This is a genomic window from Mesorhizobium sp. M0571 (genome assembly GCF_040320985.1).
Classification (GTDB): domain Bacteria; phylum Pseudomonadota; class Alphaproteobacteria; order Rhizobiales; family Rhizobiaceae; genus Mesorhizobium.
In genome coordinates, this window is sequence record NZ_JAMYQT010000021.1 from 1 (window position 1) to 111,325 (window position 111,325).

The window sequence follows — 111,325 nt, forward strand, 5'->3', positions numbered from 1 at the left end:
CGCCACCCTTTTTTGCGGCTTGTGGGGGGGGGGCGTTTTTTTTTAAAACCCCCGGGGGCGGTTCAGGTATAAATCCCCCCCCCCCCTCTTAACGGGGGGGGCGGGCCCGCCCCCGCGAGAGTGGAGGAATTGTGTCACCATGAAGAAATTCAGTATTTTGAGCGCAGCCATATTTGGCCTGATGATGACCGCGCCGGTCGCCTTCGCCGACGACATCACCTTTTCGGTGGTCGGACCGATGACCGGTCAGCTTGCCACCATCGGCGATCAGTTCAAGCAGGGCGCGCAAGCCGCCGCTGACGCGATCAACGCGGCTGGCGGTGTCGATGGCCGTCAGATCAAGCTCGACATCGAGGATGACCAGTGCGATCCGAAGCAGGCGGTTTCGGTCGCCAACCGCATCATCGCCAATGGTGTCAAGTTCATCGACGGCCACGCCTGCTCGGGCTCCAGCATCCCGGCCTCCGCTGTCTACGCCGAAGCCGGCGCGCTGATGATGAGTCCGGCTTCCTCGAACCCGGTGCTGACCGACGCAGCGGCGAAGGCCGGCTGGCCGACGATCATGCGCCTCTATACGCGCGACGATGCGCAGGGCGCTTTCATCGGTCCATGGATCGCCAAGAAATATGCCGGCAAGAACGTCGTCATCATGCACGACAAGAGCGCCTATGGGCAGGGCGTGGCCGATGCCGTCAAGGCAACGATGAACCAGAACGGTCTCAACGAGATCCTCTACGAGGGCATCAACGCCGGCGAGAAGGACTACTCCGCGCTTGTTACCAAGCTCAAGGAGCTGAAGGCTGATGTCGTCTATTTCGGCGGCTATCACCCCGAAGCCGGCCTCATCCTGCGCCAGTCGGCGGAGCAGAACCTCAAGTTCCAGCTGATCATGCCGGACTCGATCGCTTCGCCGGAATTCTGGCAGGTTGCCGGTCCGGCCGGCGAAGGCACCATGTTCGTCTTCCCATCGGATCCGCAGGCGAAGCCCGAAGCCAAGGAAGCCATCGCCAAGATCAAGGCCGGCGGCTTCGTGCCGGAGGGCTTCACGCTGTTTTCCTATGCGGTGATCCAGGCCTTCGCCGAAGGCATCAAGCGCGCCGGCAGCGACGACCCGGCCAAGGTCGCCGAAGCGTTGAAGAACGGCCAGGCGATCAGCACGGTTGTCGGTCCGGTCACCTTCGACGAGAAGGGCGACCTCAAGAACGCCAGCTACGACATCAACCAGTGGCACGACGGCAAATACGCCCCGATCCAGCCGTAATGACCGCGGCGCCGCAAGCTGCGCTGGTGTAATCGAACATGGCCGGGGGTCAAACCCGGCCATGTTGTTCTTGGCGATGCCTTTGTGACGCGTTTGAGATCACTTCGTGGATAAGGAAACTGCGGTCAGCTGTGGTTCCTCGGTAAAGCGAACCAGCACGGTTCCGTCGGTGACCTGCGCGCCTTCGGCAGCGATCTCGGCGATAACTCCGTCATGGGGGGCGGCAATGGTGTGCTCCATCTTCATCGCCTCCAGGATCAGCAGCGGCTGGCCCTTGATCACGGTCTCGCCTTTGGCCGCACGCACCAGCTTGACCAGGCCCGGCATCGGCGCGCGCAGGCTGCCGGAAGCGGCGGCTTCGTCGGCTCGCGCCAGCGGGTCCGGCACGGCAAAACCGTAGCCGATGGCGCCTTCGAAGACGGTGACGTGGCCCGGCCAGCGGGCGAGGCGAGGCGCGGCGCGCAGATCATGCGAATTGACGCTGTCATAGGGCGCGTCCAGCGCCACCTCGAACCGCCTGTCCGGCCGCACCGACACGCGCGCGACGATCTCCTGCTCGCCGAACTTCAGCCGCGTCCGCCGCGCCACAGCGTGGAAATGTGCATAGCCGGCCAGTGACGACCAGGGATCGTTCGAGGACGGCACGGCCGCACCGGACGCGGCAAGTGCTGCTGCGGCAATCGTCTCGCCGCTCGGCGGCGGAACCGCTGTCAACGCCTGCTGATGCCTGGCGATCAGCCCGGTGTCGACATCGCCCGCCGAAAAATCCGCATTTGCGACTAGCGCGGCAAGGAAGGCAGTGTTGACCGTCGAGCCGGCGATTTCGGTCTGCGACAGTGCCGTGCCGAGTGCGATGAGCGCCGCCCGCCTGTCCTTGCCATGAACGATCAGCTTGGCGATCATCGGGTCGTAAAACGGCGAGATCGGATCGCCGGCCCGCACACCGGTTTCGATGCGCATGCTCGCACCCTCCGGTGCCGCCTGCGGGAATTTCAAATGGTGCAAGGTGCCTGTCGCCGGCAAAAACCCTCTTGCTGCGTCCTCGGCATAGATGCGCGCCTCGAAGGCGTGGCCGGACAGCGAGATCTCGCTCTGCGTTTTCGGCAGTTTTTCGCCGGACGCCACCCGCAACTGCCACTCGACCAAGTCGGTGCCGGTGACCATCTCGGTCACCGGGTGCTCGACCTGCAGGCGGGTGTTCATCTCCATGAACCAGAAACGGTCGGCCTTCAGACCTTGCGAGGCATCGACGATGAACTCGATCGTGCCGGCACCGCAATAGCTGATCGCCTTGGCAGCCTTTACCGCCGCCTCGGTCATTGCCTTGCGTAGCGCTTGGGTCATGCCGGGGGCGGGCGCCTCCTCGATCACTTTCTGGTGGCGGCGCTGCGCCGAGCAGTCGCGCTCGTAGAGATGCACGACATTGCCAAAATTATCGCCGAATATCTGCACCTCGATGTGGCGCGGCTTGTCGACATATTTCTCGACCAGCACGCGGTCGTCGCCGAAAGCGGCTTTCGCCTCGCGCCGCGCGCCCGACAGTGCTTCCGAAAAATCATCGGGATGCTCGACGCGCCGCATGCCCTTGCCGCCGCCGCCGGCGCGCGCCTTGATCAGTACGGGGTAGCCGATCTCGCGCGCCTTGGAGGCGAGCAGCACGATCTCCTGCGCCTCGCCGTGATAGCCCGGCACCACCGGCACGCCGGCCTTTTCCATCAGCCGCTTGGCCGCGTCCTTCAATCCCATGGCACGGATCGAGGCCGCCGACGGGCCGATGAAGATCAGCCCCGCCGCGACCACCTGGTCGACGAAGTCGGGATTTTCCGAGAGGAAGCCGTAGCCCGGATGGATGGCCTCGGCACCCGTGGCCAACGCCGCTGCGATGATCTTGTCGCCGCGCAGATAGCTTTCGTTGACGGGAGAGGCGCCGATATGCACCGCCTCGTCGGCCATCTCGACATGCAAGGAGTGAGCGTCGGCCTCGGAATAGACGGCGACGCTGCGCACACCCATCCTGCGTGCCGTGCGGATCACCCGGCAGGCGATCTCTCCGCGGTTGGCGATCAGGATCTTGGCGAGCATCGGGCCTCCACAGGCAGAGCTTGCCGCCAACGGCGCGAATTCTCTTTACGCGAGCTGCGGCAATGCCCCGTTTGTAGTCTGGCCGTCAAAGGATAGGCAAGCGAGGCCTGCCTACTTGGAGGCCGCGATTTCGCAAGCTCCCCCGGTCGTGACCTTGTAATGGCTGCGGGTGGCCTGGCAGGATTTCATCGCCATATCCTCGGCGGCCTTTTGCGAGGGCGCATTCAAGCGCGAGCCGCACATGATGTACAACGAACGCACCCGGGAATACGGTGTGGTCGCATAGGCTGAATGGCCGCTGGCCGCCACATAGGCCTTATATGCCTTGGTGCACGGCCGATCCGCGGTTGCCGGAAAATACGGGTAGAAACGGACGTCGCCCTTGCTTCCAGCCAGCGATTCCGCGGCGCCGACATTCGGTGCAGCGGCCACAAGCAGTGCAAGCACCGATATGGTTGCTCGTGTGATGGATAAAGATTTCATTGCCCAACCCATTTGAAAAACCCAAAACTGGCAGATATTCGTCTACTTGGAGGCCGCGATTTCGCAACCTCCGCCTGTCGTAACCTTGTAACTGTTGCGGGTGGCCTGACAGGATTTCAACGCCAACTCTTCGGCAGCTTGCTGTGACGGTGCATTCAAGCGCGAGCCGCAGATGATGTACAGCGAACGCACCCGGGAATACGGAGTGCTTGCATAGGCTGAATGGCCGCCGGCCGCTACATAGGCCTTGTAAGCCTTGGTACATGGATCCTTCGGGTTCTGCGGCAAATAGGGATAGAAACGGGTCTCGCCCTTGCTTCCCGCCAACGATTCCGCCGCTCCGATGCCAGGTACCGTGAATACAAGAAAGCCGGCAAGTATCGACGTGATTGTACTTTTGACGTGTCTCGGTGTCATTTTTCCCCCTGGAAGAGCGAACGCCAACAGCATCTCCTACTTGGAGGCAGCGATGCTGCAAGCTCCCGCGGTTGTGACCTTGTAGCTCTTCTTGGCCGACTGGCAGGACTTGAGCGCCTGCGCCTCTGCAGCTTTTTGCGACGTTGCATTCGCACGCGCGCAAATCATGAACTCGGTCGCCCAATTGAATGGGGTCGACGCATAAGCGGAATGGCTGCCGGTCGCCACATAGGCCCTGTATGCCTTCTGACAGCCTCCCGTCGAGCCAGGCGCGAAATAGACGGGATAGCGGCTGTCGCCCTTGCTGCCCGCCAACGACTCCGCTGCTCCGATGCCGGGCACCGCTAACACCAGCAATCCTGCAAATATGGATACAGTTGTTTTCTGAAAAAGCCGACGTCTCATCTTCGCCCCATCCCCATTGCTATCCGACCCGTTGCTGCCGCAGCTACTTGGAAGCGACTACGCCGCAGCCGCCGACCATGTCCACTGTGAACTTCTTGCGACCGGCTTCGCATGACTTAAGCGCGAGCGCTTCGGCAGCCTTCTGCGACAGTGCGTTAATGTGCACGCCGCAGACGAAATATAGGACCCTTGCTCCGGTGATGGTTGATGCGTAGGCGGAATGACCGGCCGCAGCCACGTTGGCGTTGTAGGCCTGTCTACAATTGCCTTCCGAACCTTGCTGAGGGAGATACACGAAGGAACGCTTATCGCCGACTTTCCCAGCCAGCGACTCCGCTGCACCGATGCCAGGCGTCGCTAATATAAGCAACCCCGCAAGTATAGACGCAGTTGTTTCCTGGAAAAGCCGCCGTCTCATCTTCGCCCAATCCCCATTGGTATTTGCGATGATCAATAGCCGTGATTCTTTCGGCTGGCCAGATCAACAAGCAAAAATAGTCTGGAGATGTGGACGGGTTTGTCGCCCGCGCAGGGTCACACCCTGCCGAGTGCAGCAACTACCCGCTGATACAGTTCGGCCGTCGGCTCGTCGAAGCAGCAGAAAATGACGGTTTCCGGAACGATGTTCTGGCCGATGAAGGCACTCACAGTGCCGACAGCAATTTGTGTCGCCTGATCCTTAGGATAGCGGTAGACGCCGGTCGAGATCGCTGGAAACGCCACCGTCCGGCAGTCCTTTGCGGCGGCGATTTCGAGTGACCGGCGATAGCAGGAGGCGAGCAGATCGGCCTCGCCTTTGGCGCCGCCTTGCCAGACCGGTCCGACCGTATGGATGATATAGCGTGCCGGCAGCCTGTAACCCTTGGTGAGTTTTGACTCGCCAACCTTGCAGCCATTCAGCATCCGGCATTCGAATTCAAGCTCGGGACCGGCCGCGCGGTGGATGGCGCCATCAACGCCGCCGCCACCCAGAAGAGAGGTATTGGCGGCATTGACGATGGCATCGACCGCCAGCTTCGTGATGTCGCCGGTGTGAACCCGAATCCTCTGGCCGACTTCGCTCATCTCACATCCTGAACACGCCGAACCGGGTCTCCTCGATCTCGGCGTTCAGCGCGGCCGACAGGCTGAGCGTCAGCACGTCGCGGGTCTTGGCCGGATCGATGATGCCGTCGTCCCAGAGCCTTGCCGACGAATAGAGCGGGTGGCCTTCATGCTCGTATTTCATCAGGATCGGCTTCTTGAATTTTGCTTCCTCTTCGGCGCTCCATTCGCCGCCCTTGCGCTCGATGCCTTCGCGCTTGACGACGGCCAGCACCGTTGCCGCCTGTTCGCCGCCCATCACCGAAATGCGGGCATTCGGCCACATCCACAGGAAGCGCGGCGAATAGGCGCGTCCGCACATGCCGTAATTGCCGGCGCCGAACGAGCCCCCGATGATCATCGTTACCTTCGGCACCTTGGCGGTGGCGACCGCCATCACCAACTTGGCGCCGTCTTTGGCGATGCCGCCGGCCTCGTATTTTCGCCCGACCATGAAGCCGGTGATATTCTGCAGGAAGATCAACGGGATCTTGCGCTGGCAGCACAGCTCGATGAAATGCGCGCCCTTCAGCGCGCTTTCCGAAAACAGTACGCCATTGTTGGCGATGATGCCGACCGGCATGCCGTTGAGGTGGGCGAAGCCGGTGACCAGCGTGGTGCCGTAATTCTGCTTGAACTCATCGAACTCGGAGCCGTCGACGATGCGGGCGATCACCTCGCGCACGTCGTAAGGCTGGCGCAGATCCGTCGGCACGATGCCGTAGAGTTCATGTGGATCGTGAAGCGGCGGAATCGATTTCTGCAAGGCCAGGTTTACAGTCTTGTTCCGATTCAGGTTTTTGACGATACGCCGGCATATGGCCAGCGCATGCTCGTCGTCGAGCGCATAGTGGTCGGCAACGCCGGAAAACCTTGCATGCACGTCGGCGCCACCGAGGTCCTCGGCGGTGACGTCCTCGCCGGTGGCCGCCTTCACCAGCGGCGGGCCGCCGAGAAAGATGGTTGCCTGGTTGCGCACCATGATTGTCTCGTCCGACATCGCAGGCACATAGGCGCCGCCCGCCGTGCACGAACCCATGACGCAGGCGATCTGCGGAATGCCGGCGGCCGACATGTTGGCCTGGTTGTAGAAGATGCGGCCGAAATGATCGCGGTCGGGGAACACCTCGTCCTGGTTGGGCAGATTGGCACCGCCGCTGTCGACCAGGTAGACGCAAGGCAGATTGTTCTGCAATGCGATCTCCTGTGCACGCAGATGCTTCTTCACCGTCAGCGGATAATAGGTGCCGCCCTTCACCGTGGCGTCGTTGACGACGACCATGACTTCGGTGCCTTCGACGCGACCGATGCCGGCGATGAGGCCGGCCGACGGGATGTCCTCGCCATACATCGACCACGCGGCGAACTGGCCGATTTCGAGGAAGGGCGAGCCGGTATCGAGCAATTGGGCGAGACGTTGCCGCGGCAGGAGCTTGCCGCGGGCGACGTGCCGCTCACGCGCATCTTCCGAGCCGCCGCGTTCGACCGTGGCCGCTTTCTCAACAATATCAGCGACCAGCGCCCGCATGCGCTCGGCATTGGCGCGGAAGATATCGGAGGCGGGCGAGATCTGCGAGGTGAGGGTGGCCATGGCGTTACCGGATCAGCTCGATCTTGCAGCCGACATCCAGGTCGCCCCAGTCGCGGTCGGCGGTGACGGCAATGGCGTTCTCGCGAATTGCCAGCGCGAGGCAGGCCCGATCGCCTAGCGACAAGCCGCGATGCCGCGTCAGTTGGCGAAGCTGCCCGGCGGCGATGCCCATCGCTTCGTCGAAAACGGCGATCGGCATGCCGAGACTGGCGAGGTCGTCCGCGGCCTGTTCCATGCTGCGTCCCTTGTCGATCAGCTTGGCGATGATTTCGGCCGCATTGATCGAACTGCATTGTGCATCCGGCGCGAATCCCAAAGCATTATCGGTGCCTTGCTCGTTGAGCAGGATTGCGAGCGCCGCCGAACTGTCCATGACGTAGGGCTTCATTTCGCCCGCTTTCCCGTCGTCCCTTCGGCGTGAAGCCGGTCCAGACGCTTGTCGCTTCGATGCTGCTCTTCCCGCCGCTCCTTCAGAAATTCGTCGACGACGCTCTCACCGGGCTGTTTCAGCGCCGACAATTCGGCCTGAACGCGTCGCAGATTCTGTAGCCACGATCTTACCCGCAGCTCGCCGTTTTCGACATGCAGCATCATGTCCTCGCCAGGCTTCACGCCCATCTCCTCGCGCATTGGAGCAGGGATGACGAAGCGCCCGCCCTCGCCAAGCTTGACGCGCTCGCGTTTCGCCGGAACCCGAAGCGGCGATTTGCGAGTTCTGTGATCGAATCGTGCTTGCGGATCTTCGTCAAATCCGGATTTTCCCGTTCTGCCCGCCATCGTTCGTCTCACTTCGATTATGGTACATCTTCCGAAGTATGCCACATCGTGCGGCTTCTGGCAAAACTCAAAAGAATGCCATTACGCGCCCTCCGCCATGATTTCTCGCCCGATCAGCCAGCGACGGATTTCGCTGGTGCCGGCGCCGATCTCATAAAGCTTGGCGTCGCGCAAAAGCCGGCCGGTCGGGTAATCGTTGATGTAGCCGTTGCCGCCCAAAAGCTGGATGGCGTCTAGCGCCATCAGTGTCGCCTTTTCGGCGGCGAACAGTACACAGCCGGCGGCATCCTTGCGCGTCGTCTCACCGCGATCGCAGGCGGCGGCTACGGCATAGACGTAGGCGCGCGCGGCGTTCATCGTCGCATACATGTCGGCGAGCTTGCCTTGCACCAGCTGGAACTCGCCGATCGGCTGGCCGAACTGCTTGCGTTCGTGCACGTAGGGGATCGCCACATCGAGGCACGCCGCCATCAGACCGATCGGGCCGCCGGCAAGCACGGCGCGTTCGTAGTCGAGGCCTGACATCAGCACCTCGACGCCGCGCCCTTCCTCGTGCAGCACATTGTCGAAAGGCACTTCGACATCCTCGAACACCAACTCGCCGGTGTTCGAGCCGCGCATGCCGAGCTTGTCGAGCTTTTGCGCCACGGAAAAACCGGCAAAGGCTTTTTCGACGATGAAGGCGGTGATGCCGCGCGAATTGAGTTCCGGATCGGTCTTGGCGTAGACGACCAGCGTCTCGGCATCCGGCCCGTTGGTGATCCACATCTTGGTGCCGTTGAGCACATAGCGATCGTTGCGCTTTTCGGCGCGCAGGCGGAGCGACACCACATCGGAGCCGGCGCCGGATTCCGACATCGCCAGCGCGCCGACCTTTTCGCCGCTGCAGAGCGAAGGCAGATATTTTTCCTTCTGCGCCTGCGTCGCCCAACGGTTGATCTGGTTGACGCAGAGGTTGGAATGGGCGCCGTAGGAGAGGCCGACCGAGGGAGAGGCGCGCGAAATCTCCTCTATCGCGACGACATGGGCGAGATAGCCCATGCCGCTGCCGCCGAAATCGGGATCGGCGGTGATGCCGAGCAGGCCAAGCCCGCCGAGCTCCGCCCACAGATGTGCCGGAAATTCATTCGAGCGGTCGATCTCGGCGGCGATCGGTGCGATTTTCTCCTGGGCGAAGCGCCGCACCAGGTCGCGTAGCGCCTCGATGTCTTCGTCAAGCCCGAAGTTGAGCGTCTGCGTGTACATGCCGTTCCTCCCGGCGCACGACCCCGAAAATCGGGATCATGCGCGAAATCAAAGTGCTACAGCGTCCTTGAGCGCTCGAATGGACGCACGGCGTCGTAGCTCGGTGTCGCGCCACCGCGCTTTGCTCCAACAAGGCGCATTGTCATTGCTAGATATGTAGCGGTGACTTCGGCGATCGACAGCCGTTCGCCCGGCCGGAACCAGACGATGACGCCGGTCATCATCTGGATCAGCGCCATGGCGGTGAGCCCGGTGTCTTCGACGCTGAACAAGCCCGCTTCGACGCCGTCGCGCAGGATAGCGCGCAGCTCCTTCTCGTAGGCCGTGCGCATGCGCAGGATCTGCGCGAGTTTTTCGTGCGACAGGCTGCGCAGCTCCATGTTCGAGACATGGGTGGAATGGCGGCGTTCGATATGGAAAGCGATGTGGTTTTCGACATAGGCGGCAAGCCGTGTTGCCGGATCGGCGCCGACAGGGTGCGCCGCACGCCACGCCTCGATCAAGTCTTCCATATGCTCAAACATCAGCGTGAACAGAAGGTCCTGCTTGGTCGGAAAATAGCGATAGAGCGCCGCCGCCTGGACGCCGACTTCGGCCGCCAGCTGGCGCATCGACATCGCCTCATAGCCAAGGCACGCAATCAGGCTGACCGCCGCCTCGCGGACCGCAGCTTCGGTCTTTTCGCCGTCGGAACCGGTCGTGCGCGCCACGATAGCCACCTTTCACGACATAATAAAACAAACGTTCAATTAATTCAAGGGCCGAGCCATGTCCGGGCAGGGCAATCGCGTCAGGTTTGCGCTGCCCCTTGTATCTGCACCGTAGAGATTTTGTGCGAGGAAGCGAATGAGCAGGATCATGCCTTGCTAGGCAACAATCCTGAAACCCGCGGACATGTCGCGAGCCTCGATCTCCTCGACGTCAACCTTCGAAACCGTTGCCCCTGGCGGCCCTTGCCAAAGCCGTTGGATGATTGTGGAGACCGCCGCATCGGTCCCTACAATCAAGGCTGTCACCGAGCCGTCAACTTCGTTGCGCACCCAGCCGGCAAGGCCAAGTCCAGACGCCTCGCGCCGCGCCCAAACCCGGTAGCTGACGCCTTGCACCTTGCCATATATGCGTACCTGCACCGTCCGGTCGTTCATCGCGCTCTCCATCCTTTGAGTCGAGTCTGGCGCATCGCCATGCAAATTCAACCGCGCAGCGTGGATCGAAGGTCTCTCCCGGTCGCGGTTCGCCAGCTTCGCATTGCGAGACAGGCGGCGTGCTCCATCAAATGATTGACTAAGTCAAATAATAGGCGATCATAGTTCGACGGGAGCGGTCTTCCCCCGAAGGAGGTCGACATGCCGGCCGAACGGAATGCCCTTGTTACCGAGATCCGCGGCTTCAACCGCTACTATACGTGCCTGATTGGGCTGCTCGACGAGACCTTGACGCACAGCGCCTATACGCTGGGCGAGGCGAGGCTGCTGTTCGAATTGGGCCACCGATCCCGTGCTGCCGCCAACAGCGACGGTGAGGCAGGGTTTCTTGCGCGGGCGTTCCACCTCGATCTCGGGCCGGCGGCCTCCGAAATCGCTGCCGAACTCCGGCTCGATCCGGCCTATGTCACACGCGTCCTGAGGAAATTCGCCGCCGCCGGCCTGACCGAGACATGCACCGACCCAGCCGATCGGCGTCGACACGTCGTGTCGCTGACCGCTCAGGGCAATGCGGAACTCGCCAGGCTTCAGGCTGCGGCGGATCGCGATCTCGCCCGACTGACGGCCGGTCTGGCCGATGAACAGGCTGCCGAACTATCGGATGCGCTGAAACGGGTCATGCGCCTGCTCGGGGAGAAATAGCGGGCAGCACTGGAATCGGGGCGTTGCGCCCCTCAGTTCCCCCGTGCTGCCGCCAGTGCGCCCGGCAGTTCCTCGGCAAAAATGTCGAGCTCGTGGTCGAGGCCGACGCTGACCCGGATGCAGCGGTCGAGCACCGGCACTATCGGCTTGCGGATGAACACGTCGCGCGACAACAGCGCCTGCAACACCTTCAGCGCGAAGGCGCCGTCGCGGCCGCAATCGATGGTGACGAAATTGGACGCCGAAGCCAGCGGCTTCAGCCCGTTCGCCTCGGCTATTCCGGCGATGCGCAGGCGGCCGGCGGCGACCCGCGCCACCACGCCCTCCAGCCAGTCTTGATCGGCAAGCGCCTCGACACCGGCGATCTGCGCCATGCGGCTGACGCCATAGTGGTTGCGAATCTTCTCGAAATCGCGAATCACCTGGGCTTCGGCCACCGCATAGCCGCAGCGTATGCCCGCCAGTCCATAGGCTTTCGAAAAGGTGCGCATGCGGATGACGTTCGGCCGCGCCACATCGATCGGCGGCAGCGCTGAGGCTGGCCCTAATTCCCCATAGGCCTCGTCAAGCACCAGCATGGTGGTTTCCGGCAAGGCTTCAATGAAGCGGCTGAGCTCAGACGCTTCCCACCAGCTGCCCATCGGATTGTCCGGGTTGGACAGGTAGACCAGCGGCGCCTTCTCCCTGGCGACTGCCGCCAGCAGGCCGTCGAGGTTTTCCCGGTCGTTCTCGTAAGGCACCGCGACCAGCCGGCCGCCGACGCCGGCGATATGGAAGTTGAAGGTCGGGTAGGCGCCGAGCGAGGTCACCACCGCGTCGCCGGGCGCCACATACATGCGCGCCACCAGGCTGAGCAGCCCGTCTATGCCTTCGCCGACGACAACGTTTTCGGCGCCGACGCCGAGATGCCCGGCGGCGGCCACCTTCAGATCGTGGTTGTCGGGGTCGCAATACATCCACATGTCCCCGGCAATCTCGGCCATGCGGGCAACGACGCGCGGGGAGGGGCCAAAGCTGCTCTCATTGGCGCCGATGCGGGCGCGAAAGGCGCGGCCGCGATCACGCTCCTGCGCCTCCGGGCCGACAAACGGCACCGTAGAGGGAAGGGCGGCGATAAGCGGCGTAAGGGGAGGGCGCAGGCGCATGGCAAAGGCTCGTTCGAAAGGGGCCTCTTGCTAACCTGCCGGCTTGGCTGGCGCAAGTTCCGCGGCCGGCGGGAACAGTTAGGCTGGATTCTCGCGGATCATTTTGCTAGCGAGACATGATGAGCAACCGACTGCCGCCTGCCTGGTCCAAGCATATAAAGTCTCGCCCGACGCCGAAAGTGCAGCCGCCGAAAGTGAAACCGCCGTCGCGCGCGCAAGCTGACGACATGCTGCTGCGACAGGCGCTCGAACTTCAGCAAGCCAAGCGGCTCCCGGAGGCGGAGGAATTATGCCATCGCGTTCTCGCCCGCACGCCCAACCACCCGCTTTCCCTATACATCCTCGGCACGCTGGGGTTAGGTGTCGATGACGAGTTGGCTCTCCAGTATTTCGCGCGGGCGGCAAGCCACGCACCCCAAAATCCGTATTTCCACCTCAGCCTGGGAGAGGTCGGTCTGAAGCTCGGCGACAGCTTGCTTGCGATCGGGCACCTGCAGCGCGCCTGTGAATTGAAGCCCGATCTGGTGGAAGCGCTTTGCGGACTGGCGCGTGCCTACGTCAACTTCGACAAGGCCGAGATGGCTTTGCCCCTTTACGAGAAGGCGCTAAAGATCAACAGCGATCATCCCATGGTCCGGACAGGTCTGGCTGCTGCACTCACCAGCGTCGGTCGCATGGACGAAGCCGGAGCGTATCTGAAGCAGGCAATCGAACGTCGCGTCGATGTTGGAGAGGCCTACAATAGCCTGGTCGACACGCGCAAGTTCACCGAAAAACCTGCCGAGCTCGACTTTATCCTGAGCGAACTCTCCAATCCCAAGCTTGACCCGGATGTTGCATCGCAGCTCCATCACGCCGCAGGCAAAGTGCTGAACGATCTTCAGCGTTATGAAGAGGCGATGGATCACTTCCAGAAGGCAAAAAAGGCCGCTGGCCGTGGTTTCGACCTAGAGTCCTTCCGCCGCTATGTCGATTCCATGATCGAGATATTCAGCCCGTCATTGCTGGAAGCCAAGGCTGGCCACGGCAGTCCGTCCGAAGTGCCTGTGTTTGTGCTGGGCATGCCCCGGTCGGGGACGACGCTGACCGAGCAAATCTGCGCGAGCCACCCAAATGTTCATGGCGCCGGGGAGCTTACGAAGTTACGGCGAATGGCGGGCTTGATTGGTTTCAGAATGGAGACGAATGAGGCCTTGCACAGTTCGATCATGTCGATAACGAAGGATCGGTCGAGAGCGCTGGCCGAAGAATATCTGTCCTATCTGCGTCAACACGCGCCTGCAGCGCTCCGCATCGTCGACAAGATGCCTCATAATTTCGAGCTTGTCGGCTTGATCGGAATTCTCTTTCCCAACGCGCGCATCGTTCATTGCCGCCGCGATGCCATCGACAATTGCGTCTCGTGCTTCGTCTTGAATTTCACCAAGGATCACAGTTACAACGCCGACCTTGAGATGCTCGGGTTGTATTATCGCGAGTATGATCGCTTGATGCGGCATTGGGATAAGATCATGCCGGGACGTATTTTCGAGAACCACTACGAGATGTTGATCGCGGATCAGGAGACGCAGTCGCGCCGTCTCATCGATCATCTTGGATTGCCCTGGGATGATTCCTGCCTGCGCTTTTTCGAGAAGGACAGGTCGGTCAATACCCCCAGCCGCTGGCAGGTGCGGCAGCCGATCTATACATCATCGGTCAAGCGCTGGAAAAAGTATGAGGGCACAATCCAGCCGCTGATCCGGTCGCTTGGCGACCTCGCCGAGATTTGATTTGGAGCTGGCAGTCCACATTGCGTGGACCGCAGGTTCCGGCTGAGTTCCAGCATGCAGAATTTCTAGGCACCGACAGAGAAATGATCGCGGCCCATATTTGCGGCGCCATGTGTCACGCGACTTGATGGTCGCGCCGCTGTAATACAAGAAACCCGGCGGTTGCCCGCCGGGTTAGATTTCAATCAGGCTCAGTTCGTCAGAACGAGCGCTGGAAGCGGAGCATGCCGCCGATGCTGTCCTTGTCGTCGGCATTGGTCCAGTTGCGATCGTAGGCTTTGTCAAACTGACCGTCGTGGGCCCAATCGACTTCGGCAGTGATCGTGAAACCGGGAACGATATCGTAGGCTACGTTCGCAGCGACGCCGTAGTTCTTGTCGTCGTCAACCGATGCCTGGAGGTTCAACGAGGTCTTCTCGTTGATGGTGTAGGTACCACCACCCCATACTGCCCAGTTGCCGCCCCACTGCTTGTAGAAGTTGCGGTCGATGTTGTCGTCCGAACCGTAACCGGCCATGACGAACAGTGTCAGGTTCTGTATCGGCGTCACGTCGAGGCGAACCTTGCCGGCCCACTCTTCCCAGGTGCTGTCGTAGGCGGCGACGCCGGTGATCGAGCCCCAGCCCTGCGTGTATTTGATACCGCCGACTACATACGGAACATAGCTGTCGATGGAATCATTGCCGCTGTTGCTGTCTTGGAAAATGCCAGGATCCGCAGCGGCACTGCCCGAACCGGTTTCCAATGAGGCCACGGCCGAGAAGCCGTTGCCCGCATCGAAATAGTACTGGACGACGTTGGTGTCGAAGCCGCCGTAGGGGACCAGCGTATCCTGGATGACGTTGCCGGCGTAGCCGATGAACGTATCGAAGGCCGATTCGTCCTTACCGACGCGGAGACCACCGAGCTGGACCCAGGCGAAGTTCAGCGAAACACTCGTTCCGCCATTAAAGTTGTCATCAAGGTAATCGTTGTGGTTACCCCAGTTGAAACGGGTCTCAGTGTAGGTCTTCAAGGTGCCGAGCTCGGTTTCCTGACCGGTCCAGGTCTTCAGCGTGAAGCGGGCGTGCTTGTAGTAGGTATCCTGCGAGTCGCCGTCCTGCTGATCGGTGGTCTTTGCACCGTCGAACGAGCCAACGTCACCGACGCCGATGTCGTAACGAACGTAGCCGCCGATGCGCAGGCAGGTTTCGGTGCCGGGGATGTAGAAGTAGCCAGCGCCGTAGACGTCGCAAATCTTGACGTATTCAGCGGGTTCCGGCTCGGCGACGACGACGGCGTCGGCGGCGCGCGCACCGGAAACTGCGATCAGTGCCGCAGCGGAGCCGAGAAGAAGGCTCTTGATGTTCATTTTCTGACCTCCAGTCAAAAGTTAAAAAACGGGTCTGGGTATTCTTTGCTGAAGGACAGCGTTCCCTGCCCCATCCCCACTACCGAAAAAGATGCGCACCGCGCCGCTCCTTCAAACCCGACATTACCCATGAGACGACGGCGTTCAACCACGATCGTACCGGCAAAAGGTTTGTGTTGACGCTATACCCCGGCGTTGTTGCACAAATGACACGATTTGGCCTCACTCCGAAAGCTCCCGTTAACCAACAGCCCTTGGCAAGCCGTTGCGAACGGCGGATTCCGGCGATGGTCGGCCCGAAATGTGACCATGGCCCGAGTCGCGAACCAGGGAATTGCCGCAGAATCGCCATATCGCTGGGCGGCGCTTTGGCGAAGGGTCGATTTTTCAAGGATAATAGCGCCAGCTTGTTGATTGTGCCGGCGCTTTTCTTTATCCACCGGCGCAACGGAGAGGTGGCCGAGTGGTCGAAGGCGCTCCCCTGCTAAGGGAGTAGAGGTCAAAAGCTTCTCGTGGGTTCGAATCCCATCCTCTCCGCCACCCTACGCCCTGCGGGCTTCGGGTGGCAGGCCACCCGAAACCGCATTTTGGGCGTAGGGTGTCGCCCGAAGCTACGAAGTAGCGTAGGGGGACCATGTGGTACGTCTATTTCCTGCAACTCCGTAACGGCGATGTTTATGTCGGATCGACCAACGATCTTCGACGCCGTTTTGATACGCACCGATCCGGCCATGTGACTTCGACTAAGGCTTATCTGCCTGTAATCTTGAAGGCCTACATCGGGGTTGAAACCGAGGCCAACGCACGGCAACTCGAGCGATATTTCAAGACCGGTTCGGGCAAGGCCTTTGCGAGTAAACGTTTTTGGCCAACAGGGCCTCACTGACGGACTTAGGACTTATCTGTTTGAAATGTAAATAAAAACGGCCCAACGAGCTGCTTTTCGTCGACCTCCGCCCTCGATTCTGACTGGAGGTCAGAAAATGAACATCAAGAGCCTTCTTCTCGGCTCCGCTGCGGCACTGATCGCAGTTTCCGGTGCGCGCGCCGCCGACGCCGTCGTCGTCGCCGAGCCGGAACCCGCTGAATACGTCAAGATTTGCGACGTCTACGGCGCTGGTTACTACTACATCCCCGGCACCGAAATCTGCCTGCGCATCGGCGGCTATGTCCGTTATGACATCAGCGCTGGCCAGGCTGGCTCGTTCGACGGCGCCAGGTACCAGGACCTTAAGGATGCCTTGAATGGCGAAGACAACGTCAACGACGGCTATTACAAGCAGGCTCGCTTCACGCTGAGGACCTACACCGGCCAGGAAACCGAGATGGGCACCTTGAAGACCTACACCGAGACCCGGTTCAACTGGGGAACGGGTCACTATGACGACACCGGCTTTTCCGACTTTGGCAGCAGAGGCGTTTCGCTGAACTTCGCCTGGGTTCAGCTCGGTGGTCTTCGCGTCGGTAAGGACGAAACAGCCTTCAATACGTTCACCGGCTACGCCGGCAACGTCATTCAGGATACGATCGTTCCCTACGGCGGGTTCGACACCAATGTCGTCCAGTATTACTTCGATGCCGGCAACGGCTTCTCGGCGGTGGCTTCGTTGGAAACCGGTGAAGGCTTTGTCGTTGACGGTGGCGCCCTCAATTTCGGTCACGACTCGATCGACAGCTATGTTCCGTATGTAGTTGGCGGCGTGAAGTACACGCAGGGTTGGGGATCCATCAGCGGTGTTGTTGCCTATGACAGCAGCCTGGAAGAATGGGCCGGCAAGGTTCGCCTCGACGTGACGCCGATGCAGAACCTGTCGCTGTTCTTGATGGCCGGCTACGGCACTGACGACAACGCTCCGCGCAATTACTACAAGCAGTGGGGCGGTAACTGGGCAGTCTGGGGCGGTGGTACTTACACCATCAACGAGAAGACCTCGTTCAACCTTCAGGCGTCGTATGACGAAGCCAAGGAAGCTGGCGTCGCGGCCAATATCGCCTACGACATCGTTCCCGGCTTCACGATCACGGCCGAAGTGGACTATGCTCACAACAGCCATAAGGTCTCAAGCTTCGACGGCATCGGTCCCTATGAATACAACTGGACCGGCATCCCGGCGGACAAGAAAAACGCCGTTGGCGGCTTCCTCCGCTTCCAGCGCTCGTTCTAAGGGCTGGACTTAAGGCAAGTGAAATCCAGCCCGGGCGCTTTAACGTCCGGGCTGTTTTTGTTTTCGCGACTGGTAGCAAACAGAAGGAAAAAGGGGGTTCGGTGGCTGAACAGGGTTGTGGAACGATGTCGTTGGGATCCGCCGCTGGTGGATGAAATCGGCCGCAACGCTTAAAACTCTTGAAAGGGCACCGCCAAGCAGGTAGGTCTAGGCCTATCCACCCGGGGGTGTGGCGAATAATGACGAACGATGCGATTCAAGAGGGAGGAACCTCTGATCATTTTTCGATGTTTTCTTCTCAAACTGCAAAGATAAAATACAGTTACAACAAGATACGAGAAGTAAAGTCGCATAGGATTGGAGAACTTTTTTCAGCATACCGGGACGTACTTTGGGATGACGGGCGGCATAAATACAATGTCAGCTCTTTCATCGGCGAAATAGACGAGATTCTCCTCGGGGAGCGTTTCAGCGCCTTTGACCAAAGCACCCTCGACAACCTTATCGGCACCTTGCGCCAGCGCGGCAACAGTAACGCAACCATCAATCGGAAGATGGCTGCCCTCAGCAAACTGCTGCGCAAGGCCCACAAGATGGGGGATATCCACAGCCTGCCCGAGTTCCGCCGCCAGAAGGAGCGGGCGGGACGGATTCGTTTCCTCGAAAGGGACGAGGAGGCCCGGCTGTTCGCCGCCATCAAGAGCCGCAGCGAGGACGCTTATCGGCTTTCCGTCTTTCTGGTCGACACCGGCTGCCGCCTGGGCGAAGCGCTGGGCTTGATCTGGAACGATATCCAGGAGCACCGCGTCAGTTTCTGGATCACCAAATCCGGCCGCAGCCGCACCATTCCGATGACCGAGCGGGTAAAAGAGGTGATCAAGCTGCCGGCCAGCGAGGGCCGCCGGCCCAAAGGCCCGTTCACCAAGCTCAGCCAGGCGCAGTTTCGCGCCATCTGGAACGATGCTAAGGCCGAAGTCGGGCTTGGCGCCGACGATCAGGTCGTGCCGCATATATTGCGCCATACTTGCGCCTCGCGTCTCGTCCAGGGCGGCATCGACATCAGGCGCGTACAGATGTGGCTCGGTCACCAGACGCTGTCGATGACCATGCGCTATGCGCATCTGGCCACCAACGACCTCGATGGCTGCGTCACCGTGCTGGAGACGCCGCGGTGCAGTGGCGCGGACAGTGGCGGGGCAAGTCCTTTGTCTTCTCCACCTCCGGCAAGACGCGAACCAAAAAGCGAGCCGGTCGCAAGCAAGGCCCCAAAGCCCGCGAAGAGAAGCGCCAAATCCTGACGGCTTGATATCAGGCAGCCGCTCAGGTTTGCGCCGCCCCTCATTGCCCTGCCGGGCATTTCTCCCCGTAGAGTGACGGGGAGAAAGGCGCCTTCACGAAAGATTTCGCTAATCTCGAGCGTTGCGGCCATCCCCTTCTCCCCGTCGCTATGCGGGGAGAAGGTGCCGGCAGGCGGATGAGGGGCAGCGCCGACATGGAAAAAATTATTCCCCAAAATTGCAAGCGGAACTGTCAATCGCTGCCAGAATGCTTTGACCGACGCAAAACGAGCGCCTGAATTACTTCACCCCGTCGAGTTTTACTTCCAGCCGCCCCGCCGCTCGGCTCGATTGAAAAAACCAGCGATCCTGCCCGGCAGGTTGCCGGTCTCGAGGAATGGTGCATGCCCCTGGCCGTCGGCGGTGATCGTCTCGATATCGGTATGGCGCGTCCGCATCTGCTCGAGTGTTTCGGCCGACAGCAGCTTCGAGTTGGCGCCGCGTATGACGAGCATCGGGATCGCCGCCAGCGCGTCGAACTGCGGCCACAGATCGGGCAGCGGCCGGCTGGGGTCGAGGCCCGCCAGCGTCTCGACCAGTTTCGGATCGAAATCGGGCAGAAATCCCTCCTCGGTCTCGCGGTAGAGGGCTGATGCCATCCGCTCCCAATCCGCATCGGTCAGCGCCGCAAAATCCGCGCCATGGGTGCTTCGCAGGCCGCGGACCACCTCTGCGTACGCCTTCGGCCCGGGCGTGGGGTCGAGATAGGAGCGGATATGGGCGAGACCTTGCGGCTCGATCACCGGGCCGATGTCGTTGAGGATGATGGCCTTCAGCACGGCCGGCCGCATCGCGCCGAGCACATGGATGATCAGTCCGCCGCGCGACGTGCCGATGAAGGCAGCCTCCTCAATGCTCAGCGCCGCCAGCCCGGCGAGAATATCGCCAGCTTCGATGCCGATATTGTAATGGCCGATATCGGCATCGTAGGCGGACTGCCCGCGCCCGCGATAGTCGAAGGCAACGACCCTGCGCTTCGCCTGCGTCGACAGATAAAGCGCCAGCTCGTGGAAATCACCGCAATTGCGGGTCAGGCCGGGCAGGCAAACGACTGGCCAATGGCCGGAATTCGCTTCGCCGTAGATGCGGGCGTGCAGGGACAGCCCGTCCGGCGCGGCGTAGAAGAAATCGGAAAACCCGCGCGACATTTCGACTTGGCTCCCACTGGATTATGCCGGTTGCTAAAGGCGAGGGCGCGAAGGATCGCCAGCCTCGCCTGACGCCCCGTCGTCAGCCTCGGCCGTTCACCAGATCTCCGACAATGTCGTATTTGTCGGAGATACGCATCTTGTAGACCTCGTAATTCTCCATCACGCGCTGGACGTAACTTCTTGTTTCCGTGTAGGGAATCCGTTCGATCCAGTCGACGACGGCATCGACGTCCTTGCCGCGCGGATCGCCGTATTTCGCCACCCACTGGGCGGCGCGGGTGGGGCCGGCATTATAGCCGGCGAAGGTCAGCACGTAGGAGCCGTCGAAGCGGCCGAGCTGCTCGCCGAGAAAGGCAGCGCCCAGCGTCGCATTGTAGCCGGCATCGGTGGTCAGCCGGGCCTGAGAAAATGTCATGCCGGCCTTCTTCGCCAATTGCTTGGCAGTGCCCGGCATTAGTTGCAGCAGTCCGCGCGCGCCGGCGCTGGAGACGGCGCCGATGTTGAACTCGCTTTCCTGGCGGGCAATCGCATAGGCCAGCGCCTTGCCCGAGCCGGAGATGTTGGCGGTGTCGGGAATGACGCCGAGCGGATGCGACAGCGCGCCGACGTCGATGCCACGCGCACCGGCGATCTTGCCGACCTTCAGCGCCATGAAATGGTTGCCCTGTCTTTCCGCCAACACCGCAAGCAGCGCCAGTTCGCCGGGGCTGGTCAGCTGCCCGGCAAGGTCGCGATAGAGCGTTTCGGCGTAGCGGTCATAGCCGGCCTCCTGCAGCCGCTTGATGGCGCTGACCGCCTCGCGGGTGGCAAAATTCCGGCGGTCGCCGGCACTTGGCGAGGGATAGACGATGTTGAGGGTCTGCCGGCCGACGCGCTCGCCGGCGAGCTGGCCGTAGAAGGTCGTGCCGTAGCTGGCGGCGCGGCTGAAATAATCCTTGGCATTGCCGGGGCCGCCGACTTCGGCGGCGCGGCCGAGCCAGTAATAGGCGCGCGACAGCGACATCGGTGCCTGGGCGAGCTCCGCGATTCGCGCAAAATGCTTGGTGGCGGTGCTGGGGTCGTTGAGGCCGCGCAGCGCGTACCAGCCGGCATGGAACTCCGCCTCGGCGGCATTGGCGGGACTTTCGGCGGCATGCGCGGCGACTATTCTGTAGGCGGTCTTCATGTCGCCCTGGTCGACCAGCTCGCGCGACAGCACCCGGCGCTCGACCCACCAGGCATCCGCATCGACCAGAGCGTCACGGTCGCCCGGCGCCTTCATCACCAGCGCGGCGGCGTCGGAAAATTTCTGTTGCTTGCGCAGATATTCGGCTTCGGCAAAGAGATAGCCGGCCGCCCGCTGCGCTGCCGGCACCGCCTTCAGCAGCTTGGCTGCGTTCTTGTCGCCTTTGCTGACGGCCGCCCAGGCGTCGGCCAATTGCTGGGCGCCGGCGAGACCGGCGACGCGCAGCGCCGAAGCGACCCGGTCGGCATAGAACATGCGCTCCATGCGGAAGCGATGGTCGGCGGCCGGGATCAGCGCACCGAACTCGCGGATGACCGCCGCCTCGTCCCCGGCTTCGAGCTTTTCGGTGCGCCAGAATGGCGACAGCACCGAGCGCGCCGCCTTGGTATCGCCTAGCGCTACATAGGAGCGGGCAAGGATCACCACGCCCTCGAAGGTCAGCGGCTGGCTGCCGTCGAACGCCCGCACCACGATCTGCGGCGTCGGGTTCTCGCGATAGAGCGCGCGCTCGCTGTTCTTGCGCAAGGCGATCGTACCCGGCCAGTTCGGCAGCATCTTTGCCGCATCGGCGATGTCGCCGCTCGGCACCTGGTCGCCGCCATAGAGCGCGATCGCCCAGGCAAGGATGTGCCGGTCGAGCGACTTGGCCGGCAGCGCCTCGCGCACCTGGCGCGCGCGCTGAATGTCGTTTGCCGCCAGCGCATCGAGACCGCTCTTCAGCGCCGCGACGCTGGCGGACAGCGACGGGGACTGCTGCAGCGCATCGTTCTGCGGCTCCGTCATCGGGATCGCCGACGTGACCTGCACATCGACGCTGCTGCCGATCGCCGCGCCGGGAATCAGCACGACGATCGCGCCGAGAAGCGCGAAAAGATGAGGCCGCCTGGTCGGCATGGATCTGGTCATTTCCTGTTCTTCGACGTTACAGCAGGCACAGACGAATTGAAGCCTATTCGTCTGTGATGAAGGGCCCGTAAAGAAAACCTTGTCGAGGACGTTCGAATTGCGATTGCTGGCGCAATGCTTGCCGCGCAACAATGTCGAGACTATGGTGCGCCGCTTCGCTTTCGGCTAGAAGGCGCGCACGACAAAACCGTGCGTCTTCTCAGACGCGCAAAGGACGCTGTAGCACTTTAAATTTGGTGCATGATCCCCAGCGAAAATCGACTGCGATTTTCCTGGTCATGCGCTAGTCCCAAGGAGTTGGACGACATGCTGAGAGGCTCGCTGACCGCGCTCGTCACACCATTCGAAAAGAGCGGCCGTTTCGACGAGAAAGCCTTTCGCGCGTTCATCGCCTGGCAGATCGCCGAAGGCACCACGGGCGTGGTCCCGGTCGGCACCACCGGCGAGTCGCCGACGCTGTCGCACGACGAGCACCGCCAAGTCGTCAAGGTCTGCATCGAGGTCGCCAAGGGACGGATTCCGGTCGTCGCCGGCGCCGGCTCCAACAACACCGAAGAGGCGGTTGGCCTGGTCCAGTATGCCGAGAAGGCGGGCGCCGACGCGGCCCTTGTCGTCACGCCCTATTACAACAGACCGACGCAGCGCGGCCTCTATGCGCATTTCGCCGCCGTCGCCAAGGCGACCAGCCTGCCGATCATCATCTACAACATTCCGCCGCGCTCGGTGATCGACATGAGCCCGGAAACGATGGGCCAGCTGGTGCACGACTTCAAGAACATCGTCGGCGTCAAGGATGCCACCGGCAAGGTCGAGCGGGTTTCGGAGCAGCGCGCCACCTGCGGCAAGGATTTCATCCAGCTCTCCGGCGAAGACGCCTCGGCGCTCGGCTTCAACGCGCATGGCGGCGTCGGCTGTATCTCGGTGACGGCAAATGTCGCGCCCAGGCTCTGCGCTGAATTCCAGGAGGCGACGCTTTCCGGCGACAGCGTCAAGGCGCTCGACCTGCAGGACCGTCTGTTGCCGCTGCACAAGGCGATTTTCCTGGAACCCGGCGTTTCCGGCGCGAAATATGCGCTGTCGAAGCTGGGCAAGGTCGAGAACGTGCTGCGCTCGCCGCTGATGACGGTCGAGCCGTCGACCGCCGAGAAGATCGACGCGGCGATGAAGCACGCCGGCTTGATAAACTAGGGATGAGGCGCCACCTCTCCGCATCATGAATCAAGTCAGAAAAGCCGATCCCAACAACAAGACCGTTGCGGAAAACCGCAAGGCGCGGTTTTCCTATGAGGTGCTCGACACGATCGAGGCCGGCCTGGTGCTGACCGGCACCGAGGTTAAATCGCTGCGCCAGGGCCAGGCCAACATCCAGGACAGCTACGCTTCGGTCGAGGGCGGCGAGATCTGGCTGATCAACTCCTATTTGCCGGAGTATCTGCAGGCCAACCGCTTCAACCACGAGCCGCGCCGCCGCCGCAAACTCCTGCTCAACAAGCGCGAGATGGCCAAGCTGTCGCAGAGCGTCGACCGCGAAGGCATGACGCTGGTGCCGCTAAAAATCTATTTCAACGACCAAGGGCGGGCGAAGGTGCTGCTCGCCGTTGGCCGCGGCAAGAAGCTGCACGACAAGCGCGAGACCGAAAAGCAGCGCGACTGGTCGCGCGAGAAGGGCCGGCTGCTGAAAGAGCGAGGGTGAGGAGCGGTCCGCGAAGCGGACGAAAAGCCAACGATTTGGCTTTTCGAGCGACGAACGCCCGGAGCCATAGCGGAGGGCAGGGCGGACCAATAGGGATAGGTCTCGTTTGAAAAACCGGATCGTCTTGTGGGGCGCGGCCAGTCTGCTCCTGGCGGGCCTCGTCCTGGCCGGCGGCTATACCTACTTTCAGACGTTTTCTCCGGATCGCGGCAAATATCCGGTCAGGGGCATCGACGTTTCTCACCATCAGCGGCAGATCGACTGGCGGCGTGTTGCCGCCGACGATGTCGCGTTCGCAATTATCAAGGCAACTGAAGGCGGCGACCATGTCGACGATGTCTTCGCCGCCAATTTGCGCGCGGCCCGCGCCGCCGGCCTTGTCGTCGGTGCCTATCATTTCTTCACCTTCTGCAGGCCGGGTGCCGATCAGGCACGCAATTTCATCTCGGTGGTGCCGCGTGATCAGCCTTTGCTGCCGCCGGTGGTCGACATCGAATTCGGCGGCAATTGCCCGCAGCGGCCAACCCCCGAACAGCTGAGCGCCGAACTCGCCGCCTTCCTCGGCCCCGTGGAGGCAGCGTTCGGCAAGACGGCGATCCTCTATGTGACCGATGAGGCGGCGCAAGCCTATGCCGGGCAGATAGCCGGCCGCCCGCGCTGGCTGCGTTCGCTGGCGCTGCGGCCAGGCCACGACGACTGGATCTATTGGCAGTACCACAACCGGGGCCGCGTCGACGGCATCAGCGGCGACGTCGACCTGAATGTTCTCCAGGGTGGGCCGGCGACGCTGGCCGCGTTGTTTGCCGCAGGGCCTGAAGCGATGTCGTCGGATTGACGCTATTCCTGTCCAGCGAGAGCAGCCTCAGTGGCGCGAAGACGGAACGACGAAGCCTTCGCAAATGTAGCTATTCATATCGCAGGCGGCACCGTGCTAAGTACATTTGATGCCGGAGCGCCCTTCATCAGCCAAAGACAGCAACGCCCCGCCTGCTGCGACGGACGGCGGCGATCCCCGCTTGGCATTTGTCTACGCGGAGGCGGGCGCGGCCTCCAACACCAGCAGGGCGTGGTTGAAAGTCTCAATACGCGCGCTGGAAATCTGATTTTCGCAACTGCGTTCGCGAGTTCTCTCCTTGGAGGCAGGGCGCTCCTGGATGGCATAGGGCCTTGGGACTGGCTGGCGCTGACATTGCTTTTTCTTATCGGACTGCTCGGTCGCGATTATGTTGTGGCCATATTACAACTATACGTTCCGTTTCGATCCAGAGCAGCTGCTCCAGGACTTCGTCGATCAGGATCCTCCCGCAACCGTGGATGGGATGCATCGGGCGCTTACGTTGCGCATCAAATCCGACATGGCCAGCAATTGGCGGATCATTCAACGCCTGCGCGTCGCGCTGCAGTTCGCACTGTTTCTATGGTTGCTGGATCTCTTGGCCTGGTTGTTCGCGATTGCCCGAATCTAAGCCTTGTACGCTGGCGGGCCGCGCCCGACTCTATGTCTTCAGAAAAGTTTCTATCTGGCTGAAGACGTTGACGAACATCGCTTCCGTCAGCACGCCCGTATTGGTGTTGTAGCGCGAGCAATGGTAGCTGGAAAACAGCGTGACACCGTTGGCCTGCTGCTGGCCGCCGTGCCGGAACGGATAGACGGCGACGCGCTGGCCGAGCGCCCGCACGGTCGACTGGTGCGCGATCGAGCCCAGCGCCAGCACAGCGCGCAGGTTTGGAAACCGCGCGATCGTCGGCACCAGGAACGTCCGGCAGGTCGCTATCTCGGCGCCAACCGGCTTGTTGTCCGGCGGCACGCAGCGCACAGCATTGGTAATCGCCGTACCGACAAGCTCCAGCCCGTCATCTGGTCGCGCCGTGAATTCGCCGCGCGCAAAGCCGTGCGCGATCAGCGTGTTGTAGAGCAGGTCGCCGGCATAATCGCCGGTGAAGGGGCGCCCCGTCCGGTTCGCCCCGCGCAGGCCAGGCGCCAGCCCGACGATCAGCAAGCGCACCGCATCCTCGCCTTCCGGTGGCAAAAAGGTCGGCACCGGCGCGTTGAACCAGGACGGCTCGCGCTGCCGCCATTGCGCGATGAAGTCGTGCAGCCGCGGACAAAGCGGGCAGTTGCGATCGGGCTCCGGCGAGACGACCAGGGGCGCGGTCAAGGCGACGACCGTCAATAGTCTTCCTCGTCGACTTCGGCCGGCTCGGGCCGGCGCACCGGCCGCTCCGACGGATCGCGGCCGACTTCATTCTTGAGCGTCATCAAGTCGATGAAATGGTCGGCCTGGCGGCGCAGATCGTCGGAGATCATCGGCGGTTGCGAGGCCATGGTCGAGACGATCGACACCTTGCGCCCGCGCCGCTGCAGCGCCTCGACCAGCGTGCGGAAATCGCCGTCGCCTGAGAAGATGACATAATGGTCGACGACATCGGCAAGCTCCAGCGCATCGACGGTCAGCTCGATATCCATATTGCCCTTGATCTTGCGCCGACCGGTCGAGTCGGTGAATTCCTTGGCCGGCTTGGTCACCACCTTGAAGCCGTTATAGTCGAGCCAGTCGATCAGCGGCCGTATCGAGGAGTATTCCTGATCCTCGACCAGCGCGGTATAGTAATAAGCGCGCAGCAGGTAACCGCGTTTCTGGAAGCTCGACAGAAGTTTGCGGTAGTCGATGTCAAAGCCCAGCGCGCGCGAGGTGGCGTAGAGATTGGCGCCGTCGATAAAGAGAGCGATTTTTTCACGAGGATCGAACATGGAAAAATGTCCTTTTTCGAAATAAGCGGTCGTCTAAATGCGTGGCGACTATCGGCCGGTCTGATAATAGAGCTGTTGGCCTTCATCGTTCGAGATAACGCCAGTTTTACGGCAATCCAAGGCGTCATGCGGCACCGCAAGCAATTGTGATCGGCGGTGCATCGTCGCGGTCGGCCTGCGTCAGAGCTGCGGACTGCCATAAAAGCTTGTATTTTGGCGGCGTTCGGGTTATGGACCGCGCCTGTTTTCCATCAAATCCAGGCATGAAAGGGGCAACTCATGGCCCGCGTAACCGTTGAAGATTGCATCGACAAGGTCGACAACCGCTTCGAGCTGGTGCTCCTGGCCGGTCACCGCGCCCGTCAAATCAGCCAGGGCGCGCAGATTACCGTACCTCGCGACAACGACAAGAATCCGGTCGTTGCGCTCCGCGAAATCGCCGAAGAGACGCTGTCGCCGGACGACCTCAAGGAAGATCTCATCCATTCGCTGCAGAAGCATGTCGAGGTCGACGAGCCGGAAGCCGATGGCGAGGCGATTGCCGACCAGACCGGCAGCACTGTTGCGGCCACCGATGCCGACGACGCCGAGGACAACGTCACCTTCGATCGCATGACCGAAGAAGACCTGTTGGCCGGCATCGAGGGTCTGGTGCCGCCGGAAAAAAGCGACGATTATTGATCTTAGCAACAACTGCCGACACTTTCGCGTCGGCAGTTTCGTGGCTATCTATGACATGCGCCGTACGTCAGTGCGGCGCATGATTCATTTCAGCATTGCGAGATCCCGCCCATGATGCGTCAGTATGAGCTTGTCGAGCGCGTCCAGCGCTACAAGCCTGACGTCAACGAGGCGCTGCTCAACAAGGCCTATGTCTACGCCATGCAGAAGCATGGTCACCAGAAGCGCGCCTCCGGCGATCCCTATTTCTCGCATCCGCTCGAAGTCGCCGCCATCCTCACCGAAATGCACATGGACGAGGCGACGATCGCCGTTGCCTTGCTGCACGACACGATCGAGGACACCACGGCGACCAGGGCCGAGATCGACGAATTGTTCGGCCCGGAAATGGGCAAGCTGGTCGAAGGCCTGACCAAGCTGAAGAAGCTCGACCTCGTTTCGAAGAAGGCCGAGCAGGCGGAGAACCTGCGCAAGCTTTTGCTGGCAATCTCGGAAGACGTTCGCGTGCTTCTGGTCAAGCTGGCCGACCGCCTTCACAATATGCGCACCCTCGACCATGTGCCGGAAGCCAAGCGCCTGCGCATCGCCGAAGAGACGATGGACATCTACGCGCCGCTGGCCGGCCGTATGGGCATGCAAGGCATGCGCGAGGAGCTGGAGGAGATTGCCTTCCGCTTCATCAATCCGGAAGCCTACCGCGCCGTCACCGCACGGCTCGCCGAAATCTTCGAGCGCAACAAGGGCGTACTGTCCGAGATCGAGAAAGCGCTCTCCACGCTGTTCGACAAATATTCGATCAAGGCCGAGGTCAAGAGCCGGCAAAAGAAGCCGTGGTCGGTGTTCCGCAAGATGGAGGCCAAGGCGCTGTCGTTCGAGCAGCTGTCCGACATTTTCGGCTTCCGCGTCGTTGTCGAGACGGTCGACGATTGCTATCGCGCGCTCGGCGCCATCCACACCACCTGGTCGATGGTGCCCGGCCGCTTCAAGGACTACATCTCGACGCCGAAGCAGAACGACTACCGCTCGATCCACACCACCATCGTCGGCCCGTCGCGCCAGCGCGTCGAATTGCAGATCCGCACCTATCAGATGAACAAGATTGCCGAATACGGCGTCGCCGCTCATTCGATCTATAAAGATACCGGCGGCAAGATGAATGGTGCCGCCCATGCGATCTCGAAGGAGACCAATGCCTATGCCTGGCTGCGGCGCACCATCGAGCAGCTTGCCGAAGGTGATAATCCCGAGGATTTCCTCGAAAATACCAAGCTGGAGCTGTTCCAGGACCAGGTGTTCTGCTTTACGCCGAAGGGCATGCTGATCGCGCTGCCGCGCGGCGCAACGCCCATCGATTTTGCCTATGCCGTCCACACCGACGTCGGCGACACTTGCGTCGGCGCCAAGGTCAATGGCCGCATCATGCCGCTGATGACGGAGCTGAAGAACGGCGACGAGGTCGAGATCATCCGCTCGAAGGCACAGGTACCGCCGGCGGCGTGGGAATCGGTGGTCGTTACCGGCAAGGCGCGCTCGGCCATCCGCCGCGCCACCAAGAACGCTATTCGCAAGCAATATTCGGGTCTCGGTATCCGCATTCTGGAGCGCGCCTTCGAACGGTCCGGCAAGACCTTCACCAAGGAAAGCCTGAAGCCGGTGCTGCACCGGCTGGCGCGCAAGGACATCGAGGATGTGCTGGCCTCGGTCGGTCGCGGCGAACTTGCCTCCACCGACGTGATGAAGGCGGTGTTTCCCGACTACAAGGACGAGCGCGTCACGCTGGTCGCGCCCAAGCAGCGCGAGGAGGGCTGGTCGAAGATCCGCAACGCCGCCGGCATGCTGTTCCAGATTCCGGGCCGCGCCGCACGCAAGGACAAGAACCAGCCGCGCGACGATGCGGTGCCGATCCGTGGCGTGCGCGGCGACCTGCCGGTGCGCTTTGCACCGGAAGGGGCGGTGCCCGGCGACCGCATCGTCGGCATCGTGCAGCCGGGAACCGGTATCACCATCTACCCGATCCAGTCGCCGGCGCTGCAGGCCTTTGACGACCAGCCCGAGCGCTGGATCGACGTGCGCTGGGATATTGACGAGCGCACCAAGGAGCGGTTCCCGGCGCGCGTCTCGGTCACCGCCATCAACGCACCGGGTTCGCTGGCCGACATTGCGCAGGTCGTCGCATCCAACGACGCCAACATCCACACTTTGTCGATGGTGCGCACCGCGCCCGATTTCACCGAAATGCTGATCGATCTCGAAGTGTGGGACCTGAAGCACTTGAACCGGCTGCTATCGCAGCTAAAGGACAATTCGAGCGTCAGCGACGCGCGACGCGTCAACGGCTAGACCACCAATGTGTTGGAAGAGGCAGAGATGGACACCGACGAAGTGCTGGGCATTTTCCGCGAGGCCGGCGCCGTTCTCGAAGGGCATTTCATCCTGACGTCCGGCCTGCGCAGCCCGGTCTTCCTGCAGAAGGCGCGCGTTTTCATGCATGCCGACAAGACCGAGCGCTTGTGCAAGGCGCTGGCCGAAAAGATCCGCGCTGGCGTGCCCGGCAGGATCGACTATATCGTCGGCCCAGCGATCGGCGGGCTGATCCCGGCCTATGAGACCTCGCGCCATCTAGGCGCGCCGGCGATCTGGGTCGAGCGGGAAGGGGGCGAATTCAGGCTCCGCCGTTTCGAGATCGCCAAGGGATCGCGCGTCGTCATTGTCGAGGACATCGTCACCACCGGCCTGTCGATCCGCGAAACCATCGACTGCCTGCGCGCACTTGGCGCGGAGGTCGTCGCCGCTGCGTGCATCATCGACCGCTCAGCCGGCAAGACCGATGTCGGCGTGCCGCTGATCGCGCTCGCCGAATACGAGGTTCCGGCCTATCCGGCCGACAGGCTGCCGCCCGAGCTCGCCGCCATACCGGCGATCAAGCCGGGAAGCCGCAACATCTGATGCCTATCGCCCCAAAAGCTTGTCCTCGGGCTTGAATCGAGGATGGTGTAGCGGTTTTGGGACAACGACATGCATAAAAACAAGTCAAGAGGCGCTGCCGTGATTGCCGGTATCGACCATTTTGTGCTGACGGTTCGCTCCGTCGAAGACACCTGCGCCTTCTATCAGCGCGTGCTTGGCTTCAAGCGCCTCGACGAGCCGAACCGACCAACGGCGCTGCTGCTTGGAACGCAAAAGATCAATCTGCATGAGGTCGGGCGCACCTTCGAGCCGAAGGCCAAGGCGCCGACGCCGGGCTCAGGCGATTTCTGTCTCGTTGCCGCCCGGCCGCTCGCCGAGATATGTGCCAGCCTCGCGGCCAATGGCGTAGCCATAGAGGTCGGCCCGGTCGAGCGTGTCGGCGCCCGTGGCCCGATGATGTCGGTCTATTTTCGCGATCCGGACGGCAACCTCGTCGAGGTCAGCGAATATCGACCCTAAGCGGCGCTCCTCAAATTCGCCGCGATCATGCCCTGTTCAGAACGGCGATACCCAGGGCTGCCGCAAGGTGGCGACCGATCGGATGCCGTCGGCCTCGTTGTTCTTCGGCCAGCGCATCGCTATATCAAAGTGGTAGTTGCCTTTCGGCGACCGCTGTCGCGCCCGGCTGGGAAAAGCCGGCGCGAAGCCATTCATGGAACTAGGAACAGGAACAGAGTGCTTTTTCGACGCCGCAAGCCTGATGGTTTTTTCGAGCGGGTGCGTACTTACTTGTGGCCGCGCCGCTCGTTCTCGCGCTCGCTGCGGTATTTCTCCAAACGCATCCTGCGTCTTAGGGCCACGCCGCATGCCGTGGCCGCCGGTGTTGCGGCGGGCGTATTCGCGTCTTTTTTCCCGCTTGGCTTCCACTTCATCATTGCCGCCATCCTGTGCTGGCTGATCGCCGGCAATCTGGTCGCGGCAGCACTTGGCACGGTCTTCGGCAACCCCCTGACCTTTCCGCTGCTATGGGCCGCGTCCTGGGAGGTCGGCAAGCTGATCCTGCATGAACACCTGCCGGCGCATGGCCCACCGGCGCATCTCGGCGACATGCTGCATAATCTTTCCTTTGCGCAGTTGTGGGGACCGGTGCTGAAGCCGATGACGATTGGCGCAATACCGCTCGGCCTGGTTTTCGGCCTGCTGTTTTACGGCATCACCCGCTGGGGCATGGTCACTTTCCACGAGCAGCGCCGCAAGCGTCTGGCCGAAAGAGCGGCAAAGGTTGAAAAAACCGGGCCGGAAGTTCCCGCCGAATGATTATCGGTATCGGCAGCGACCTCATCGACATCAGACGCATCGAGAAGTCGCTGGAACGTCATGGCCAGCGCTTCATCCAACGCATCTACACCGAGATCGAACAGGCGCGCTCCGAAAACCGCGCGGCGCGTGCGGCCTCCTACGCCAAGCGTTTCGCTGCCAAGGAGGCCTGCGCCAAGGCATTGGGTACCGGTCTTGCTCAGGGTGTGTTCTGGCGCGACATGGGAGTCGTCAACCTGGCCAGCGGCAAGCCGACCATGGCGCTGACCAACGGGGCGGCAGCGCGGCTGGGCGAAATCCTGCCTGAAGGACACCGCGCCGTGATCCACCTCACCATCACCGATGATTTTCCGCTCGCTCAAGCTTTTGTGATCATTGAAGCGTTGCCGGTCGAAGAAGCGCCACATTGATTGCATCTGACCACCGGCATGACGTTGCCCAGCGCGCGCCGAGACTCTATACCATCCAACGCACAATCGAGGACGACATGAGCGTGGCTGAAAAAACCCAGAAGAAATCCGGTGGACTTGGCGAAACCGTCAGCGTCATCGTCCAGGCCCTGCTGCTTGCGTTGGTCATCCGCACGCTCCTGTTCCAGCCGTTCTCGATTCCGTCCGGCTCCATGCGGCCGACTTTGCTCGAAGGTGACTATCTCTTCGTCACCAAATGGTCCTACGGCTTCTCCCGCTATTCGCTGCCGTTCGGGCCGGACATCTTTTCGGGTCGCATCTGGGGCTCCGAGCCGAAGCGCGGCGACGTGGTGGTGTTCAAGTTTCCGCCGGACCCTTCCGTCGACTATATCAAGCGAGTAGTCGGCCTGCCGGGCGACAAGATCCAGGTCAAGGATGGCCAGCTCTTCATCAATGACGTCGGTGTGCCGCGCGTCAAGGTCGGGCAGATCGACAACCACGACATCACCGAAGAGCCCTACCCGGTCGATGTCTATCGCGAGACGCTGCCGAACGGCGTCACCTACGACACGCTCGACCTGACGCAGGCTTCGATCGGCGACAATACCCAAGAGTTCAAGGTGCCGCCCGGTCACTATTTCATGATGGGCGACAATCGCGATAACTCGTCGGACAGCCGCTTCACCGTCGGCTTCGTGCCGGAGGAGAACCTGGTCGGCCGTGCCAATCTCATCTTCTTCTCCATCGCCGGCAGCGCCAGCCCGCTCGAAATCTGGAAATGGCCGTCGCTGATGCGCGCCTCGCGCCTGTTCCATTTCGTCAATTAGGACCATGGCGGCGACGAAACGGCTGACCGCCGATGCGCTCGCCGAGGCGCTTAGGGAGCGCACCGGCCACAGTTTTGGCGACCATCAGCGCCTGCAGCGTGCGCTGACCCATGCCAGTGCTCGCGGCAGTCATGCCGGCATCGACTACGAACGCTTCGAGTTCCTCGGCGACCGCGTTCTCGGCCTTATCGTTGCCGATATGCTGCTGGCGGCATTTCCCGACGCTGCCGAGGGTGAGCTGTCGCTGAGATTGAACGCGCTGGTCAACGCCGAGGCCCTGGCGGAAATCGCCGAGCAGATCGGCCTGCCGGAACTCATTCGCGCCGGTTCGGACGTACGCGGCCTTGATGGGCGCAAGCGCGTCAATCTGCGCGCCGATGCACTGGAATCACTGATCGCCGTGCTCTATCTCGACGGCGGGTTGGAAGCGGCCCGTGCCTTCATCCACAGATACTGGCAGCCGCGCTCGCAAGCCATCGACGCCGCCCGCCGCGATGCGAAGACCGAACTTCAGGAATGGGCGCATCAGGCGGCAGGCGCAGTGCCGGTTTACATAATCGACAGCCGCGAGGGACCGGACCACGATCCGCTGTTTACCGTCAGCGTCAAGGTCGGCGCCTATCCGCCGGCGACCGGCAGTGGGCGCTCCAAGCGCGAGGCGGAGCAGACTGCAGCCGCGGCACTTCTGCAGCGGGAAGGCGTCTGGCTTAATCAGGGGAGTGCCGCATGACCGCCACCGAAGCACCGGCAACAGAAGCTCCCGCCACCCGCTCCGGCTTCGTCGCGCTGATCGGCGCGCCCAATGCGGGGAAATCGACGGTGGTCAACCAATTGGTCGGCGCCAAGGTGTCAATTGTGACCCACAAGGTGCAGACCACCCGTGCGATCGTGCGCGGCATTGCCACCCACAACAACGCGCAGATCGTCTTCGTCGACACGCCGGGCATATTCAAGCCGAAGCGCCGGCTGGACACGGCGATGGTGACCACAGCCTGGGGCGGTGCCAAGGACGCCGATATCGTGCTGCTCTTGATCGACGCCGAGCGCGGCATCCGGGGCGATGCCGACGCCATCCTCGAGCGGCTGAAGGATGTCCGGCAGCCGATGGTGTTGATCCTCAACAAAGTCGATCGGGTCAAGCACGAGACGCTGCTGGCATTGTCGGCGGCAGCCAACGAAAGGGTGCCGTTCAAGCGCACCTTCATGGTTTCGGCACTGACCGGATCCGGCTGCAAGGACCTGCTCGACTATCTCGCCGAGACCCTGCCGGCCGGACCCTGGTACTACCCGGAAGACCAGATCTCCGACCTGCCGATGCGCCAGCTCGCCGCCGAGATCACCCGCGAAAAGCTCTATCTCAGGCTGCATCAGGAACTGCCCTATTCCTCCCATGTCGAGACCGAGAAATGGGAAGAGAAGAAGGACGGCTCGGTGCGCATCGACCAGACCATCTATGTCGAGCGCGACAGCCAGAAGAAAATCGTGCTCGGCCATAAGGGCGAGACGATCCGCGCCATCGGCCAGGCGGCACGCATGGAAATAGCAGGCATCCTCGAACAGAAGGTGCACCTCTTCCTGTTCGTCAAGGTGCGTGAAAACTGGGGCGACGACCCCGAGCGCTACCGCGAAATGGGGCTCGAATTTCCGCACTGAGCCTGTTTGGGCGATCCGCCGAGCGGCCTGTTGGTCGCCTCAGGGTTCTGAGCGGTCGCCGGGCTGCCCGATCGGTGGACTTGCATCTTGAACAGCCGGCCGAATCATTCCGGGAGGCCATGGGTCGACCACGTCGGTCGACCCGTTCCTCATTGGTACCGGCGCGACGGGAAATCCCGAGCGGGTTCTGAGAAATTTCCGATATTTCATGCAAAACCGGCCAGTTAGACCGACTGGAACTCCTACCGATACTGCGATCGTGCACGGTTCCCGTTCGTTGTCTCTCCGTCATACACCCTGCCTATAGGCTGTGCGAAAGACCCGCTTCCGAGCAAACTGGACAGGCGGGCAAGCAGCCAGATTTAGGACATGACCAGGACTTGGAATCGCATCGACCCCATTCGTCAGATCGAGTTTGCAAACGCCGTCGCTGTTGAGATCGAGCGGGCGCTGACGCGGCAAAGCAAGGTGACGAACAGCGATGCGATCGTTGCAGCGGGCAGGGTCGCCGGCGCCGTTGCCGCCGCCGTCGCCCTGCTTGCGCCGACCGACATCAGGGCGATCGACACCATGCAGGAAAGATTGCCCGGCATGGCGTTGCGGTTCGTGCGGATATCGGCAGCCGAAGCTATGGAACGCAGTGCCCGGACGCCTCTGTCGACGGCGCACGGAGGCCGAGGGGCAGACATCCAACCGCTAGCCGGAGCGGGCGACCTCGACGCGATACGGGTCGAGGACTGGGCCGGTCGGGTCGCAGGCTCGACATTCCTGCAAGAGAATTTCGGCATATCGCGCTCGACCCTGCATCGTTGGCAGCGAAGCGGCACGGTCGTTGCGTTGCGCACCGGTGGCCGCAAACATGTATTTCCTCTGGCGCAGTTCGTCGACGGCAGGCCGGCTCCGGGTATCAACGAAGTGTTATTCGCGATGCCCGATCAGCGGCGTGCCTGGGCGTGGCTGATCGGCCCTGCGCCCGGCCTTGCCGGACGTATTCCCATTGAAATGCTCAAACAGGATTTGGTCGCGGAAGTCGTTCTTGCCGCACAGCACGCAGCGATGGTAAAGTTGGCTTGATTTCTCTGCCCACTTCGGAAGTTTATTCCTAAAAGAAGGCATAAAAAAGAAATTTTCGCCGAACACAATTGATTGCCGGATAATTGAAAGTATATTTTCGTACAATTGTGACAATGTCCCGTTTATGCCGCGGGAGATTTCTGAAGAAAATAATAAGTAATATTTGTGCAACATGGATTTGTTCTGTTGTACAAACGTTGATTATTTCATCAATCGTCATTGAAACTAGAACGAGGATGAGTATGTTCGCCGCCTGAAGAGGGGTGCGGTGCGCGCCTTTTTCGACGTGGGTGAGGCGTTCAGCCGTTCAACCACGGATACAAAGCCATTTTTAACTTTGACTGGAGAGGTCAGAAAATGAATATCAAGAGCCTTCTTCTCGGCTCAGCCGCGGCATTCGTCGCGGTCTCCGGCGCGCGCGCCGCCGACGCTGTTGTGGTCGCCGAGCCGGAACCCGCCGAATACGCCAAGATTTGCGACGTCTACGGCGCCGGCTATTTCTATATTCCCGGCACCGAGACCTGCCTGCGCATCGGCGGCTATATCCGCTATGACGCCAGCTTCGGCGACGCCGGCCGCGTTCTCGATGGCGCGACGACACATGACCTTTTGGACGGTGACGAGCAGCAGACCTGGAACAAGAATGCCCGCTTCAATTTGAAGACGTGGACCGGCCAGGAAACCGAGCTTGGCACGTTGAAGACCTACACCGAGACCCGTTTCAACTTCGGCAACACCAAAGTGACCGTGAACGGTGTTGATTTCAGCGTGCAGGACAACAAGGCGGTTACCCTGAACTTCGCCTGGATCCAGCTTGGAGGTCTCCGCGTCGGCAAGGATGAAACTGTCTACGATTCGTTCATCGGCTACGCCGGCAACGTCATCCAGGACACGATCATCCCGTACGGAACCAAGGACACTAACCTGATCAGCTACTATTTTGACGCCGGCAACGGGTTTACGGCAGTCGCCTCGCTTGAGACGGGCTCCGGCGCTAGAGCATGTCCTGTGATCGATGAATCGATTGTGATGTGACAGCTGCGTTTTGTGCTGATTCAACATCCACCTCGATGGAGGTGGACGATGGGAAGAGCATTGAGCGGGGATCTTCGGTCGCGGGTCTTGAAGGCTTCGGACGAGGGCATGTCGGCGCGGCAAGCGGCGGCGCGGTTCGGCGTGGGAGTGTCCAGCGCGATCCGCTGGATTGCGCGGGCGAAGATCGGCGAACTGGCGCCACGCCCGCAGGGCCGCCGCCGCGCCTCCAGCCTCGATGCGCATGAAACCTTCATCGTCGGGCTGATCGAGGAGCACAAGGACATCACGCTGAACGAGATGGTGGAGCGGCTCAGCGCCGAGCAGTCGGTGCGGATCAGCCGCAGCGCCTTGAGCGCCTGGCTTCGCGGCCACGGCTGGACATTAAAAAAAGTCCGCGCACGCACTGGAGCAAGATCGCCCCGACATCCTGAAGCGGCGCCGGGACTGGTTCGACGGCCAGCTCGATCTCGATCCGGCGAAGCTCGTGTTCATCGATGAGACCGGCCTCTCCACAAAGATGGCCCGCCTGCGTGGAAGAGCGCCGCGCGGCGAGCGCTGCCGGGCCGGCGTGCCGCATGGCCACTGGAAGACCACGACCTTCACCGGAGCGCTGCGGCTGACGGGCATGACTGCGCCCTTCGTCTACGACGGCGCCATGAACGGCAACGTGTTCCTGGCCTATGTCGAGCAGGTGCTGGTCCCGACATTGTCGCAGGGCGACGTCGTCGTCATGGACAACCTGCCCGCCCACAAGGCCGCGGGCGTGCGCAACGCGATTGAGGCCGCAGGCGCGAGCCTGCTCTACCTGCCGCCCTACAGTCCCGACTTCAATCCGATTGAGAACGCCTTCGCCAAACTCAAGGCGCTGCTGCGAGCAAAGGCCGAGAGAACCATCAAGGCTCTGTGGGACACGGTCGGCGCGGTCGTCGACCTCTTCACCCCAGCCGAATGTGCCAACTACTTCAAAGCCGCAGGATATGAACCGGATTAAACAGGACGCGCTCTAGCCAGTCGATCGACAGCTACGTTCCGTTTGTCGTCGGCGGGGTGAAATACAAGGGCGACTGGGGTGCGATCACCGCGGTGGGCGCCTATAACAGCGCGTGGGAAGAATGGGCCGGCAAAGTTCGCCTCGACGTCAAGCCGATTACTGACCTGACCCTGTTCGTGATGGCGGGCTACGGCAGCGACGATCACGGCGCCGTCAACTTCTATAAGCCATGGATCGGCAACTTTGCCGTCTGGGGCGGCGGCAGCTATGCCGTCAACAAGAAGACCTCTTTGAATGCTCAGGTCTCCTATACCGACGAAAAAGATTTCGCCGTGGCGGCCAACGTCGCCTACACGATCGTTCCTGGCTACACGATCACCGCCGAACTCGATTATTTCGACAATTTCGATGCCGACGATGCCGACGCAATCGGTGGTATCTTCCGCTTCCAGCGTTCGTTCTGATCGAGCTGAATATCTGCAAACGGCCCGTGGTGTATCGCTACGGGCCGTTTCGTTTCCGGTGGATAGGCCGCTGATCTTGATTTCGCCATCCAACCGGTGACAAGCTCTCGTCATGGAATGGCGCGACGAGGGAATCATTCTCGGCACCCGCAAGCATGGCGAAACCAGCGCCATTCTCGAGGTGATGACACGTGCGCATGGCCGCCATCTCGGCCTTGTGCGCGGCGGCCGTTCGCGCAAGCAGCAGCCGGTCTTGCAACCAGGCAACCGCGTCGAGCTGCTATGGCGGGCGCGGCTCGACGAGCATCTGGGCACCTTCCAGGCTGAGGCCATCGAGATGAATGCCGCCCGGCTGATGGACACAGCCGTTGCAATCTACGGCCTGCAGACGATGGCCGCGCATCTGCGCCTGCTGCCAGAGCGCGACGCCCATGGCGCTCTCTATGAGACGCTTGCGGTGATGATCGCCCATCTCGACGATGCCGATGCCGCCGGCGAGCTGGTGGCCCGCTTCGAGCTGCTGGTTCTCGACGAACTCGGTTTCGGCCTTGATCTCAGCCAGTGTGCGGCGACTGGCACCAGGCAGGACCTTGCCTACGTCTCGCCGAAATCCGGCCGCGCCGTGTCGCGGGCGGCGGGCGCGCCGTGGCGCGACAAGATGCTGGCGCTGCCTGCCTTCCTGCAGCGTGGTTCGGGCCTGCGCGCCGATCCGGCGGCGATCGAGGATGCCTTCCGGCTGACCGGCTTCTTTTTTACCCGCCATGTCTATGAGCCGCGCGGCATCGAGCCGCCTGGCGCCCGCGCCGGGTTTCTTGCCGCCTTGCGCAGGCATCATGCACCCAAGGCGAACGCCGGAGAAACCGCCGCTGGGGAAACCACCAGATGAGCGAAGTGGAACTTTATCCCGGCCGGGTTTCGCCGCTCGGCCTCGGCACCATTCCGCACGACGACATCCTCGAATACACCGGTCTGGAATTGCTCCAGCGTATCATCGACAACAAATATCCGGCGCCGCCGATCTCTTTCCAGCTCAATTTCGCCCTTGTCGAAGTGTCGGAAGGACGCGCGGTGTTTCGCGGTGTGCCGAACGAGCGCCACCTCAATCCGCTTGGCGGCGTGCATGGTGGTTGGGCCGCGACGCTGCTGGATTCGGCCTTGGGCTGCGCGGTGCAGACGCTGCTCGCCAGGGGCGAGGCCTATACGACGGCGGAGTTCAAGGTGAATTTGACGCGGCCGATCACGCCAAGGACCGGCGAGGTGGTGTGCGAAGGCAAAGTGGTGCACAAGGGCCGCACGCTGGCGGTTTCGGAAGCGGCACTGAAGGATGCCAATGGCAAGCTGCTGGCATTCGGCACCGAAACATGCTCGATCTTTCCGGCGGCCAATCTGGCGGCACGTTGAATGGACCGGCCGTTTGGCCGCCGCATTTGAATGTCACTGAAGGCTGAATGTCAGTGACAACTGGCCTGGTTTGGGGGAACCGCCATGTTTGAAAGCCTGATTGGCCTCGTCGCCGTCATCGCGCTGTTCGTCATCATTTCACGCCAACAGAGCCGCATCGGCCTGATCGAGCGCGAGCTTGGCGCGTTGCGCAGCCTTGTGCTTTCGGGCGCGCCTGTCCTGCCGCCGCAAGCCAAGGAACCAGCTGCAAACGACAGCAAACCGGCGGATGCCGCAGCCCCGGTTACGGTTGCTGCCGACATAGCCTCATCGCCGACGGCCGCGGCATCGGCAACAGAGGCCGAAGCCGGTATCGGGGAGGGGACATCCGGACCCTGGAACGCCGATACCACGGCGTCGTCCGCGCCGGACTCGGCGCAACCGGCGGCAGCGGCGAAAGCCGCCCGCCAGTCCGACGTCGAAACGGCTCTCGGTACTCGCTGGGCGGTATGGGTTGGCGGCATCGCGTTGGCGCTGGGCGGCCTATTCCTGATCCGCTACACCATCGAGGCCGGCATTTTCGGGCCACGCGTGCGGCTTGCCATGGCGGCGGCACTCGGGCTGGTGCTGGTCGCCGGCGGCGAGTTCATCCGGCGCACCGGCTTCAAGGTGCCGGTGCAAGGTGCTGCCGGTGCCTATATCCCGGCGATCCTGACGGCGGCCGGCGCCTTCATCCTGTTCGGCACCGTCTACGCCGCGTACAGCATTTACGGCTTCATCGGCCCGGCGCTCGCTTTCACGCTGCTCGGCGCCATCGGGGTGGCGACGATCGCGGCAAGCCTGGTCCACGGTCAGGCGCTGGCCGGCGTCGGCCTGCTCGGCGCCATGGTGACGCCGATGCTGGTCGCCTCGCAGGCGCCCAATCCATGGGCGCTGTTCGGCTATCTGGCGATCGTGCTTGCCGCCGCCGGCGTCATCGCCCGCATCCGCGACTGGAAGCTTTTGATGGCGGCTGCCTTCGTCGCCACGGGCATCTGGACCATCTTCTACATGACCGACGCGCCGGGGGCGAAGCTTTCCGTCATTCTCTTCATCGACGTGGTGACACTGGCCGTGCTCGCCTTCGTCTGGCTCGGCCGTCGCAGCGAAGCGGAATCCGGCAGCGGCTTCGACTGGCCGTCGATCACGCCGGGCTTCTTCGTCGGCCTCTCGGCGCTGGCCCTGTTCGTCGATCCGGCCTTCGTCGCCATCCGCGGTGCATTGCCGGGTGCTGCCCTTATCGCATCCCTGGTGGCGGTGGCGCTCTACCGGCCGCGGGCGCTTGCATTGCTGCACGCCGCCGGACTGGCGACGGTGCTGGTCTATCTCGGCATCATCCCGCCGACCACGATCGCTGCCGATTTTTCGGGCGGCGCTCTCGGTGTCGACGGCTTGCCGGTTGTGGCGTCCGATGCCTTGATGCTCAGGGTCGGTATCGCTCTCGGCCTGGTCTTCATCGGCGCCGGCTTCTGGGCAGCGCGCCGTTTTGCGGCCCCTGGCTGGCTGCGCGCCGCCACATGGGCGGCCTGGAGCGCTGTCGCGCCACTGGTCATCCTACTGGCGCTCTGGCTGACCTTCGGCAATCTCGACCGTGACCTTGCCTATGCGGCGGTCGCAGCCGTTTTGGTCGGAGTCTTCGTCGCCGGCGGCGAATGGATAGCGCGCGGCGAAGCGCCGCCGCTGACCGGCGGCGCTGCCGTCTCCTTCGCGCTCGGCGGCGCGGCGATTGCCGGCCTGCTGATGTTGCACATGGCCTTTGGCTCCGGCTGGACAACTATCCTGCTCGGAGCAGCCGCCGTCGTGCCGGCGCTGGCAACGCGCTGGCGTACCTATCCGGCGCTTGGCTGGATTTCGGTCGGTGCGGTGATTGCAGTGCTCGGCCGTGTCGCCTTCGACCCGACCATCGTCGGCGCCGAGTTCCTGTCGAAAACACCGGTGTTCAACTGGCTGCTGATTGGATATGGCGGGCCGGCGCTCGCCTTCGGCTTTGCCGCCTGGCAGCTAGCCCGCACCACCAATGGCCGGCCGCGCCTCGCCATGGAGGCCGGCGCCGCGCTGTTTGCTCTGCTCACCGTCGCCATGCTGGTGCGCCATGCCATGCATGGAGGCGTCATCGACACGGCTGCCGCGACGCTCGCCGAACAGGCGATCTACACGCTGATCGCCATCGGTGCCGGTGCCATCCTGGTCGCCATCGACATGCGCTCGCCAAGTTCGGTGCTGCGCTACGGCTCGATCGCAGCGGGCGTGGTCTCGGTCGCCTTCATCGTCGTCCAGCATTTTCTGGCGCTGAACCCCTTGCTGACGGATGAATCGACCGGCAGCATTCCGGCGTTCAACCTTCTGTTCCTTGCCTACCTCTTGCCGGCGGTTGCGGCAGGCGCACTGGCGCTCTATGCCCGTGACAAGCGGCCGCAATGGTATGCGGCGATGCTGGCGGTGGTGGCGGCGCTGCTCGCCTTTGCCTATGCCACGCTTTCAGTCAGGCGCCTGTTCAAGGGTGAGTTCATCGGGCTGTGGAGCGGCCTCGGCCAGCTCGAGACCTATACTTATTCGGCACTGTGGCTGATCATCGGCGTGGTGCTGCTCACCACCGGTGTCTGGCTGAAGTCGCAGGCGCTGCGCATAGCGTCGGCGGCGCTGATCTCGGTCGCCGTGCTCAAAGTCTTCATCTTTGACATGTCGGAGCTGGAAGGCGTGTTGCGGGCGCTGTCCTTCATCGGCCTCGGCGCGGTGCTCATCGGCATCGGCTTGTTTTATCAGAGGCTGCTGACACGTGCGGCGAAAGAGACGTAAAGGGTTGCATGAATATTCAAGATGGAATATATGAATATTCCAGAGGAGATATTCAATTTGCCCCTCTATATTCGCGACGACGAGGTGGATGCGCTAGCCACAAAACTGCAGCGTGAGACGAACGCCCCGAGCAAGACGGAAGCAGTGCGGACCGCGCTTTTGCACGAGCTCGAGCGCAACCGCGCCCGCAAGCCCCTGCGCGACAGAATTGCGGTGCTACAGGCCAAGTATGCTGCGTTGGGGCCGTCCGATCCCACCTTCGACATGAAGGCATTCACCGACGAGATGTGGGAAGACTGATGTTCGTCGATGCGTCGGTCATCGTCGCCATTCTCGCCAAGGAACCGGGGTGGGCGGAATTGCTCAAGCGAATCTCGGGTGCCGGCAGTCCGCTGCATATTTCCGCACTTGTTCGGCTCGAGGCGACACTTGCCCTTGGGCGCATAAACGCCGTTTCCAAAAAGCCGACGCCCGAAATGCTCGCCGCGGCGCGCGATCTGGTCGATTCGTTCATTGTCGAAATCAGCGCCCGCAATGTGCCTATCGACGAGGACATCGGCGCGCGCGCCATCGACGCGAGCATCCGCTACGGCAAGGCGGTTGGTCATCCGGCCGATCTCAATCTTGGCGACTGCTTCGCCTACGCCTGTGCAAAGGCCCTCGATCTTCCGTTGCTCTACAAGGGCGACGATTTTCTTCAGACGGATCTGGCGCCTAAACCGGCGTTTCGACAATCGGATGCCCGCCGGGAATAAACCTGTCACCGGCAGCGTTATTCAGTTGCTTGGGTGACCGGGGCGGCCGACCGCTTCGCGCTGGCCGCTTGCGCCGCGCCGCGAAGGCGCGTTCAATCACTGCGGACAGGGCTCCAGAACCAGCGGTCATGGACGAAAAGAAGGCAGCAATCCTTGGTGAAATACCGCGTCTGCGCCGCTATGCACGCTCGCTGTTGCGCGACCGCGATTCCGCCGACGATCTCGTCCAGGATTGTCTCGAGCGGGCACTTGTGCGGCTCGACAATTGGCAGACAGGAGAAAGCCCCAGGAGGTGGCTGTTTACGATCATGCATCATTTGTTCATCGACCAGATGCGCAAGGTGAACCGGCGCGGTGAGGCAGCGATGCTGCCGCTCGAGGCGAGTGAGGCGCAGGCAGCACCCGCCGAGCAGGTCGAGAGCATCGCCTCGCGCGAGATCGTCGACGCGCTGCAGGCGATCAGCCCGGACCGCCGCGCGGCACTTGTGATGGTCGCCATCGAAGGGTTTTCCTATGCCGAAGCCGCCAACATCCTTGGCGTCCCCGCCGGCACTTTGATGTCGCGCATCGCGCGTGGGCGTGAGGAACTGCGCACGCTGCTGGATGATGCCGCGCGCCGCCGGTCTATAAGGATCGTCGAGAAATGAGCCGGCGCGATTTCTCCGAACGCGACATCCACATGGCTCTCGATGGCGAGTTGCCGGGCGATGAGCGGACGGCCTATGAGGCATGGCTCGAGGCCAATGCCGAGATGAAGACCAAGAGCGCACGCTACGCCGCCGACCGGGCAGCGTTGCGCGCAGCCTTCAACGGCGTGCTGAGCGAACCCGTGCCGGTACGGCTGAGCAGGGTAATGCTCGGCGAGGCGCCGGTGGTCAGAGCGGCGGCGTCGCGCTCGCGTTGGTGGCTTGCGGCCGCCGCTGCCGCCATCCTGGTGATTGGCGGTGCTGGCGGCTACCTTGCCGGCATCGGCCGCGTCGGTCTGGAAAATACGGCCGAGGACCAGCTTGCCGAAGAGGCGATCGCCGCCCACGTCATCTATGCCGCCGAAAAACGGCACGCGGTGGAAGTGCCGGCAAGCGACAGGGATCATTTGCAGAGCTGGTTGTCGAACCAGGTGGGTTTGAAGCTCGTCGCGCCGGATCTGGCGGCGCAAGGATTCCAGCTGGTCGGTGGCCGGCTGCTGCCTGCCGGCCAGGGCAAGGCCGCGATGCTGCTTTACGAGGACGATAAAGGCGAGCGCATATCGCTCTTCGTCACGGCCGAATCGGCGGCCAAGGCCAAGGGCACCTATGGGTCGGAGGAAGACGGTCCTGAGGCCGTCTACTGGCTGGACAAGGGTTATGGCTGCGCCGTTGTCGGCTCGCTGCCGCGCGAGCGGTTGGCCGCAGTGGCCAAGAGCGCCTATGGCCAGCTTGTGGCAGGCTTGGAAAGCTGAACAGGACTTCATTTTTCTGGAGCCGCGCCGATGCCGAAACACGGGAGGTCATTCAAAGCCTTTCGCGACCTGCTTGCCATCAAAACTGTCACAATTCGGCCCTAATCGAGGTGCGATAGCGCTTGCTAGATGCTGGCGCTTCGGCTGGTGTGACCGATGTTTAGACTAGGGCCGTTTCCACAACCCAATCGAGGTTTTCTGAGCCCGCATGCCTGCCGAGATTCGCAAGGCCCGCGCGTCCGACGTCGATGACCTCGCCGCCATCGAAAAAGCTGTTTTCTCGAGCGACCGCATTTCTCGCCGCTCCTTTCGCCAACTGATCGAACGCGACACCGCCGAACTGCTGGTTGGCGAGAACGATGGTCACGTCGCCGGCTATGCGGTCGTGCTGTTTCGCAAGGGCAGCGGCGTCGCACGACTCTATTCGATCGCCGTCGGTCCATTTTTCGGCGGCCGTGGCGTTGGCCGCCTGCTGCTGGAGGAGGCTGAAGCCGCTGCTTTCGAGCACGGCCGCATGATGCTTCGTTTGGAAGTCCGCGAGGACAATCCGCGCGCCATCCAGATCTATGAGCAGAGCGGCTACCGCAAGATCGGTCGCGAACCGGACTACTACGAGGATGGCGCCACGGCGCTCCGCTACGAAAAGACCTTGCGCGGCGACATTCCGGTCGCCACCGAAGTGCCGTTTTATCAGCAGACTTGCGAATTCACATGCGGACCATGCTGCCTGATGATGGCGATGGCTAACTTCGACCCCGGCTTCGTGCCGGATCCGGTGATGGAAATCCGGCTGTGGCGCGAGGCGACGACCGTCTTCATGATGTCCGGCCCTGGCGGCTGCGAGCCGTTCGGGCTGGCCGTCGCCGGCTATGAGAGCGGGCTTGCTGCTGAGATCTATGTCTCCTTCTACGGCGCGCTGTTCCTGCAGTCGGTGCGCAGCGAAGATAAGCGCCGGGTCATGGAGCTGGCGCAAGTCGACTTTCGCCGCCGCGCGGAACTTTACGGCATCCCGGTGAATTACCGCTCATTCGGGCTTGACGACATTCGCACTGCGATTGCAGAGGGAAAACTGGTGCTGGTCCTGATCAGCGGCTTCCTGATGTTCGGCAAGAAGGTCCCGCACTGGGTATTGGCCATCGGCGACGACGGCGATCATATCCTGATCCATGACCCCTGGGTCGAGGACGAGCGGCAGGAGACGATCCTCGATGCGGCCAACATTCCCGTGCCTTACGGCATCTTCATGAACATGGCGCAATTCGGCCGCGACGGATTGCGCGCCGCCATCACTCTCGGAAAGCGCGACAGCCAATGACCTGGGTCATCCTTACCGGCCGGCAGAACGATCTCGACCAAGTGGCGACGCCGCACAAGATCATCACCAACCGCGACTACCTTGCCCATCCGGCACTGTTTCGCGGTCAGCGGCCGAAGGTCATCAACCTGTCGAACAATTACGGCTACCAGAGCCGCGGCTATTACGCCTCGCTGCTCGCCGGTTCGCGCGGCCATAAGGTCATCCCAACTGTCGAAACGATGATCGACCTGTCGGAGCGCAAGCTCTATGAGCACGCGTTGCCGGAACTCGAACTCGCACTCAACAAGTGCCGCAAGGACCTGGGCGGCGCTTTCCCGCAGAAGGTCTGCATCTTCTTCGGCATCGGACCATCCAGGATCTGGGATCGCTTCGCCAAACTCCTGTTCGACTGGTTCCGTGCCCCGGCGCTCGAGGTCCACATCAGGGACAGCGCCGAATGGGCCTCGATCCGCAAGATCGGCTTCCATCCCTTGGCGAGGATGACCGAGGACGAGGAAACGCACTTTCTCCAGTGCCTGGAGACCTACACCAACCGCGAGTGGCGCGACACCAAGGGCCGCACGCCGGCGCGCTACACTTTCGCCACGCTGGTCGATCCGCATGAGGAACTGCCACCGTCGGAGATTTCGTCGCTGCGCCACTGGGCCAAGATCGCCGAAAAGATGGGCGTCGAAATCGAGCCGATTACCAAGCGGGATCTGGCCAAGCTCGCCAACTACGACGCGCTGTTCATCCGCGAGACCACCTCGATCTCCAATCATACCTACCGCTTTGCCCGCCGCGCCCAGCAGGAAGGCATGCCGGTCATCGACGATCCGCTGTCGATGATCCGCTGCACCAACAAGGTTTATCTCAACGAGCTGATGACCTACAACAAGGTTCCGGTGCCGCCGACGGTGATGATAGCCGGCCCTTCGGATCTGGAACTTGCGGCGCAGACGCTGGGCTTCCCGCTGGTGCTGAAGATCCCGGACTCCTCGTTTTCGCGCGGCGTCAAGAAATGCGGCACCTTCGACGAGTTGAAGACGCTCGCAACCGAATGGCTGGAGGATTCCGACCTCCTGATCGCTCAAAAATTCATTCCGACGGAATATGACTGGCGCGTCGGCGTCCTCGGCGGCCAGCCCTTGTTTGCCGTCCATTATCTGATGGCCAAGGAACATTGGCAGATCGTCAATCACAAGGCCAACGGCAAGCCCGACCAGGGCGGCATCAAGACCTTCACCCTGAAGGAAGCGCCGGCCCATGTCGTCGAGACGGCGGTGAGCGCGGCGCGTTGCATTGGCGACGGCCTCTACGGCGTCGACCTCAAGGAGACCAGGGACGGCGTCTTCGTCATCGAGGTCAACGATAACCCCAACCTCGACCACGGCTGGGAAGACTCTGGCGAAAAGGACGAGGTCTGGGTGCGGCTGACCCAGTGGTTCCTGGAGCGGCTGGACAGGCCGGGGCGATAACCATCCGAGTGGGGGACAGAGATGCTGTTTTTTGTGACCGAGGATTTTCGCGGCTGTGACCGCAAGGAGATCTACCGTCGCTTCCGCGACCAGGGCCGCCTGAAGCCGGACGCGCTTCTCGTGCACCACAGCTGGATCGCGGCGGATATGAGCCGCTGCTTCCTGCTGGTGGAGGCCGATGACGTCACGCTTCTGCAGCGGTGGGTCATCGAATGGGCGGATCTGGTGGCGTTCGAGATTGTTCCTGTGGCGACGAACAAGGACATGGTTGAGGCATTGAGCGGGCACCTCTGACCCGGGAGGGAACCTCAGCGCTGATGACCTTAGGCGCTTTGGCTCGGCCGGCCGTGTTGCGCTCAGCCGCTGCTGCTAAGCGCTGCGCTCGACCTCAGCAGCCGGTCGATATCGGACGCTTTCGATGGCACGCCGATCAGATAGCCCTGAGCCTCGACACAGCCCTCCTTTCGCAGGAACTCCAACTGCGCTTCCGTCTCGACGCCTTCGGCGGAGACAGTGATGTCCAGCTGTGCGCCAAGCCCGATGATGGTGCGCACGATTGCCGCGGTATCGCGACTGTCGATATCGCGGATGAAGGAACGATCGATCTTGATCTTGTCGACGGGAAAGCGCCTGAGATAGCCGAGCGAGGAATAGCCGGTGCCGAAATCGTCCAGCGCGATGCGGACGCCCAGATCGCGCAGCTGCCTGAGTGTCTTAAGCACCAGATCGCTCTCGTCCATCAGCACCGTTTCGGTGATTTCCAGTTCAAGCCGGTTGGCCGGCACGCCCGAGAACGCCAGTGCCGAGATGACGCTGCGGGCAAAGGTGCCGCTTTTGATCTGCACGGCCGAGACATTGACCGCAATACGCAAAGGCGCCCAGCCCGCTGCGCTCGTGCAGGCTTTTCGCAGCGCCCATTCTCCAAGTGGCACGATCAGCCCGGTCTCCTCGGCGGCCGGAATGAAATCGTCCGGCCGCACCAGGCCGCGCACCGGCGAACGCCACCGCATCAAGGCTTCGGCGCCGACGATTTCGCCGGAGGCGATGTTCATGATCGGCTGGAAATCCAGCTCGAATTCCCGACGCGACAGCGCTGCCCTGAGATCGATTTCGAGTGCCCGGCGTGCCCGCACCATCGCATCCATGGCTGGTTCGAAGAAGCGGTAGAGGTTGCGCCCTTCGCTCTTTGCCCGATAGAGCGCCATATCGGCATTTTTCAGCAGCGTGTCGGCATCCTTGCCGTCATTCGGAAAAAGCGCGATTCCGACACTGATGCCGACGCGCATGTCGTGTCTCTTGTCGCGAAACGGCTTTCCGATGATCTCGACGATGCGTTTGGCCAGTTTTTCCGCGTCGCCCGGGCTTTTGAGGTTGAACTGGATGATGACGAATTCGTCGCCGCCGAAGCGGGCGACAACGTCCGTTTCATTGCGCAGGCACCGTTGCAGCCGTTCGGCTACGCATTTCAGCAGCCAGTCGCCGGAGGGGTGGCCCCAAGTATCGTTGACCGCCTTGAAGTGATCGAGGTCGAGCGAGAATATCGCCAGCGATCCGTCTCTCGTCTCACTCAGGGCTTGGTCGAGCCGTTCGCGAAGCATCGAGCGATTGGGCAGGTTGGTCAGTGTGTCGTGATGCGCAAGGTGGGTCATGCGCTCTTCCACGCGCCTGCGCTCGGTGACGTCGTCGAACGTCGCGACCCAGCCGCCGCCGCTCATCGGCCGGCGCGCAACCAGCAGCGTTCTGCCGTCGGCGAGATGGCGATGCGTTACGTGTGTTTTGCCCACCCGCAGGCAGGCTTCGATTTGCAAGATTTCGCTGTCGAGGTCGAGCTTTGTATAAATGCCCAGTTCCAGCAGCCGCTTGAAGGCGTCACGGTGGCTCATGCCAAGCGGGAAGTCGACCGGCCTGACATGGTAAAGTTCCAGGAAACGTTCGTTGCGCACGATCAGCTTGCCGTCAGCATCGTACATCAAAAGCCCTTGCGACATGTTGGCAAGTGCCGCGTCGAAACGGCGGTGCTGCTCCTTCAACTCCTGCTCGCCGCGCCGTTGCTCGGTGATGTCCTCGTAGATCGATACCCAACCGCCTGACGCCAGCGGCCGGTGCGAAATGTTGACGATACGCCCGTCTGCAAGCGTTTCCTCATAGGTGGAAGGTTTAGCCCGGTCGATATAGGGCTTGCGAATGGCATAGAGTTCCTCAGCGCTTTGCGAGGCGATGCCGATGTCCACGCTGTGTTGCAGGATATCGAAAAACCGGATGCCGGGCCGCACCACTTCGGCGTCGAGGCGAAAGATGCTGATGTAGTTCCTGTTGCAGATGATCATCCGCTCATCGGCATCGAACATGCACAGGCCATGCGACATGTTCTCGACCGCTGCCGAAAAACGTTCGTTTTGTTCGCGCAGCTCGTCTTCAATCCGTTGCGGCAGGCCGACGCCTTTGGCCCCCCGTCGGCGGACGGACGAACCAGCCTTGAAACCGGCAACGGGCATGAGGCGCGCCTATGGACCATGGTTAACCACGGCACTGTTGTCCCTGCCGGTTAATTTACCGTTTTCAGCCGGCTGGAACGGCAGTCTGGCGTCGCGACTTTTCGATCGCCGCAAACCGTTTGAGAAAGGCATTTTGCACCCAGGTCACCGAGCGCGGCGTGAAATCGAAGCGCTCGGCGTTGAAACCGCGCGGCCGGCCGAAGAACTCCGTCGCCTCTGCCGTCGAAAAACCCGCAAGCAGCGTCGCTTCGAAATAAGCGGCGATCTGATCCGCTCGCTTGATCTCTTTGCGCAGTCCGGCGTCGAGTTCCGCCGGCAGTGAAAAGCGCAGATGGATGGCGCGCTGCAGCCTGAGCTCGCAATCCTTGTAGCTGCCGCCCATCACGGATTTGAACGGCGAGATCATGTCGCCGATGACATATTCCGGCGCGTCGTGCAGCAGCGCCGCTAACCGCGCGTCGGCCTCGGCGTCCGGCATCAGCTCGCCGACAAGCGCCTCGACCAGCAGGGAGTGCTGGGCGACCGAAAAGGCATGGTCGCCTCTGGTCTGGCCGTTCCAGCGAGCGACGCGGGCAAGGCCGTGAGCGATATCGGAGATCTCGATGTCGAGCGGCGAGGGGTCGAGCAGGTCGAGCCGCCGGCCGGATAGCATGCGCTGCCAGGCGCGCGGCGGCGCCCCGACGCGATCGGCCGCCATCAGGCCTCCTCCGCGCCGACGGCTTCCTGCGGAAAGCTGAATTTCGCCCAGGACGGGATGGCGAGCGACACGGGTACGTCGTCAGCCAGGATCGGTAGGCCGGCGTCGAGCGCCGCCTTGATCCGGTCGATGCGGGCAATGGCAAGACCTGTCGAGCCTGTGGTCGAGCCGAGCGTGCCGACTGGTCGCCCCTCAACGGTCAACTCTGCGCGCGAAGCGGGCAGGGGCTGTTCGGCCGAGACGATCAACACCCGGCGCCTGGCAGTGCCGCGATGCTGCATGCGCGAGACGACCTCCTGGCCGACATAGCAGCCCTTCTTGAAGCCGACGCCGCCGATCTCGTCGAGCAGCACGTCATGCGGAAACGCATCGCCGAGCTGATAGTCGCTGCCGCTTTCGGCAATGCCATGGGCGATGCGAAAGGCTTGCCATGCGGCAAGGTCGCCGCCATCTGCGGCGCCATCATAGAAGCGCTTGACGGCAGCATCGACAAACCGCGCATCGGCAAACGGTGCTGATTCAAATTGCGAGGCAGTTGAATCGCTTTCCCATAGGACGGTCACAACCGGCTGATCTGTCTTGGCAATTTCGACTTTGGCGCGCAATTTGTAGAGCGCCAGCCGGCGCATGAAATCGTCGGCCGTCTCGGTACGGCATTCGAGACGGAAAGCATTGTCGCCGGCGCGCGAGATCAGGAAGTCGAAAAGGATCTTGCCTTGCGGCGTCAGCAGGGCGCCGGGCTTTGCTTCGCTGCTGCCAAGCACGTCGAGGTCGGTAGTCAGGATGTTCTGCAAAAAGTGCTCGGCATCCGGCCCAGACACGGAAACGAGTGCGCGATCTCTGAGCGAGGCAAAGGGCATGGTGGGAAAACGAGCCTGATCTTGCAAAACTGTCGGCCATTACGTAAGCCGCTGGCACTCCCCCCGCAAGAGACCGGATCCGCATGGCCCCCATCTACGATCTCATCCTGACAGGCGGCGCCGTGGTCAACCATGACGGCGAGGGTTTTCGCGACGTCGGTATCAATGGTGGGCGCATCGCTGCCATCAGCGACCTCCGCCAGGCATCGGCCGGCGAGACGATCGACTGCCGCGGGCTGCATATCCTGCCGGGCGTCGTCGATAGCCAGGTGCATTTCCGCGAGCCGGGACTGGAGCACAAGGAAGATCTGGAGACGGGCTCGCGGGCAGCGGTGCTTGGCGGCGTCACCGCCGTCTTTGAGATGCCGAACACCAATCCGCTGACCACCAGCGAGGCGGCTCTTGCCGATAAGGTACAGCGTGCCACCGGTCGCATGCATTGCGACTTTGCTTTCTGGGTCGGCGGCACCCGCGACAATGCGAAAGACACCGGCGATCTCGAGCGGCTGCCGGGTGCGGCCGGCATAAAAGTGTTCATGGGCTCGTCCACCGGCGACCTGTTGGTCGAGGACGACGAAGGCGTCGCCTCGATCCTGAAGAACACACGTCGCCGCGCCGCCTTTCACTCCGAGGACGAGTTCCGGCTGCGCGAGCGGCTCGGCGAGCGCATCGAGGGCGATCCGTCCTCACATCCGGTGTGGCGCGACGAGATCGCTGCATTGCGCTGCACCGAGCGCCTGGTGCGCATCGCGCGCCAGGTCCGCGCCCGGATCCATGTGCTGCACATCTCGACCGCCGAGGAGATAATTTTCCTCGAACAGCACAAGGACGTCGTGACTTGCGAGGCAACGCCGCATCATCTGACGCTGAGCGCCGATGATTATGCGCAGTTGGGCACGCTGATCCAGATGAACCCGCCGGTGCGCGCCGCGCGCCATCGCGACGGCATCTGGCACGGCATTGCGCAAGGCATTGTCGACGTGCTCGGCTCCGACCATGCGCCGCACACGCTGGCCGAGAAGGCAAAGCCTTATCCGGCGTCACCGTCCGGCATGACCGGGGTGCAGACTTTGGTGCCCATCATGCTGGACCATGTCAACGCCGGCCGACTGACCTTGCAGCGCTTTGTCGACCTTACCAGCCACGGCCCGCAGCGCATTTTCGGGATCGCCAGGAAAGGCCGCATCGCCGCCGGCTACGATGCCGATCTGACCATCGTCGATCTGAAGCGTCGCGAGACCATCGCCAACGCCCAGCAAGGCTCCAAGGCCGGCTGGACGCCTTATGACGGCAGGCAGGTGACCGGCTGGCCGATCGGCACTATCGTTCGCGGCCGGCGCGTGATGTGGGAAGGCGACATCGTCACGCCAGGTCAGGGTAGGGCGGTGGAGTTTTCCGAGGCGCTGGTGGCTTAGAGGCTCCTGCCACATAAGACCAGCCTAACCTACTCAATCGCCTGCGACGAAGAACGTCCATTGCCCGGTCGGCGTGATGCCGACGCGGTAGAAGATGTAGGCACCGAACTGCTTCATGTTATCATAATCGCTGGCGGTGACGATCTTGAACAGTTCGACCCGTTGCCTGGCGTCGAGCTTATCCAGCGGCAGGGCGAAAAAATATGGCCAGACGTAAAGATCCTGCGGCGTGCCGGCATCGACATGGACATAGCCGGCATTGAGCACCTCTTCCATGATGGCGAGGATTTCCTGGCCTTCCGTGTCGCCCGAAAGGCCCTTCAGGAAGGCGATCGGGTCGCCCTCCATGTCGCCCAGCGACAATTGGGTCATCGTGTCGCCCTTGCCGATCAGCGGCCGGAGCTTTTCGATGTCGCCGCTCTTGCAGGCCTCGACGATCAGGTCGTGCATGCGCCTGACCGGTTCCGGCAACTTGGTAAGGTCGTAGACGACTTCGGGCAAAGGTACGTCAGGATCGACATGCGGATTGGCCATGCCGCCATCGTCCGCCGGCCCTTTCGGCTCGGGTTGTTCCGGTTCGTCGGACGGCGTCGGCTGGCTGGCTGCAGGTGGCGTCGTGCCGAGCGGGCCGGGCATCGGCACGGCACTTCCGGGCGGCGACATGTCGCCGTCGGGTGGCGGCGTGACCGGCGAGGGCAGGTCTTCGCGCTTGATCTCGCTGAGAGCGTGAGCGGGACTGCTCGCAAGAAACAGTGCAAGGGGAATCGCCGCGCAGGAAGCGGTGAGCCAGATGCTGAGGACCAGGCCGCGCGGCTTGCCTGACATCGAAAAATTCACCGCCTGCTACTCCCTGGTTCCGGGCCATCCATGTGCCCGGACGTGATGTCCAGCGGCGCGCCGTCGTCAAAGAACCGAGGTCAGTGCCGCAGCCTTTCGGGCTCGAAGGCCCCGGCAATCACCTTTTCACGCATGCGATCGAGGAGGGCAAGCGCCGAGGTCTCGCCATTGGTGCGCAGCATCTCGCCGAATGCCGTCTCGAGGGCGGCCTCGGCGATGATTTCCGGCTCGATTCCAGCCGACAGCCCTTCTGCCCAGGCTTCGCTGTGGCTTTCCACGGCAGTCAGGCGCTTTTCTTCCCTGACCAGCGCGTCGATGTCGTTGACGCCATGTTCCATTGCGATGTCCACCCTTTTCAAGCGGCGATCCGATAGATGCGGATCAGGCTTGGGCTGTCCGTTTACACGCAGGTTAAATAAGTGCTTGTAAATGCGACATTTTTTTGGTCGCTTTCGACAAAGACCGTAGCGTTTTGCAAACCTGCGTTCGATCTGATTCAAAACTTAGCCGATTAGGCCAGCGAGCGGGATGAAAACCTTCAGTTTGAGTTAATTCCACATCCGCGCGCTAACGTTTCGTTAATATAGTTGCAAAAGTGCAACATAACGATTGCACCAAGACGTCACCCGAGGCAAGCGGAGAAGTGTCGAACGCGTCCGCCGCGAACAGCGCCGCCGCTTGATGCGGCTTTGCCGGAAAGCAGCTGCCGCCCTCAGTTTCCGTAGCGCGATGCAATGTCGCGAGACAGCGTCTCGCCTTCCTTCATGTAGCGGCTGATGGCTTCCGTGGCCGACGCGGTGCATTGCGTATAAGTGCCGCCGAAGGATCGGTAGCCGCGGTTGAAGCTGGCGATGAAGCGGGCGCGCCGCTCAGGGTTCGGATTTTCAGATGCGATCAGTTTTTCCATCTCGGCCCGCCACTGGTCGCCCTTCTCGCCGCACAGATTGCGCAGGAAATGCAGCGAACCGAGCACTTCCGCCAGCCGCATCAGCCCGGGCTCGAACGGGGCTTCGGCGGCAATTGCCGGGCGCGCGCCGACAACCACACTGACGGCGAGGCATGCGGCGAGAAACGGAGATGTGCGGCTCATCAGGCTTTGTGCTGAAACAATTTGTCGCCTGCAAGGCGATTTTCGGGCTCAGTTCTCGGCGTCCTTGTTGGGGCCGAGCAGATCGTCGGCAATTTCAAAAACTGCATCCGCGAGCGGCATCGCTGTCATTTCGGCCAGCGTATAGAAGGCCGCGGTTTCGGCGTCGTCGCTGGCCACCGCCTCGCCGCCGGCATAGTTGGCCCCAAACACCGTCAGCTGATAGTCGACCGGATGCCCGTCGCCGCTGCCGTCGATGTGGATTTCCCGCAGCGGCCGGTAGCTGCGCGCCTGCAATCCGGTCTCTTCCAGCAATTCGCGCCGTGCTGCCTGTTCCAGCGTCTCGCCGGCTTCGACCTTCCCGCCGGGAAAGGCATAGAAGCCCTGCGATGGCGGTCTGGCCCGCTTGACCAGCAGCACCGTGTTCTCGCGCACGACGCAGACCGAGACTGCCGGAATGATCTTGCGTGCTTCCATGGGCTCCCGATCGCTCGATTGGCATAGTCCGTTGTGGACCGGCCGTCGGCGAACAGCTTTAACGGTTGCGCAAGGCAGGTTCCATCGCCACTTTCACATGTCACCAATTCGAGAATTGAATTCATGTGCGGACGCTTTGCCTTGACCGCCACTCCGGACCAGACCGCCGCCTTTCTCGGCCTGGCGGAATTGGAGGAGTTTCCGGCCCGCTACAACATCGCGCCGACGCAGCCGGTGTTGATGGCGCTCGCCGGATTACCGCGGGCGCCTGGCTCGAACCTGCCCGACCGGCGCTCGATGTTGGTGCGCTGGGGCCTGATCCCGGCCTGGGTCGAGGATACGCGTGACTTCGCGCTGCTGTTCAACGCGCGTGCCGAAGGGGCGGCGGAAAAGGCCTCGTTTCGCGCCGCCATGCGCCATCGCCGCGCCTTGGTGCCGGCTTCGGGATTCTACGAATGGCACCAGACCGGCGGCAGAAGAGGGCAGCCCTATTGGGTGCGCCCAAGGCATGGCGGGCTCGTCGCCTTCGCCGGGCTGATCGAGACCTATGCCGAGCCGGGCGGATCGGAAATGGACCGGCGCCATCCTGACCGTCCATGCCAATGCCGACATTGCTCATATCCACGGCCGCATGCCGGTGGTGATCCATCCCGAGGATTTCGCTCGCTGGCTGGATTGCCGCACCCTCGAGCCGCGCGATGTGGCCGATCTGCTGATACCCGCCCACCCCGATTTCTTCGAAGCGATCCCGGTTTCCGACCTCGTCAACAAGGTCGCCAACATCGGGCCGGAGATTCAGGAGAAGGGCGTCATCGAGCCTGAGCCCGAGAAGGTCAAACGCCAGAAGTTCGGCGCGAACGACAGTCAGATGACTTTACTTTAGCAAAAGCTACTATTTCTGAGACGCCGTGAGCGCCTCAATCTTCACCGGCGGCATTCTCAGGCAGCGCGCGGCGAGACGATCTTCTGTGCCGGCTTCTTCTTCTTCGCGGTGTGCAGAAGAGCTGCGACGATTGCTGCCGGGCCGATCGCCCGGTAATAGCTGGCGAGCGCCGGTTGCTTGGCGCGGCTGGGTTCCTGCTTAGGCATTCTTCTCTTCCCTGGTAACGTCTTGGTGTCTGCGTTTGCTGGCCGAATCCGACCAAATCGTGACGCTTGCTGATCTAGCCGGCGAATGTTTCATGACAGTGCCGACATGTTTAATAAAATGTTTCAGTGCCGCATTTCCTGTGATCCAACGGTATTTTTGGCGAGGGTAGCGACTTGACGGCAACACCGGGCAAGGCGATAAAGCCGGCCATGAAAACGTCTTTCGCCATTTGTGGCATTTGCATTATCGGCTAGCCTCGCGCTGGTCCTGGACGTTTTCGCCTCATCTCCTCCCAGATTGGACAAACGCCCGGCCAGCAGGCTGGAGCCCGATTTGCGCCTCGGCGCAACTGGCTCCATCCAGAGCACGATCCCAACAGGTCATGCTCAAACAAAGTAACGCACCGGGAAGGCACGTATGTCTGACGCATCGAAGAGCCTGCGCCTCTACAACACGCTAACGCGGAGCAAGGAAGATTTCTTCCCGATCGATCCGCGCAATGTGCGCATGTATGTCTGCGGCCCGACGGTCTACGACTTCGCCCATATCGGCAATGCGCGGCCGGTGATCGTCTTCGACGTGCTGTTCCGTTTGCTGCGGCGTCTCTACGGGCAAGCGCACGTCACCTATGTGCGCAACATCACGGACGTCGACGACAAGATCAACGCCCGCGCACTGCGCGATTTCGGCAGCGAGATTTCCTCGGGGGAGCTATCGCTGAACGAGGCGATCAGGCGGGTCACCGAAGAGACCGCCGACCAGTTCCACAAGGACGTGGCGGCACTCGGTTGCCTGGAGCCGACGGTCGAGCCGCGCGCCACCGAGTTCGTCGAGCCTAGGCCCGACGGCAAGGTCGATATGATCTTCTTGATTCAACGCTTGATCGAACGCCGCCATGCCTATGTCGCGGCTGGAGAAGTCCTATTCGACACCGCTTCCATGCCGGACTACGGGCAATTGTCGAAGCGCAATCTCGACGAGCAGCAGGCCGGCGCCCGCGTCGCCGTCGATGCGCACAAGAAGAACCCGCAGGATTTCGTGCTGTGGAAATTGTCTTCGCCCCAGGAGCCGGGCTGGGACAGCCCGTGGGGCAGGGGCCGGCCGGGCTGGCACATCGAGTGCTCGGCGATGTCGGCCGCCTATCTCGGCGAGGTGTTCGACATCCATGGCGGTGGTCTCGACCTGATCTTTCCGCACCACGAGAACGAGATCGCGCAGTCGCGTTGCGCCCACGGCACCGAAACGATGGCCAAGGTTTGGATGCACAATGGTTTCCTGCAGGTCGAAGGGCAGAAGATGTCCAAGAGCCTGGGCAATTTCTATTCGATCAGCGAATTGCTGGAGACGGAGACCTTTGGCGGCCGCAAATGGCCGGGCGAGGTGCTGAGGCTGGCGATGCTGATGACGCATTATCGCGAACCGATTGACTTTTCAGTGCGCAAGCTGGAAGAGGCGGAGAATACGCTGCGCAAATGGAAGCGGGCCGCCGATCTGGCGCCGCCGACGGCAAAACCGGTGCCGGCGGATGTGATCGAAGCGCTGTCGGACGACCTCGCCACCTATCCCGCATTCCAGTTGCTGACGCAGTTGGCTGGCGATGCTGTTGATTTCAACGCTGGTAGCGGCAACGCTGCCGCCGAAGACAATGATGCTGCCGCTTCACTGAAGGCGTCGCTGCTGTTCCTCGGCTTCGACGTCGCGGCGGCCAAGGTGGATGAAGACGCCATTGCCAAGGCGATCGCCAAACGCCTCGCGCTGATCGCCGCCAAGAACTGGGCCGAGGCCGACCGCATCCGCGACGAGTTGCTGGCGCAAGCCATACAATTGAAGGACGGCAAGGACCCCGTCACCGGCGAACGCATCACCACCTGGGAGGTGAAAAGATGATCGACCATCTCGGCATTACCGTTTCGGATTTCGACGCGTCGAAGGCTTTTTACGACAGGGCGATGGCGCCGCTCGGCGCCTCGCTGCTTTACATGGTGCCGCAGGAATATACCGGCGGCGCCAAGGTCGGCGGCTACGGCCGCGACCGGCCGGTGTTTTGGCTGCATGCCGGCAAGGACAAGCCGAAGGACCATCAGCATGTCGCCTTCACCGCGCGCAGCCGCGCCGAGGTCGATGCTTTTCATGCCGCGGCGATCGCCGCCGGCGGCAAGGACAATGGCGGGCCGGGCCTGCGTCCGCACTATCATCCGAACTATTATGGCGCCTTCGCCTTCGATCCCGACGGCAACAATGTCGAGGCGGTCTGCCATGCTCCGGAGTAGTGCGCGATGAGCCTCGACAACAGGCCGGTCTACACAGGCGGCTGTCAGTGCGGCGCGGTGCGCTTCCGCGTCGAAGGCGCGCTGGGCGATGCGTCCGTCTGCCATTGCCGTATGTGCCAGAAGGCGAGCGGCAATTTCTACCTGCCGCTGGTCTCGGTGCGCGGCGCAACACTCGATTGGACGCGGGGCGAGCCCAAACGCTTCCGCTCGTCGAACGCGGCTTCGCGCGGTTTCTGCGCCGAATGCGGCACGCCGCTGACCTTCGAAGCGGCCGACGGCGTGGCGCTCGCCATTGCCGCATTCGACCATCCCGAGGAGATCGCGCCGACGATCCAATGGGGTGTCGAAGCCAAGCTCCCCTATGTGGATCATGTCCACGAATTGCCCGGTGAGGAGACGATGGCCGATATCTCGTCGACACCTTATCTCGCCGATCTCATCTCCTATCAGCATCCCGACCACGACACCGAACAATGGCCGCCGGAGGAAAGATCATGACCGAAACCGTTCGTACCGGCGGCTGCCAATGCGGCGCCGTGCGCTTCCGCATCCACGGGGCGCTCGGCCGCCCCTCTATCTGCCATTGCCGCATGTGCCAGAAGCAGTTCGGCTCGTTTTTCGGGGCGCTGGTGACGGTGCCGAGCGACGGCGTCGAATGGCTGCGCGAGGAGCCGAGCTACTTTCAGTCGTCGGTCAACATCGATCGCGGCTTTTGCGCCCGCTGCGGCACGCCGCTGACTTACCGGCAGCCCGGCGCCCTTGAGATTGCCATCGGCGCCTTCGACGACCGCTCCGACCTTGCGCCACAGATCCAAGTCAACTACGCCGCCAGGCTGCCTTGGGTGGAGACGATCTTCGACGCACCGATCCATGACGATCCGGATTACTACGCCCGGCAGGAATCCATCATCTCCTTCCAGCATCCCGATCACGAGACGGCCAACTGGCCGCAGCAAGGCCTGAAACTATGAGCAGCGAATTCCGCACCCTCTATCCCGAGATCGAGGCTTTCGAGTCCGGCATGCTCGACGTTGGCGATGGCCATCAGGTCTATTGGGAGCGCTCCGGCACGAAGGGTGCCAAGCCGGCGGTATTCCTGCATGGCGGGCCGGGCGGCACCATTTCGCCAAACCACCGGCGGCTGTTCGACCCGAAACTCTATGAAGTCATCCTGTTCGACCAGCGCGGCTGCGGAAAATCGACGCCCAATGCCTCGCTCGAAGCCAACACCACCTGGCACCTGGTCGCCGACATCGAGCGCCTGCGAAAAATGTGCGGCTTCGATAAATGGCTGGTATTCGGCGGCTCGTGGGGTTCGACGCTGGCGCTGGCCTATGCCGAGACGCACCCCGAGCGGGTCAGCGAACTGGTCGTGCGCGGCATCTACACACTGACCCGCGCCGAACTCGAATGGTACTACCAGTTCGGCGTCTCGGAGATGTTCCCCGACAAATGGGAGCGGTTTCTGGCGCCGATTCCTGAGGTCGAGCGCGGCGACATGATGGCCGCCTACCGCAAGCGGCTGGTCGGCAGCGATCCTAAGGCGCGGGTCGAGGCCGCTCGCGCCTGGAGCCTATGGGAGGGCGAGACGATCACGCTGCTGCCGGAACCGGAAACCAGTGGTCCCTTCGGCCAGGATGACTATGCCGTCGCTTTCGCCCGCATCGAGAACCACTACTTCGTCCATGCCGGCTGGCTGGAAGAGGGACAGCTGCTGCGCGATGCATGGAAGCTTAAGGATATCCCAGGTACCATAATTCACGGCCGCTACGACATGCCGTGCCCGGCGCGCTGTGCCTGGGCGCTGCACAAGGCGTGGCCGAAAGCGGATTTCCATCTGATCGAAGGCGCCGGCCATGCCTATTCGGAGCCGGGCATCCTCGACAGGCTGATCCGCGCGACGGACATATTTGCCGGGAAATGACCATGGCTCGCGAGCGCCTCTACCTCTTCGACACCACGCTGCGCGATGGTCAGCAGACGCCGGGCATCGACTTTTCCGTCGAGGACAAGATCGCCATCGCCAAGCTGCTCGATGAGTTCGGCATCGACTACGTCGAGGGCGGTTACCCCGGCGCCAATCCAACCGACACCGCGTTCTTTGCCGAGCGTCGCACGGCCAATGCCAAGTTCGTCGCCTTCGGCATGACCAAGCGGGCAGGAGTGTCGGCCTCGAATGACCCCGGCCTCGCCGCGCTGGTTCAGTCGAAGTCGGATGCCATCTGCTTCGTCGCCAAGAGCTGGGACTACCACGTCCGCGTCGCGCTCGGCTGCACCAATGAGGAGAACCTCGAGGCGATCAAGGCATCGGTCGAGGCGGCCGTCAGTTCGGGTAAGGAGGCGATGGTCGACTGCGAGCATTTCTTCGATGGCTTCAAGGCCAACCCCGATTATGCCCTGGCCTGCGCCAGGACGGCCTACGATGCCGGCGCCCGCTGGGTGGTGCTGTGCGATACCAATGGCGGCACGCAGCCCTCTGAGGTGCGCGCCATCGTCGAAAAGGTGATCGCCGCCGGCATACCGGGCGACTATCTCGGCATCCACGCCCATGACGACACCGGCCAGGCGGTGGCGAATTCGCTTGTCGCCGTCGAGGCCGGCGTGCGCCAGATTCAGGGCACGCTGAATGGCATAGGCGAGCGCTGCGGCAACGCCAACCTGATCTCGATCGTGCCGACACTGGCATTGAAGCCGGCCTTTTCCGGCCGCTTTGCAACAGGCATTTCGGCAGAGACGTTGACCGGCATATCGCGCCTGTCCCGCGCCTTCGACGAGTTGCTGAACCGCGCGCCGGAAGCGCAGGCTCCCTATGTTGGCGCCTCCGCTTTCGCCACCAAGGCCGGCATCCATGCCTCGGCGCTGGCCAAGGAGCCGGCGACCTACGAGCATGTGCCGCCCGAGACAGTCGGCAACCGCCGCCGCGTCATGGTTTCGGACCAGGGCGGCAAGGCCAATTTCCTAGCCGAGCTGAAACGGCGCGGCATCGACATGCCGAAGGACTATCACCGGCTGGACGCGCTGATCGCCGTCGTCAAGGAGCGCGAGGCCGAGGGCTACGCCTACGAAGGTGCCGACGCCAGCTTCGAGCTTCTGGCGCGCAAGATGCTGCACGGCCTGCCGGAATTCTTCCGGGTCACCTCGTTCCGCTGCATGGTCGAGCGCCGCTTCGACGCCAATGGCCAGCTGAAGACGGTCTCAGAGGCGATCGTGAAAGTGCTGGTCGAGGGGGAGGAGAAGATGTCGGTGGCCGAAGGCCATGGCCCGGTCAATGCGCTCGACATTGCGCTGCGCAAGGATCTCGGCAAATTCCAGAGCGAGATCGCCGACCTCGAGCTGGCCGACTTCAAGGTGCGTATCCTCAATGGCGGCACCGAGGCGATCACCCGCGTGCTGATCGAATCGCATGACGGCACCGGCGCGCGTTGGTGGACGGTCGGCGTCTCCGAAAACATCATCGACGCTTCGTTCCAGGCGCTGATGGATTCGATCGTCTACAAGCTGATGAAGAACCGAGACATGGCCGGGCTGGTCGCGGCGGAGTGAGGAAATGGGCTTCTCGATAAGCTGGCTGGGTTTTCTTGGTTGCGGGATAAAGGAAACTGCGGCCTTGTTCGGGCGCGAGATTGGCGATCGATCGGAGATTTTCGAAGCACGGGTGAATGCCCATGCCAGCGAAAAGAACTGGGCGATCATTATTCTTGATCCCTGCAGCTTTCCGAACCCGCCTCAGCAATATCTGGCCGCGATCTCGCAAGATCGGGAAGTCGTTATCGCGCATATAGAAGAACATGTCATGTTTGCACGCGCCGAACTCTGGCGCGACGGAAGGAACATCTGGAAAGTCTGGCATGGCGGCGACAAGACCGTTAGGGATTTGCATGTCACGGGTGATCTCCCCGCGTTATTCGAAGCGCTGAAGCAGCAGTGTTTTTCTAAACAGGACGAAGAAGATGTCGAAAATCCCGAGGTCGATTTCGTTTTCGAAATCCCTCTCGATCTTGCGGCGGAGCTGACGGGCTTCAGGCACGATGAAGGCACGCCCGATAGCGTTTTTTTCGAACTCAGGGAAAAGCCTGCTCAGCGTTGAGATCGTTTCGTGCTGGGGTAGACCTGCGGTACTCACTCTCGCAGGCAGCGGCAATTGTTCGACATTGGTGGTCGTGTTGAACCATCAGCGAGACTCCATTGATCCATCAGAAGTTTGCGATGGTTTTGACAGGGCGGCTGGCGCATAGCGTTGGGCCATGACCGCCCAAGCACTGCAAATCGAAGCCGACACCAAAGCTCGTCGCGGCTTCCTGCTGGCGCTTGGCGCCTACCTCCTTTGGGGGCTGCTGCCCTTCTACATGAAGGCTGTCGCGCATCTGCCGCTGGCCGAAGTCATCGCCCACCGCATCGTCTGGTCGGTGCCGATCGCCGCCGCCGTCCTGGTCTGGGCAGGCCGCACTGCCGATTTCAAAGCGGCAGTCCGTTCGCCGCGCATCATTTCGATGGCGGTGCTGACGGCGGCGCTGATTTCCATCAACTGGGGCATCTATGTCTGGGCGATCGCGGTCGACCGCACCATCGAGACCGCGCTTGGCTACTACATCAACCCGCTTGTTAGCGTCGTTGTCGGCGCGCTGCTGCTCGGCGAGCGGCTCGACCGCCTGCAGATCGCGGCGGTGGTGCTGGCGGCAATCGCGGTCGCGGTGCTGACGATCGACGCCGGCAAACTGCCTTGGGTGTCGCTGGTGCTGGCGTTTTCCTTTGCCGCCTATGCCTTCTTCCGCAAAACGCTGCCAATCGGCCCGAGCCAGGGCTTCCTGCTTGAAGTGCTGCTGCTGTCGGTGCCGGCGCTCGGCTACATCATCTTCCTGATCGCCACAGGACAGGATCATTTCGTCTCCAGCTCGTTGAACGACACTGCCTTGCTGATCGGTTGCGGACCGGTCACCGCCGTGCCGCTGCTGTTGTTCGCGTTCGGCGCCAGGCTGCTGCGCCTCTCCACCATCGGCATCATGCAATATATCGCACCGACGATCGTCTTCCTGATCGCGGTGCTGATCTTCGGCGAGCCGTTCGGCGGCACCCAGGCCATCGCCTTTGGCCTGATCTGGACAGCGCTGGCGATGTATTCCTGGTCGATGTTTTCTTCGGCGCGAAGGGCAGGCGCTACAACCGTCCGAGCCGCCTGACGAAGAGCTAGGTGACTGCCGCGATAAGCGGCGACACCGCAGACAACGCTTCCTTGATGCGACCGAGCCTCCAGAGCAGCCGCCACGCTTTCACGCGCAAGTTCCGCCTTGGATTGAAAGTGCGGATATAAGACGCCGTTCGCGCCGTATTATTCATGCCGGAGGGCAGATCGGTCGCGATTCCTGGTCCTTATGCTAAGATTGCAGGCAACGGATCACGAGCGCCGCTGTTTCGAAGCAATTGGAATAATAAGCCGTTGACTTGCGTTTACGCAAAGAGCACGACGCAAATCCGTGCGGAGGACGTCCGATGAATGCCGGCTTCCCGCGAAACTTGGTCATAGCCGTATTGGCAGCGCTCATGGTGAGCTGCGCTGGCGTTCCGGCGCAGAAAACGGGGACAATAACCGGCTATGGCCCCAACCCCACTTTACCGAAACCAAGGCCTACGCTGATCCCGACCGTTAACATCGCCGAGGCGAAAGGCTGGCAGAACGGCGGTATGCCGACCCCGGCGAAGGGACTGAGAGTGAACGCCTTCGCCACCGGCCTCGACCATCCGCGCTGGCTGCATGTGCTTCCGAACGGCGACGTGCTGGTTGCCGAAACCAATGCCCCTGCTAAGCATGACGAAGGCTTCAGCCTGAAAAAGGTCTTCATGGGACTGGCTATGAAGCGGGCCGGCGCCGCGACCCCAAGCGCCAACCGCATCACGCTCCTGCGTGACACCAATGGCGACGGCATTGCGGATGTGCGCAGGACATTCGCCGAAGGCCTCAATTCACCCTTCGGTATGACGCTGTCCAAAGGCAAGCTCTATGTCGCCAATACCGACGCGCTCGTCGCTTTCCCCTACTCCAATGGCCAGACCCAGGTCACCACGCCGCCGGAAAAGATCATCGACTTGCCGGCCGGAGACCTCAACCATCATTGGACCAAGGACGTGATCGCAAGTCCGGATGGACGCACGCTCTATGTCACCGTCGGCTCGAACAGTAACGTTGGAGAAAACGGCATGGCCGCGGAGAAGAACCGCGCCGCCGTCCTTGAAGTGGATTTGTCCAACCGCCGCACCCGGGTCTTCGCGTCGGGGCTGCGCAACCCGAACGGGCTCTCCTGGAACCCTGAAACTGGCGAGCTTTGGGTCGCCGTGAACGAGCGTGACGAGATCGGCGACGATCTCGTGCCGGATTACATGACCTCGGTTCGCGACGGCGCTTTCTACGGCTGGCCCTACAGCTACTACGGACAGAACGTCGACAAACGCGTCAAGCCGCAGCGCCCCGATCTCGTGGCGAGGGCGATCAAGCCCGATTATGCGCTGGGTTCCCATACGGCCTCGCTGGGACTTACCTTCTCCAAGGGCGCGCAGCTCGGTCCGGCCTACGGCAACGGCGCCTTCATCGGCCAGCACGGCTCGTGGAACAGAAGCGTGCGCAGCGGTTACAAGGTGATCTTTGTGCCGTTCCGTGCTGGCAAACCGAGCGGTCTCCCGAAGGACGTGCTCACTGGCTTCATCGGGCGGAATGGCACGGCGATGGGCCGTCCGGTCGGCGTTGTTATCGATCAGGCCGGCGCACTGCTCGTCGTCGACGATGTCGGCAATGTCATCTGGCGGGTCAGCCGAGCCAATCGCCGTTGAGCGCAGGCTGGTCGCCGCCATCCGCGTCCGTTCGATGTCGCCGATGCTCACCGCTTCGGCCCGAAGCCGGGATAGGGCTGCAGCGGCACAACGGCGGCAATGTCCATCATGCCGGCCTTGACCAGCGGCAAGGTTGCGAGATGGCGGCGCACGTCGGCATCGCTGCCGGCTTCGAACATCATGCCGCTGCCGGGAATGTCGCCTCGGTTCCAGACCTGACGCATGACACCCTCGGCGTAGAGCGTTCGGCGCTGCTCGGATTCGCCGGGCAGCAGCGGCGCAAAATCGGCGTCGGCGAACTTTTCGGTGTTGCGCGCAAGAAGGGCAAAGAACTGCATCGGAATCTCCTGACGTTGGCAGTTGGAATGGCGAAACTATTCGCCTCGACTGGCCAGACAGTCCAAGACTGATTAGGCTAAAGTTGAGACCTCACGAGACTTGAGCATCGGAGCAAACAATGTTCGACCTGCGCCAGCTCCGCTATTTCATTGCCGTCGCTGAAACCGGCAATGTCGGGCGTGCCGCCGAATTGCTGCATATCTCGCAGTCGCCGCTCAGTCGTCAGATCATGCAGCTGGAGGAGCAACTGGGCGTCGCATTATTCGAAAGGGCGAGGCAGCGCGTTCATCTTAATGCCGAGGGCCGCGCCTTTCTCGCCGAGGCGCGGGCGTTGCTGGCCCATGCAAGGCGGCTGGAGGAGCTCGGCCGCAATCTCGCCAGCGGCACCGTCGGCCGTCTCGCTATCGGCTGATGTCGAGGGCGCGGTCCATGCCGGGCTTGTCGCCCGGATGCTGCGTCAGTTTCGCCGCGATCGGCCCGAATTTCATCTTCAACTGAAGGGCCAGCGTTCCGCCGCGCAGATCGAAGCGCTGCGTGAACGATCGCTCGATCTGGGGCTCGTTTACACGCCTCCTTCTGCCGACGATCCCGACATCGCCACCATGCTCATCATGCGCGAGCCGCTAGTGCTGGCATTGCCGGAAGGTGATCCATTGGCCGATATCGCCAACATACGGCCGCAGCAACTCGATGGACGCGCCTGGATCACGGTGGTGCGCCAGCCCGACGACACCAATCGCAGCCAGTTTGTCGCCGCCTGTGCGAAGGCCGGCTTCCTGCCCGACATTGCCTATGAGACGACCGATCCGTTGACGTCGCTGGGGCTGGTCAGCGCCGGGCTTGGGCTGGCGACGGTGCAGGCCAGTCTGCGCAGTGCCGCGCCGCCTCAGATCGTGTTTCGCGATCTGCCGTGGTTCGAACGCACTGTCTCAATCCATCTTGCCTGGCGGCGTCAGGACAAGCGCGCGGTCATCGCAGACTTAAGGAAGGCAGTAGGGCAGGAGTGAATGGTGAATAGTGAATAGTCAGTAGTCAGTAGTCAGTAGTCAGTAGTCAGTAGGGGGATAGACAGGCGCCGGTTCGGAAGGTCTCGTACTTCACTATTCACTATTCACTATTCACTATTCACTCTACATCTTATCAATCACCGACTGCACGCCCTCCGTCGGCGCATCGACGGACGATCCCGCCACCATGATTGCGGCGACGATTGCTTCCGGGTCCTCGACTACCAGGGGCTTGACCCGCTGCGCGGTGTGGATGAAGCCTTCCGTTGCCATGTGGTCGAGCAGCGTCAGCATCGGATCCCAGAACCCTCCGACGTTACCGAAGACGATCGGCTTGCGGTGATGGCCAAGCTGCGCCCAGGTCATGATTTCGACGATCTCCTCGACCGTGCCGATGCCGCCGGGCAACGCCACAAAGGCGTCGGATTTCTCGAACATCCTGTGTTTGCGCTCGTGCATATTGTCGGTGATCACGAGCTCGTCGAGCCGGTGAAGCGCGGTTTCGGTCGCCTCCTTGTTGATCAGAAAACGCGGAATGATGCCCGTTACCTTGCCGCCGGCCTTTAATGCCCCCTCAGCGACGGCACCCATGATACCTTTGGTGCCGCCGCCATAGATCAGACGCAGGCCGGACTTGGCGATCGAGCGGCCAAGCAGGTGTCCGGCCTTGATATAGGTTTCATCACGGCCCGGAGACGAGCCGCAATAGACGCAGACAGATCGAATCGTGTTCATGTGATGATTGGTGATAGGGACTATTGGCGTGGTCAAGCCCTGGGGCGGGCTTTTTCTTGTCGGCTTTGGCAAAACAGGCTAGACCGAAATTAGGTGGCTAAGGGGCAGGGAAACATGAAAATCAATCCATTGAAGGCGTTTTTGTTCGCGGCCGGAGGCTCTGTCGCCGCGGCGGGAACCGCCTACGTATCGGGCGCACTCGACCCGTATCTCAATTCCATCCCGCCGGCGGAAGTCGCGGCACTGACGCCGCCGGCTTCGAAACCGGCCGCTCCGGCGACCGAGAGCCGGCTGCCAGCAGCGCCCGCCGCGTCCACCGATGCGGCGACGCCCGCCGCGCCGGCCGCCGCAGGTGCGATCGTGCCGACCTTCGACATCGTGCGCGTCGAAAGCAACGGCTCGATCGTCGTCGCCGGCAATGCAGCGCCCAATGCCAAGGTCGAGATCCTCAACGGTTCGACTGTGCTCGGCTCGACGGTCGCCGGTCCCGATGGCGCCTTTGCGATTATTCTCGACGATCCGCTGAAACCCGGCGACTATACGATCACGCTGCGCTCGACGACCGGCAATGTCCTGACCGTGTCGCCGCAGACCGCCGTCGTTTCGCTCCCCCAGAATTCCACCGGCCAGGTGCTGGCGATGGTCGAAGAGCCGGGCAAGCCGTCCGAACTGCTCACCGTTCCGGCCCCTGAGGCAAAATCTGACGCATCGCCGCCTGCCGGCGAACAGGCGGCCGTTCAGCCACCCGCCACCGGCACCGAACTGCCGGCTGCGGCAGCGCCGGCGCCAGCCGCCCCGGCGGCTGATGTTCCAGCAGCGCCTGCGCCTGCTGCGCCGGCCGCTGTTGGAGCAGCGCCGGCTCCGGCAGCGCCCGCCATACCGGCAGCGCCTGCTGCTCCCGCGGCGGAGCCCAAGATCGTCGTCGAAGCCGTCGAAATCGACGGCAACAAGATTTTCGTTGCCGGCCTCGCCGATCCCGGCCGCAAAGTGCGCGCCTATGCCAACGATATCCTGCTCGGAGATGGCAAGACCTCGCCCGACCGCCACTTCCTGGTTGAAGCGACACGCGACATCCCGGTCGGCACCTACACCATCCATGTCGATGCGCTCGACGCCGACGGCGTGAAGGTGGTGGCCCGTGCCGCCGTGCCGTTCGAGCGCGAGCCGGGCGAGGCGATTGCCGCCGTCGCGCCGGCCGAGCCGAAGCCTGCCGAGATAAAACCAGCCGAGCCGAATGCTCCGGCGACCGAAGACGCGCCGACTACACCGGCAACGGCCGCCGAAACGCCTCCTGCCACCGAGGCTCCGGCCGAAATGGCCGTCGCAACGCCTGCGGGCGAAACTCCCGAGACCGTGGCGCCTCAGCTCGAACATGCCGATGGCGCAGTCATTATCCGCCGCCATGACACGCTGTGGCGGATTTCGCGGCGGGTCTACGGCCAGGGCATGCGCTACTCGACCATCTATCTCGCCAACCAGGACCAGATCAGTAATCCCGATCGCATCTGGCCGGGGCAGGTGTTCAAGGTGCCGGAGAAATCGAAGGAAGGCGAGCCCGCCGATCTCAAGGCAATGGGCGACCAGATGACGACGGCCCCAGTCAAGACCGAGTAGCCATTCTGCCCATCAGGGCAGCTTGCGGCAGGACCCATCATCGTTTATCGCCGATAAACGATGACCAAATCCCCCCTCGAAACGGACGGAAGCCGCGCGGCAGACAAATGCGCGCCCATTAGCTGCACGCCGGACAGCCGGGCCGTCGCCGTTCGGCTTGCGGCGCTTTCGCATCCGGCGCGGATCGAAATTCTCAAACACCTTTCCGCCAATCGTTCCTGCTGCTGCCGCGAGGTCGTCGAGCATTTCGATCTGGCGCAGTCCACCGTTTCCCAGCACCTGAAGATCCTGGTCGAAGCCGGGCTAATCCGCTTCGAGCCTGACCGCCAGCGCTCGCGCTATGAACTCGACCGTGCCGCGCTCGCCGACGTTTCCGCATCGCTAGCCGCACTCGTCAATTCCTGCTGCAGCGCCAGCTAAGAAATACGAAAAGGCAATAAGAATGGCCGAAAAGACCGTCTCCGCCGATTCCGGCTCGACCTTCGGAACGTTGCGCAATCTTTGGCCCTATATGTGGCCGGCCGACCGCGCCGACCTAAGGGCGCGGGTGGTGTGGGCAACCGTGCTGCTGGTCGTCGCCAAGCTGACCCTGGTGGCCGGACCCTATTTCTTTAAATGGGCGACCGATGCGCTGGCCGGCGACTCCAAATCTGCGCCGCCGCTGCCGGTCTTTCTGCTGGCGCCGGTCATGCTGGTCGTCGCCTACAATGCCGTGCGGCTGGTGCAGCTCGGCTTCAACCAGTTGCGCGACGCCTTGTTTGCACGGGTCGGCCAGCATGCCGTGCGCCGGCTCGCCTTCCGCACCTTCGTGCATATGCACGAACTGTCGCTGCGCTTCCACCTCGAACGGCGCACCGGCGGCCTGTCGCGGGTCATCGAGCGCGGCACCAAAGGCATCGAGACGATCGTCCGCTTCACCATGCTGGCGACGGCGCCAACGATCGTCGAATTCGCGCTCACCGCCGGCATTTTCGCCGTTACCTATGGCTGGCTCTACGTGCTGGTGATCGCGGTCACGGTCTCGCTCTATGTCTGGTTCACCGTCAGGGCGAGCGACTGGCGTATTTCGATCCGCCGCGAGATGAACGATAGCGACAACGAAGCCAGCACGAAGGCGATCGACTCACTGCTCAACTACGAAACAGTCAAATATTTCAACAACGAAGCCATGGAGGCCGAGCGCTTCGACCGTTCCACGGCGCGTTACGAGCTGGCTGCGACCAAGACCTGGACCTCGCTCGGCTGGCTGAACTTCGGCCAAGGCGTGATCTTCGGCATCGGCATGACCGTCGTCATGGTGATGTCGGCGCTCGAGGTGAAGGCAGGCACACAGAGCGTCGGCGATTTCGTCTTCGTCAACGCCATGCTCATGCAGCTTTCGGTGCCGCTCAATTTCATCGGCATGATCTACCGCGAAATCCGCCAGGGCCTGACCGACATCGAGAACATGTTCGATCTGCTCGACGTCAAGCGGGAGATCGTCGATCGGCCAGGCGCCAAGCCACTGGTCGTCGATGCCGGCAAGGTCGAGTTCCGTGACGTGCATTTTTCCTACGACCCCAACCGCAAGATCCTGAAGGGCATCAGCTTCGAGGTGCCGGCCGGCAAGACGGTGGCCATTGTCGGCCCCTCCGGAGCCGGCAAGTCGACCATTTCGCGGCTTTTGTTTCGCTTCTATGACATCCAGCGCGGCAAGATTCTGATCGACGGCCAGGACATTCGCGACGTGAAGCAGGAGAGCTTGCGTGCCGCGATCGGCATGGTGCCGCAGGACACGGTGCTGTTCAACGACACCATCGCCTACAATATCCGCTACGGCCGCATGGGCGCCAGCGAGGACGATGTGCGCAAGGCGGCAGAACTGGCCCAGATCGGACCGTTCATCGAGCGGTTACCCGACGGCTACCGTTCAATGGTTGGCGAGCGCGGGCTGAAACTGTCTGGCGGCGAGAAGCAGCGGGTGGCGATCGCCCGCACCATCTTGAAGGCGCCGCCGATCCTGATGCTCGACGAGGCGACCTCGGCGCTGGACAGCCACACCGAGCAGGAGATCCAGGCGGCACTCGATCTGGTCAGCCAGGGTCGCACCACCATCGTCATTGCCCACCGGCTGTCGACGGTGATTTCGGCCGACGAGATCATCGTCCTGCAGGACGGCCAGATCGCCGAGCGCGGCACCCATGCCGCCTTGATGACCAAGCGCGGCCTCTATGCGTCGATGTGGGACCGGCAGCGCGAGGCGACGGAGGCCGAGGAGCGGCTGCGCATTGCCCGCGAAAGCGACGAGTTCGGCGTCGTCGTCCGCCGCCGCACCTCGGAGGTGAGCTGAAAATTCGTGCTTGACCTCAACTTAAGTTGAGATCGTAGGTCGTTTTGGATCGCAGCAAGAATGCGTGGTTCAAAACGGAGACAATCGATATGAGTGGGATAAACCAGGCAGCTAATGGCGGCAGCGTGTTCAGGGTCGACAAGTTTGTCGTTCCGGCCAACGCCCGCGAGGAGATCCTTGCCAAGGTCCGGATAACACATGAACTACTGCGCCGGCAGCAAGGATTCGTCCAGGATTTCCTGCTTGAGCAATTCTCGGGGCCAGGCGAGGTCAACCTCGTGACCATTGTCGAATGGGAAGGGCAGGCCGCCGTCGACAAGGTCGTGCCGATCATCAAGACTGCGCATGAGCGCATGGGCTTCAATCCTCAGGAGACCCTGGCACGACTTGGGGTCAAGGCCGATATCGCCAACTATCAGCGGATTCCCGGCGTGTAAGTTCTCTACGGCCAGCCGGCGCCCGGTGCGGGAGCCTCGATGCTGAGCACTTGGCCGGTACGGGAATCGCTGATCATATGTTCGAAGCCGCGCCATTCGGCGGCGACGATGAACAGCGTTTTTCCCTCGCTGCCGCCGAGCATGCAGGCAAAGCAGCCGCGATCGACATCGACGCTTTCGAGCATTGCGCCGCCCTCGCGTACCCGCACGCAATGCCTGTTGGGAACGTCGGCATACCAGGCCGCACCTTCGGCATCGAGGCAGATGCCGTCGGGAAAACCGTTGCCGAGATTGGCCCAGACCCTCCGGTTGGAGAGGCTGCCATCGGCAGCGACGTCGAACGCAGTCAGCCTGTTGGCGTGGGATTCGGCAACGACAAGCGTCTTGTTGTCAGGCGTCATCGCCATGCCATTGGCAAAGGCGAGGTTCTCAGCCACCTGCCGAACCGAGCCATCAGGCGCGACCAGCACGATGGTGCCGGGGCCGAAATGCTGGCCGGGAGCAGGCGCCGGCCCTCCGCCATTGACATAGATGTTGCCGCGTCCGTCGACGACGATCTCGTTCCACGGGCTCTTTGACAGGGGTCTCAGATCGGCATGGATGACTAGCGTCCCGTCCGTCTCCTGTCTGAGGATCAGCCCTTCGCGGCCGGACACGACAAGCAGCCGCCCGTCCGGCAGCCAGTCGATGGAATAAGGCAGGGTGGCCGGTACGGTAAGCACGATCTCGCTGTTGCCTTGGCTATCGACGGCGATGATCTGGCCCGTGCCCCAGTTGCAGAACCAAAGCCTGCCATCATGCCAGCGCGGTGACTCGCCGAACGCCAGGCCGTTCATCACTACTCGCGCTTGCCTGGCTGCTGATTTCTGCATGGGCCGTGAACCTCCGGGTTGCGCAAATCGTCGTGGCCGAAAGGCTGACGAGAGGTGCTGTCTTTCCAAGGACGGGCGGGGGCGCCTCGTGCCGACAATCGCGATGAACATATTTCCGGTTGACCACTTCAGCAGTCCGGATGCCGCTGGCACTCCTGAGGCGGCACGCCGCCGTCACCCGACCGCCGGATTGCCGCGTTGCGACTGCGGGGTGTTTCCGCTATTGAGGCCGGACCTGAAACCAAGGTTGTCCTCATCCTATGAGCCTTGTCGACACGATCAAGAATGCGTTCGTTCCGATCCATCGCGAGGGTTATCCCTTTATCGCTGCGTTCGGCGCAGCGACGCTGTTTCTTGGCTATTTCTCCTCGACCCTGTTCTGGATCGGTCTCATCCTGACCGCCTGGTGCGCCTATTTCTTCCGCGATCCCGAGCGTGTCACGCCGATCGACGACCGCCTGGTGGTGAGCCCGGCCGACGGCATCGTCTCGGCGGTCGGCCCGGCCGTGCCGCCGCGCGAGCTTGGCCTCGGCGGTGGTGAAATGACCCGCATCTCGGTATTCATGAACGTCTTTTCCTGCCACGTTAACCGCTCCCCGGTGCGTGGCCGCATTTCCAGGATCGAGCATCGGCCAGGAAAATTCCTCAACGCCGAACTCGACAAGGCAAGCACCGAGAATGAACGCAACGGGCTGGTCATCGAAAGCCCCAACGGCACGGTGGCCGCGGTGCAGATCGCCGGCCTGGTGGCGCGGCGCATCGTCTGCTGGGCCGAGACCGGCGGCGCCATCGGCACCGGCGAGCGTTTCGGGCTCATCCGCTTTGGCTCGCGCGTCGACGTATTCCTGCCCTCGACCGCGACGCCGCGCGTCGCCGTCGGCCAAACGGCGGTTGGCGGTGAGACGGTGCTGGCGGAATTCGGCGGCGTTGCCGCAACGCCGCTCGTGCGGATCTCCTGACCGGTGGCCCCGCCGTTCAAGAAATTCGAGGCGCATGGCGGCGGCGGCCCGCGCATCCGCGAAATCCCGATGCGCATGGTGCTGCCCAATCTGGTCACCGTGCTCGCCATCTGCGCCGGCCTGTCCGGCATCCGCTTCGGCTTCGAAGGCCGCTTCGAGCCGGCGGTGGTGATGGTGCTGCTCGCCGCCTTCCTCGACGGTATCGACGGCCGCCTGGCGCGAATGCTGAAGGCGACCTCCAAATTCGGCGCCCAGATGGATTCGCTGGCCGATATCGTCAATTTCGGCGTGGCACCGGCGCTGGTGCTTTATGCCTTTCTGCTCGACAGGGCTGGCTCGCCGGGCTGGATCGCGGCGCTCCTGTTCACGATCGCCTGTGGGATGAGGTTAGCTCGCTTCAACGTACTTGACGAAGAGATCAACCGTCCGCAGTGGCAGACCGAATATTTCGTCGGCGTGCCGGCGCCGGCGGGTGCGGTGCTGGTGATGCTGCCGCTCTATCTGTTCTTCCTCAGGCTTGGCCTTGAACCCAGCCGCTTGGCGGCCTTCATTGCCACCGGCTTTACAATATTAGTGGCGTTCCTGCTGGTCAGCCGACTGCCCGTCTATTCCGGCAAGAGCGTCAGGATACCGGGCGACAGGGTGCTGCCGATCATCCTCGCCGTCGTCCTCTACGTGCTGCTTTTGATGACCTATCCCTGGTATACGCTGACGGCGTCGGTCGCCGGCTATCTGCTCTTCTTGCCGTTCAGCGTGCGCGCCTACTCCAGACGCGCCAAGCGCGAAGGCGAGAAGGTGCCGTCTTCCGACATCGGCTGACAGATTTGTTGCCAAATTCGCCCTGCGCCTGGCAGTGCAAGATTCCGAAAAAGGTCATCAGTTTGGATTAGGGAGCCGCTCGCAGAGCACGCGGCGCAGTGGAACGTGCGTTTTGGGAACTTGCTGGGCGCCTTGACCGTTTGTGGATAAATGCGTCCAAGCGGCAGCTCGGGATTGCGTCGCCAAGGTCGCCTAACAGGCGTAGAACCTGAGGAAAAAGCGAGGAGAAATGGCTGTCATCCTCATCGGCGCGCTGCTGACTGTCGCCGGCCTTGTATATATGGCGGTCGCAGCCGTCATGCGCGGGCGGCTCAGCGATCCGACCCCCTTTTCCACCGCTCGGCACAGCCCGACGCCAAATCTCGCAACACCAGGCCCAACCCTGGAGCCGCGACGGCGCGGGCTCCGTTTTCTCGGCCTTTCACAGAATTGGCCGGGCCTGCTGATGATGGCGGTCGGCGTCATTCTGCTGTTATCGGTAGCGGTCCTCTAGAGTTTTCGACGAGGTCTGGAAAACTTCAGGCGGCAGCGCTCAGTCCCAGCCTCTCGAGTGCCAGTTTTCTAGTCGAGACATAGTCGGTTTTGCCAGAGCCCAGCACCGGGATCTCCTCGACCTTGACGATGTCGTTCGGCACCATCAGTTCGGCCGCCCCGGCTTTTTTGCCGAATTCGCGCAATTCGTCGGGATCGGCATTGTCGGCGGTGGTGACCAGAACGATGCGCTCGCCGCGCCGCTTGTCCGGCACCGCCACCACGGCGTGATGCTCTTCCGGCCACAGCGACTGCACCAGCAGCTCGACCGCACCAAGCGACACCATCTCGCCGGCGATCTTGGCGAAGCGCTTGGCGCGGCCGCGAATGGTGATAAAGCCTTCGCGATCGACCGACACGATATCGCCGGTGTCGTGCCAGCCTTCGAGCGGCTGCAGTTCGCCCGGCCGATCGCCGGTCATGTAGCCCATCATCAGGTTCGGCCCGTCGAGCCACAGCCGGCCGGCGTCGCTGATGCCTTCGACCGGTTCCAGCTTCATGCGCATGGCCGGCAGCAGCCGCCCGACGGTGCCGTCGCGACCGTGGAGGGCGGTGTTGACGGCAACCACCGGTGCGGCCTCGGTCAATCCGAAACCTTCGATGATCTCGGCCTGGAAGCGTTCGCGATAAACCCGGCGCGTCTCCGGCTTCACCGCCTCGGCACCGGCGACGACGAAGCGCAGGCTGGAAAAATCGCCGTCCTTGGCGGTGCGGGCATAGTTGGCGAGGAACGTGTCGGTGCCGAACATCACGGTTGGGCGGACCTTGCGCGCCACCTCCGGAATAAGCTTGTAGTGGAGAGGTGAGGGGTAGAGGAACAGCTTTACTCCGGTGACCAGCGGCAGGATGGTGCCGCCCGTCAGGCCGAACGAGTGGAACACCGGCAGCACGTTGAGTAGGATGTCGGCCGGCGAGATGGTGATGCGGGCTTCGGCCTGCATCGCATTGGCAAGAAGGTTCCGGTGCGACAGCACCACTGCCTTGGGTGTGCCTTCCGAGCCGGAGGTGAACAGGATCACCGCCGGCTTGGCCGCATCCTGGCGTTGCAACGGCCAGCGCCACAGCAAGGCGGCTGCGAGCTTGTCTAGCGCGGTCACGCTTGCGCGAACATCCTCCAGCCACAGCAGTTTCGCCCCGCCTTTTTCCACCGCCTCGACGATGTCGGCGAGGTTGGCCTTTTCGACAAAGGCGCGTGAGGAGACCACGGTGCGGATTACCGCCGTGCGGATGGCGGCGGTGACGCTCGCCGGGCCGGCGGTATAGTTGATCATCGCTGCCACCCGCGCGGCCGACAAAACACCGACGAACGACAGCACGACGCCGTTGGCGTTGGGCAAGAGCAGCCCTACCGCTTCGCCCGGCGCGGTAATTGCCTCGAAGCGGCGGCCCAAAACCCTGGCGCCGATAAACATTTTCCGGTAGCTCAGCGCACCACCGACGACGTCCTCGATAATCGCATGCGAGGCGCCGACGCGGTCGGCGGCATCACGCATGGCAAGGAACAGCCCTCGGTCGAGATCATTGCCGAAAAGCCTGGCCTCGGCGAAGCGATCGAACAGCGCATTGGTATTGGAGGCCTGATCGGGGTTCCGCGCCACCAGCTCGGCGATGGTCATCGGCTCCAGCACGCTGATCGACAGCCGCGGAAACCAATGGCGCGGCGCCTTGTCCGCCGGCGTCAGCGACGCCGGCAGGCTGCGCGCCCCGGCAACGAAGATCGGCACGATGCGGGCGTCGGCCTGCATGGCGATACGGGTGATGGCACGAAACAACCGAAACGACTTGACGTCGGGCTCGACCGCATCCGGCAGGTAAACGGCGAGCCGGCCCTTGCCCTTCAGCACCCGCACCAATCTGCGGCTGACGAAGACATGCTCGGCGTTGAAGCCGATGGTGCGGCCAAGCTCGCGCCACGGCTCCAGCCACGGCGATCTGGCCGAAGCCTGGTCGAGGATGTGCAGCGTGTCCTCCGGCAGCAGCGACAACATCAGCGCCGGCTCGATGCGCGACTGATGCCAAATGACGTAGATGACCGGGGCCGCCGACTTGCGGGCAATCTTGACGCGCTCGTCACTGAGCCGGTAGGCGAGCTTGAACGGCACGTAGAGCAGCGCCTGGCTCAAGCGCAGGCCGAGGCGGAACTTCTCCACCACGCCGATCAGCAGCCAGGCCGCGACAAGACCCGCAAGCAGCGCCAGTGTCAGGATCATCGCCGCATCTCCCAACAATCTCACGTCGCGGCTCTTCGGTGGCCGCTTCGGGTGAGAACCTAGCCGAAGTTGGATCAACGTCAATGCGGCTTCATTCTTCCTTCTCTCTTGTCACCCTTGTCACCAGTGGGCTCGGCCGCCTTCTCCATAAAAGGCAGCTACGCCGCCTTCATCCTTCCGCTGATGAAGCGGAATTCCTGCGTCTTGCCGCCAAAGCCATAGGCGGCCGCCGGCACTTCGTGCACGAGGGCGTAGCTTTCCTCATGCACCTTGCCCAGCAACCGGCCGAATGCGGCGAAGATTGCCTGCAGATATGCTTCCAGTTCGAGCTTGGTGTTGGTGCCGTCGACAACCTTGATGTCGAGCCAAGCCGTGTTGGCGCCGTGCTGGGCCAGCGACTTGCCGCCGGCGAACCAGTGCTCGGGGTCGTGATAGGAAATGGCAACAGCTGTGATCGTCGGGTCCTTGCGCAGATGCGTGGCCGTCAGTTCGGTCAACTCCTTGGCAATAGCGGCGGACAAAGCGGCATCGGGCTTGCCGGTAACGCTGACATTGATGATCGGCATGTTTCTTCTCCTCGGTTTCAAGTGGCGTCTCTTCGCCGTCGACAAATCATGCCATCATTCTTGCGTCATGAAAATCGAATTGTTTTTGATAAATACTTTGATATTATCGAATTATGCAGGCGCTCGATCCCGACCTCCTCAAGACTTTCCTCGCGTTCGTCGATGGCGGCTCGTTGGCGCAGGCTGCGTCGATCGTCGGCCGCTCGCCGTCCGCAGTGACCGCGCAGATGCAGCGGCTGGAGGATGTTGTCGGCGAACCGCTGCTGGTGCCGCAGGGGCGAGGCCGTAGCCTGACGCCGGCGGGCGAGGATCTGGTCGGCCATGCGCGGCGCATTCTTGCTGCGCACCGCGATGCATGGCTGGCGCTGAAGGGGGCGCGTGCCAATGGGCGCGTCGCCATCGGTACGACGCAGGATTTCGCCGACAGCGGCTTGCCACAACTTCTCAGGGCCTTCGCTGTCAGCCATCCGCGCGTCAGGATCGAATTGCGCGTCGGCCGCTCCGCCGAACTGGCGCAGGCTCTGCAAGCCGGCACCCTTGATCTGGCCATTGCCATGCGACAGGTGCCGACGCGGGACGAAGTCGGCGTGCTCAGGGAGCCAATGATCTGGCTTTGCTCTCAGAACGGGCTGGCCACCCGCCAGAAGGAATTGCCCTTGGCGCTGCTCGATCCCCATTGCGGGTTTCGCGAAGCGGCGACCAGTGCACTGGATGCGGCCGGCCGTCGCTACCGCATTGCTGCCGGGAGTGCCAGCCTGGCCGGCCTGCGTACGGCGGTGCACGCCGGCATCGCCTTAACGTTGAGGACGGCGCGCTTCGCTCATTCCGGCATCGTCGAGGCGCCGCGCGATCTTGATCTGCCGCCGGTGCCGATCGCGGAATTCGCCATCCGCTTGCGTGAGGACGCCGACCGGCCGGCGCAGGATCTGGCCGCGTTGTTCAGCGGCAACCTGGCCTTGGCCAATTGAGCCAGCAAAGAAAAAGCCGACCTTGCGGTCGGCTTCTGAGTAGGACGGGCCGAGGGGTTTGGGGGGACTTGGGGTGGCCCGTCGCAGCCATAATGCCTGAGCCCGATGATGGTTCCATGACTTTTCAAATTTATTTTCAGGAACGGATTTCCCGTGATCGGACCACCAACTCGCCCTCGGGCGCGGCGAGGATTTGGTCAGGCATCCGCAGCGCGCTGCCTGGCCATCAGCCAGTCGCGGCCGGCGTGAGCGAACACCGCGCAAAGTACGATGGCGCCGCCGACCATGCTGGCGGGCGGCGGGATCTCTGCGAGGAACAGGAAGGCGAACAGGATCGCGAATGGCACTTCGGCCGAACCCAGCAATCCGGACTCGGCTGCCGGAATGAGCCGGGCGCCCTCCGTCCACAGGATCGAGGCCAGCGCGAACGAGGAGCCGAAGGTGGCTAGAAGCACTGCGTCCGTGGCCGAGACGGCCAGCGGATCGGTGACGAACCAGCCGAGCACGAACAGAAGGAATGCCGACACCGCACCCGCCCACACCACAGGCGTATCGCGAAAGGCGCGCACCATGATCATGTAGAGAGCGCTGCCGATCGTCATCAGCAGCGCCAACCCGTCGCCGAACAGATGGCCGGTGCCGAAGCCCGACCAGACCATGATTGCCACCCCGCACAGTGACACGGCGGCGGCGGCAAGCGTCTGCAGCCGGAACGGTTCGCGCACCAGCAGCAAGGCCAGCAGCGCGGTGACGAAAGGGGCGGTGGCATAGATGATCGCGACATTGGCGACAAAGGTGAACTTGAACGCCGAGATGAAGGCGATGCTGGCGAGCGCGCCCTCGATCGCCAGCAGCCAGCCGCGCCAGCCGAGCCGCAGGCTGTCGCGACCGCCGGAGCGGTGGCGGCGCCATAGCACATAAAGGCTGATCAGGATCGAGCCAACGAAGCCGCGCCAGCAGGTAATGGTCAGCGGGTCGGCATGGATCGATTTGGTCAGCACGCCGGTGAGGCCGAAGACGGCCGCCGACGCCGAGACCAGGATGATGCCAAGGGTACGTTCGCGGGCGCTTTCCACCGTGCCTGGCATGTCCAGCGATTCCGTCATCTCACCAGCCTACGCTGCCCAGTCCTGACACCATAGTGTCAGCAACGGTTGCCTCATTCTAAAGCCGCTTGCGGAAGTGTTCGTTGCCGATGATCAGCAGGCCGGCCGTAAAGATCAGCGCGGCTCCGAGAAGTACCTCGCGGCGCGGCACGTCGCCCCAGATCGCAAAGCCGAGCGCGAAGGCCCAGACCAGGGACGTGTATTCGAACGGCGCCACGATCGACACCGGCGCCCGCTTCATACCTTCGAACAAGAGGTATTGCGCGACGCCGCCCAACGCGCCGACGCTGAGCAGCAGCAGCATCTGGTTCCAATCGGGTCTCTGCCACAAAAGCAGGGCCGGCACCGCCGAAAACACCAGGAAGTAAAAATTATTGAGGATGAGCTGGATTGTCGTGCGCTCTGCCATCGCCGTCTTGCGCAAAAGCACGATGGCGATGCCCCAGAGCAGGGCGGCGGCGAGCACCAGCAGCATCGGCATCGACAGACCGAGATGGGCGGGGTCACAGGCCACGAAGACTCCGGCAAAACCGATCAGAACCGCCAGCCAGCGCAACATCGGCACTTTTTCACCGAGCATCAGCACCGAAAGCACGGTGACGATGATCGGCGCGGCATAATAGATGGTCGTTAGTTCTGCCAACTGGAGATATCTGGCGGCGTTGTAGTAGCAGAGCCAGGCGGCGAGTGTGAAGGCGCTGCGCACGAACATCGGCCTGACGATCCGCGAGCGTGCAGTGTCGTCGAACAGCTGGCGCCCGCCAAATGCCGCACATGCGATGAGAACGATGGCGCTCCGGATGAACATGATCTGCCAGACACTTATGCCGACGACCAGCAGCTTGATCGAGGCGTCCTGCATCGAAAACAGCAGGTAGGCAGCCCCGGTGAACAGGATGCCGGCACGAACCCTTTCGCGGGTGTCCAGAATGGCGATATCGGCCATATGTCCGGCGGCCTTACGAATGTGTTGCGAGAGACGGTGTGAAGGCGTTGGATGTCGGGCGCCCGTATCGTCAGGCTATACGGGCGAAATCTTGCCAAGCGCTACGCCAGCGGGGACTTGCGTTTGGGGCAGGCGGCATCGCCGTTGCGCAGCGATGCCGGGCAACTATGGGAGAGAAACGAAAATGGACGCGATCGCATTGAAGGCCATGCAGGCGCCGCTGAAGGAGGCCTATCGCGACGACGCCTCGCGCGCGCTGATTACTCTACGGGCCAAGGGCTCGATCGACGACCAATCGATCGCCTGCAAGGTCGAGACGGGCCGGGCGCTCGCCGTTGCCGGGCTGCATCCGGCAACCGGCGGTTCCGGCCTCGAACTCTGCTCCGGCGACATGTTGTTGGAGGCGCTGGTGGCTTGCGCCGGCGTCACGCTGAAGGCGGTGGCCACGGCGCTGGAATTCAAGCTTGGGGCCGCTACGGTGGAAGCCGAAGGCGATCTCGACTTTCGCGGCACGCTTGGCGTGGCAAGGGATGCGCCGGTTGGCTTCCGCGCCATTCGGCTGACATTCGGTCTCGACACCGACGAGCCGCAGGAGCGCATCGATGCGCTGATCAAGCTGACCGAGCGCTACTGCGTGGTGTTCCAGACCATCAACCAGAAGCCAGAACTGACCGTGAACGCACGGCGCTGAGGTTGCTGATGTCCCCCCTTGAGGGGGAGATGGCCGGCGGCCAGAGGGGTCGCCACGCGTGGAGCGCCAGCGTTCCTTTGTCCGCGATGGAGAGCCGCGTCAGGACGTGCCGACCCCTCTGCCGCCTTCGGCGACATCTCCCCCTCGAGGGGGGAGATTAAGCTCTACTGCGCCGACGGCTCCTCGGCATCGCCCTCGTCGGTGAATGGCGAGGCGCTCGGCACGCACTGCACCGACCAGCCGGCCGGCGTCGGCTGCTTCTGGTATTCGGTGACGGCGGAGGTGCATTGTTCGCGGGTGTCGAAGGTGCTGGGCAGCACGACCATGCCGCCTTGCGGACCAGCAATGACCAGATACCAAACCAACGCTACGCTCGGAGCCGCCATAGGATTTCCTCAATTTGTTTGTTGTGGGAGTCGACGCGATCCTATCAACTCCGGACAAGCGGCGAAAGCTGGGCCGGAGCGCGGCGTAAAGCCACGGCATCACAGCCGCGTGATATCGCCCATCTACTCCGGCTGCCGGTAGGTGACAAAGCGGTTATGCTTGGCTTGGAAGATTAGTCCCGTCTCCTTGAGCTCAGGATCAGCCAGCGGCACGATGCGCTTCGCGATCTCCGAGGGATGCGGCAGCGTTTCCGGATCCTCGCCGGGTACGGCCTGCGCCCGCATCGCAGTGCGCGTCGCACCTGGGTCGGCGGCGTTGACCCTGAGCGGCAGGTTTTCCGTCTCATGCGCCCACGAACGCATCATGGTCTCGACCGCCGCTTTCGACGCTGCGTAGGGGGCCCAGAAGGCGCGTGCCGTATGGGCGGCGTTGGAGGACAGCACGATGGCGCGGCCGGCGTCGGAGAGCCTGAGCAGCGGGTCGACCGAGCGGATCAGCCGCCATGTCGAAGTGACGTTGATGGTCATCACCTTTTCGAAGGTCTTGGCCTCGACATGGCCGATCGGCGAAATGACGCCGAGCACCGCGGCGTTGGCGACCAGTATGTCGAGCTTGCCCCAGCGCTCGTGGATGGCGCCGCCCAGCCGGTCTATCCCCGTCATGTCGGCAAGATCGAGCGGGACCAGCGTCGCCTGTCCGCCACCCGCCTTGATCTGGTCGTCGAGCTCCTCCAATCCGCCGACGGTGCGGGCAACCGCAATCACATGCGCACCAGCGGCGGCAAGTTCCAGGGCGATGAAGTAGCCGATGCCGCGCGAGGCACCGGTGACGACCGCGACGCGGCCGGAGAGGTCAAGGGCAGAAATCATGAGGTCACTCTGAAGATCAAAGGTTACGGAGACCAGCTACTATCATAACCGGTCGGAAACCAGATTCCCCGACGCAGGTAATGGCCGATATTCGGCCTGACATGGTTCTGGTCCAGGGTGTCCAGATCGGGGATGATCTCGATCCTGTAGGCGGTTGGAAATTTTCCGCTGGCAAACAACCGTGTTTTGGCGAGATCTACCGCATCCGTTTCGTCTTCTGCGGTGATGCCGACGCCCATCGGAAAACCGTGGCGGCGTCCTTCTTCAAAATCCAGCCAGAACAGCTTCAGCATTGAAGCAGCGTCTGCTAAGACCCGCCCGCCGCCAACAGCGACAGCGTGCGCACATTGTCGGAGCCTTCGAAATCGGCAAGCCGGGTCGGATACTGGCCGGTGAAGCAGGCATCGCAGAATTGCGGCTGCTCGTTGTCGCGGCTGGCTTCGCCGACGGCGCGGTAGAGCCCGTCGATCGAGAGGAAGCCAAGCGAATCGACGCGGATGAACTCGGCCATCTCCTCCACCGACATGCGCGATGCCAGCAGCTTCGATTTCTCCGGCGTGTCGACGCCGTAAAAGCAGGAGGCGCGCGTCGGCGGCGAGGCAATGCGCATATGCACTTCCTTGGCGCCGGCATCGCGCACCATCTGCACGATCTTCTGGCTGGTGGTGCCGCGCACGATGGAATCGTCGACCAGCACCACACGCTTGCCTTCGATCATGCGGTGATTGGCGTTGTGCTTGAGCTTGACGCCCATGTGGCGGATCGAATCGCCGGGCTGAATAAAGGTACGGCCGACATAATGGTTGCGGATGATGCCGAGCTCGAACGGAATGCCCGCGGCCTGCGAAAAGCCGATTGCCGCCGGGGTGCCCGAATCCGGCACCGGCACGACGATGTCGGCCTCGACGGGGCTTTCCAGCGCCAGCTCGGCGCCGATGCGCTTGCGCACTTCATAGACATTGCGGCCTTCGACCGACGAATCCGGCCGCGCGAAATAAACATATTCGAAAATGCAGAAGCGGGTCTTTTGCGGCTCGAATGGAAACAGGCTCTCGATGCCCTTGCTGGTGACGACGACCATTTCGCCTGGCTTCAGGTCGCGCACGAAACGCGCCCCGATAATGTCGAGTGCGCAGGTCTCCGAGGCGAGGATCCAGGCTCCGTCGAGATCGCCGAGCACCAACGGGCGGATGCCGAGCGGATCGCGGCAGCCGATCATCTTCTTGGCCGTCATCGCCACCAGCGAGAAGGCGCCTTCGACCTGGCGCACCGCATCGATGAAGCGTGAGTTGAGGTCGCGCTCCTTGCTGGTGGCAACCAGATGCAGGAGCGTCTCGGTGTCGGAGGTGGAAGAGAAGATGGCGCCCTGCTTCTGCAGCGCGCGCTGCACGGTCATGGCGTTGGTGAGATTGCCGTTATGGGCGACGGCGAAGCCGCCGTCGGCAAGTTCGGCGAAGAACGGCTGGATGTTGCGCATGCCTGAGCCGCCGGTGGTGGCATAGCGTGTGTGGCCGATGGCACGGTTGCCTTGCAAGCTGTCGATGACACGCTGCTTGGTAAAGGTGTCGCCGATCAGGCCGACATGGCGTTCGACATGGAATTGAGTGCCGTCATAGGAAACGATGCCGGCCGCTTCCTGGCCGCGATGCTGCAGTGCGTGCAGGCCGAGTGTCACGATGGCTGCGGCGTCCTGCCGGCCGAAAATGCCGAACACTCCGCATTCATCATGGAAATGGTCGTCGGCTTCGGCGGAAAGCACGTCGTCTGCGTCTGCCACTGAGTCTGCCATTGGGGCTCAAGCTCCGCTAAAGTCGCCATATAAGGTCATAGCGCATCGAAAGCAACGCACGTCGTGCGGCGTTCACATAATCGACAGTCTTGATGCCCGTCGGTTTGCCGAAATCAGTTTGCCGGCGCCGGATTGGCCGGCGGGGTTGCGGGCGCATTGTCGGCAGGTGGCGCGTCGCTGTCATCGGGTGCCGGAGCGGTGGCGTCGTCGCCGGCGGCAGGTGCTTCCGCTGCAGGCGCGTCGGGGGCCAGAGGCGTCTCGACAGCCGGCTGATTCGGGTTGAGCTTGTTGAGGATGGCGTTTTCCGGATCCTCGGGCAGCAGGCTTTCCACCTTGGCGCCGATCGATTCGAGCAGCGGCCGCGATTTGGCGTTGGCAATCCAGCCTGGAGCCTTGGCGCCGGCCAACCAATTGAAAAACAGCAGCGCGACAGCGACGACCAGGATGCCGCGCGCCGCGCCATAGAGGAAGCCAAGTGTGCGATCGAGCGCACCGATTCTGGAATCGATGATCCAGTCGGCGAGCTTCATGGTGATGACGGAAACGACGATCAGCGCGACAATGAAGACGATACCGGCGGCCGCCGCCATGGCGGCCTTTTCGTTGTCGACATAGGGCTGAATGTAAGGCAGCACCGGCTTGTAGAAGAAGAAGGCCGCCGCCGCCGCAGCTGCCCAGGAGATGATCGACAGGATTTCGCGTGAAAAGCCGCGAACCATGGCCAGCATCGCCGAGACCAGGGTGAAGCCGACGAGAATTCCGTCAAGCAGCGTAATCGGCATGTTTTTCGCCCCACTCCGATCTCTTTTTCACGACTCGACGAGCCGCATCACTCTTGCTCGTCGGCGCGGCTGCGCTGTGAGCCGGCTATGCGCGCCACGAGATCGGCAAGCTCGGTGGGCTGGAAAGCACCGGCTCCTATTCCCCCGACCCCGATACCACCAACAACGTCCTCGCTGCCCAAGGGCAGAACCGCGCTTCCGAAACCCAGCTTTTCGGCTTCCTTGAGGCGCTGCTGCGCATGCGCAACCGGCCTCACCGCACCCGAAAGGCTGATTTCGCCGAAATAGACGCAATCGGCGGGAAGGGCAAGACCGGTGAGCGAGGAAACCAGTGCCGCCGCCACCGCCAGGTCGGCCGCCGGCTCCGAAATGCGGTAGCCGCCGGCAACGTTGAGATAGACGTCGTGCGTGCCGAAGCGGACGCCGCAATGGGCTTCCAGAACCGCCAGGATCATCGACAGCCGGGCACCGTCCCAGCCGACGACGGCGCGGCGCGGTGTGCCGAGCGACGATGGCGCTACGAGCGCCTGGATCTCGACCAGCACCGGCCGTGTGCCTTCCATGCCGGCGAAAACCGCCGCACCCGGCGACTTCGCGTGGCGTTCACCGAGGAAAAGCTCGGAGGGGTTGGCGACTTCTCTCAAGCCCTTGTCCGACATTTCGAAGACGCCGATCTCGTCGGTTGGCCCGAATCGATTCTTGACCGTGCGCAGGATGCGGTAGTGGTGGCCGCCTTCGCCTTCGAAATAGAGCACCGCGTCGACCATGTGCTCGACAACGCGTGGGCCGGCGATCTGGCCCTCCTTGGTGACGTGGCCGACCAGAACGATCGCCGCCCCTGTGGACTTTGCGTAGCGGATCATCGCTTGTGCGGCGGCGCGCACCTGGGTCACCGTGCCGGGCGCCGAATCGGCCATGTCGGTCCACAGCGTCTGGATCGAATCGAGAATGACCAAATCCGGCCGCTTGCCATCGGCGATGGTGGCGAGGATGTCCTCGACATTGGTCTCGGCGGCGAGCTCGACCGGGGTGTCGGCGACGCCGAGCCGCTGGGCGCGCAGCCTGATCTGAGCGACGGCTTCTTCACCCGAGACATAGACGATGCGGTGGCCCTTTGCTGCTAGTGCGGCTGCGGCCTGGGTGAGCAGCGTTGACTTGCCGATGCCGGGATCGCCACCGACCAGCAGCGCCGAGCCGCGCACGAAGCCGCCGCCGGTGGCGCGGTCGAGCTCGCCGATGCCGGAGACGATGCGCGGCGCGTCCTCGATATCGCCGGACAGGCTGGTCAGCACCACCGCGCGGCCCTTGCGGGCGTTGCGCATGTTGGCCGGGCCCGAGCCGATGCCGCCTGCCGTGCCTTCTTCGACCAGCGTGTTCCACTCGCCGCAGGCATCGCATTTGCCGGCCCAGCGCTGATGCACGGAGCCGCAATTCTGGCAGATGAACTGGACGCGGGATTTGGCCATCAGTTTATCGATTCCAAGAGATATTTGGGACGATCCCAGTAGACCGGCAGGGCCTCTTCGATTGTATCGAAATGAATGCGGCGCTGTCCGTTTCTCTGAGCCCAATTGTCATATGCCGACCAACACGCATAGATGAATAAATTGACCACGAAGTCGTTCTCTCGCCTGACTTCATCGTGCAACGTCGCCAGCAATCTCATAAGGGCAGTCGAGAGGCGACGATCATTGAGACGATGCATCAAAAGGAATGCGCACCCGATCGCTGCCAGAGAGGTGTCGTGCCGAGATTTGTCCAACGAAAGAGCCAAAAAGCCCAGCAGATCGTTGATGTCAGCGGTCGCTCCCAATTTCCAAACTCGATAAAGACCAGTCACTGCCGCGCTTCGAGAATAGTCGACAACATCCTTGGCAAGGAATTTCCTCACCAATGCAACATTCTCAGACGTCGGTTCGCTCGAGTAGCAAAACACCAATATCGCTGCGTTGGTTTCCAGGCGATAAGCCGACCCTGCGGACTTCAAATAGTCGGTGAGTTGAGAGCGTTCTTCCTCGGAGATTTCGTACGCTTCAAATTTTATCCTCTGATAGATATCGCTAAAATCCAATCGGATGCTCCGCGACCAAACCTACTCAAACCTGTCCGGTATATGATGCTCCTCGGCGAGGTCGGAGAAGCGGGTGAACTCGCCCTGGAAGGCGAGGCTGACCGAACCGGTCGGTCCATGGCGCTGCTTGGCGACGATGACTTCGGCCTTGCCGCGCATCTCGTTCATCTCGTGTTCCCACTTGATGTATTCGTCAGTGCCTGGCTTCGGCTCGCGGTTCTTCAGATAGTATTCCTCGCGGTAGACGAACAGCACCACGTCGGCGTCCTGCTCGATGGAGCCCGATTCGCGCAGATCCGAAAGCTGCGGGCGCTTGTCGTCGCGGCTTTCGACCTGGCGCGACAGCTGCGACAGCGCGATGATCGGCACCGCCAGCTCCTTGGCCAAGGCCTTGAGCCCGGTGGTGATCTCGGTGATTTCCTGAACGCGATTTTGCGATGATTTCGCGCTCGATCCCTGCATCAGCTGGATATAGTCGATGACGATGACGTCGAGGCCACGCTGGCGCTTCAGGCGACGCGCGCGGGCGGACAGCTGAGCGATGGAAATGCCGCCGGTCTGGTCGATGAACAGCGGGATTTTCTGCATGGTCTGCGAGCAGGCGACGAGCTTTTCGAAATCCATCTCGCTGATCTCGCCGCGCCGGATTTTCGACGACGGGATTTCGGTCTGTTCGGAAATGATGCGGGTGGCAAGCTGTTCGGATGACATTTCGAGCGAAAAGAAGCCGACGACGCCGCCATTGGCCGCCTTGAATGAGCCGTCGGCCTGCTGCGCCGGGACATAGGCCTCCGCGATATTGAAGGCGATGTTGGTGGCGAGCGAGGTTTTGCCCATGCCGGGGCGCCCCGCGATGATGATCAGGTCGGACGACTGCAGGCCGCCCATGCGGCGATCGAGGTCGCGCAAGCCGGTGGCGACGCCCGACAAATGCCCGTCGCGCATATAGGCGGCGTTGGCCATGTCGACGGCGGTCTTGACAGCGTCGGTGAAGCTCTCGAAGCCGCCGTCGTAGCGGCCGGTCTCGGCAAGCTCGAACAGGCGCCGCTCGGCATCCTCGATCTGGTCGGAGGGCGACATGTCGACCGGCGCGTCATAGGCGATGTTGACCATATCCTCGCCGACGGTGATCAGGGCGCGCCGCGTGGCGAGATCGTAGATGGCGCGGCCATAATCGGTGGCGTTGACGACGGTGACGGCTTCGACCGCCAGCCGCACCACATATTGCGCCACGGTCATGTCGCCGACCTTCTCGTCTGCCGGCAGGAAGGTCTTCAACGTGATCGGCGTCGCGATCTTGCCCATGCGGATGAGCTCGGCCGCGACCTCGAAGATTTTTCTGTGCAGCGGCTCGTAGAAATGGCCGGACTTCAGGAAGTCGGAGACGCGGTAGAAGGCATCGTTGTTGACCAGTATGGCGCCGAGCAGCGCCTGCTCGGCCTCGATGTTGTTTGGCGCCTCGCGATAGAGCGGTGTTTCCGCGACGCCGAATTTTCGTGCTGCCTCTGCCATGATGTCCCCGGTCCTGATCCCGGTCTCTCGATATCAGAACGAGACAAGTCGGTGATGACTTATCTGCATCAGTCTCCAACCAACCAGCTTTGATGCCCGCGATTCACAGCCAAGATCTTTCGGTGGAAAGAATCTCGATTGACTCGAATCAAGATAGCGAGCCTAGCCGTTCTTGAGTGAGAACAAAACAGGAAAATAGATGCCAGTCATTCCGGCAATGCATCACCCCAGTTCAGTCGTCGCGCGACCTTGAACGTGTCGCCGTCGCGCTTGGTGAACAGTCTTTCGGCAGCATGACCATCCTGTTGGCAAAGCTTCAGCAAGACCTTGCCGGAGCCCGATTTCGGCAGTGCGATCACCCGCGCCCGGGACGGAGCGGCCGGATGGCGGGAGGCGGCGACAAAGATGAATTTCTCGTCCTCCCACGGCACCTCGGCATCCTTGGCCAGCCGGTGCAGGCGCGAGCGGGCGACGCGACGGGCGAAATGGCACCAGTCGGGAGCGACAAGTGGGCAGGGCGCCTCATGCGGGCAGGGCGCCAGCACGTGCGCACCCGCCTCGATCAGCTGCCGGCGTACGGCAAGGATGCGCTGCCAGCCGGCCGGCGTGCCTGGCTCTACGACCAGCAGCGTGTCGGCGGTCAGCTGCCAGAGCTTGTCGACAAGTTTTGCCAGCGATGCCGGCGCGATCTCGTCCAGCACATAGGCTGAGGTCACCAGATCGGCCGGCTCCAGGTCGGCCAGGTCGATGGTGACGTCGCCGGTCCGCCAGGCGGTCCTGGCAGTGACCGCCTCGGCGGCAAGCGCCTCGCCGACGCGTCGCACCGCGGCACCGGCCTCGAGCAGCACCGCCTGTTCGAGATCGGGCCAGAGATCGATTGTGGCCCAAAGCACCGTACCAGGGCCGGCGCCGACATCGAGCAGGGTTTTGGGGAAAAAATCCGGACGTGCCTCGCTGACCGCATCGAGGCTGGCGCGGATGGCGGCATAGGTCGCCGGCAGCCGCGTTGCCAGATAGGCCTTCACGGCTATCTCCTCGGCCATGTGCAGGCGGCCGTCGCGCAACTCGGCGCGGTAGCGGTCCGACAGCGTCCTGGCCGCTTGCTTAAGTATCGGCAACGGCACTCTTTCGAGAAGGCGGTCGACGCCTTGTCTAAGTGGGACGGGCAGTTCCATCGCTTACGCAGCCCGAGGTGCGAGCACGATGACCGAGGCGCCAATGATGCAGATCGCGGCACCGGCAAGGTCCCAGCGGTCTGGGCGCACGCCCTCCGCCAGCCACAGCCAGACCAGCGAGGCGGCAATGTAGATGCCGCCATAGGCGGCATAGGCACGGCCGGCCGCACTGGCGTCGACCAGCGCCAGCAGCCACGCAAATAGCACCAGCGAGACGAGACCGGGCGCCAACCACAGCGGCGACTTGTCCAGCCGCCACCACGCCCAGAACGAAAAGCAGCCGGCGATCTCGGCAAGTGCGGCGGCGCCGTAGAGGAGGCAGGTCATGAAAAAAGGTCCCGCGTTGACGAGACCTTTTCAGCGTGCCAGCCGGCAATGGCAAGCGGCAATGGTGCAATCGCCGGCAGTCTACTCCGGATCCGCCACCTTGCGGCGGCGCGTGGGCTTGGGCGTAGGAGCCTTTTCACGACGTCCAAGATCGCGCATCTCCAGCGCCTTCTCGCAACTGGCCATGTAGTCGCGCGTCATCGGCAGCGTGTCGTTCTTCTTGGCGATCTGAATCTGGAAGATCACCAGATCCTGCCAGCGGAAAGCGGCTTCCGAGGCGGCAAGATAGAACTCCCACATGCGGCAGAAGCGCTCGTCATAAATCGCCTTGGCCTTGTCGCGGTTGGCGGCGAAGCGCTCGCCCCAATGCTTTAGCGTCTCCGCATAATGCAGCCGCAGGACCTCGATATCGGTGACGACGAGCCCCGATTTCTCGATGGCCGGCATCACTTCGGAGAGCGACGGGATGTAGCCGCCGGGGAAGATGTACTTGCGGATGAAGGCGCTGGTTGCCCACGGCACGCCGGAGCGGCCGATCGTGTGCAGCAGCATGACGCCGTCCGGCTTCAGCAGCGTCGCCGACTTGTCGAAGAAGGTGCGGAAATGATTGACGCCGACATGCTCGAACATGCCGACCGAGACGATGCGGTCGAAACGCTCATTGAGCTCGCGATAGTCCTTGAGGTCGAAATGCACCCGGTTTTGCAGGCCTTGCGCATGGGCGCGGTCGGTGGCGACGCCATGCTGCTCGGTCGACAGCGTTACGCCCTGCACGTCGACGTCGAACGCCTTGGCGAGATAGAGGCCAAGCCCGCCCCAGCCAGAGCCGATGTCGAGCACCGTCTGGCCCGCCTTCAGCCTGAGCTTAGCGGCGATATGGCGCTTCTTGGCTGCTTGTGCCTCGTCCAGCGTCATATCCGGCTGCTCGAAATAGGCGCAGGAATATTGCATGTCCTCATCGAGGAAGAGGCGGTAGAGGTCGCCCGACAGATCGTAGTGGCGCTGCACGTTGCGGCGCGCCCGCGACGCCGTATTGATCTGCTGCAAGCGCCGGAAGGCGTGGCGCAGACCCTCGATCGCCTTCGACCAGGTGGCATCGATACCGCCGCTGCCCATATTCTGGAACGCAATGCGCATCACCCCCAGCACGCCGCCCTCGATAATGTCGAGTTCACCGTCCATGTAGGCTTCCGGCACCGCCAGCATCGGGTCGAAAGTGATGGCGCGCTCGGCATGCCTTGTCTTGATATGCATGTGCACCGGCTCGCCGCTGCCGTCACCGAAAGTTACCATCGAGCCTTGCGGCCCTGTCACCTTGAGATTGCCTGTGCGGACCAGGCGGTCGAGAACGCGCTTCAGCAGAATATTCATGACCAATTGTCCCCTCTCGGCCAGACACGCTGTCTTATTCTGCATCAAGATATAGGGGTTCGAAAAGTTCCATTTGGCATAAAAATGCCCGGGTGCGAGGCCCGGGCATTGGTCCAGATAGGTATTAGCCGGCAAATGCCGGCGAACGACGATCAGCTGTTGTCTTCGCCGCCTTCGAACTCCGCATTCGGGTCGAAGAAATTTTCCGGCCGCGCATTGTCGTTGATGTCCTCGCCGTAGATGGCTTCGGCGGTGGTCAGTGTTTCGCCCTTGGCTTGGCGCTCGGCTTCGTCGGCCGTGCGGGCAATGTTGAGGGTGATGGTGACCTCGACTTCCGGGTGCAGCGCGATCGCCACATTGGTGACGCCGATGGTCTTGATCGGCTGGTTGAGAAGGATCTGGTTGCGGTTCACCGAAAAACCTTCCGCCGTCAACAGCTCGGCGATGTCGCGCGTCGACACCGAACCATAGAGCTGACCGGTTTCGCCGGCCGAGCGCACGGCGATGAAGCTCTTGCCGTCGAGCTTTTCAGCAATCTGCGCGGCCTCGGACTTGCGCTCCAGGTTGCGGGCTTCGAGCTGAGCCCGCTGTCCCTCGAACTTCTTCTTGTTACCTTCGTTGGCGCGTAGCGCCTTGCCCTGCGGCAGCAGGAAATTGCGGGCGAACCCGTCCTTGACCTTGACGGTGTCGCCCATCTGGCCGAGCCGGGAAACGCGTTCGAGAAGAATGACTTCCATGGTTTTGTTCCTTCGCTTGGGCGCCTATCCTCAGGATCGGCGCCGAATTGTCTGGAACAGGTCAGGAAGCTGGGGCGTCGCCGCCTGTGTCGCTGTCCTGCCTGTCGCGGCAGTTAGGATCTCTTGACGAAATCCAACCCGGGATTTGGTGTTCGATCCGGCTACGCCCGTCGTGGCCGGTGAAAAAAGAGCGGGCGGCGAACCGCCCGCGTGGATTTTAGCGGACCACGTAGGGCAGCAGGCCGAGGAAGCGGGCGCGCTTGATCGCCTTGGCGAGTTCGCGCTGCTTCTTCTGGCTGACGGCGGTGATGCGCGAAGGCACGATCTTGCCGCGCTCGGAAATGTAGCGCTGCAGAAGCCGTACGTCCTTGTAGTCGATCTTCGGCGCATTGGCGCCGGAGAACGGGCAGGTCTTGCGGCGGCGGTGGAAGGGGCGCCGGGTGGGGATCTGATTGATGTCGACCATTATTCTGCGGCTCCTTCAAAGCCTTCGCGCGGACGGCGCGGGCCACGATCGGCACCGCCATCGCCGAAGCTGCGCGGCGGACGATCACCACGGTCACCGCGATCGCGGTCGCCGAATGAGCGCGGACCGCGATCGCCACGGTCGCCGAAGCCGCCGCGTTCCGAGCGCTCTTCGCGCTTCTGCATCATTGCCGACGGACCTTCCTCATGCGCTTCGACCTTGATGGTCAGGAAACGCAGCACGTCCTCGGACAAGCCCATCTGGCGCTCCATCTCGTTGAGCGCGGCCGGCGGGCAGGTAATGTCCATGAGTGTGTAGTATGCCTTCCGGTTCTTGTTGACCCGGTAGGTGAGGGACTTCAGTCCCCAGTTCTCGACCCGGCCGACGGACCCGCCATTCGCGGTGATGACGCCCTTGTACTGTTCGACAAGCGCATCGACCTGCTGCTGCGAGAGGTCCTGCCGGGCAAGAAACACATGTTCGTATAGAGCCATAGTGTTCGTGCCTTTCTTCGTTTCTCTCCCGGTTCCCGGCGGCAAAAGCCTCTGCAACTTCTCTGACCCGCAATTCTTGCGAAGGCGGGGAAGAAAGGAGCATGACGAGACGGTCGAGAGCGGAGACACGGGAGGCGGAAGCGCTTCCGGCTTCACGCGAAGGTTTCGAAAAACCTCCGGCCCTCCGTTCAGCCCCCAGCAAGGACCGGCAGATTGCGGGCGTCTATACAGGAATTTGGCCGCAAGGCAAGGACAAACGGCTCGACTAGCGCCCTACTTCCCCGCGCGCAATGGGCCTCGATGGCAAGGTTTTGCGGATTTTCTGAAACCGGACCTTAACCACCGTGCGAAGTTCCCGTGCCGGCGGGCGTGGTGTCAACCCGTCGTTCATCATGCGAATGCAAAACGAGCCGGTTCGCGCGAGGCCGGCAGCAAGGCGGTTTTTGGGGGTAAAATGCTTTTCGACAATTTCTGCCGTTCGAAGAGCGGCAACTTTGCCCTGATGCTTGCGTTCGGGCTGCCTGCGGTTCTGACGGCCGTCGCCTTTGCCGTGGATGTGTCCACCTTGATGAGGGCCAAGGTCAGCTTGCAGAACGCGCTCGACGCCGCGAACCTTGCATCTTCGCATCTCGGCGACATCGACGCCACGCGCAAGGACGTCTTCGATCGCTATTTCCAGACCAATGTCGCCGGCCACAGCGAGTTGAGGAACGCCGAAGCAACCCTCACTGTCGAAAGGGGCCTTAACTTCATCCAGACAAGGGCTGTCGCCACCGCGGATGCCAATTTGAACTTCGCGTTCCTGTTCGGCAACGACAAGCGCATCACCGTCGATGCCGGCGCGGTCGAATCGACCAATCAGCTCGAAGTGGTGCTGGTGCTCGACAATACCGGGTCGATGGCCAGCAACGATCGCATCGGCGCATTGCGAACGGCGGCGACGGCCTTGATCGATATGCTCGAAGCGGCGAAGTCGCCGACGCGCAGTGTGCGTGTCGCGGTGGTGCCGTTCGTCACCGCGGTCAACGTCAAGGGCGAGGACTACGATCCGGCCTGGATCGACATGGCCGGCAAATCGCCGAACAACGGCGCCAATTTCCCATTGGTCGGCGGCAAGCGCGTCAACCACATGGACTTGTTCAAGCAATTGGCTGTCGAATGGCGGGGTTGCGTCGAACGCGGCCCGGAGCCAATAATGGTTCCGACATTTCGCCCGACCAAAACAAACCGGACACCCTGTTCGTACCGTATTTCGCGCCGGACGATCCAGGGAACGCCAAAAGCCCGAACAGTTCCTACGGCAATTCGGCGACCGGCTACAACAATTCCTATCTCGACGACACCGTCGCCACCCTGCTTCCCGGTCTCACAAGCGACATGGCGAAGTACAGTGTTTCAACGATGAAGCTGATCAACGACAAGAAAGGCCCACTGACGATCGGCCCAAACCGAGCCTGTCCGACGCCGATAGTGCCGTTGACCGACGATTTCGACAAATTGCGCAGCGCCGTCGGCGAGATGATCGAATGGAACGGTTCGGGCACCAATGTTTCCGAAGGGCTGTCCTGGGGGATGCGGGTACTCTCGCCGGAACCGCCTTACAGTGACGGCGCGCCTTTCAGGACGTCGGGCACGACCAAAACTGTGCTGCTGCTGACCGACGGCGAAAATGTTGTCTATGGCGCGAAGGATACGCCACAGAAGTCGGACTATGGTTCCTACGGGTTCCTGGCCTCGGGTCGGTTCGGATCCAGCGACCAGACCGCGGCCGCGCGCAATGTCGACGACTGGACAACTAATGTGTGCAACACGTTAGAGAAGCAGGACGTGCAGATCTTCACAGTGCTGCTGCAGGCCGACACCGCAGCCAACCGCAAGCTCTACGAGGCCTGCGCATCGTCGCCGTCGAATTATTACCCGACCAACGACGTCAGTCAGCTTGAAAGCGTCTTCCTGAAGATCGGAAGCTCGATTTCGCAACTGCACTTGACGAACTGAACGACGTCAGCCGCTCTACGGCCGTTCCGCCGCCGCTGCTCAACTCGTATGCGCAGCCACTTTGCCCGTGGTCTCGGGGAAGAAATCGGGCGCCGCATGGCGCTTGCCGAACATCATGTCGTATTGCAGCAGACGGAAGTCGCGGATTGCCGGGTCGATCTCTTTCTGACGCGACCAATCGGGGGTGGCGTCGCCCCCCGGTGCCAACAGCAAATTGCGGTCGATGACGCGGTAGCGCTCCCGCAACTGGCCGAGGAAGCCAGTGTAATAGGGATGGCTGATGCCGGCCGTCTTCAGGATATGGTAGGGCAGGAAGGCCGGGCTGACGGCGCCCAGATCCTCGGCCGGCCCGCTGCGGTTCGACCAGACGATCAGCGGCGTCTGGTGGTGCAGCAGCATCTGGTCGGCCGCCTCCTTGCGCGGCGCGACATTGTCCTTCAGGAAACCGGTCTCGACGTAGACCGGCCCAAGCGGCGGCAGATGGTCGCCGAAGAAGGCGATGACCGTCGGCCGCTCGCGTGTCTTCGCCCATTCGATCAGCCGCTCAAGGCCGCGGTCCGCATCGGAAGAGCCTTCGGCGTAGCTCAACAGCGATTCACGCGCCCATTGGCTGATCGGCGCCTGCACCTTGTGGGTCGGATTGTTATAGCGATACGGCTCATACGGTCCGTGGTTCTGCAGGCTGACGGCGAAAAAGAAGACCGGCTCGGCACTGGTATCGGCCTCGTGGATGATCTCGTCGGTCATCGCGGCGTCCGACGCGAGCGGTCCGCGTTTTTGCATGGGCGGCAGCGTCTCCTCGGACTTGAAGTCGTTGAAGCCGAAATCGGCATAGACGGCTCCCCGGTTCCAGAACCAGTTGGTGCCGGGATGGATGGCGCGTGTCCGGTAGCCCTGGCTTTTCAGGAAGGTGGCGAGCGAGGGGGTCGGTGTCCGCACATATTGCTGGTAGGGAATGCTGCCCGCCGGCAGGAAGGCGTTGGAAAAGCCGGTCAGGGCCTCGAACTCGATGTTGGCCGTCATGCCGCCGAATTCGGGCGAGAACATATAGCCCGAGCGCAGTGCCCGCACATTGGGGATCGGATCGGGCGTGATGGTGACGCCGGGCAGCTTGGTCGGATCCCAGAACGATTCGCTCATGACGACGATGATGTCGGGCTTCTCGGCAGGTATCGAGGCCGTCACCTGCGGTTTGCCGATCGCCGCGATCGCCTTGCCGGAATAGCCGGGCGGCGCCGAGACATGGGCCATCGGGACGTTCAGCGCGAAGGCGAGCGCAAAACCGTTCGAGGCATAGTTTTCCTTCTGGTCCCACATGATCGGGATGATCTGCAGCCGGTCGCGCGTCCACGAGAAAGTGGCATAGTCCATGATGGAGACGAAGAAGGCGATCAGCGGCACCGTCAGCGTCAGCCGGGCAAGGCGGCCCTTGTGGCTGAGCGACGGAACGCGGCGGCGCCATAGCCGCCAGCAATAGACGAGCAGCGACAGCCCGCCGACGATGCCGATCGCCAGGGCAATGGCGGTTCCCGGGCGATCGCGCACCAGGAGCGGCATCAGTGCCACGATCTGCCGGGAATAGAGGAAATCGGTCGGATAGAGCGGATCGCCGAGATAGAGCGACTTCTGGTGGCCGACGAACGCCAGCGACAACGTCAGCGGCGCGACGATCATCAGGCTCTGATGGCTGCGGCCAAGCACGGCGTCGAGGCCGATGAGGATCAGCGCAAAAATAATGATTGTGGTCCAGCCGGGTTTGAAGGGCTGCAGAAAGAAGTCGATGGTGCCGGCAAAGTTGCCGCGCACGATCAGTTCGATGGCGAACACCAGGATGGCCGCGGCCAGCAAGCTGATAAGGCCATAGCGGATGACAGGCCATTTGCGCGCCGGCAGATAGCCGGTGGATGGATCGCCTTCGAGAAACTGTGGCGCGGCCTCGGCTGCGCTGTTCTTGGTCTTTGCCACTTCAATAGTTCCCCGGCCCGCAACAAAAGCGTCACTCGACTGTCATCGAACTGTCACGCAAAGCTAGCGCCTGTGGCGGAAATAAGAAGAGCCAGCAAACAAATCGTGAGCGGTTTTCATCATGAGTGATCGCCAAAAAGCCTGCCGAAACAGGCACTCGGCCGACGTTGCGCGGTCGAGGTTGGACTTGACTTGGCCGCACGCCTTGCGTCACAGGCAACCAGAACCAGCAGCTGGGAGCCGCCGATGGCCATCGCATTCACCTTTCCGGGGCAGGGCAGCCAGGCTGTCGGCATGGGCAAGGACCTCGCCGACGCCTTTGTGGAATCGCTGCGGATCTTCGAGGAAGTCGACGATGCGCTCGGCGAAAATCTATCGAAGCTGATCTGGGAAGGTCCGGAAGAGACGCTGACGCTGACCGCCAACGCCCAGCCGGCGCTGATGGCGGTGTCGCTTGCCGCAATTCGGGCGCTGGAGGCGCGCGGCTTCTCACTGGAAGATAAGGTCACCTATGTCGCCGGCCATTCGCTTGGCGAATATTCGGCACTTGCAGCCGCCGGTTTCGTTTCGGTCGCCGACGCCGCCCGGCTGTTGCGCATCCGCGGCAATGCCATGCAGGCGGCGGTACCGGCCGGAGAGGGCGCCATGGCGGCGATTATCGGGCTGGAACAGGCTGACGTCGAGGCGGCTTGCGCCGAGGCCGCCCACGGCGCGGCCAAAGATCCGGCGCACGCCTTGGTTTGCCAGATCGCCAATGACAATGGCGGCGGCCAGCTGGTGATCTCAGGCGCCAGGCCGGCGGTCGAACTGGCGGCGAAGCTATGCACGGAGAAGGGCGCAAAGCGGGCGCTGATGCTGCAGGTCTCGGCGCCCTTCCATTCGGCACTGATGAAGCCGGCGGCCGAGATCATGCGGGAGGCGCTGGCGGGAGTGCAGAAGAATGCGCCGGTCGTGCCGCTGGTCTCCAATGTTACGGTGATCCCGACGAGCGATCCGGACGAGATCGCCCGCCGCCTCGTCGAACAGGTGGTCGGGCGCGTGCGCTGGCGCGAAACGGTGGAGTGGTTCGGCGCGAATGGCGTTGCGACACTATATGAAGTGGGCGCCGGCAAGGTTCTGTCGGGGCTGGCGCGGCGCATCAACCGCGATATTGCCACCAGTGCCATCGGATCCGCGGCGGATGTCGAGGCGGCGCTGGCGGCACTTGCATAATCAACTGGCGATTTGACCCCGCTCCATGCGAAGGGTGTTCGCTCAGATCAGGAGACAAGAATGTTCGAATTGACCGGCCGCAAGGCGCTCGTCACCGGCGCATCGGGAGGCATCGGCGAGGCGATCGCCCGCGTGCTGCATGGCCAGGGCGCCATCGTCGGCCTGCACGGCACACGCATCGAGAAACTGGAGGCGCTGGCCGCCGAACTGGGCGACCGGGTCAAGCTGTTCCCGGCCAATCTTTCCAATCGCGACGAGGTCAAGGCGCTCGGCCAGAAGGCGGAGGCCGACCTCGAAGGCGTCGACATCCTCGTCAACAATGCCGGCATCACCAAGGACGGGTTGTTCGTACGCATGGCTGATGCCGACTGGGATAGCGTGCTCGAGGTCAACCTGACCGCCGTGTTCCGGCTGACCCGCGAGCTTACCCATCCGATGATGCGGCGCCGACATGGCCGCATCATCAACATCACTTCAGTGGTCGGCGTCACCGGCAATCCCGGCCAGACCAATTACTGCGCCTCCAAAGCCGGTATGATCGGCTTTTCCAAATCGCTGGCGCAGGAGATCGCCACCCGCAATATCACCGTCAACTGCGTCGCCCCGGGCTTCATCGAATCGGCGATGACCGACAAGCTCAACGACAAGCAGAAAGAGGCGATCATGGCGGTGATCCCGACCCGGCGCATGGGCACGGGCGCTGAAGTCGCCTCTGCCGTCGCCTACCTCGCTTCCAATGAGGCAGCCTACGTCACCGGCCAGACCATTCATGTCAATGGCGGCATGGCGATGATCTAACACTTGGGAAAACGCTTCATTCCGTCTTGGATGCACGGCATTTTTCGTGTAATGCCGCCCGCAACCCGGCGGTTCGGGCAAAAACCGGTCCTGTTCCGCTGCGTTTCCGGCAGGACCATCTTTCAGCTTGATTAGCGGCATTCTGCCCGCTAACGAAGACAGACAACCAAAAGACGAGGATGCCCAAATGAGTGACACCGGAGAGCGCGTCAAGAAGATCGTCATCGAGCACCTTGGCGTCGATGCCGACAAGGTGACGGAGCAGGCGAGCTTCATCGATGATCTGGGCGCGGACAGCCTCGACACGGTCGAACTTGTCATGGCGTTCGAAGAAGAGTTCGGCGTCGAAATCCCGGACGACGCTGCCGAGACCATCCTAACTGTTGGCGATGCGGTGAAATACATCGACAAGGCCTCGGCCTGACGCTATTTGCAGTCATCACCGGGGAGGACCTGCGATGAGGCGTGTCGTCGTCACGGGCCTTGGGCTGCTTTCACCGTTCGGCATGGGCTTCGAGCACAGCTGGAAGGAGCTTCTGACCGGCCGCAGCGCAGCCAAGCGCATCACCGAATTCGAGGTGGAAGACCTTGCCTGCAAGGTCGCCCACGTCATTCCGCGCGGTGACGGCTCCAATGCCACTTTCAATCCTGAAGCCGTTCTCGAGCCGAAGGAACTGCGCAAGATCGGCGACTTCATCCTGTATGGGATCGCGGCCGCCGACGAGGCACTCAAGGATTCCGGCTGGCAGCCAAAGACGCATGAGGAACAGTGCGCCACCGGCGTGCTGATCGGTTCGGGCATCGGCGGCATCGAAGGCATCGCCGAGAATGCGATGATCCTCAAGGAACGCGGTCCGCGCCGCATCAGCCCGTTCTTCATCCCCGGCCAGATCATCAATCTCGTCTCCGGTCAGGTCTCGATCCGGCATGGGCTGAAAGGCCCCAACCATGCCGTCGTCACCGCTTGCTCGACCGGTGCGCACGCCATCGGCGATGCCGCCCGGCTGATCATCTGGGGCGATGCCGACGTGATGGTCGCGGGCGGCGCCGAAGCGCCGGTGACGAGACTCTCGATCGCCGGTTTCGCCGCTTGCCGCGCGCTCTCCACCGACCGCAACGATGCGCCGCAAACCGCCTCGCGCCCCTATGATCGCGATCGCGACGGCTTCGTCATGGGCGAGGGCGCCGGCGTGGTCGTGCTCGAGGAGCTCGAACACGCCAAGGCCCGCGGCGCCAAGATCTATGCCGAGGTCACCGGCTACGGCCTGACCGGTGACGCCTATCACATCACCGCGCCTGCCGAGGACGGCGACGGCGCTTTCCGTTGCATGACGGCGGCGCTGAACCGGGCGAAGCTGACGCCTGCCGATGTCGACTACATCAATGCGCACGGCACCTCGACCATGGCCGATACGATCGAACTCGGCGCCGTCGAGCGGCTGGTCGGCAACGCCGCCTCGAAGATATCGATGTCGTCGACCAAATCGTCGATTGGCCACCTGCTGGGCGCGGCGGGTGCTGCCGAGGCGATCTTTTCGATCCTCGCCATTCGCGACAACATCGCGCCGCCGACCATCAATCTCGACAATCCGGAGCGCGAAACGGCGATTGACCTGGTGCCGCACAAGCCGCGAGCCCGGCAGATCGACGTGGCGCTGTCCAACTCCTTCGGCTTCGGTGGCACCAACGCCTCGCTCGTCTTCCAGCGCTACAATGGCTGACCGCTCCGCCGGTTTCCGTCTGCCGTCAATTTTGCCATATTCGCCCCTACTCTGCCCGAGGGGATTCGTCGCAAGATCAAATGGTAGGGCGCTATGAATACAAATCCGGCCGATAACGGGGAATTCGGGCAACGGGCAGCAACGCCCGGCCCGATCGTGCCGAAGACGGCCAGCGAGGCGTTGCGGCCCGAGGCCGGCACGCCGCCGCCGAAACGCTCGCGTGCCTCGCGCAGCCAGTTCGTCGTGTTCATGAACTTCGTCATCTCTTCGGTGATTCTGATGGTTCTGGCGGCAGGCGTGGCGCTGTATTTCGGCAAGCAGGAATTCAACGAGCCCGGCCCGTCGGCCAATGGCGACACTTTCCTGGTCAAGCCGAATAGCGGCGTCCAGGAGATCGCCGACCAGCTTGAGCGGCGAGGGCTGATCAGCGACGCCCGCATTTTCCGCCTTGGCGTACGCGCCTTCGGTAATGATTCCGCCCTGAAGGCCGGCGAATACGAGATCAAGCCGCAGGCCTCGATGCACGATATCATGGAACTCCTGAAGAGCGGCAAGTCGGTGATGTATTCGCTGACTATCCCCGAGGGGCTGACGGTCGAGCAGGCACTGCAACGGATCGCCGAGCAGGACGCGCTGACCGGGGATATGCCGTCGACCACTCCACCTGAGGGCAGCCTCGCCACCGACACGCTGCGCTTCACCCGCGGCGCAACACGCCAGCAGATGGTCGACAAGCTTCTGGCCGACCAGAAGAAGCTGGTCGACGACGTCTGGCAGCGCCGAGCGCCGGATCTGCCGATCGCCAACATTGAGGATTTCGTCACACTGGCCTCGATCGTCGAGAAGGAGACAGGCAAGGGCGATGAACGCTCGCGGGTGGCCGCCGTCTTCCTCAACCGGCTGGCCAAGGGCATGCGGCTGCAGTCGGACCCGACCATCATCTACGGCCTGTTCGGCGGCAAGGGCAAACCCATCGACCGCCCGATCTATCAGTCGGACATCCAGAAGCCGACGCCCTACAACACCTATCTGATCAACGGCTTGCCGCCGACGCCGATCGCTAATCCAGGTCGTGCGGCGCTGGAGGCAGTCGCCAATCCGTCGAAGACCAGCGATCTTTACTTCGTCGCCGACGGCAGCGGCGGCCATGTCTTTGCCGCGACGCTCGATGAGCATAACGAGAATGTCGCTCGCTACCGGGCTCTGCTGAAAAAGCAGGCGCAGGACGCCGCCAAGGCCGGGGCAAGCAAGACCGGAGCCGACGCGCCGGCGGGAGCCATCGTTGACGATGCGGGCGCCACCGCCGCCCAGTAGGGGCGGACGGCATCAGGTCGGCCCTGTGCATGTCCGAGTGGATGTGCAAGGGCTGCTATGGCATTGAAATTCACATGATCCTTTCCGGAGAAATCGTTCCGGCTTGAGGGGCATTCGCCAAGGGGAAGCACGGCAGCATGAACTTGCAGAGCATGACCGGTTTTGCGCGTAGTGTCGCCGAACACGACGGCACTTCGATTGCCTGGGAAGCCAAGTCCGTCAACGGCAAGAGCGTCGAGGTCAGGCTGCGGCTGCCGCAAGGTTTCGACCGGCTGGAGCCGCCCGTCAGGCAGACGGTGCAAAAGCGTTTTGCGCGCGGCAATTTCCAGATGACGCTGACCATTGGTCGCGCCGCCGGCGCGCAAGCGCAACCCGTGGTCAACGAGGCTTTCCTGAAGGATCTGGCGGGGTTGGCCAAACGGCTGCAGGAGCAGTTCGGAGTAGCACCTGCGGCGGCCGACGGGCTGCTTGCGCTGCGCGGCGTGCTCGACATTCCCGAAACCATCGAAACCGAAGAGGCGCGCAGTGCGCTCGACACCGCGATACTGTCGGCGCTGGAAGCAGCATTGGACGGGCTGCAGCAGGCGCGCCAGGGCGAAGGTGCCGCACTTCGTTCCCTGCTGTCCGGCCATATCGATGCTATCGAGGCGCTGACGCTGCGGGCCGAGGCCGATCCATCACGCGAGCCAGCCACGATTCGCGAAAGGCTCGCCGAGCAGATCCGGCTGTTGATGGACGCGTCCGCCAATCTGGACGCCGGCCGGCTGCATATGGAAGCGGCGTTCCTGGCCACCAAGGCCGACATACGCGAGGAGATCGACCGGCTGAAGACACATGTGGCGTCAGGCCGGGCGCTGCTCGCCGGCGGCGGCGCCATCGGCCGCAAGCTCGATTTCCTGGCGCAGGAATTCAACCGCGAATCGAATACGCTGTGTTCCAAGTCGAATGCTGCCGCGGTCACCGCCATCGGGTTGGAACTGAAGGCGGTCGTCGACCAGTTTCGCGAACAGGTCCAGAATCTGGAATGATCCCGATGCCAAGCCACATGACTGCCAAGCCCCATGACTGCCAAGCCCCATGACTGCTAGGGATTTGGGTTCCCGCATTCGGCGCCGCGGGCTGATGCTGGTCTTGTCGTCGCCGTCAGGCGCCGGCAAGTCGACGATCGCGCGCAACCTGCTGGAGAGCGATTCCAGCCTGGAACTCTCGGTCTCGGTCACCACGCGGCCACGCCGCGGCAGCGAGATCGAGGGCGTCCATTACCACTTCCGCACCATGCGCGAGTTCGAGCGGCTGCGCGATTCCGATGCGCTGCTCGAATGGGCGGAGGTGCACGGCAATTGCTACGCGACGCCGCGCGAGCCGGCCGAACAGGCGCTGGCCGAAGGCCGCGACATGCTGTTCGACATCGACTGGCAGGGCGCTCAGCAGCTCAAGGAGAAGATGCGCGCCGACATCGTCTCGATCTTTATCCTGCCGCCGTCGATGAAGGAATTGAAGGCGCGGCTGAAGCGTCGCGCCGAGGACCAGGAAGCGGTGATCGAGACGCGGCTCAAGAACGCCCGCAACGAGATCGAGCACTGGAAGGAATATGATTTCGTCATCGTCAACGACGATCTCGACCGGGCTTTCGCCGAGGTGCGCGGCATCGTCACCGCCGAACGGCTCAGACGAGATCGCCGGCCCGGCCTGTTCGATTTCGTCTCCGGGCTGCTCGACGAGAAGACGGATTGATCAAGGCGCTATCCCCTCGACCAGGATCAGATTGCGGCTGAGCGCGGCATCGCGCAGTTCCAATGCAGCGACGTATTCGGCCGAGCGATACCAGCGCCGCGCCGTGTCCATGTCGGGGAATTCGACGATGATCAGCGGCCCGGGAGACCAGTCGCCTTCCAACATTTCCACCTTGCCACCGCGTACCAGATAGCGCCCGCCATGCTGGGCGATGGAGGCAGCCGCGCGGGTGCGATAGGCTTCGATCGCCTCTGCGTCGCGGATCGTGACGTCGGAAATGACATAGGCGGCCATTGTTTGTCTCCGGGCAGGTTTGTCCGGCTATCTATGCCGTGAGAGCGGAAATTCCACGCAGACGCGTCCCGGCATCACACCGCGTTGGTCAGCCGCACGAACTCTTCGACGCTCAGCGTCTCGGCGCGCCTGGTCGGATCGATGCCGGCACGGGCAAGCAGCGCCTCACCGCCGAGGCTTTTCACGCTCTGCCGCAGCATTTTCCGGCGCTGGCCAAACGCCGCTTCGGTGACGCGGCTGAGCCGTTTCACCTCTGCCGGCAAGGGGCTGGCACGCGGCACCAGATGCACCACCGAGGACGTCACCTTGGGTGGCGGCGTGAACGCCTGCGGCGGCACGTCGAAGGCAATCCTCGCCTCCGTCCGCCAGCCTGCCAGCACGCCGAGTCGGCCATAGGCATCGCTGCCGGGGCTGGCTGCAATGCGTTCGGCGACCTCGCGCTGGAGCATCAGCGTCATCGATGTGTAGAAGGGCGGCCACTCGGCAACAGTCAGCCAGCGGATCAGCAATTCGGTGCCGATATTGTAAGGCAGGTTGGCGACGATTTTCGCCGGCCCGCCGCTTTCCCCTTTAGCAAGCGCTGCAAAATCGGTTTTCAGCGCATCGCCGGCCACGATCTCGAGCCGGCCCGGATAGTGGTTCGAGATCTCGGCCAGGGCCGCCAGGCAGCGCTCGTCGCGTTCGATGGCGACGACCCGCCGGGCGCCGTTGAGGAGCAGTGCCCGGGTCAGCCCGCCAGGGCCGGGACCGACCTCGATGACCGTAACATTGCTCAGGTCGCCGGCGGTTCGCGCAATCTTGCTTGTGAGGTTAAGGTCGAGCAGAAAATTCTGGCCGAGCGCTTTTTTCGCCTGCAGCCCATGGCGCTCGATCACCTCGCGTAGCGGCGGCAGCCCGTCTATGCTCATTGGGCTGGGCTCATTGGGCTGGGCTCATCGGGTTAGGGCCATCGGATTGGGCTCATTGGATTGGGCTCAGGGGCCTACGGCCCTTGTCCCGGTATCGGCAAGCAGGCGAGCGAGCTTCAGCGCCGCAATCAGGCTGTCGGCGCGGGCGATGCCCTTGCCAGCGATGTCGAAGGCGGTGCCGTGGTCGGGCGAGGTGCGGATGAAGGGCAGGCCGAGCGTGACGTTGACCGCCTCGTCAAACGCCAGCGCCTTGGCCGGGATCAGCGCCTGGTCGTGATACATGCAGAGCGCCACGTCGTAGCCGGCGCGGGCGCGAGCATGAAACAGCGTGTCGGCCGGCAATGGCCCGAAGGCGTCGATCCCTTCCTGCCTCAGCCTGTCGATCGCCGGGCGTACGATGCGCTCGTCTTCGGTGCCCATGGCGCCGCCTTCGCCGGCATGCGGGTTGAGGCCGGCAACGGCAAGCCGCGGCTTGGTAATTCCGAAGCGGCTGGCAAGGTCGGCGGCGGTGATGCGGCCGGTGGCGACGATAAGGTCCGTCGTCAGCGCCTTCGGCACTGCGGCCAGCGCGATGTGGATGGTGACCGGCACGGTGCGCAGGTCCGGTCCGGCAAGCAGCATCACCGGCATCACCTCGGTGCCGGTATGAAGCGATGCCAGATGCGCCAGATATTCGGTGTGGCCGGGAAAGCGAAAGCCGGCATCGTAGAGCGGCTTCTTGGCAATAGGGCAGGTGACAACCGCGGCAGCGCGGCCGGCCAGGCAGTCGGCAACGGCGCGGTCGATCGCCTCGACGATGCCGGCGGCGTTGGCGGGATCCGGGCGGCCGGGACTGTCGATGAAACGGGCAGCAAGCGCCACCACCGGCAGCGCGCGCGAAAACATCCCCGGCGCTTGCGCCGGCGTTGTCTCGGCCATCGCAATATCGGCGCCGAGCCTGTGCGCCCGCGCGGCGATCAGTGCCGGGTCGGCAAGAAGATAAAAAGACGGAACGCCAGCGCTATCGCGCGCCTGCCAAGCGGCGATGGCGATGTCCGGCCCCACACCGGACGGATCGCCGACGCTCAACGCCAGCGGAAGCTCTGCGTCAGGCACGGCTATCGCGACTTCAGCGCTCGATGATGCGGGCTTTCTTCCGCAACTCCTCGACATATTTCTTCGAGATCTCGTCGGCGTTCTTGTCGCTCGAACCTTCACTCTGGAACACCATCTGCGCGGCTTTGTCGTCTGACACTTCGCGCGACGAGCAGATGCCGATGAATTCGACGCCGCGGTCGGTTTCGCGCGTGGTGGTGGCGCCGCCGACCTTTGTAGCCTTTATCTGCTCGGCCCAGTCCGCCGGCAATTGCGGCGCCAGCACCCGGCCGAGATCGCGAACGGTGACATCCATCAGGCCCTTGGCGAATTCGCGCGTGGTGTTGCAGCCGTTGAAGCGGGCGCGCATGGCATCGGCTTCGCGTTTGCGCTTGGACAGCGTCGCGCTTCGCTCGGCGGCCGGCACCACGAAGATGACCTGCTGCAGCATGTACTCGGTGGCGCTCGGTTTGCTACCGCCATGCTCGAGCATGCGCTTGACGAGGTCCTGCTCGCTCATGGCGCCGCCGCCGTCGCCGGAACGGTAACGCGCGGTCAGCGCCTGGTTCCAGGCCATCTGCGCCCGGATAAACTCCTTGAAATGCTCCTTGGAGACGCCGGATTGCGCCATGGCGCCGTCAAGCTGCTTGAGCTGCATCTTGTTGCTCGTGGCGAAACGCTGATAAGCGGCATCGACCTGCGCGTCGCTGATGCGGATGCCGAGCCGCCGGGCTTCGGCTATGCGCAGCGTCTGGTCGATCATTTCCTGGCCGGCATCGCCCTTTCTGTGCTGCAGGCGCAGGAAAGCGGCCCGATGCTGGATGTCGCCGGTGGTGATCGGTATATTGTTGACGACGTATTTGATCTCGGTGGCGAAAACCGGCCGCGTCACTGCGGTGATCGAGACCGCCACCAGCAGCGCGAACCCTGCCGAAAAGAGGTATTTCCTCATCGAAAGCATCCCAATTCCATCCCGATTCGGCCCAACCTATCCCAGTTCAGGCCGCCGAAATTCGTGCCTGCTCTATGCGGCGAAACAATGTCGTCCGCCAGCCGCCCCGTTGCCGACTGCTGCCCCGTTATTGGATGGTGTCGATGGAGCGTTGCGACGAGCCGAAATCGCCGAGCGTGCGGAACGACAGGTTGAAGCCGACGTTCTGCGATACTTCCTTGGTGTTCAGGTCACGTCTTTCCGAAAACGTCATCAAATAGGTAAAGCACGAATCACTATAGGCAAAGCCGACCCCGTCCTTGACCAGAATGCTCTGCTCCAGATCATATGTGCCGGTGCCAAAGACGCGCCAATTCTCAGCAAGATGTGTCGAGGCGCCGAGCGTAACCTCATGGCGATCTGTCGAGAAGCCATAGAGCGGCTGCGCCTGGATGAAGGCGTACTTGGCGCTCAGCGATACCGGCAGGCCTGAAAAGGCGGCCTTTACCTCAGCGCGGCGGATCTCGAAACTTTGCTCGTCGAAACGGCCGCTGACCGAGCCGGAAAACCCGCTGGGGCTGTTGAAGCCGACAAGGCCGACATAGTCGGAGGTTGCAGTCTCAAGACCCGAATAGGCGCCGACATTGACCAGGTCCGGCGTGCCGAACGAGTTCTGGCCGCCGAGTTGGTAGGATTGGCCGAACACCGCATTGGTGCTCCAGCCATTGTCGTATGCGCCGGAATAGCGCAGCCCGACATTGGCGCGTGTGCCGCCTTCCATGCGGTCATAGCCCGAGAATTTGTCGCGCTCGAACAGCGTCGTGGCGTCGAAGACGAAGCTCTGGGCGTCCTCGTTGGGGACCGCCAGCCCGCCGACATATTGCTCGTTCGGACGCATGAACACTTGCGCCATCGGTTCGAAGATATGGCTGGAACTGGTCATCGAGAACAGCACCGGCCAGCGCATCTCAAGGCCGGCGGTCGCCATGTAGCGGGCAAGCGATGAACGCATATCGTCCTCAACGCCGAGATTGGTCGCCATCTGGTTGATGGCGTCGAGCGAGGCCGAGGAGGCGTTGACATAGCCGGCGTCGCCGCGCAGCGCCAGGAGCGGCGTCAGCAGCAGCCCGCCATCGGTGGTGAAGGTGCGCTTCCATTCGGCCTCCGCGGTAAGGCGGCCGGATTGACCGTCGATGCCGCGGACGTTGTTGACGGACGAAGGGATGCTCGAATTTGCAAGAGCAGTATCGAGCCTGTCGCGGTCTATGACCCGCGCGTTGACGTCGAACGACAGCTGCCCGCCGGCCACCGGCGTGTCGGGGATATAGGCGTAGTCGAGCGAGGGCAGCACCCAGGGCTGCTTGGCGGCGCGGGCGGTCGGATCGCTGGCGAGCGTGTCTTCTTGAACGTCGAAGTGCATGGCGCGCACATCGAAATAATTGCGATCGTTAAGCCCCGTCAGGTACACCTCGGAGCGGTGTACGCTATCGTTGAAGCCGTCGATGTCGTAGGTGCGCGAGAAATTCTTGTCGCTCTGCAGCAGGATGTCCCAGCCGAAGTCCCAGCGCGGGTTGATGGCGAACTGGCCTTGAGTGCCCATCATGCCGCGGAACCTGTTCGGGTCGCCCCCGGTACCCGAACTGACGTTGTGGCCATTGTCGTCGACGAAGGCGTCGGGATTCTCTTGCCGGATGCCCGCAATCTTCAGGCTGTACTGACCGTTGTTGAAGCGCTGCCTCCACTCGGCCTCACCGAGGAAACCCTGCTTGGTATAGCCGCTGCCGGTGACAGTTAGATCGTAGGTCGGCGAGAGCGCGAAATAATAGGGGACTTTAACACCGACGCCGAGATCGCTCTTGTAGGCGACGCCGGGGATCAGGAAGCCGCTCTTGCGCTTGACCGTCGGGTCGGCGATCTCGAAAGCCGGCAGATAGGCCAGTGGAAAGCCGAAGAACTCGAAATTCGAATTCTCGAAGCGAACCGTCTTCTTCTCGCCGTTCCAGATGATCTTCCTGGCCTTGATGCGCCAGGTCGGCGCTTTGTCGGGCTTGTCCTCGCACGGCTCGCAGGCAGTGTAGACGCCATTGTGGAACGTCGTCAGCACGCCGCCCATGCGCTCCGCGCTTTCGGCGGCGAAATACGCCTTGTCGATGGTCTCAACACGCAGCGCGTTGACGAAGCCGTCCGCGAAATCGTCGGTGATGTCGGCATGCTGCGAATAGATCTTGGTACCGTCGCTATTGACGACTTCGACATTGCCGCTGGCGACGAGGCGTTTGGTGTTGCGGTTGTATTCGACCCGCTGGGCGACGAGACGGTTGCCGCCATAGTCGATCTGGACGCCGCCGACGGCCGTCACGGTCTGCTTGTCGTTGTCGTAGACCAGCGTATCGGCTGCAAGCAGCATCTGCGTGCCACTCGGAACCTTCGTTGCCAGTTCACTGACGTCCTGGGCGAAAGCCGGAGCAACCGGGGCGGCGCCGGCAAGCAGGCATGCCAAGGCGCTCGCCGCAGAGAGGCGTGCCAAACCGGCGTGCCTATGGCTGCGCAAAACCGCCTCCCTCACTAGCCGTCTTCCTTGTATAGCAGGAATGTCACCCCGAAGAACATAGCCACGACAACCGGGACCCAAGCCGCTACGGCAGTGGGTACGAATCCCGCTACGCCGAATGCCTTGACCAGCACCGAAACGACATAAAGCAGAAAGCCGGCCACGATGCCACCCAGAATCATCGTCGCCGACTGCCCCATCCTCGCAAATCGCATTGATACCGTTGCCGCAATCAGCGTCATCGCGACGAGCAGGAAGGGCAGCGCAATCAGGGAATCGAACTGCATGGCGAAGGCATTTGCCTTGAGGCCGAAGGAGCGGGCCACCTCGATCTTGCCGGGCAGATCGTAGAACGGGATGGTCTCAGGGCGCGCCAACCGCTCTTGCACGAATTCCGGCTTGAGATCGGTCGGCAGCCGATCGCTGGGTAACGACTGGATGGTGCCGTCCCGGAACACCTTGACGTCCTGCAATTCCCAGTAGCCGTCCCGCAAAAAGGCGTGGGCGGCATCCTTGCGCTCGATGATGTCGCCTTGCGGGCTGAAACTGAAGAAGACCGCGTCGGCCATCTCCAGGCCTTGATTGAGAATGGCGCGCGCGCCGATGATGGTATCGCCGGAGCTGGTTTTCTGCCTGATCCAGGGCGCGGCGTCGGCCGAGACGGTGTTCGACTTGCCCGAACGGAGCTGGGTCTCGATCTGCTCGGACCAGGAATAGGCGTGCGCGGCTATCGGATTGATGACGCCAACCGACAAGGCCCCAAACAGCAGCGCCCCGATGCAGCACGGCAGCAGGAACTGCCATGCGGAAACCCCGGCGGAACGGGCGATGACCAATTCATATTTGCGGTTGAGCGACACCAGGGTCGCCATCGCCGAGAACAGGCCGACGAACGGCACCGTCTGCAGCATGATCATCGGCATCCTGAGCCCCGAAATGGCGAACGCAGTTGTGTAGGTGAAGCCCGGCACGCCGGTCGTGCGGCCGGAAAGCTCGGTGAAATCGATCAGGAACACCAGCGCCAAAAGGCCGATGAAGAACCAGATGGTGATCGTCACATAGCGAAAGAAGAAGTACCGACCCAGAGTCCAGCCCATCAGCCGGCTCCCTGTCCGGATGCGCCGCGCCCGGCAAAGCGGAGCTTGATGGCGCTCCAGCCGTCATTGAAGCGGCCGGCAAGATTGGTTATCCAATCGGCCCAGGCAACCGGCAGTTCCATGGTCCGGTTGGAAACGATGAACCAGATGGCGATCGCCGACGCCAGGATCGGGACGCCGTAGACCATATAGGCATATTGCGGCACCTTGTCGGCCTTGCCGGCGGCAAAGAACCCGAGCCAGCGCACGAACAGCGCGATCGCGATTGCCGTGATCAGCGGATGCACGCGCGCCTCGCGATGCGAGCGCGCATCTCCGGCGACGGCAAGCGCGATCAGCGCG

The 111,325-nt window shown here is 62.5% G+C and carries 116 protein-coding genes, 1 tRNA gene and 3 pseudogenes (1 of these 120 cut by a window edge); 65 read left to right on the forward strand and 55 right to left on the reverse strand.

The genetic code is table 11. The annotated features are described in order from the left end of the window. Positions 1–139 precede the first annotated feature (139 nt). Positions 140–1,261, forward strand: coding sequence for a branched-chain amino acid ABC transporter substrate-binding protein (locus NKI85_RS23145; RefSeq protein WP_352530396.1), 1,122 nt, complete (start codon positions 140–142; stop codon positions 1,259–1,261). Between the two features lie 99 nt (positions 1,262–1,360). Here NKI85_RS23145 and NKI85_RS23150 read toward each other — a convergent pair whose 3' ends face one another. The 12 genes from NKI85_RS23150 to NKI85_RS23205 all read right to left on the reverse strand — a co-directional run bounded on the left by NKI85_RS23150 (position 1,361) and on the right by NKI85_RS23205 (position 10,489). After that, complete coding sequence (locus tag NKI85_RS23150) at positions 1,361–3,343, reverse strand: acetyl/propionyl/methylcrotonyl-CoA carboxylase subunit alpha (RefSeq protein ID WP_352778114.1); 1,983 nt, start codon at positions 3,341–3,343, stop codon at positions 1,361–1,363. Between the two features lie 111 nt (positions 3,344–3,454). Continuing rightward, the gene (locus tag NKI85_RS23155) at positions 3,455–3,838 is read right to left on the reverse strand and encodes a hypothetical protein (protein WP_352530392.1); all 384 of its coding nucleotides are present in this window, start codon (positions 3,836–3,838) and stop codon (positions 3,455–3,457) included. 30 nt (positions 3,839–3,868) lie between these two features. Beyond that, complete coding sequence (locus NKI85_RS23160; protein WP_352530404.1) at positions 3,869–4,243, reverse strand: hypothetical protein; 375 nt, start codon at positions 4,241–4,243, stop codon at positions 3,869–3,871. 36 nt (positions 4,244–4,279) lie between these two features. After that, positions 4,280–4,648, reverse strand: a complete 369-nt coding sequence (locus NKI85_RS23165) for a hypothetical protein (RefSeq protein ID WP_352530390.1) — start codon at positions 4,646–4,648, stop codon at positions 4,280–4,282. Between the two features lie 43 nt (positions 4,649–4,691). After that, on the reverse strand, positions 4,692–5,102 hold the full coding sequence (locus tag NKI85_RS23170; protein ID WP_352530388.1) for a hypothetical protein: 411 nt from the start codon (positions 5,100–5,102) through the stop codon (positions 4,692–4,694). An 80-nt stretch (positions 5,103–5,182) separates the two neighbouring features. Beyond that, positions 5,183–5,713: an O-acetyl-ADP-ribose deacetylase gene (locus NKI85_RS23175; protein ID WP_352530386.1), complete on the reverse strand. Its 531-nt coding sequence runs from the start codon at positions 5,711–5,713 to the stop codon at positions 5,183–5,185. A gap of 1 nt (position 5,714) precedes the next feature. Then, the gene (locus NKI85_RS23180) at positions 5,715–7,322 is read right to left on the reverse strand and encodes a carboxyl transferase domain-containing protein (protein ID WP_352778117.1); all 1,608 of its coding nucleotides are present in this window, start codon (positions 7,320–7,322) and stop codon (positions 5,715–5,717) included. Positions 7,323–7,326: 4 nt separating this feature from the next. Then, the gene (locus NKI85_RS23185; protein WP_352778119.1) at positions 7,327–7,710 is read right to left on the reverse strand and encodes a type II toxin-antitoxin system VapC family toxin; all 384 of its coding nucleotides are present in this window, start codon (positions 7,708–7,710) and stop codon (positions 7,327–7,329) included. After that, on the reverse strand, positions 7,707–8,099 hold the full coding sequence (locus NKI85_RS23190; RefSeq protein ID WP_352778122.1) for an AbrB/MazE/SpoVT family DNA-binding domain-containing protein: 393 nt from the start codon (positions 8,097–8,099) through the stop codon (positions 7,707–7,709). The genes NKI85_RS23185 and NKI85_RS23190 overlap by 4 nt, the downstream gene beginning before the upstream one ends. A gap of 81 nt (positions 8,100–8,180) precedes the next feature. Next, a complete protein-coding gene (locus NKI85_RS23195) occupies positions 8,181–9,344 on the reverse strand; it encodes an isovaleryl-CoA dehydrogenase (protein WP_352778124.1) in 1,164 nt (387 codons plus the stop codon). Positions 9,345–9,400: 56 nt separating this feature from the next. Next, positions 9,401–10,054 (reverse strand): TetR/AcrR family transcriptional regulator, encoded by a 654-nt coding sequence (locus NKI85_RS23200; protein ID WP_352778126.1) that lies wholly within the window; start codon positions 10,052–10,054, stop codon positions 9,401–9,403. Positions 10,055–10,210: 156 nt separating this feature from the next. Continuing rightward, complete coding sequence (locus NKI85_RS23205) at positions 10,211–10,489, reverse strand: acylphosphatase (RefSeq protein WP_352530374.1); 279 nt, start codon at positions 10,487–10,489, stop codon at positions 10,211–10,213. 201 nt (positions 10,490–10,690) lie between these two features. On the opposite strand from NKI85_RS23205, the gene NKI85_RS23210 reads away from it, so the two are divergent. Continuing rightward, positions 10,691–11,191, forward strand: coding sequence for a MarR family winged helix-turn-helix transcriptional regulator (locus tag NKI85_RS23210; RefSeq protein WP_352530372.1), 501 nt, complete (start codon positions 10,691–10,693; stop codon positions 11,189–11,191). 32 nt (positions 11,192–11,223) lie between these two features. On the opposite strand, the gene NKI85_RS23215 is transcribed toward NKI85_RS23210, so the two are convergent. Next, entirely contained in the window at positions 11,224–12,336 is a 1,113-nt protein-coding gene (locus NKI85_RS23215; RefSeq protein ID WP_352778128.1) for a pyridoxal phosphate-dependent aminotransferase, read from the reverse strand. A gap of 119 nt (positions 12,337–12,455) precedes the next feature. Between NKI85_RS23215 and NKI85_RS23220 the strand changes: the two genes are divergently transcribed. Next, the gene (locus tag NKI85_RS23220) at positions 12,456–14,108 is read left to right on the forward strand and encodes a tetratricopeptide repeat-containing sulfotransferase family protein (RefSeq protein WP_352778130.1); all 1,653 of its coding nucleotides are present in this window, start codon (positions 12,456–12,458) and stop codon (positions 14,106–14,108) included. 199 nt (positions 14,109–14,307) lie between these two features. Here NKI85_RS23220 and NKI85_RS23225 read toward each other — a convergent pair whose 3' ends face one another. After that, complete coding sequence (locus NKI85_RS23225; protein ID WP_352778132.1) at positions 14,308–15,459, reverse strand: porin; 1,152 nt, start codon at positions 15,457–15,459, stop codon at positions 14,308–14,310. A 449-nt stretch (positions 15,460–15,908) separates the two neighbouring features. Here NKI85_RS23225 and NKI85_RS23230 point away from each other — a divergent pair. From NKI85_RS23230 to NKI85_RS23245, 4 genes are all read left to right on the forward strand, one after another. Then, a tRNA-Ser gene (locus NKI85_RS23230) sits at positions 15,909–15,999 on the forward strand. 94 nt (positions 16,000–16,093) lie between these two features. Then, complete coding sequence (locus NKI85_RS23235) at positions 16,094–16,345, forward strand: GIY-YIG nuclease family protein (protein ID WP_352778134.1); 252 nt, start codon at positions 16,094–16,096, stop codon at positions 16,343–16,345. A gap of 97 nt (positions 16,346–16,442) precedes the next feature. Continuing rightward, positions 16,443–17,624 (forward strand): porin, encoded by a 1,182-nt coding sequence (locus tag NKI85_RS23240; protein WP_352530364.1) that lies wholly within the window; start codon positions 16,443–16,445, stop codon positions 17,622–17,624. Between the two features lie 239 nt (positions 17,625–17,863). After that, positions 17,864–18,922 carry a tyrosine-type recombinase/integrase gene (locus tag NKI85_RS23245; protein ID WP_502900685.1) on the forward strand — a complete coding sequence of 353 codons (1,059 nt, stop codon included), beginning with the start codon at positions 17,864–17,866 and terminating at the stop codon, positions 18,920–18,922. A 299-nt stretch (positions 18,923–19,221) separates the two neighbouring features. Here the strand turns inward: NKI85_RS23245 and NKI85_RS23250 are convergent, their stop codons facing one another. Then, on the reverse strand, positions 19,222–20,109 hold the full coding sequence (locus NKI85_RS23250) for an alpha/beta fold hydrolase (RefSeq protein WP_352530362.1): 888 nt from the start codon (positions 20,107–20,109) through the stop codon (positions 19,222–19,224). Between the two features lie 82 nt (positions 20,110–20,191). Next, the gene (locus tag NKI85_RS23255; RefSeq protein WP_352778227.1) at positions 20,192–22,231 is read right to left on the reverse strand and encodes a lytic transglycosylase domain-containing protein; all 2,040 of its coding nucleotides are present in this window, start codon (positions 22,229–22,231) and stop codon (positions 20,192–20,194) included. Between the two features lie 318 nt (positions 22,232–22,549). Here NKI85_RS23255 and dapA point away from each other — a divergent pair, with 318 nt between their 5' ends. The 4 genes from dapA to NKI85_RS23275 all read left to right on the forward strand — a co-directional run bounded on the left by dapA (position 22,550) and on the right by NKI85_RS23275 (position 25,402). Then, positions 22,550–23,431, forward strand: a complete 882-nt coding sequence (dapA, locus tag NKI85_RS23260; RefSeq protein WP_352530360.1) for a 4-hydroxy-tetrahydrodipicolinate synthase — start codon at positions 22,550–22,552, stop codon at positions 23,429–23,431. A 25-nt stretch (positions 23,432–23,456) separates the two neighbouring features. Further along, the gene (smpB, locus tag NKI85_RS23265) at positions 23,457–23,936 is read left to right on the forward strand and encodes an SsrA-binding protein SmpB (RefSeq protein WP_023719895.1); all 480 of its coding nucleotides are present in this window, start codon (positions 23,457–23,459) and stop codon (positions 23,934–23,936) included. A gap of 106 nt (positions 23,937–24,042) precedes the next feature. Continuing rightward, positions 24,043–24,771, forward strand: a complete 729-nt coding sequence (locus NKI85_RS23270; protein ID WP_352530358.1) for a glycoside hydrolase family 25 protein — start codon at positions 24,043–24,045, stop codon at positions 24,769–24,771. Positions 24,772–25,159: 388 nt separating this feature from the next. Further along, positions 25,160–25,402: a hypothetical protein gene (locus tag NKI85_RS23275; protein WP_352778137.1), complete on the forward strand. Its 243-nt coding sequence runs from the start codon at positions 25,160–25,162 to the stop codon at positions 25,400–25,402. A 30-nt stretch (positions 25,403–25,432) separates the two neighbouring features. Here the strand turns inward: NKI85_RS23275 and NKI85_RS23280 are convergent, their stop codons facing one another. Both NKI85_RS23280 and NKI85_RS23285 read right to left on the reverse strand, forming a co-directional pair. Then, positions 25,433–26,110: a uracil-DNA glycosylase gene (locus tag NKI85_RS23280; RefSeq protein ID WP_352530354.1), complete on the reverse strand. Its 678-nt coding sequence runs from the start codon at positions 26,108–26,110 to the stop codon at positions 25,433–25,435. Further along, positions 26,107–26,688: a LabA-like NYN domain-containing protein gene (locus NKI85_RS23285; protein ID WP_292657898.1), complete on the reverse strand. Its 582-nt coding sequence runs from the start codon at positions 26,686–26,688 to the stop codon at positions 26,107–26,109. Before NKI85_RS23285 ends, NKI85_RS23280 begins: the two co-directional genes overlap by 4 nt. Positions 26,689–26,967: 279 nt before the next feature. Here NKI85_RS23285 and rpoZ point away from each other — a divergent pair, with 279 nt between their 5' ends. From rpoZ to NKI85_RS23400, 23 genes and pseudogenes are all read left to right on the forward strand, one after another. After that, positions 26,968–27,369: a DNA-directed RNA polymerase subunit omega gene (rpoZ, locus tag NKI85_RS23290; protein ID WP_352530352.1), complete on the forward strand. Its 402-nt coding sequence runs from the start codon at positions 26,968–26,970 to the stop codon at positions 27,367–27,369. Between the two features lie 111 nt (positions 27,370–27,480). Then, positions 27,481–29,709, forward strand: a complete 2,229-nt coding sequence (locus tag NKI85_RS23295; protein WP_352530350.1) for a RelA/SpoT family protein — start codon at positions 27,481–27,483, stop codon at positions 29,707–29,709. A 27-nt stretch (positions 29,710–29,736) separates the two neighbouring features. Beyond that, entirely contained in the window at positions 29,737–30,315 is a 579-nt protein-coding gene (gene pyrE / locus NKI85_RS23300; RefSeq protein ID WP_352530348.1) for an orotate phosphoribosyltransferase, read from the forward strand. 69 nt (positions 30,316–30,384) lie between these two features. Then, a complete protein-coding gene (locus tag NKI85_RS23305; protein WP_352778142.1) occupies positions 30,385–30,795 on the forward strand; it encodes a VOC family protein in 411 nt (136 codons plus the stop codon). Positions 30,796–31,011: 216 nt separating this feature from the next. Then, entirely contained in the window at positions 31,012–31,593 is a 582-nt protein-coding gene (locus NKI85_RS23310; protein ID WP_352530344.1) for a DUF2062 domain-containing protein, read from the forward strand. Further along, entirely contained in the window at positions 31,590–32,003 is a 414-nt protein-coding gene (gene acpS, locus NKI85_RS23315; RefSeq protein ID WP_352530342.1) for a holo-ACP synthase, read from the forward strand. Before NKI85_RS23310 ends, acpS begins: the two co-directional genes overlap by 4 nt. Positions 32,004–32,080: 77 nt before the next feature. Next, positions 32,081–32,830: a signal peptidase I gene (gene lepB / locus NKI85_RS23320; protein WP_352530340.1), complete on the forward strand. Its 750-nt coding sequence runs from the start codon at positions 32,081–32,083 to the stop codon at positions 32,828–32,830. Between the two features lie 4 nt (positions 32,831–32,834). Then, complete coding sequence (rnc, locus tag NKI85_RS23325; RefSeq protein ID WP_352530338.1) at positions 32,835–33,560, forward strand: ribonuclease III; 726 nt, start codon at positions 32,835–32,837, stop codon at positions 33,558–33,560. Then, complete coding sequence (gene era / locus NKI85_RS23330; RefSeq protein WP_352778146.1) at positions 33,557–34,483, forward strand: GTPase Era; 927 nt, start codon at positions 33,557–33,559, stop codon at positions 34,481–34,483. Before rnc ends, era begins: the two co-directional genes overlap by 4 nt. A gap of 369 nt (positions 34,484–34,852) precedes the next feature. Further along, positions 34,853–35,557, forward strand: a complete 705-nt coding sequence (locus NKI85_RS23335) for an antitoxin Xre/MbcA/ParS-like domain-containing protein (protein WP_352530334.1) — start codon at positions 34,853–34,855, stop codon at positions 35,555–35,557. A 357-nt stretch (positions 35,558–35,914) separates the two neighbouring features. Next, a pseudogene (locus NKI85_RS23340) lies at positions 35,915–36,550 on the forward strand (porin); the annotation flags it as partial. A 90-nt stretch (positions 36,551–36,640) separates the two neighbouring features. Beyond that, positions 36,641–37,583 (forward strand): IS630 family transposase gene (locus NKI85_RS23345; RefSeq protein ID WP_352778149.1). Its coding sequence is split into 2 segments (ribosomal slippage): positions 36,641–36,978 and positions 36,977–37,583, totalling 945 coding nucleotides; the frame shifts between segments, so codons are not numbered across the junction. A gap of 20 nt (positions 37,584–37,603) precedes the next feature. After that, positions 37,604–38,047 (forward strand): annotated as a pseudogene (locus tag NKI85_RS23350) (porin); the annotation flags it as partial. A gap of 112 nt (positions 38,048–38,159) precedes the next feature. Beyond that, positions 38,160–38,933, forward strand: coding sequence for a DNA repair protein RecO (gene recO / locus NKI85_RS23355; protein WP_352527939.1), 774 nt, complete (start codon positions 38,160–38,162; stop codon positions 38,931–38,933). After that, on the forward strand, positions 38,930–39,448 hold the full coding sequence (locus NKI85_RS23360) for a PaaI family thioesterase (RefSeq protein ID WP_352527937.1): 519 nt from the start codon (positions 38,930–38,932) through the stop codon (positions 39,446–39,448). Before recO ends, NKI85_RS23360 begins: the two co-directional genes overlap by 4 nt. A gap of 84 nt (positions 39,449–39,532) precedes the next feature. Continuing rightward, positions 39,533–42,262, forward strand: coding sequence for a DUF2339 domain-containing protein (locus NKI85_RS23365; protein WP_352527935.1), 2,730 nt, complete (start codon positions 39,533–39,535; stop codon positions 42,260–42,262). Between the two features lie 57 nt (positions 42,263–42,319). Next, positions 42,320–42,562, forward strand: a complete 243-nt coding sequence (locus NKI85_RS23370; RefSeq protein ID WP_352527951.1) for a type II toxin-antitoxin system VapB family antitoxin — start codon at positions 42,320–42,322, stop codon at positions 42,560–42,562. Beyond that, positions 42,559–43,017 (forward strand): type II toxin-antitoxin system VapC family toxin, encoded by a 459-nt coding sequence (locus NKI85_RS23375; RefSeq protein ID WP_352527949.1) that lies wholly within the window; start codon positions 42,559–42,561, stop codon positions 43,015–43,017. The genes NKI85_RS23370 and NKI85_RS23375 overlap by 4 nt, the downstream gene beginning before the upstream one ends. Positions 43,018–43,145: 128 nt before the next feature. Further along, positions 43,146–43,664 (forward strand): sigma-70 family RNA polymerase sigma factor, encoded by a 519-nt coding sequence (locus NKI85_RS23380; protein WP_352527934.1) that lies wholly within the window; start codon positions 43,146–43,148, stop codon positions 43,662–43,664. After that, the gene (locus NKI85_RS23385) at positions 43,661–44,455 is read left to right on the forward strand and encodes an anti-sigma factor family protein (RefSeq protein ID WP_352527932.1); all 795 of its coding nucleotides are present in this window, start codon (positions 43,661–43,663) and stop codon (positions 44,453–44,455) included. The genes NKI85_RS23380 and NKI85_RS23385 overlap by 4 nt, the downstream gene beginning before the upstream one ends. Positions 44,456–44,663: 208 nt before the next feature. Continuing rightward, positions 44,664–45,770 (forward strand): peptidase C39 family protein, encoded by a 1,107-nt coding sequence (locus NKI85_RS23390; protein ID WP_023677756.1) that lies wholly within the window; start codon positions 44,664–44,666, stop codon positions 45,768–45,770. Next, entirely contained in the window at positions 45,767–47,230 is a 1,464-nt protein-coding gene (locus NKI85_RS23395; protein ID WP_352527930.1) for a RimK family ATP-grasp domain-containing protein, read from the forward strand. Before NKI85_RS23390 ends, NKI85_RS23395 begins: the two co-directional genes overlap by 4 nt. 21 nt (positions 47,231–47,251) lie before the next feature. Then, on the forward strand, positions 47,252–47,524 hold the full coding sequence (locus NKI85_RS23400; protein ID WP_352527928.1) for a DUF3303 domain-containing protein: 273 nt from the start codon (positions 47,252–47,254) through the stop codon (positions 47,522–47,524). 62 nt (positions 47,525–47,586) lie between these two features. Here the strand turns inward: NKI85_RS23400 and NKI85_RS23405 are convergent, their stop codons facing one another. The 3 genes from NKI85_RS23405 to ygfZ form a co-directional block, all read right to left on the reverse strand. After that, a complete protein-coding gene (locus NKI85_RS23405) occupies positions 47,587–49,725 on the reverse strand; it encodes a putative bifunctional diguanylate cyclase/phosphodiesterase (protein WP_352778153.1) in 2,139 nt (712 codons plus the stop codon). 64 nt (positions 49,726–49,789) lie between these two features. After that, positions 49,790–50,422, reverse strand: coding sequence for an HD domain-containing protein (locus NKI85_RS23410; RefSeq protein WP_352778155.1), 633 nt, complete (start codon positions 50,420–50,422; stop codon positions 49,790–49,792). Continuing rightward, positions 50,422–51,282 (reverse strand): CAF17-like 4Fe-4S cluster assembly/insertion protein YgfZ, encoded by an 861-nt coding sequence (gene ygfZ, locus NKI85_RS23415; protein WP_352778157.1) that lies wholly within the window; start codon positions 51,280–51,282, stop codon positions 50,422–50,424. The genes NKI85_RS23410 and ygfZ overlap by 1 nt, the downstream gene beginning before the upstream one ends. An 83-nt stretch (positions 51,283–51,365) precedes the next feature. Between ygfZ and NKI85_RS23420 the strand changes: the two genes are divergently transcribed. After that, positions 51,366–52,697, forward strand: coding sequence for a dihydroorotase (locus NKI85_RS23420; RefSeq protein ID WP_352778160.1), 1,332 nt, complete (start codon positions 51,366–51,368; stop codon positions 52,695–52,697). A 33-nt stretch (positions 52,698–52,730) separates the two neighbouring features. Here the strand turns inward: NKI85_RS23420 and NKI85_RS23425 are convergent, their stop codons facing one another. From NKI85_RS23425 to NKI85_RS23440, 4 genes are all read right to left on the reverse strand, one after another. After that, the gene (locus NKI85_RS23425; RefSeq protein WP_352527918.1) at positions 52,731–53,534 is read right to left on the reverse strand and encodes a hypothetical protein; all 804 of its coding nucleotides are present in this window, start codon (positions 53,532–53,534) and stop codon (positions 52,731–52,733) included. 80 nt (positions 53,535–53,614) lie between these two features. Continuing rightward, the gene (locus tag NKI85_RS23430) at positions 53,615–53,872 is read right to left on the reverse strand and encodes a hypothetical protein (RefSeq protein ID WP_023677749.1); all 258 of its coding nucleotides are present in this window, start codon (positions 53,870–53,872) and stop codon (positions 53,615–53,617) included. A 374-nt stretch (positions 53,873–54,246) separates the two neighbouring features. After that, positions 54,247–54,624, reverse strand: coding sequence for a TIGR02301 family protein (locus NKI85_RS23435; protein ID WP_352527916.1), 378 nt, complete (start codon positions 54,622–54,624; stop codon positions 54,247–54,249). A 48-nt stretch (positions 54,625–54,672) separates the two neighbouring features. Beyond that, positions 54,673–55,098, reverse strand: a complete 426-nt coding sequence (locus NKI85_RS23440) for an NUDIX hydrolase (protein ID WP_352527914.1) — start codon at positions 55,096–55,098, stop codon at positions 54,673–54,675. A gap of 123 nt (positions 55,099–55,221) precedes the next feature. Between NKI85_RS23440 and NKI85_RS23445 the strand changes: the two are divergent. Next, positions 55,222–55,981 (forward strand): annotated as a pseudogene (locus NKI85_RS23445) (SOS response-associated peptidase). 56 nt (positions 55,982–56,037) lie between these two features. On the opposite strand, the gene NKI85_RS23450 reads toward NKI85_RS23445, so the two are convergent. Next, positions 56,038–56,187: a hypothetical protein gene (locus NKI85_RS23450; protein WP_254820210.1), complete on the reverse strand. Its 150-nt coding sequence runs from the start codon at positions 56,185–56,187 to the stop codon at positions 56,038–56,040. 418 nt (positions 56,188–56,605) lie between these two features. On the opposite strand from NKI85_RS23450, the gene cysS reads away from it, so the two are divergent. The 9 genes from cysS (at position 56,606) to NKI85_RS23495 (ending at position 65,277) form a co-directional block, all read left to right on the forward strand. Further along, positions 56,606–58,075 (forward strand): cysteine--tRNA ligase, encoded by a 1,470-nt coding sequence (gene cysS, locus NKI85_RS23455; protein ID WP_352527912.1) that lies wholly within the window; start codon positions 56,606–56,608, stop codon positions 58,073–58,075. Continuing rightward, complete coding sequence (locus tag NKI85_RS23460; RefSeq protein ID WP_352527910.1) at positions 58,072–58,458, forward strand: VOC family protein; 387 nt, start codon at positions 58,072–58,074, stop codon at positions 58,456–58,458. The genes cysS and NKI85_RS23460 overlap by 4 nt, the downstream gene beginning before the upstream one ends. 6 nt (positions 58,459–58,464) lie before the next feature. Beyond that, complete coding sequence (locus tag NKI85_RS23465; protein ID WP_352527908.1) at positions 58,465–58,956, forward strand: GFA family protein; 492 nt, start codon at positions 58,465–58,467, stop codon at positions 58,954–58,956. Continuing rightward, positions 58,953–59,429, forward strand: coding sequence for a GFA family protein (locus NKI85_RS23470; RefSeq protein WP_352527906.1), 477 nt, complete (start codon positions 58,953–58,955; stop codon positions 59,427–59,429). Before NKI85_RS23465 ends, NKI85_RS23470 begins: the two co-directional genes overlap by 4 nt. Beyond that, positions 59,426–60,382, forward strand: coding sequence for a prolyl aminopeptidase (pip, locus tag NKI85_RS23475; RefSeq protein WP_352778166.1), 957 nt, complete (start codon positions 59,426–59,428; stop codon positions 60,380–60,382). The genes NKI85_RS23470 and pip overlap by 4 nt, the downstream gene beginning before the upstream one ends. Then, positions 60,379–62,001 carry a citramalate synthase gene (cimA, locus tag NKI85_RS23480; RefSeq protein ID WP_352527902.1) on the forward strand — a complete coding sequence of 541 codons (1,623 nt, stop codon included), beginning with the start codon at positions 60,379–60,381 and terminating at the stop codon, positions 61,999–62,001. The genes pip and cimA overlap by 4 nt, the downstream gene beginning before the upstream one ends. Positions 62,002–62,005: 4 nt before the next feature. Beyond that, positions 62,006–62,545: a hypothetical protein gene (locus tag NKI85_RS23485; RefSeq protein ID WP_352527900.1), complete on the forward strand. Its 540-nt coding sequence runs from the start codon at positions 62,006–62,008 to the stop codon at positions 62,543–62,545. A gap of 157 nt (positions 62,546–62,702) precedes the next feature. Continuing rightward, on the forward strand, positions 62,703–63,635 hold the full coding sequence (gene rarD / locus NKI85_RS23490; RefSeq protein WP_352527898.1) for an EamA family transporter RarD: 933 nt from the start codon (positions 62,703–62,705) through the stop codon (positions 63,633–63,635). Between the two features lie 310 nt (positions 63,636–63,945). After that, entirely contained in the window at positions 63,946–65,277 is a 1,332-nt protein-coding gene (locus NKI85_RS23495; protein ID WP_352778169.1) for a PQQ-dependent sugar dehydrogenase, read from the forward strand. A gap of 47 nt (positions 65,278–65,324) precedes the next feature. On the opposite strand, the gene NKI85_RS23500 is transcribed toward NKI85_RS23495, so the two are convergent. Beyond that, positions 65,325–65,615, reverse strand: coding sequence for a muconolactone Delta-isomerase family protein (locus NKI85_RS23500; protein ID WP_352527894.1), 291 nt, complete (start codon positions 65,613–65,615; stop codon positions 65,325–65,327). Positions 65,616–65,734: 119 nt separating this feature from the next. On the opposite strand from NKI85_RS23500, the gene NKI85_RS23505 reads away from it, so the two are divergent. Next, complete coding sequence (locus NKI85_RS23505) at positions 65,735–66,028, forward strand: LysR family transcriptional regulator (RefSeq protein WP_352778172.1); 294 nt, start codon at positions 65,735–65,737, stop codon at positions 66,026–66,028. A 37-nt stretch (positions 66,029–66,065) separates the two neighbouring features. Continuing rightward, on the forward strand, positions 66,066–66,623 hold the full coding sequence (locus tag NKI85_RS23510; protein ID WP_352778174.1) for a LysR family substrate-binding domain-containing protein: 558 nt from the start codon (positions 66,066–66,068) through the stop codon (positions 66,621–66,623). Between the two features lie 123 nt (positions 66,624–66,746). Here NKI85_RS23510 and NKI85_RS23515 read toward each other — a convergent pair whose 3' ends face one another. Beyond that, entirely contained in the window at positions 66,747–67,358 is a 612-nt protein-coding gene (locus tag NKI85_RS23515; RefSeq protein ID WP_352527890.1) for an LOG family protein, read from the reverse strand. 114 nt (positions 67,359–67,472) lie between these two features. Here NKI85_RS23515 and NKI85_RS23520 point away from each other — a divergent pair, with 114 nt between their 5' ends. The 4 genes from NKI85_RS23520 to NKI85_RS23535 all read left to right on the forward strand — a co-directional run bounded on the left by NKI85_RS23520 (position 67,473) and on the right by NKI85_RS23535 (position 71,738). Beyond that, positions 67,473–68,972 (forward strand): LysM peptidoglycan-binding domain-containing protein, encoded by a 1,500-nt coding sequence (locus NKI85_RS23520; protein ID WP_352527888.1) that lies wholly within the window; start codon positions 67,473–67,475, stop codon positions 68,970–68,972. Positions 68,973–69,032: 60 nt separating this feature from the next. Continuing rightward, a complete protein-coding gene (locus tag NKI85_RS23525; RefSeq protein WP_352527887.1) occupies positions 69,033–69,392 on the forward strand; it encodes an ArsR/SmtB family transcription factor in 360 nt (119 codons plus the stop codon). 22 nt (positions 69,393–69,414) lie between these two features. Then, positions 69,415–71,301: an ABCB family ABC transporter ATP-binding protein/permease gene (locus tag NKI85_RS23530; RefSeq protein ID WP_352778178.1), complete on the forward strand. Its 1,887-nt coding sequence runs from the start codon at positions 69,415–69,417 to the stop codon at positions 71,299–71,301. 89 nt (positions 71,302–71,390) lie between these two features. Then, positions 71,391–71,738, forward strand: coding sequence for an antibiotic biosynthesis monooxygenase (locus NKI85_RS23535; protein WP_352778181.1), 348 nt, complete (start codon positions 71,391–71,393; stop codon positions 71,736–71,738). A 5-nt stretch (positions 71,739–71,743) separates the two neighbouring features. On the opposite strand, the gene NKI85_RS23540 is transcribed toward NKI85_RS23535, so the two are convergent. Next, a complete protein-coding gene (locus tag NKI85_RS23540; protein WP_352778184.1) occupies positions 71,744–72,610 on the reverse strand; it encodes an SMP-30/gluconolactonase/LRE family protein in 867 nt (288 codons plus the stop codon). Positions 72,611–72,870: 260 nt separating this feature from the next. On the opposite strand from NKI85_RS23540, the gene NKI85_RS23545 reads away from it, so the two are divergent. The 3 genes from NKI85_RS23545 (at position 72,871) to NKI85_RS23555 (ending at position 74,881) form a co-directional block, all read left to right on the forward strand. Further along, positions 72,871–73,569, forward strand: a complete 699-nt coding sequence (locus NKI85_RS23545; protein WP_352527879.1) for a phosphatidylserine decarboxylase — start codon at positions 72,871–72,873, stop codon at positions 73,567–73,569. A gap of 3 nt (positions 73,570–73,572) precedes the next feature. Further along, complete coding sequence (locus tag NKI85_RS23550; RefSeq protein WP_352527878.1) at positions 73,573–74,388, forward strand: CDP-alcohol phosphatidyltransferase family protein; 816 nt, start codon at positions 73,573–73,575, stop codon at positions 74,386–74,388. Positions 74,389–74,617: 229 nt separating this feature from the next. Continuing rightward, positions 74,618–74,881, forward strand: a complete 264-nt coding sequence (locus NKI85_RS23555; RefSeq protein ID WP_352527876.1) for a hypothetical protein — start codon at positions 74,618–74,620, stop codon at positions 74,879–74,881. 25 nt (positions 74,882–74,906) lie between these two features. Here the strand turns inward: NKI85_RS23555 and NKI85_RS23560 are convergent, their stop codons facing one another. Then, a complete protein-coding gene (locus NKI85_RS23560; protein WP_352527874.1) occupies positions 74,907–77,129 on the reverse strand; it encodes an AMP-binding protein in 2,223 nt (740 codons plus the stop codon). Between the two features lie 158 nt (positions 77,130–77,287). Continuing rightward, on the reverse strand, positions 77,288–77,695 hold the full coding sequence (locus tag NKI85_RS23565) for a tautomerase family protein (RefSeq protein ID WP_352527872.1): 408 nt from the start codon (positions 77,693–77,695) through the stop codon (positions 77,288–77,290). A 113-nt stretch (positions 77,696–77,808) separates the two neighbouring features. Here NKI85_RS23565 and NKI85_RS23570 point away from each other — a divergent pair, with 113 nt between their 5' ends. Continuing rightward, entirely contained in the window at positions 77,809–78,663 is an 855-nt protein-coding gene (locus tag NKI85_RS23570; RefSeq protein ID WP_352527870.1) for a LysR substrate-binding domain-containing protein, read from the forward strand. A gap of 197 nt (positions 78,664–78,860) precedes the next feature. Here the strand turns inward: NKI85_RS23570 and NKI85_RS23575 are convergent, their stop codons facing one another. Further along, a complete protein-coding gene (locus tag NKI85_RS23575) occupies positions 78,861–79,769 on the reverse strand; it encodes a DMT family transporter (protein WP_502896118.1) in 909 nt (302 codons plus the stop codon). A gap of 58 nt (positions 79,770–79,827) precedes the next feature. After that, entirely contained in the window at positions 79,828–80,715 is an 888-nt protein-coding gene (locus NKI85_RS23580; protein ID WP_352527868.1) for a DMT family transporter, read from the reverse strand. 184 nt (positions 80,716–80,899) lie between these two features. Between NKI85_RS23580 and NKI85_RS23585 the strand changes: the two genes are divergently transcribed. After that, positions 80,900–81,406 carry an OsmC family protein gene (locus tag NKI85_RS23585; RefSeq protein WP_352527866.1) on the forward strand — a complete coding sequence of 169 codons (507 nt, stop codon included), beginning with the start codon at positions 80,900–80,902 and terminating at the stop codon, positions 81,404–81,406. 164 nt (positions 81,407–81,570) lie between these two features. Here the strand turns inward: NKI85_RS23585 and NKI85_RS23590 are convergent, their stop codons facing one another. From NKI85_RS23590 to rpsF, 14 genes are all read right to left on the reverse strand, one after another. Further along, the gene (locus NKI85_RS23590) at positions 81,571–81,792 is read right to left on the reverse strand and encodes a hypothetical protein (RefSeq protein WP_352527864.1); all 222 of its coding nucleotides are present in this window, start codon (positions 81,790–81,792) and stop codon (positions 81,571–81,573) included. 123 nt (positions 81,793–81,915) lie between these two features. Next, positions 81,916–82,662, reverse strand: a complete 747-nt coding sequence (locus tag NKI85_RS23595) for an SDR family NAD(P)-dependent oxidoreductase (RefSeq protein WP_352527862.1) — start codon at positions 82,660–82,662, stop codon at positions 81,916–81,918. Between the two features lie 23 nt (positions 82,663–82,685). Further along, on the reverse strand, positions 82,686–82,955 hold the full coding sequence (locus NKI85_RS23600) for a hypothetical protein (protein WP_352527860.1): 270 nt from the start codon (positions 82,953–82,955) through the stop codon (positions 82,686–82,688). Positions 82,956–82,969: 14 nt separating this feature from the next. After that, a complete protein-coding gene (gene purF / locus NKI85_RS23605; protein ID WP_352778193.1) occupies positions 82,970–84,451 on the reverse strand; it encodes an amidophosphoribosyltransferase in 1,482 nt (493 codons plus the stop codon). A gap of 113 nt (positions 84,452–84,564) precedes the next feature. Beyond that, a complete protein-coding gene (locus tag NKI85_RS23610) occupies positions 84,565–85,233 on the reverse strand; it encodes a CvpA family protein (protein ID WP_352527856.1) in 669 nt (222 codons plus the stop codon). 47 nt (positions 85,234–85,280) lie between these two features. After that, positions 85,281–86,699 carry a DNA repair protein RadA gene (radA, locus tag NKI85_RS23615; RefSeq protein ID WP_352527854.1) on the reverse strand — a complete coding sequence of 473 codons (1,419 nt, stop codon included), beginning with the start codon at positions 86,697–86,699 and terminating at the stop codon, positions 85,281–85,283. After that, entirely contained in the window at positions 86,699–87,304 is a 606-nt protein-coding gene (locus tag NKI85_RS23620; protein WP_352527852.1) for a hypothetical protein, read from the reverse strand. The genes radA and NKI85_RS23620 overlap by 1 nt, the downstream gene beginning before the upstream one ends. Positions 87,305–87,325: 21 nt before the next feature. Continuing rightward, positions 87,326–88,816: a replicative DNA helicase gene (locus tag NKI85_RS23625; protein WP_352527850.1), complete on the reverse strand. Its 1,491-nt coding sequence runs from the start codon at positions 88,814–88,816 to the stop codon at positions 87,326–87,328. A gap of 206 nt (positions 88,817–89,022) precedes the next feature. Next, positions 89,023–89,991, reverse strand: a complete 969-nt coding sequence (locus NKI85_RS23630; protein WP_352527848.1) for a small ribosomal subunit Rsm22 family protein — start codon at positions 89,989–89,991, stop codon at positions 89,023–89,025. A 3-nt stretch (positions 89,992–89,994) separates the two neighbouring features. Then, positions 89,995–90,318: a YnfA family protein gene (locus NKI85_RS23635; protein WP_352527846.1), complete on the reverse strand. Its 324-nt coding sequence runs from the start codon at positions 90,316–90,318 to the stop codon at positions 89,995–89,997. 81 nt (positions 90,319–90,399) lie between these two features. Next, positions 90,400–91,689: a cyclopropane fatty acid synthase gene (locus NKI85_RS23640; RefSeq protein ID WP_352527844.1), complete on the reverse strand. Its 1,290-nt coding sequence runs from the start codon at positions 91,687–91,689 to the stop codon at positions 90,400–90,402. A 152-nt stretch (positions 91,690–91,841) separates the two neighbouring features. Then, the gene (rplI, locus tag NKI85_RS23645) at positions 91,842–92,426 is read right to left on the reverse strand and encodes a 50S ribosomal protein L9 (RefSeq protein ID WP_352527842.1); all 585 of its coding nucleotides are present in this window, start codon (positions 92,424–92,426) and stop codon (positions 91,842–91,844) included. 217 nt (positions 92,427–92,643) lie between these two features. Then, positions 92,644–92,892 carry a 30S ribosomal protein S18 gene (gene rpsR / locus NKI85_RS23650; protein ID WP_006203718.1) on the reverse strand — a complete coding sequence of 83 codons (249 nt, stop codon included), beginning with the start codon at positions 92,890–92,892 and terminating at the stop codon, positions 92,644–92,646. Then, positions 92,892–93,386, reverse strand: a complete 495-nt coding sequence (gene rpsF / locus NKI85_RS23655) for a 30S ribosomal protein S6 (protein WP_352527840.1) — start codon at positions 93,384–93,386, stop codon at positions 92,892–92,894. The genes rpsR and rpsF overlap by 1 nt, the downstream gene beginning before the upstream one ends. 454 nt (positions 93,387–93,840) lie before the next feature. Between rpsF and NKI85_RS23660 the strand changes: the two genes are divergently transcribed. Further along, positions 93,841–94,791 carry a pilus assembly protein TadG-related protein gene (locus NKI85_RS23660; protein ID WP_352778201.1) on the forward strand — a complete coding sequence of 317 codons (951 nt, stop codon included), beginning with the start codon at positions 93,841–93,843 and terminating at the stop codon, positions 94,789–94,791. A 71-nt stretch (positions 94,792–94,862) separates the two neighbouring features. Beyond that, positions 94,863–95,384 (forward strand): vWA domain-containing protein, encoded by a 522-nt coding sequence (locus tag NKI85_RS23665; RefSeq protein WP_352778204.1) that lies wholly within the window; start codon positions 94,863–94,865, stop codon positions 95,382–95,384. Positions 95,385–95,423: 39 nt separating this feature from the next. On the opposite strand, the gene NKI85_RS23670 is transcribed toward NKI85_RS23665, so the two are convergent. After that, a complete protein-coding gene (locus NKI85_RS23670; protein WP_352527836.1) occupies positions 95,424–97,349 on the reverse strand; it encodes an LTA synthase family protein in 1,926 nt (641 codons plus the stop codon). A gap of 246 nt (positions 97,350–97,595) precedes the next feature. On the opposite strand from NKI85_RS23670, the gene fabD reads away from it, so the two are divergent. The 7 genes from fabD (at position 97,596) to gmk (ending at position 104,128) form a co-directional block, all read left to right on the forward strand. Continuing rightward, positions 97,596–98,561 carry an ACP S-malonyltransferase gene (gene fabD / locus NKI85_RS23675; RefSeq protein ID WP_352527835.1) on the forward strand — a complete coding sequence of 322 codons (966 nt, stop codon included), beginning with the start codon at positions 97,596–97,598 and terminating at the stop codon, positions 98,559–98,561. A 60-nt stretch (positions 98,562–98,621) separates the two neighbouring features. Next, positions 98,622–99,359: a 3-oxoacyl-[acyl-carrier-protein] reductase gene (gene fabG / locus NKI85_RS23680; protein WP_352527832.1), complete on the forward strand. Its 738-nt coding sequence runs from the start codon at positions 98,622–98,624 to the stop codon at positions 99,357–99,359. A 187-nt stretch (positions 99,360–99,546) separates the two neighbouring features. Next, positions 99,547–99,783 carry an acyl carrier protein gene (locus NKI85_RS23685; RefSeq protein WP_352527829.1) on the forward strand — a complete coding sequence of 79 codons (237 nt, stop codon included), beginning with the start codon at positions 99,547–99,549 and terminating at the stop codon, positions 99,781–99,783. 34 nt (positions 99,784–99,817) lie between these two features. Beyond that, on the forward strand, positions 99,818–101,080 hold the full coding sequence (gene fabF, locus NKI85_RS23690; protein WP_352494871.1) for a beta-ketoacyl-ACP synthase II: 1,263 nt from the start codon (positions 99,818–99,820) through the stop codon (positions 101,078–101,080). Positions 101,081–101,173: 93 nt separating this feature from the next. Then, positions 101,174–102,394, forward strand: a complete 1,221-nt coding sequence (gene mltG / locus NKI85_RS23695) for an endolytic transglycosylase MltG (RefSeq protein WP_352527827.1) — start codon at positions 101,174–101,176, stop codon at positions 102,392–102,394. 137 nt (positions 102,395–102,531) lie between these two features. Continuing rightward, positions 102,532–103,422, forward strand: a complete 891-nt coding sequence (locus tag NKI85_RS23700; protein ID WP_352778209.1) for a YicC/YloC family endoribonuclease — start codon at positions 102,532–102,534, stop codon at positions 103,420–103,422. Positions 103,423–103,471: 49 nt separating this feature from the next. Continuing rightward, the gene (gmk, locus tag NKI85_RS23705) at positions 103,472–104,128 is read left to right on the forward strand and encodes a guanylate kinase (RefSeq protein WP_254820312.1); all 657 of its coding nucleotides are present in this window, start codon (positions 103,472–103,474) and stop codon (positions 104,126–104,128) included. Here the strand turns inward: gmk and NKI85_RS23710 are convergent, their stop codons facing one another. From NKI85_RS23710 to lptF, 7 genes are all read right to left on the reverse strand, one after another. Then, a complete protein-coding gene (locus NKI85_RS23710; protein ID WP_352527824.1) occupies positions 104,129–104,422 on the reverse strand; it encodes a DUF1330 domain-containing protein in 294 nt (97 codons plus the stop codon). Between the two features lie 74 nt (positions 104,423–104,496). Next, a complete protein-coding gene (gene rsmA / locus NKI85_RS23715) occupies positions 104,497–105,330 on the reverse strand; it encodes a 16S rRNA (adenine(1518)-N(6)/adenine(1519)-N(6))-dimethyltransferase RsmA (protein WP_352527822.1) in 834 nt (277 codons plus the stop codon). A 66-nt stretch (positions 105,331–105,396) separates the two neighbouring features. Next, complete coding sequence (gene pdxA, locus NKI85_RS23720) at positions 105,397–106,425, reverse strand: 4-hydroxythreonine-4-phosphate dehydrogenase PdxA (protein WP_352527820.1); 1,029 nt, start codon at positions 106,423–106,425, stop codon at positions 105,397–105,399. 13 nt (positions 106,426–106,438) lie between these two features. After that, a complete protein-coding gene (locus NKI85_RS23725) occupies positions 106,439–107,365 on the reverse strand; it encodes a SurA N-terminal domain-containing protein (RefSeq protein WP_352527818.1) in 927 nt (308 codons plus the stop codon). Between the two features lie 118 nt (positions 107,366–107,483). Beyond that, complete coding sequence (locus NKI85_RS23730; protein ID WP_352527816.1) at positions 107,484–109,901, reverse strand: LPS-assembly protein LptD; 2,418 nt, start codon at positions 109,899–109,901, stop codon at positions 107,484–107,486. Continuing rightward, the gene (lptG, locus tag NKI85_RS23735) at positions 109,901–110,986 is read right to left on the reverse strand and encodes an LPS export ABC transporter permease LptG (RefSeq protein WP_352527945.1); all 1,086 of its coding nucleotides are present in this window, start codon (positions 110,984–110,986) and stop codon (positions 109,901–109,903) included. Before lptG ends, NKI85_RS23730 begins: the two co-directional genes overlap by 1 nt. Beyond that, positions 110,983–111,325 carry the 3' portion of an LPS export ABC transporter permease LptF gene (lptF, locus tag NKI85_RS23740; RefSeq protein ID WP_352527814.1) on the reverse strand. Its footprint extends 860 nt past the window's final position, so only the last 343 of its 1,203 coding nucleotides appear in the window; its start codon lies beyond the right edge, outside the window; it ends in the stop codon at positions 110,983–110,985. Before lptF ends, lptG begins: the two co-directional genes overlap by 4 nt.

Bases quoted from the DNA above. Each gene is read 5' to 3' on its own strand.
- NKI85_RS23710 (WP_352527824.1), bottom strand. From the start codon at position 104,422: ATGGCCGCCTATGTCATTTCCGACGTCACGATCCGCGACGCAGAGGCG.
- NKI85_RS23380 (WP_352527934.1), top strand. From the start codon at position 43,146: ATGGACGAAAAGAAGGCAGCAATCCTTGGTGAAATACCGCGTCTGCGC.
- NKI85_RS23685 (WP_352527829.1), top strand. From the start codon at position 99,547: ATGAGTGACACCGGAGAGCGCGTCAAGAAGATCGTCATCGAGCACCTT.
- acpS (WP_352530342.1), top strand. From the start codon at position 31,590: ATGATTATCGGTATCGGCAGCGACCTCATCGACATCAGACGCATCGAG.
- NKI85_RS23285 (WP_292657898.1), bottom strand. From the start codon at position 26,688: ATGTTCGATCCTCGTGAAAAAATCGCTCTCTTTATCGACGGCGCCAAT.
- fabG (WP_352527832.1), top strand. From the start codon at position 98,622: ATGTTCGAATTGACCGGCCGCAAGGCGCTCGTCACCGGCGCATCGGGA.
- cysS (WP_352527912.1), top strand. From the start codon at position 56,606: ATGTCTGACGCATCGAAGAGCCTGCGCCTCTACAACACGCTAACGCGG.
- NKI85_RS23725 (WP_352527818.1), bottom strand. From the start codon at position 107,365: ATGCTTTCGATGAGGAAATACCTCTTTTCGGCAGGGTTCGCGCTGCTG.
- NKI85_RS23210 (WP_352530372.1), top strand. From the start codon at position 10,691: ATGCCGGCCGAACGGAATGCCCTTGTTACCGAGATCCGCGGCTTCAAC.
- NKI85_RS23625 (WP_352527850.1), bottom strand. From the start codon at position 88,816: ATGGCAGAGGCAGCACGAAAATTCGGCGTCGCGGAAACACCGCTCTAT.
- NKI85_RS23515 (WP_352527890.1), bottom strand. From the start codon at position 67,358: ATGAACACGATTCGATCTGTCTGCGTCTATTGCGGCTCGTCTCCGGGC.
- NKI85_RS23295 (WP_352530350.1), top strand. From the start codon at position 27,481: ATGATGCGTCAGTATGAGCTTGTCGAGCGCGTCCAGCGCTACAAGCCT.
- cimA (WP_352527902.1), top strand. From the start codon at position 60,379: ATGACCATGGCTCGCGAGCGCCTCTACCTCTTCGACACCACGCTGCGC.
- NKI85_RS23520 (WP_352527888.1), top strand. From the start codon at position 67,473: ATGAAAATCAATCCATTGAAGGCGTTTTTGTTCGCGGCCGGAGGCTCT.
- NKI85_RS23470 (WP_352527906.1), top strand. From the start codon at position 58,953: ATGACCGAAACCGTTCGTACCGGCGGCTGCCAATGCGGCGCCGTGCGC.
- NKI85_RS23225 (WP_352778132.1), bottom strand. From the start codon at position 15,459: ATGAACATCAAGAGCCTTCTTCTCGGCTCCGCTGCGGCACTGATCGCA.
- NKI85_RS23440 (WP_352527914.1), bottom strand. From the start codon at position 55,098: ATGGAAGCACGCAAGATCATTCCGGCAGTCTCGGTCTGCGTCGTGCGC.
- NKI85_RS23600 (WP_352527860.1), bottom strand. From the start codon at position 82,955: ATGCTGAAGCTGTTCTGGCTGGATTTTGAAGAAGGACGCCGCCACGGT.
- NKI85_RS23660 (WP_352778201.1), top strand. From the start codon at position 93,841: ATGCTTTTCGACAATTTCTGCCGTTCGAAGAGCGGCAACTTTGCCCTG.
- NKI85_RS23700 (WP_352778209.1), top strand. From the start codon at position 102,532: ATGAACTTGCAGAGCATGACCGGTTTTGCGCGTAGTGTCGCCGAACAC.
- NKI85_RS23390 (WP_023677756.1), top strand. From the start codon at position 44,664: ATGCCTGCCGAGATTCGCAAGGCCCGCGCGTCCGACGTCGATGACCTC.
- NKI85_RS23640 (WP_352527844.1), bottom strand. From the start codon at position 91,689: ATGAATATTCTGCTGAAGCGCGTTCTCGACCGCCTGGTCCGCACAGGC.
- dapA (WP_352530360.1), top strand. From the start codon at position 22,550: ATGCTGAGAGGCTCGCTGACCGCGCTCGTCACACCATTCGAAAAGAGC.
- NKI85_RS23385 (WP_352527932.1), top strand. From the start codon at position 43,661: ATGAGCCGGCGCGATTTCTCCGAACGCGACATCCACATGGCTCTCGAT.
- NKI85_RS23365 (WP_352527935.1), top strand. From the start codon at position 39,533: ATGTTTGAAAGCCTGATTGGCCTCGTCGCCGTCATCGCGCTGTTCGTC.
- NKI85_RS23305 (WP_352778142.1), top strand. From the start codon at position 30,385: ATGCATAAAAACAAGTCAAGAGGCGCTGCCGTGATTGCCGGTATCGAC.
- lepB (WP_352530340.1), top strand. From the start codon at position 32,081: ATGAGCGTGGCTGAAAAAACCCAGAAGAAATCCGGTGGACTTGGCGAA.
- NKI85_RS23540 (WP_352778184.1), bottom strand. From the start codon at position 72,610: ATGCAGAAATCAGCAGCCAGGCAAGCGCGAGTAGTGATGAACGGCCTG.
- rpsR (WP_006203718.1), bottom strand. From the start codon at position 92,892: ATGGTCGACATCAATCAGATCCCCACCCGGCGCCCCTTCCACCGCCGC.
- NKI85_RS23610 (WP_352527856.1), bottom strand. From the start codon at position 85,233: ATGCCGATTACGCTGCTTGACGGAATTCTCGTCGGCTTCACCCTGGTC.
- NKI85_RS23180 (WP_352778117.1), bottom strand. From the start codon at position 7,322: ATGGCCACCCTCACCTCGCAGATCTCGCCCGCCTCCGATATCTTCCGC.
- NKI85_RS23560 (WP_352527874.1), bottom strand. From the start codon at position 77,129: ATGATCCTGACACTGGCGCTGCTTGCGGGTCTTGTCGCGGCCTGGCTG.
- NKI85_RS23220 (WP_352778130.1), top strand. From the start codon at position 12,456: ATGAGCAACCGACTGCCGCCTGCCTGGTCCAAGCATATAAAGTCTCGC.
- NKI85_RS23525 (WP_352527887.1), top strand. From the start codon at position 69,033: ATGACCAAATCCCCCCTCGAAACGGACGGAAGCCGCGCGGCAGACAAA.
- NKI85_RS23575 (WP_502896118.1), bottom strand. From the start codon at position 79,769: ATGACGGAATCGCTGGACATGCCAGGCACGGTGGAAAGCGCCCGCGAA.
- NKI85_RS23505 (WP_352778172.1), top strand. From the start codon at position 65,735: ATGTTCGACCTGCGCCAGCTCCGCTATTTCATTGCCGTCGCTGAAACC.
- rnc (WP_352530338.1), top strand. From the start codon at position 32,835: ATGGCGGCGACGAAACGGCTGACCGCCGATGCGCTCGCCGAGGCGCTT.
- NKI85_RS23245 (WP_502900685.1), top strand. From the start codon at position 17,864: ATGACGAACGATGCGATTCAAGAGGGAGGAACCTCTGATCATTTTTCG.
- era (WP_352778146.1), top strand. From the start codon at position 33,557: ATGACCGCCACCGAAGCACCGGCAACAGAAGCTCCCGCCACCCGCTCC.
- NKI85_RS23450 (WP_254820210.1), bottom strand. From the start codon at position 56,187: ATGCCTAAGCAGGAACCCAGCCGCGCCAAGCAACCGGCGCTCGCCAGC.
- NKI85_RS23195 (WP_352778124.1), bottom strand. From the start codon at position 9,344: ATGTACACGCAGACGCTCAACTTCGGGCTTGACGAAGACATCGAGGCG.
- NKI85_RS23275 (WP_352778137.1), top strand. From the start codon at position 25,160: ATGTTGTGGCCATATTACAACTATACGTTCCGTTTCGATCCAGAGCAG.
- NKI85_RS23145 (WP_352530396.1), top strand. From the start codon at position 140: ATGAAGAAATTCAGTATTTTGAGCGCAGCCATATTTGGCCTGATGATG.
- NKI85_RS23590 (WP_352527864.1), bottom strand. From the start codon at position 81,792: ATGGCGGCTCCGAGCGTAGCGTTGGTTTGGTATCTGGTCATTGCTGGT.
- NKI85_RS23570 (WP_352527870.1), top strand. From the start codon at position 77,809: ATGCAGGCGCTCGATCCCGACCTCCTCAAGACTTTCCTCGCGTTCGTC.
- recO (WP_352527939.1), top strand. From the start codon at position 38,160: ATGGAATGGCGCGACGAGGGAATCATTCTCGGCACCCGCAAGCATGGC.
- ygfZ (WP_352778157.1), bottom strand. From the start codon at position 51,282: ATGCCCTTTGCCTCGCTCAGAGATCGCGCACTCGTTTCCGTGTCTGGG.
- rplI (WP_352527842.1), bottom strand. From the start codon at position 92,426: ATGGAAGTCATTCTTCTCGAACGCGTTTCCCGGCTCGGCCAGATGGGC.
- smpB (WP_023719895.1), top strand. From the start codon at position 23,457: ATGAATCAAGTCAGAAAAGCCGATCCCAACAACAAGACCGTTGCGGAA.
- fabF (WP_352494871.1), top strand. From the start codon at position 99,818: ATGAGGCGTGTCGTCGTCACGGGCCTTGGGCTGCTTTCACCGTTCGGC.
- pip (WP_352778166.1), top strand. From the start codon at position 59,426: ATGAGCAGCGAATTCCGCACCCTCTATCCCGAGATCGAGGCTTTCGAG.
- NKI85_RS23465 (WP_352527908.1), top strand. From the start codon at position 58,465: ATGAGCCTCGACAACAGGCCGGTCTACACAGGCGGCTGTCAGTGCGGC.
- NKI85_RS23435 (WP_352527916.1), bottom strand. From the start codon at position 54,624: ATGAGCCGCACATCTCCGTTTCTCGCCGCATGCCTCGCCGTCAGTGTG.
- pyrE (WP_352530348.1), top strand. From the start codon at position 29,737: ATGGACACCGACGAAGTGCTGGGCATTTTCCGCGAGGCCGGCGCCGTT.
- NKI85_RS23175 (WP_352530386.1), bottom strand. From the start codon at position 5,713: ATGAGCGAAGTCGGCCAGAGGATTCGGGTTCACACCGGCGACATCACG.
- NKI85_RS23630 (WP_352527848.1), bottom strand. From the start codon at position 89,991: ATGGAACTGCCCGTCCCACTTAGACAAGGCGTCGACCGCCTTCTCGAA.
- NKI85_RS23185 (WP_352778119.1), bottom strand. From the start codon at position 7,710: ATGAAGCCCTACGTCATGGACAGTTCGGCGGCGCTCGCAATCCTGCTC.
- NKI85_RS23430 (WP_023677749.1), bottom strand. From the start codon at position 53,872: ATGGAACATGGCGTCAACGACATCGACGCGCTGGTCAGGGAAGAAAAG.
- NKI85_RS23155 (WP_352530392.1), bottom strand. From the start codon at position 3,838: ATGGGTTGGGCAATGAAATCTTTATCCATCACACGAGCAACCATATCG.
- NKI85_RS23420 (WP_352778160.1), top strand. From the start codon at position 51,366: ATGGCCCCCATCTACGATCTCATCCTGACAGGCGGCGCCGTGGTCAAC.
- NKI85_RS23150 (WP_352778114.1), bottom strand. From the start codon at position 3,343: ATGCTCGCCAAGATCCTGATCGCCAACCGCGGAGAGATCGCCTGCCGG.
- rsmA (WP_352527822.1), bottom strand. From the start codon at position 105,330: ATGAGCATAGACGGGCTGCCGCCGCTACGCGAGGTGATCGAGCGCCAT.
- NKI85_RS23535 (WP_352778181.1), top strand. From the start codon at position 71,391: ATGAGTGGGATAAACCAGGCAGCTAATGGCGGCAGCGTGTTCAGGGTC.
- NKI85_RS23215 (WP_352778128.1), bottom strand. From the start codon at position 12,336: ATGCGCCTGCGCCCTCCCCTTACGCCGCTTATCGCCGCCCTTCCCTCT.
- mltG (WP_352527827.1), top strand. From the start codon at position 101,174: ATGAATACAAATCCGGCCGATAACGGGGAATTCGGGCAACGGGCAGCA.
- NKI85_RS23410 (WP_352778155.1), bottom strand. From the start codon at position 50,422: ATGGCGGCCGATCGCGTCGGGGCGCCGCCGCGCGCCTGGCAGCGCATG.
- NKI85_RS23205 (WP_352530374.1), bottom strand. From the start codon at position 10,489: ATGAACGACCGGACGGTGCAGGTACGCATATATGGCAAGGTGCAAGGC.
- NKI85_RS23160 (WP_352530404.1), bottom strand. From the start codon at position 4,243: ATGACACCGAGACACGTCAAAAGTACAATCACGTCGATACTTGCCGGC.
- NKI85_RS23635 (WP_352527846.1), bottom strand. From the start codon at position 90,318: ATGACCTGCCTCCTCTACGGCGCCGCCGCACTTGCCGAGATCGCCGGC.
- rpoZ (WP_352530352.1), top strand. From the start codon at position 26,968: ATGGCCCGCGTAACCGTTGAAGATTGCATCGACAAGGTCGACAACCGC.
- NKI85_RS23250 (WP_352530362.1), bottom strand. From the start codon at position 20,109: ATGTCGCGCGGGTTTTCCGATTTCTTCTACGCCGCGCCGGACGGGCTG.
- NKI85_RS23500 (WP_352527894.1), bottom strand. From the start codon at position 65,615: ATGCAGTTCTTTGCCCTTCTTGCGCGCAACACCGAAAAGTTCGCCGAC.
- NKI85_RS23395 (WP_352527930.1), top strand. From the start codon at position 45,767: ATGACCTGGGTCATCCTTACCGGCCGGCAGAACGATCTCGACCAAGTG.
- NKI85_RS23360 (WP_352527937.1), top strand. From the start codon at position 38,930: ATGAGCGAAGTGGAACTTTATCCCGGCCGGGTTTCGCCGCTCGGCCTC.
- NKI85_RS23255 (WP_352778227.1), bottom strand. From the start codon at position 22,231: ATGCCGACCAGGCGGCCTCATCTTTTCGCGCTTCTCGGCGCGATCGTC.
- rpsF (WP_352527840.1), bottom strand. From the start codon at position 93,386: ATGGCTCTATACGAACATGTGTTTCTTGCCCGGCAGGACCTCTCGCAG.
- purF (WP_352778193.1), bottom strand. From the start codon at position 84,451: ATGGCAGACTCAGTGGCAGACGCAGACGACGTGCTTTCCGCCGAAGCC.
- NKI85_RS23165 (WP_352530390.1), bottom strand. From the start codon at position 4,648: ATGAGACGTCGGCTTTTTCAGAAAACAACTGTATCCATATTTGCAGGA.
- NKI85_RS23335 (WP_352530334.1), top strand. From the start codon at position 34,853: ATGACCAGGACTTGGAATCGCATCGACCCCATTCGTCAGATCGAGTTT.
- NKI85_RS23235 (WP_352778134.1), top strand. From the start codon at position 16,094: ATGTGGTACGTCTATTTCCTGCAACTCCGTAACGGCGATGTTTATGTC.
- rarD (WP_352527898.1), top strand. From the start codon at position 62,703: ATGACCGCCCAAGCACTGCAAATCGAAGCCGACACCAAAGCTCGTCGC.
- fabD (WP_352527835.1), top strand. From the start codon at position 97,596: ATGGCCATCGCATTCACCTTTCCGGGGCAGGGCAGCCAGGCTGTCGGC.
- NKI85_RS23555 (WP_352527876.1), top strand. From the start codon at position 74,618: ATGGCTGTCATCCTCATCGGCGCGCTGCTGACTGTCGCCGGCCTTGTA.
- radA (WP_352527854.1), bottom strand. From the start codon at position 86,699: ATGGCCAAATCCCGCGTCCAGTTCATCTGCCAGAATTGCGGCTCCGTG.
- NKI85_RS23545 (WP_352527879.1), top strand. From the start codon at position 72,871: ATGAGCCTTGTCGACACGATCAAGAATGCGTTCGTTCCGATCCATCGC.
- NKI85_RS23495 (WP_352778169.1), top strand. From the start codon at position 63,946: ATGAATGCCGGCTTCCCGCGAAACTTGGTCATAGCCGTATTGGCAGCG.
- NKI85_RS23400 (WP_352527928.1), top strand. From the start codon at position 47,252: ATGCTGTTTTTTGTGACCGAGGATTTTCGCGGCTGTGACCGCAAGGAG.
- NKI85_RS23240 (WP_352530364.1), top strand. From the start codon at position 16,443: ATGAACATCAAGAGCCTTCTTCTCGGCTCCGCTGCGGCACTGATCGCA.
- NKI85_RS23565 (WP_352527872.1), bottom strand. From the start codon at position 77,695: ATGCCGATCATCAATGTCAGCGTTACCGGCAAGCCCGATGCCGCTTTG.
- NKI85_RS23405 (WP_352778153.1), bottom strand. From the start codon at position 49,725: ATGCCCGTTGCCGGTTTCAAGGCTGGTTCGTCCGTCCGCCGACGGGGG.
- NKI85_RS23190 (WP_352778122.1), bottom strand. From the start codon at position 8,099: ATGGCGGGCAGAACGGGAAAATCCGGATTTGACGAAGATCCGCAAGCA.
- NKI85_RS23485 (WP_352527900.1), top strand. From the start codon at position 62,006: ATGGGCTTCTCGATAAGCTGGCTGGGTTTTCTTGGTTGCGGGATAAAG.
- NKI85_RS23595 (WP_352527862.1), bottom strand. From the start codon at position 82,662: ATGATTTCTGCCCTTGACCTCTCCGGCCGCGTCGCGGTCGTCACCGGT.
- NKI85_RS23530 (WP_352778178.1), top strand. From the start codon at position 69,415: ATGGCCGAAAAGACCGTCTCCGCCGATTCCGGCTCGACCTTCGGAACG.
- NKI85_RS23585 (WP_352527866.1), top strand. From the start codon at position 80,900: ATGGACGCGATCGCATTGAAGGCCATGCAGGCGCCGCTGAAGGAGGCC.
- gmk (WP_254820312.1), top strand. From the start codon at position 103,472: ATGACTGCTAGGGATTTGGGTTCCCGCATTCGGCGCCGCGGGCTGATG.
- NKI85_RS23460 (WP_352527910.1), top strand. From the start codon at position 58,072: ATGATCGACCATCTCGGCATTACCGTTTCGGATTTCGACGCGTCGAAG.
- NKI85_RS23580 (WP_352527868.1), bottom strand. From the start codon at position 80,715: ATGGCCGATATCGCCATTCTGGACACCCGCGAAAGGGTTCGTGCCGGC.
- NKI85_RS23510 (WP_352778174.1), top strand. From the start codon at position 66,066: ATGCTGCGTCAGTTTCGCCGCGATCGGCCCGAATTTCATCTTCAACTG.